Here is a 113,691-nt window from a genome sequence, read left to right as displayed (position 1 = left end):
GCCGTCGAGCGCGCCGGCCTCGGCACGCTGCGTGAAGGCCAGAAGCTCTCCTACGAGATCGTCGCTGACCGCCGTTCCGGCAAGTCGGCCGCGGACAATCTCCGCTCCGCCGGCTGAGCCTGCGCGTCGGGCTGGATCGTCCCGGACGAACCAGCGAAAGAAACAGAAAAGGCCGTGCGCGACGCACGGCCTTTTTTCATTTCAAGCTCTGCTCGCGGATGTCAGCAGGTCGCCGGGACGCTGTTGTAGGCAATGCAAGTGACCTGGCGCGGCCGCGTGTAGGCGACGTCGCTCAGCGTGATGCCCGACTTCAGGACGAATTTGACCGAGGGCGTGTAGGTGTAATTCACCTCGCTGAGGATGAGGTAGGTCGACGGGATCAGCAGCGTCGACGGAATCATCGAGGTGACCGTGGTGCCGGCCGTCCGGGTCGAAGGCGGATTGGTCAGCGTCGCCTGCGTCGCGCCGCTCGCGATCGTGGCGGACTTGGCCCACGAGATTTTGGCGACGCTGTTGGTGTCGATATAGATCTCGGAGAGCGTGGCGTTCACGAGAGAGGCGTCGTAGGGCGTCATCACCGAGATGCTCGCCGTGAACGTGTTCTGCAGATTGGTGTCGGTCACGCTCGACGACGATTGCGACGTCAGGTCGGACAGGGTTCGCGCGATCAATGTGACCTTGCGATCGATCGCCACCGCCGACGAGAACTCGACCGTGCCGAAGAACATCACCAGCATCAACGGCACGATCACCGCGAATTCGGTGGCCGCCAGACCTCTGCCGTCGGCAAGGAATTCATACGCGTTCAGACGCGCCTTCCGCCAGATTTTCGCAATCACCTGCATCGTTCCGCCGATCCGTTGTCTCAGTAAGGCTCGTTCTTGAACGCGGCCGTGGCCACCAGCAGCCGCTTGCTGCCGGCGAGATTGGAGATGTTGTAGCCAAGCCCGGTGACGAACAGCGGCCACTGATAGAACAGCCGCACCACGACGATGTCGCCTGCGCTGCCCGGGCTGTAGCCCATGGTGGTATCGAAATTGCCGGCGGAATCGATGTGGCTCGGCAGCGTCACCGCGGAGAACGACGAGAAGCTCGTGACGTCGACATAGAGACTGTTGCAATCGAACAGCGCCGGAATCTGGTTACAGACGTAGGTCTTGAAGGTTGCTTGCGTGCAGGGCGCACTTGCGCCGGACACGGCACAGACCGACACCGAACCGGATTGCGCCTGCCCGGTCAGCACGACGCGCGCGGAATTCTGCGTGATGGTCTCGAGCACCTGGCCCGCGAAGAACATCAGGGCCGACTCGATGATGGCGAACAGCAGCGCGAAGAACATCGGCGCGACCAGCGCGAATTCGACGGCGGCAGAGCCGCGTCGATTGCTGCGAAACCGGCGCATCGCAGTTCGGAGCGTAAATCTCTTAGGTGCAGGCGACGGCATCGCGTCAAATTCCCCGGCAGCGGCGATCATCTGCCTCGTTCAATAGCGGAAACTGATTGTTTAAGTGTTTCAGGCGATCCGCCCCCGGCGGACCGCGCCGTCAAGGATGCGTTAACCACGAGCGATCCGAGGGGCGCGGAGAAATCTGGAGGAGAGTTTTCATCGCGCGCGTGTCCGGACCGGATCATGCGATCCAGCCCGGGCAAACTCGCCGATCGGTCAGGCTAGTTGGTCTTGTTAGTTCGTCTTGGCGCCCGCACCGGCGCCACCGCTGGCATTGTTGCTCAGCGAGCCGGCCTGGCTCATCGTATTGTTGAAGTAATTGTCGCTGTCGCCCAGCGTCACGCGCCGCTGGCACTGCGGCACGCAGCTGTAGGACTCCCGCTCGATTCCGCGATAGACGGTGACGAGCCGGTCGCTCGGGCCTTCGACCTGGATCTGGCGGTCCACCAGGATCTCACCGCCCCGGTCGAGCGCGATGAAATTGGTAGCGCCATAGCCCTTTCCGGTCACGACGATCATGCCGCCGGGCTGGAGCGTGACATCCGCGATCAGGGGATTGCCGACCACGATGGTCGCCACCTTGCCGGGCAGCCGGACCAGCTTGGCCTGGTCGACATTGACGGCGATGGTATCGGCGCTGGACTCGGCAAGGCCGACAGAAGGCGATGCCAGCACCGCGGCCGCAACCAGAAGACAGACGCGCGCATGACGGCGCAGCAGTTCTTTACGCATACTCTTACCCCCGGGACGTCACAAACCGGCAGAAGCGATTGGATCGAAGCGGAGCCGGTGCCCGACCCCGCTAACCTGCCCTTAATTCGTGAACGTTCCGCAAATTCGCCGATGATTGTTTGAACGGACTGGCGTTTTCTGAACCGTTAACGGCGGAACGGATAAGCGAGCTGGCCCGCGATCTCCTTCGGCATGGTGGCTTCGTCCTTGCCGTATTCCTGCGGCAGTTGCCCCTCCGGCATGCGGAAGGTGCCGAACAGCACGTCCCAGATCGGGAAGGTGCCGGCGAAATTGGTGTCGCCGCCCTCTTCGAGCGGGGTGTGGTGCCAGCGGTGAAACACCGGCGTCGCCAGCACATATCTGAACGGCCCGAAAGTCCAGTTCAGGTTGGCGTGCACGAAGGCCGAATGGAAGGTCGTGAACGGGGCGACCCAGACCATGACGTTCGGGGAGATGCCGGCCATCAGCAGCACGACGTCGACGCCGATCGTGCCGAGCACGAGATTGACGGGATGGAAGCGGGCCGCCGAGATCCAGCTGATCTCCTCCGAGGAGTGATGGATGGCGTGGTACTTCCAGAACTCGCCGCCATGGAACAGCCGGTGCAGCCAGTACAGCATGAAGTCGGACAGCACCAGGAACAGCAACGCCTGGACCCAGAGCGGCAGTTGCGCCAGCGGGCCATGGCCATTGTCGTAGAAGGCGATGAGCCCGTCGGCGTCATGGATGTTGAAGACGAGGCTCGCGCCGACGATCAGGAGCCCGATCCGCATGGTGCGGGCGAACACCGGCACGAAGAACCAGTAGCAGATGTCGGTGACGATCTCCCGCTTGCGCCACCACGGCACACCGGGATTGCAGGCCCAGAAATGCTCGAGCACCGTGAAGATCATCGCCAGCACGAAGGTGACGGGGACCACTTTCGCGATGGTCTCGCCGAGCATCAGCGCGACTTGCATGGGCAGGCTCGACATCGTCGCCTCTCTTTACGAACAGCTGGTCCGCCTTAGGCCTACTCCGCGAAATTTAAGGGAGGGTGAAGCCGGCGACGCGCTTGCGGCTGATCCGGAACCGGCGCGAAATGCGGCGGGCGCCTTAAGGTGAAATTCACTCTGGGCAAAAGCATCGCGCAGGAATCAGGTTTGCACGATCGAATTAACTCTACCGAAACGGCTCGGCTCTCATGGTCGGCGCGTCAAAGACAGCGCCGAACGAGGCGATCCAACCAGACGGAGTTAGTTCATGAAGAACCTGATTGCGCGTTTCGCCAAGGATGAATCCGGCGCCACCGCCATCGAATACGGTCTGATCGCCGCCGGCATCGCGCTGGCCATCATCACCGTCGTCAACAATCTCGGCAGCACGCTGAACACCAAGTTCGGCTCGATCAGCACCTCGCTGAAGTAAGCGACCGACGAACGACGGCAAAGCCCCGGACCTCCGGGGCCTTTGCTTTTTTGAGGACGGCGAGTTCCAGTGGCGTTGCGCGAGTACAGACCCGATGCCGCGGTTGCGGCGAGCAAGGCGGAGACGGTGCAGACCGGCTCGCCGGCCTACTGGGTTTGCCTCGCTTTGCTGCTCGCGACGGTCGCGCTCGCCGCGCGCATTGCCAGCCTCTGGTGAGCACATCCGCGGCCGGTTGCGGCCGCTGCCGACATTGTCGGTTTGTTTAGCACTGCCCGCTAGCATCGCCGGACGCCAGATCCCGCGACGAAACCAGGCCTCAAGACGCAGCTCATGATCCTCGACCTTGCGCGCCTTCTACTGTTCCCGGCTCTGATGGCTTTTGCCGCCGCGAGCGACCTCTTCACGATGACGATCTCGAACCGCGTCTCGCTGGTGCTGGTCGCGGGCTTCTTCGTGCTCGCCTTCGGCGGTGGCATGGCACCGCACGAGATGCTGAGCCATGTCGGCGCCGGCGCGCTGCTGCTGGTCGTGGCCTTTGGCTGCTTTGCGATGGGCTGGATGGGCGGCGGCGACGCCAAGGTCGCGGCCTCGGTCGCGCTCTGGTTCGGCTTCGCGCAACTGATGGACTTCCTGCTCTACGCATCGCTGTTTGGCGGCGCGCTGACGCTGCTCCTGCTCCAGTTCCGGCAATGGCCGTTGCCTTACGGATTGGCGGGCCAGGCCTGGCTCGCACGGCTGCACGACAAGGAGAGCGGCATCCCTTACGGCATCGCGCTCACGCTCGGCGCGCTGATGGTCTATCCAGAGACGGAGTGGGTGAAGGCGATCGACCTCGCCCATCTCGCACTGCGCTGAACACACCGGGTAAACCCGGCGTTAAGGCGATTTAGATACGCCTCATTAACCATGCTTTGACGAATAGCTGGTCAACTGCCGATCACGGCGGCGGCAGCGTCGCGGCGTTTTGTGGAAAGTGAAGCGTATGAATAGGGCACGCATAGTCGTCCTGACGGTCGCCATCTGCGCCGGCGGCGTCGCCGCGTACCTGGCGAGCGGCTCGGACAATTCTGCGCCTCCAGCGGCTCCGGTCGCGCAGCTTCCCACCGTCGACGTGCTGGTCGCCAAGAACGACATCGGCCTCGGCCAGACGGTGAAACCGGAAGACGTGCAATGGCAGACCTGGCCGTCCGCGACCGCCAGCGCCACCTTCATCCGCCGCAACGAGCGTCCCGAGGGCGCGAGCCAGGTGACCGGCTCGATCGCGCGCGCTCCCTTCATCCAGGGTGAGCCGATCCGCGATCAGAAGCTGGTCAAGCCCGAGGGCTCCGGCTTCATGGCGGCGATCCTGCCGACCGGCATGCGCGCAATCTCGACCGAAATCTCGCCGGAGACCGGCGCAGGCGGCTTCATCCTGCCCAACGATCGCGTCGACGTGCTTCTGACCCGCCGCCTCAAGAACCCCGACCAGAGCAGCGGCGCCCCCGACGTCGTCACGTCCGAGATCATCCTGACCAATGTCCGCGTGCTCGCGATCGACCAGGCTCCGAAGGAGAAGGAAGGTCAGAACACAGTGGTCGGCAAGACCGTGACCCTCGAACTCAGTCCGTCGCAGACCCAGTTGCTGTCCGCAGCCCGCCAGAGCGGCACGCTGTCGCTGGCGCTGCGCAGCATCGTCGACGTCAAGATGAGCGAGATCACGCTCGACGATTCCGCGCAGAAGCGCGACGGCGTTTCGATCATTCGCTACGGCATCCCAAGCTCGACGGCGAAGGCACGATGAGGACTGTCGATATGAAATGCAGGGCAGATATGGCGACGATGCGAACCTCAATGGTCCGGGCCCTGTCGTTCTCGGCCGCTCTCGCGCTGACGCTGAACCCGGCTCTTAGCCCCGTGGTCGCCGCCGACTACCGGCCGGTGGCGCCGGTCGCGGCCGACGGCCAGATGAACGCGCGCTTCCTCTCGCTCGGCGTCGGCAAGTCGATCGTGATCGACCTGCCGCGCGACATCAAGGACGTGCTCGTCGCCGATCCCAAGATCGCCAATGCGGTGGTGCGCTCGGCACAGCGCGCCTACATCATCGGCGCGGCGATCGGCCAGACCAACATCGTATTCTTCGATTCCGCAGGACAGCAGATCGCGGCCTACGACATCGCGGTCAAGCGCGATCTCAACGGCGTGCGGGCCGCGCTGAAGCAGATCCTGCCCAATTCCGACATCCAGATCGACGGGCTTGCCGAGGGCATCATCCTGACCGGCTCGGTGGCTTCCCCGATCGAGGCGCAGCAGGCCCAGGAGCTCGCCACGCGCCTGGCCGGCGGCGCTGACAAGGTGGTGAACTCGATCGTGGTTCGCGGCCGCGACCAGGTCATGCTCAAGGTGACGGTGGCCGAAGTCCAGCGCAGCATCATCAAGCAGCTTGGCATCGACCTCACCGCGAACCTGAACTACGGCACCTCGGTGGTGAGCTTCACCAATACCAACCCGTTCACGGCTCTCGGCCACAACCTGGTGGACGGCAACAATCTGACCACGAAGTTCGGCTCGACGCCGTCGGTGCAGGCCACCCTGCGTGCGATGGAAACCGCCGGCGTGATCCGGACGCTGGCCGAGCCGAACCTGACCGCGATCTCCGGTGAGTCCGCGACCTTCATCGCCGGCGGCGAATTCCCGGTGCCGGCAGGCTATGCGTGCGACCCGACCACGCATGTCTGTACCACCCAGATCAGCTTCAAGAAGTTCGGCATCTCGCTCAACTTCACCCCCATCGTTCTGAGCGAGGGCAAGATCAGCCTGCGGGTGATGACCGAGGTCTCGGAACTGTCGAACGAGAATGCGATCACGCTGTCCCAGGCCGTGACCTCGACCTCGGTGAACTCGGTGACGGTGCCCTCGATCAGGACCCGCCGCGCCGAAACCTCGCTGGAAATTCCCTCCGGCGGCGCGATGGCGATGGCCGGGCTGATCCAGCAACAGACCAAGCAGGCGATCAGCGGATTGCCGGGCCTGATGCAGCTCCCGGTTCTCGGCACGCTGTTCCGCAGCCGCGACTTCGTCAACAACGCGACCGAGCTGGTCGTGATCGTGACGCCCTATGTCGTTCGCGCAGCGTCGCCGAAGGACCTGTCGCGGCCGGATGACGGCTTCGCCGCGCCCTCCGATCCGCAGGCCGAGCTGCTCGGCAACATCAATCGCATCTACGGTGTGCCCGGTAAGACCGAGCCGGCACGCAACTACCGCGGCACCTACGGTTTCATCACCGACTGAAGCGGAACGGGGACCTCACGATGACCACAAGACCACCCCAGCTTCGCAAACGCGCCATCGGCATCGGTGGCGCGCTCGTCGGCATCGCGCTGGCGCTCGGGGGCTGCCAGCACGACCAGGAGGTCGTGGCTTCCATTCCCGACGACTACAAGCAGCGTCATCCGATCGCGATCGAGGAGCAGAACCGCTCGATCGTGCTCTTCGTCGGCCACGCCCGTGGCGGATTGACCGCCGCCCAGCGCGCCGACGTGATGGGCCTGGCGTCGACCTGGATGCACGAGGGCACCGGCGCCATTCAAATCGACGCGCCGTCCGGCACGCCTAACGCGCGCCCGGTCGCCGAAACGATGCGCGAGATTCAGGGGTTGCTGGCGGCCGCGGGCGTTCCGCCGCGCGGCGTCACCGTCCGCCCCTACCAGCCGGAGGACAAGCGCTTCCTGCCTCCGATCCGGATGACCTATTCCAGGATCGCCGCGGTCGCAGGTCCCTGCGGATTGTGGCCGGAGGATCTCGGCCCCTCCATGAAGAACAAGAGCTGGTTTCAGAACAAGGACTACTACAATTACGGCTGCGCCTATCAGCGCAACATGGCCGCGATGATCGACAACCCGTCGGATCTCGAGCAGCCGCGACCGGAAACGCCGTCCTACACGACGCGGCGCACCGCGGCCTTCGAGAAATATCGCAAGGGAAATCCGACCGCGGTTATCTATCCTGAGGCCGAAAAGGCCAAACTCAGCGACACCGGCAAATGATCAGTTACGCTCGCCAGACACACGAAGAGCAGCCGGAGGCTCCGCCCCCGCCGGTCGAGGAGCATATTGCGCCCGCGCCGCGCGTCTCGGTCCAGGCCTTCTGCGAGACCGTGGAGACCGCTGCCGCGGTGCAGTCGGCCGGCGAGGATCGCCGGCTCGGCAAGGCTCATCTGAAGATCCAGATGGGCGGCATGGCAGCCGCGATCGAGGCCTACCGCTCGGCCCCGACGCCGAACGTGATCGTGCTCGAGAGCGACGGCCGCAACGACCTCCTGGGCGGGCTCGACCAGCTCGCCACCGTCTGCGACGCCGGCACCCGCGTGGTCGTGATCGGCCGCATCAACGACGTCATGCTCTATCGCGAGCTGGTGCGACGCGGCGTCAGCGACTACGTGCTCGCACCGGTCGGCGCGATCGACGTCGTTCGCTCGATCTGCAACCTGTTCTCGGCGCCGGAAGCCAAGGCGGTCGGCCGCATCATCGCCGTGGTCGGCGCCAAGGGCGGCGTCGGCGCCTCCACCATCTCCCACAACGTGGCCTGGGCGATTGCGCGCGACCTCGCGATGGACGCGGTCGTCGCCGATCTCGACCTCGCCTTCGGCACCGCCGGCCTCGACTACAACCAGGACCCGCCGCAGGGCATCGCGGACGCCGTGTTCTCGCCGGATCGCGTCGATACCGCCTTCATCGACCGCCTGCTGTCGAAATGCACCGACCATCTCAGCCTGCTGGCGGCGCCGGCGACGCTCGACCGGGTCTATGATTTCGGCGCCGACGCGTTCGACGCCGTGTTCGACACGCTGCGCTCCACCATGCCCTGCATCGTGCTCGACATCCCGCATCAATGGTCGGGCTGGACCAAGCGCGCCCTGATCGGGGCCGACGACATCCTGATCGTCGCCGCGCCCGACCTCGCCAATCTGCGCAATACCAAGAACCTGTTCGACCTCCTGAAGGCCTCGCGCCCGAACGACCGGCCGCCGCTGTACTGCCTGAACCAGGTCGGGGTGCCGAAACGGCCCGAAATCGCCGCCGCGGAGTTCGCCAAGGCGATCGAGAGCCAGCCGGTCGTCTCGATCCCGTTCGAGCCCCAGATCTTCGGGGCCGCGGCCAACAACGGCCAGATGATCGCGGAGATCTCGGCCAACCACAAGTCGATCGAGATGTTCCTCCAGATCGCCCAGCGCCTGACCGGCCGCAGCGAAACGAAGAAACAAAAGTCGTCCCTGCTTTCACCGCTGATTGAGAAGTTGCGGGGAAAATAGGCCGCCGCATGGAGTCGTTAAGTGTTCGGTAAGCGTAGCGGAACAGACACCGACCTTCGGGCCCCGAAGCCCGCCGCGTCGCCAGAGCCAGCCCCGGCTCCGGCGTCGACGGTGTCGCGCGCGCCGCCCCCGCCGGCGGTCGCCTCGCCGCCGCTTGCCCCGGCGAAGCCCGCGCCGGCCATGGAGACGCGACGCTCGGACAATTACTACGAGGTCAAGGCGACCATCTTCGGCGCGCTGATCGAGGCCATCGACCTCGCCCAGCTCGCCAAGCTCGATTCGGAATCGGCCCGCGAAGAAATCCGCGACATCGTCAACGAGATCATCGCGATCAAGAATATCGTGATGTCGATCGCCGAGCAGGAAGAGCTGCTCGACGACATCTGTAACGACGTGCTCGGCTATGGTCCGCTCGAGCCGCTGCTGTCGCGCGACGACATCGCCGACATCATGGTCAACGGCGCCAACACGGTCTTCATCGAAGTCAACGGCAAGATCCAGAAGACCGGCATCCGCTTCCGCGACAACCAGCAGCTCCTCAACATCTGCCAGCGCATCGTCAGCCAGGTCGGCCGGCGCGTCGACGAATCCTCGCCGATCTGCGACGCGCGCCTCGCCGACGGCTCCCGCGTCAACGCCATCGTGCCGCCGCTGTCGATCGACGGCCCCGCGCTCACCATCCGCAAATTCAAGAAGGACAAGCTGACGCTGGATCAGCTCGTCAAGTTCGGCGCGATCTCGCCGGAGGGCGCCGAGATCCTCCAGATCATCGGCCGCGTCCGCTGCAACGTGTTGATCTCCGGCGGTACCGGCTCGGGCAAGACCACGCTGCTCAACTGCCTCACCAACTACATCGAGCACGACGAACGCGTCATCACCTGCGAGGACGCCGCCGAGCTCCAGCTCCAGCAGCCCCATGTGGTGCGGCTGGAAACCCGCCCGCCCAACATCGAGGGCGAGGGCCAGGTCACCATGCGCGAACTGGTGCGCAACTGCCTGCGTATGCGTCCCGAACGCATCATCGTCGGCGAAGTCCGCGGACCCGAGGCGTTCGACCTGCTGCAGGCCATGAACACCGGCCATGACGGCTCGATGGGCACGCTGCACGCCAACAACCCGCGCGAAGCCCTGTCGCGCTGCGAATCCATGATCACGATGGGCGGCTTCTCGCTGCCGTCGCGAACCATCCGCGAGATGATCTGCGCCTCGATCGACGTCATCGTGCAGGCGGCGCGCCTGCGCGACGGTTCGCGCCGCATCACCCACATCACCGAGGTGATGGGCATGGAAGGCGACACCATCATCACCCAGGACATCTTCCTCTACGACATGGTCGGCGAGGACGCCAACGGCAAGATCATCGGCAAGCATCGCTCGACCGGCATCGGCCGTCCGAAGTTCTGGGAGCGCGCCCGCTATTACGGCGACGAGAAACGCCTTGCCGCCGCGCTCGACGCTGCGGAAGTGGCACCGAAGACGTGAGCAGGTCATCGACGCCATGAACATGCAGGTCCTCGCCCTCGCCTTCCTCGCCACCGCCGCCGTCGGCGGCATCGCCTGGGTCTTCCTCTATCCGCTGCTGTCCGGCGAGCGGAAGGCGGAGAACCGCCGCGCCTCGATCGCGCGCGCCGATGCACCCACGGCCAAGCAGTCCGAGAAGAGCCAGCGGTCCCGCCGTGAGCAGGTCGAGACGTCGCTGAAGGATCTCGAGGCCCGGCGTCAGCAGGAAAAGAGCGTTCCGCTCAGCGTTCGCCTGTCGCAAGCCGGCCTCGACTGGACGCCGCAGAAATTCTGGATCGCGTCCGCCGTGGTGGCTGGCGCGCTGTTCGCGGCCGCGATGTTCGTCGGCGGCGGCCTGCTCGGCGCCGCGGGCCTTGCCTTTGCCGGCGGCTTCGGCCTGCCGCGCTGGGCGCTCGGCTTCCTGAAGAAGCGCCGCGAAACCAAGTTCCTGGCCGCACTCCCGGACGCCGTCGACGTCATCGTCCGCGGCATCAAGGCGGGCCTGCCGCTGTTCGAATCGATCAAGGTCGTCGCCGCCGACTCGCCCGAGCCGCTGCGCAGCGAGTTCCTGGCCATCATCGAGACCCAGGCGATCGGCATGCCGCTCGGTGAAGCCTGCTCGCGCCTCTACGAGCGCATGCCGCTGCCGGAGGCCAACTTCTTCGGCATCGTCATCTCGATCCAGCAGAAGTCGGGCGGCAATCTCTCCGAAGCGCTGGGCAACCTCTCCAAGGTGCTGCGCGACCGCAAGAAGATGAAGGAAAAGATCCAGGCGATGTCGATGGAAGCCAAGGCTTCGGCCGGCATCATCGGCTCGCTGCCGCCGATCGTGATGTTCCTCGTCTATTTGACGACGCCGCACTACATCTCGCTGCTTTGGACCCATCCCACCGGCCAGCTCATGCTGGTCGGCTGCGTCATCTGGATGTCGATCGGCATCATGGTGATGAAGAAAATGATCAACTTCGACTTCTGACGGTGCCGTATGGTCGAGTTTCTCGTTGCGAAACTACATGACGTCCGCTTCATGACCATGCTGCTGGCGGCCATCGCCGCCAGCGCGACCGTCTATACGCTGGTGATGCCGCTGTTCGCCGGCGAAGGCCTGTCGAAGCGCATGAAAGCGGTGGCGAGCGAGCGTGAGCGCATCCGCCAGCGCGAACGCGACCGCCTAAGCAAGAACGAGAAGGTCTCGCTGCGCCAGACACCGAAGCAGGTCGTCTCCAGGGTCGTCGAGGACTTCAACCTCACCAAATGGCTCGCGCAGGAAGCAGCGCGCGAAAAGCTCATCATGGCCGGCTACCGCGGCCAGGCGCCCTACATCACCTTCCTGTTCGCCCGCATGGTGGCGCCGATCGTGCTGTTCGTCGGCACGGTCATCTATGTGTTCCTGATCGCGCACATGGACCGGCCGATGCCGATCAAGATCGGCATCTGCGTCGGTGCCGCCTATCTCGGCCTGCAGGCGCCGATGCTGTTCCTCAAGAACGCGATCTCCAAGCGCCAGCTCTCGATCAAGCGCGCCTTTCCCGATGCGCTCGACCTGCTGCTGATCTGCATCGAGTCCGGCATGTCGGTCGAAATGGCGTTCCGCAAGGTCGCCACCGAAATCGTCGGCCAGTCGATCGCGCTATCGGAAGAGTTCACGCTGACCACGGCCGAGCTGTCCTATCTGCAGGATCGCAAGGTCGCCTATGAGAATTTGGCGCGGCGCACCGGGCTCGAGGGCGTCAAGTCGGTGTGTCTCGCGCTTCAGCAGGCGGAACGCTACGGCACGCCGCTCGGGCACTCCTTGCGCGTCATGGCGCAGGAAAACCGCGACATGCGCATGAACGAAGCCGAGAAGAAGGCCGCCGCGCTGCCGCCCAAGCTGACGGTGCCGATGATCCTGTTCTTCCTGCCGGTGCTGTTCGTCGTCATTCTCGGACCGACCGGCATCAAGATCTCCGATCTGCAGTAACGCGAAAGGCGGACCGCAAGCGGTCCGCCCGGCAGCTTCAAGAATCTAATCTGATCAGTCGGGCTGGCTGAGCGAGGCGACCGGCGTCCGCTTCGGCGCGCCGCGCGGGGCCTCGTTGCGGTTCAGCATATCCTTCAGATATGCGACATTGGCCGCGGCCTGGTCCGGCGGCAGGTCCGCTTTCACGATGGTCTCGGCTTCCGCGAAGCGGCCCTGGAGACCGACGACGAGACCGAGATTCTGCCGCACCCGGCTGCTGGCGCGCGGCGAGGCATAAGCCTGCCGCAGCGCCTCTTCGGCCTTGGGCAGATCCCGCGAGAGCATGTAGGACAGGCCGAGATTGGAGAGCACGCCGGGATCACCCGGCGCGATCTTCAGCGCGCTCACATAATAGGAACGCGCTTCCTCGTGGCGCCCCATCTGGTCGAGCGCGGTGCCCTGCACCGAGAGCAGGCGCCAGTCCGGATTATCGGGCGAATGCGCCTTCGACAGCACGTCGAAGGCCTGCTGGAAATTACCGTTGTCGGCGAGCGCGCGGCCATACTGGGCCAGCAGAGGCTTGTTGCCGGGATTGGCGATGGTCGCCTGTTCGAGCACGGCGGCGGCCTGGGCACGCTGGCCGTTGGCGCGCAGCGCCTGGCCATAGCCGAGCGCGGCCTCGGCGTCCTTGGGCTTGGCGCGGTAGCGCTCGCCATAGACTTCGACGGCGCGCGCCGGATCGGTGGGGGCGGCCTCCGCCCGCGGCGACCCGATCGAGCCGGTGACGTCGGAAAACTTCGGCATGGATGAGCAGCCGCCGAGACCCGTGGCAACCATCGCGACGAGCGAAACAGACGCGAGAAGCCGTGCAGGACTGAACCGTTGACGCATGACGCCTTAACTCTCGAGCGGATGGATCGAGCCGAACGCGTCAGCAATAGACCGTTAACCCTAATGGCCGGTTAACGCTGTTCCCTCACGGCGGCGCTTGCGGCGGCACCTCCCCGCCGAAGCTCAGATCCAGGCCGAGCGCCTTCACCTGCTCGTTCAGGTCCCGCAGCAACAACAGCCTTTGCCGCATATGAGCGTCGAGATTGGTGCCCGCACACGGCTGCCCGGGCCATTCGCGCCGGAGGTCCTCGCGGTTGACCAGGCGCCTTGCGACGAGTTCGTCGAGCTGAAATGGGTCGATGCCGAGCGCACCGGCGGAGTGCGCGATCAACCGGCGCAGCAGCCCGGCCGTCGCGGCGAGCGCCTCAACGTCACGCTTGCGGCCGGACCTTCCGAGCTTGTCTTCGAGATCGGTCATGGCATGCAAGGTCACGAGATAGACATAGAGCGCGTTGGTCCAATCCGTCTCGGTATCGGCATAGAAGGCGCGGCGCATCAGCAGCCGGCGAACCAGCGCCGCGATTTGATCCCCCTTCAGTGTCGCCAATGAAGCAATCTCGATGGCCGCCTGGACGGCCGGGTCACGGGCGTAATCGCGCCCTGCTGGCAGGCGGATGACACCATCAGACAGGTTGGAGTCGAGCAGGTGAAAGCCACCATTGTTGCGCGGGCGCGAATAGCGCGCGATCGCAAACCCGTATTCGACAGCGCTGCCCGCGAACATCGGCCCGAAATGGATGATGTTGAAGCCGGCATCGTCGCCGGCCTGCCCCGTCGATGACGGACAGGACAGCACGTAGATCGTGCGCCAGAACGCTTCATCGCCCGTGCTTCGCGTCGCACGCGGATCGGGAATCGAATAGCGGGTCAGCCCCTCGACATGCCGGTGGCCGTGCAGGACCAGATTGACGTTGAGCGAGGTCGCAGCTTCGAGAAGGGTCGCAGGCGCGGCGAGATACATCACCGGCTCATCCGGCACGCCGAGAAACCGTTTGCCTTCGCCGGTTGCCTGCGGCAGCGGATGATGGTGCAGCGCCAGCACTCGCACCAGGTTTTCCGCAGGCTCTGCATAATCGGCGCGCCCCGAAGACCCCAGGCTGCCCGCGAGCTCGACACTCAACCGGGCAGAGCCCGCGACCATCGCATTATAAGCGGTCTCGTCGATATTGCCGCGCGCAAGCGTCGTGAGGCTGGCGCGGTTGGAATCCAGCAGCACCAGATCGAGGCCGGCCTGGCGATAATAGACGCTCTTCGAGGTCCGCGGCAGGTGCAGGTAATCATAGACGTCGTGACGGCCGGCACGCTGGCTCGCCCGCTTGACGTCGTGATTGCCGGCAACCGCCTGGATGTCGGTGAACAGCCCGGTCTGCCGGAACGACGCAATGACGGCGAGCGCCTCGGCGAGCGCATGCGGCGTCGGATCATCGACGAGATCGCCGGTGATCAGCAGGATGCGATCGGGAATGTCAGCGAAGCCCGCCATTCTCTCGCGCAGCGCAGCGCCGAGGGCTTCGATCGTCGCAAGCAGCCGCCCTGACCCGTCCAGATGCAGGTCGGAGATCTGCGCAATAACGAACGATCTATCCATGTTGCGCCGCTCATTGCGAATGCTGCGCCGCCCAAACGATGAGAGAAATGCCGTCGACGAGAAGCTTCAGGCCGGTCTCGGCCCGGGGAGGGATGACTCCAGGCAGGTATCAATCGTGTGCCGTTGCGCTTCCACACGCGATGCGTGCGAGGCCGCACGGAACAATTTAAAATATCCGTCGATCATGCCACAACCGCAGCGCTAGTAAAGCCCTGCGGCCGCGCGCGTGAACGGCAGTTCTCAGCGTGGGAAGCTACGGAATCCGGCCGCCCGAGGTTTCGCTTCGCCCGATCAATATTCGATGGCCATCCGCTTGCGGATTTCGTCGATGCGCTTGTCGAGTGCATCGAACCGCGCGTGAACGGAGCGGTCGTGCAGATAGAAGACGTAGCCGCCGGCCAGGAACGCGAAGATCCAGTGATGGTGTTCGACATAACCAAAGATCGCCTCGACGGCCTGGCCGATGAACGTGACCACGCTCCACACAAACTCCATTGCTCTCCTCCCGGCAGGATTTGCTTCGGCGGCCCACGCTTCACCACGTCAGGCCGCCGTTTTCCGGAACCTAGCATGGCCCCCCGGTCGCGAGTAGCGGCTCGCCAAACGGTGACGGCAAAGCCGATTGCGGCAACGGCCAAACTCTGCGAAGTCTGCTCCATTCGCTCATCAGCTTGAACTGACGATCCGGACCCGCCAATGCCTTCTGTCTTCGAGACGTCGCCGACCGCCATCCCGATCACCTTCGTCACCAAGTCGAGCTGGAATCAGATCGCCGAGACGCTGCCACCGGCGCAACGCCAGTTCGCCACCGCGAGCGCCTTTGCCGGCAAGCCCGGCGGCTATCTGGCGCTGCCGGCGCCCGACGGCACGATCGCGCAGGTGCTGTTCGGCCTCGAGGACGAGGGTGCGAGATCGCGCGACCTGTTCCGGCCGGGCGCCCTGCCCGGCTTGCTGCCGCCGGGCATCTATCGCTTTGCCAATGCACCGCACGATGCGCGACTGGCGGCGCTGGCTTTTGCACTGGGCTGCTACCGTTTCGCCCGTTACCGAAAGGCCGATCGCCCCGATGTCCGCCTGGTGCCGCCGGATGGCGTCGATGCCACCGAGATCGATCGCATCGCTGACGCTGCGATGCTGGCGCGCGACCTCATCAACACGCCGTCCAACGACATGGGTCCGGCGGAGCTGGCCGCGGCGGCGCAGTCACTGGCTACCGAATTCGGCGCGAGCTTCGCCTGCACCGTCGGCGAGGATCTGGAGAAGAACTTTCCGCTGATCCATGCCGTCGGCATGGCCTCCAGCCGCGCACCGCGGCTGATCGATATCGGCTGGGGCGATCCCGGCCATCCCAAGGTGACGCTGGTCGGCAAGGGCGTCTGCTTCGACACCGGCGGGCTCGATCTGAAACCGTCGAGCGGCATGCTGATCATGAAGAAAGACATGGGCGGCGCCGCCAACGTGCTGGCGCTCGCGCGCATGGTGATGGATGCCAGGCTGAAGGTCCGGCTGCGCGTGCTGATCCCGGCCGTGGAGAACGCGGTCGCCGGCAATGCCTTCCGCCCGCTCGACATCTTTACCTCGCGCAAGGGCATCACGGTGGAGATCGGCAACACCGACGCGGAAGGGCGCCTGGTGCTCGCGGACGCGCTGGCGCTGGCCGATGAGGAGAAGCCCGACCTGCTGATCGATCTCGGCACGCTGACCGGCGCGGCCCGCGTCGCGCTGGGGCCGGATTTACCGCCCTTTTACACCAATGATGAGACGCTGGCCGCCGACGTCGCGCGCTGCGCGGTGAGGGAGAACGATCCGTTGTGGCGCATGCCGCTATGGCCGGCTTACGATGCGTGGCTGGACTCCAAGACCGCCACCATCACCAACGCACCATCAGGCGGCTTTGCCGGCTCGATCACCTGCGCGCTGTTCCTGCAGCGCTTCGTCGAGCACGCCAAGAGCTGGCTGCATGTCGACATCTACGGCTGGACGCCGTCGGCAAAGCCCGCGCGTCCCGAAGGTGGCGAATGCCAAGCGGCACGCGCCATCTATAAAGTGCTGAGCGAGCGCTATGCATGACAAGCGACTGACGCCGGCGCGGGGCGACCTCGCCGCAAAATATCTCGAAGGCAAGGTGCAGGCGGATCGCTTCGTCACCGGCGAGGAGTTCGAGGTGACCGCGCCGCTCGCGCCGGTGCGCGAGCAGCCGTCGTCGGGCGCGATGCTGATGACCGAAGCCCTGCGCGGCGAGCGCGTCACGGTCTACGACCGCAACGGCGAAGGCTGGGCCTGGGGTCAGCTCAATGGCGACGGCTATGTCGGCTGGCTGCCAGATGCCGCGCTGATGAAGCCGGCGGCAACGCCGACGCACAAGGTGAGCGCGCTGCGAACGCTGGCTTTCCCCGGTCCCTCGATCAAGCTGCCGCCAGCCGACACGCTGGTGCTAGGATCGAAGCTCGCGATCGTCCGCGAGGACGGCAGCTTCGCCGTCGCGCGCGACGGAACGTTCCTGCCGAAGTCGCATCTCGCTCCGCTCGATCATCGCGAGCCGGATTTCGTGGCCGTCGCCGAACGCTTCGTCGGCACGCCCTATCTCTGGGGCGGCAAGAGCAGCCTCGGCATCGACTGCTCGGGCCTGGTGCAGGTTTCGCTGACCGCCGCCGACATCGGCTGTCCGCGCGACAGCGACATGCAACTGGCCGGTCTCGGACGCGCCCTTGAGCCGCATGAGCGGAGCAGCTTGCTGCGCGGCGATTTGATCTTCTGGAAGGGCCATGTCGCGATCGTCCGCGACGCCAGCACCATGGTCCACGCCAACGCGCATCACATGGCGACGGTGATCGAACCGATCGAGCCGGCCATTGCGCGGATCAAGGCGGCCGGCAGCGAAGTCGCCGCGATCAAGCGGCTCTAGCGCAAATTTCGTAGGATAGGTAGAGCGAAGCGAAACCCATCATTCGCACCGCGTGCCGCAATGCGATGGGTTTCGCTGCGCTCTACCCATCCTACCAAAACTACGTCGCCGCTGCCCCGTTCCCGGCCGTCTCCAGCCGGAACGCTGCCGCGAACAGCGCGCGCGTGTAATCGGTCTTGGGATTCTTGAACAGCTCGGCGGCCTGGCCTTCCTCGACGACCTTGCCGCCGCGCATCACGATGAGGTGGCTGGCGAGCGAGGCGACGACGCGCAGATCGTGCGAGATGAACATGTAGGTGAGCTCGCGCTTGCGCTGGAGTTCGCGCAGCAGGTCTACCATCTGCGCCTGGAACAGCATGTCGAGCGCGCTGGTCGGCTCGTCCAGCACGACGAAATCCGGCTCCAGCACCACCGCACGCGCGATGCTGATGCGCTGGCGCTGGCCGCCGGAGAATTCATGCGGATAGCGATACCGTGTATCCGGCTTCAACCCGACATCCTCGAGCGCCTTGACGACACGCGCCTCGCGCTCCTCACGCGACAGTTTTGGCTGATGCACGGAGAGGCCTTCGCCGATGATGTCGGCAACCGACATGCGCGGGCTGAGCGAGCCGAACGGATCCTGGAACACGATCTGCATGTCGCGCCGGAACGGCCGCATCTCCTTGAAGCGCAGACCCTGGATGTCTTTTCCTAAGAATACGATGCGTCCGTTCGAGGAGATCAGGCGCAGCAAGGCCAGCCCGAGCGTGGTCTTGCCCGAGCCGGATTCGCCGACGACGCCAAGCGTCTCGCCCTTGCGCACGGCGACGCTGACGCCGTCGACCGCCTTGATGTGACCGACGGTCTTGCGCATCAGGCCGCGCTTGATCGGGAACCAGACCTTCAGATCATCCGCCGACATCACCACTGGCGCATCCGGTTGCGGCGGCGCCGGATCGGGCTTCGGCTCGGCCGCGAGCAGATCGCGCGTATAGGGATGTTTCGGGGTCTTGAAGACCTGTTCGACCGGCCCTTGCTCGACGATCACGCCGCCCTTCATGACAGAGACGGTGTCGGCGATGCGGCGCACGATGCCGAGATCGTGGGTGATGAAGAGCAGGCTCATGCCGAGCCGGGCGCGGATCTCGGCGAGCAGCGCCAGGATCTGCGCCTGCACGGTGACGTCGAGCGCCGTGGTCGGCTCGTCCGCGATCAGCAAATCAGGCTCGTTGGCGAGCGCCATCGCGATCATCACGCGCTGGCGCTGGCCGCCGGAGAGCTGGTGCGGATAGCTCTTCAGCCGCGTCTCGGGTTCGGGAATGCCGACCTGGGTGAGCAGCTCCAGCGTCCGCTTGCGCGCCTGCGCATTGCTGGTCGGATTGTGCAGCTGGATGATCTCGCCGATCTGCGCCTCGATCGTGTGCAGCGGGTTGAGCGAGGTCATCGGCTCTTGGAAGATGATGGAGATGTCGCTGCCGCGAATCTCCCGCATCTGCTGCTCGTTCTGGTCGATCAGCTCCTGCCCCTTGAAGCGGATGCTGCCCGAGGGATGCGAGGCGTTCGGATAGGGCAAGAGCTTCAGGATCGAAAGCGCACTGACCGATTTGCCGGAGCCGGATTCGCCGACCAGCGCGACGCATTCGCCGCGCTTGATCTGGAACGAGACCTTGTCGACCGCGAGCGTGGTGCTGCCGCCCTGATGGAAGGCCACCGAGAGGTCGCGCACGCTGAGCAGGGGCTGGTTGATCGCGTCCATCACGCCCTCACTTGAACGTCTTGCGCGGGTCGAAGGCGTCACGGACGGCTTCGCCGATGAAGATCAGCAGCGAGAGCATGATCGCGACCGAGAAGAAGCCGGTGAAGCCGAGCCACGGCGCCTGCACGTTGGACTTGCCCTGCGACAAGAGCTCACCGAGCGAGGGCGAGCCGGGCGGCAGACCGAAGCCGAGGAAGTCCAGCGCGGTCAGCGTCATCACGGACGACGACACGATGAACGGCAGGAACGTCATGGTCGCGACCATCGCGTTCGGCAGCAGGTGGCGGAACATGATCACCTTGTTCGACACACCGAGCGCACGCGCCGCCTGGATATATTCGAAATTACGCCCGCGCAGGAATTCGGCGCGCACAAGGCCGACCAGCGACACCCATGAGAACAGCAGCAGGATTCCGAGCAGCACGAAGAAGCCTGGTACCAGCACCGACGACAGGATCAGCAGCAGATAGAGCGAGGGGATCGCCGTCCATATCTCGATGAAACGCTGGAAGGTGAGATCGATCCAGCCGCCGAAATAACCCTGGATACCGCCGGCGGCGATGCCCACGACCGAGGAGACGATGGTGAGGCAGAGGCCGAACAGCACCGAGATACGGAACCCGTAGATCAGCCGCGCCACCACGTCGCGCCCCTGATCGTCGGTGCCGAGCCAGTTGTATTCGAGGTCGCGGCAGCTCTTCAGCCCCTTCTTCTCAACCACCGGCTTGCACTGCGCCTCCGTCAGCATCCAGGTCGGCGGCGACGGCGCCGGTGTCGGCAAATCGAGATTGTGGGTGTCGTAGGAGTAGCGGATCAGCGGCCAGATGATGCTGCCGCCCTTGTCCTTGATCAGCTTCTGCAGATAGGGATCGCGATAGTCGGCCGCGGTTTCGAAGTCGCCGCCGAACGTCGTCTCCGAATAGGTGATGAAGGCCGGCCAGTAGAGATGGCCGTCATATTTGATCAGGAACGGCCGGTCGTTGGCGATCAGCTCGGCGAACAGCGACACCACGAACAGGACCATGAAGATCCAGAACGACCAGTAGCCGCGCCGGTTCGCCTTGAAATTTTCCCAGCGCCGCTTGTTGAGCGGCGACGGCGCGAACGACTTGCGCGTGGTCGGCACGGCCTCGCCGAGCGGCGACGTCGTCGTGGTCTCGATCGGGGTCGGGGCGGTCAGCGTCATCAGACCTCCCTCGCCTCGAAATCGATCCGCGGGTCGATCCACATATAGGTCAGATCGGAGATCAGATTGACCACGAGGCCGACCAGCGAAAAGATGTAGAGCGTGCCGAACACGACCGGATAGTCGCGGTTGAGCACGCTCTCGAAACTGAGCAGCCCGAGCCCGTCCAGCGAGAAGATCGTCTCGATCAGGAGCGAGCCGGAAAAGAAGGCGTGGATGAAGGCGCCCGGGAAGCCCGCGATCACGATCAGCATCGCATTGCGAAAGATGTGGCCGTAAAGCACCTGGCTTTCGCTGCAGCCCTTGGCGCGCGCCGTCATGACATATTGCTTGCGGATCTCGTCCAGGAACGAGTTCTTGGTCAGCAGCGTCATGGTCGCGAAGGCGCTGAGGCCCATCGAGAGCAGCGGCAGGGTCAGATGCCAGAAATAGTCGATGATCTTCCAGTACCAGGGAAACTGCGACCAGCCGTCGGAGGTCAGGCCACGCAGCGGGAACAGGTTCAGGAAGGAGCCGCCGGCGAACAGGATGATCAGGAGGATCGCGAACAGGAAGCCCGGGATCGCAAAGCCGATGATGATCACCGCCGAGGTCCAGGTGTCGAAGCGCGTGCCGTCCTTCACCGCCTTGCGGATGCCGAGCGGGATCGAGATCAGGTAGGTGATCAGCGTCAGCCAGATGCCGAGCGAGATCGAGACCGGCAGCTTCTCCTTGATCAGCTGGATCACGCTGACGTCGCGGAAATAGCTCTTGCCGAAATCGAAGCGGGCGAAATTCCACACCATCAGCGCGAAGCGTTCCGGCGCCGGCTTGTCGAAGCCGAACTGCGCCTCCAGCTTCTTGATGAAATCAGGATCGAGCCCCTGCGCACCACGATATTTCGAGTTGATGGCATCACCGCCGGCGCCGACTTGCCCCGGCGCGCGCTGCGCAAAATCGCCGCCGCCGGAAATACGCGAGCTGCCGCCGGTATCGGCGCCCGAGAGCTGCGCGATGACGCGCTCGACCGGTCCGCCCGGCGCGAACTGCACCACGACAAAGGACACGAAGAGGATCCCGAGCAGGGTCGGGATCATCAGGAGGATGCGGCGGGCGATATAGGCGCTCATGACTATTTCGCCTGCTCGAGCTTGGCCGCCTTGGTGCCGTCATGCCACCAGATATCGGGGGCGCCGACGCCGTTGGCGTAGCGCGGCAGCCTCTGCGGATGACCGAACTGGTCCCAATAGGCCAGCCGGTGCGTCTTGTTGTACCATTGCGGCACCCAATAGCGGCCGGCTCGGAACAGGCGGTCGAAGGCGCGGCAGGCGATGGTCAATTCCTCGCGGCTGTCGGCGGCCATGATCTTCTCGATCATGGCGTCGATCGCCGGGCTGGCGACGCCCGCAAGATTGTACGAGCCCTTGGTGGCCGCGACCTGCGACGAGAAGAACGCGCGCATCGCATCGCCCGGCGTCGCCGACATGCTGAAGCGCTGGATCGTCATGTCGAAATCGAAATCTTCCTGACGCGCCTTGAATTGCACCGCATCGACGAGACGCACGCTCGCCTCGATGCCGAGCGTCCCGAGATTCTTGACGTAGGGCGCATGGTGCGGCTGGAACGAAGGCTCGTCCAGCAGGAACTCGATCTTGAACGGCTCGCCGTTCGGCAGCACCCGCTTGCCATCCTTGATCGGCACGCCGGCTTCGTTCAGCAATTGCTGCGCCTTGCGCAGCAGGCTGCGGTCCTGTCCGGAACCGTCCGAGACCGGCGGCGAGAACGGCGCGGCAAACACATCGTCGGGCACCTGGCCGCGGAACGGCTCGAGCAGCTTCAGCTCTTCAGGCGATGGCGGACCATCGCTTGCCATGAGGTCCGAATTCTGGAACGGCGATACGGTGCGGGCATAGGCACCGTACATGATGGTCTTGTTGGTCCACTCGAAATCGAAGGCGTTGGTCAACGCCTCGCGCACGCGAGGATCTCTAAATTTGTCGCGCCGGGTGTTGATGAACCAGCCTTGCGCACCGGACGGCGTATCGTCGGGCACGACCTCCATCTTGACCCGGCCGTCCTTCACGGCCGAAAAGTCATAGCGCGTCGCCCAGAGGCGGGAAGTGAACTCCTCGCGGTAGAGATAATTCTTGCCGGTAAAGCCTTCGAAGGCGACATCGCGGTCGCGATAGAACTCGTAGCGCACGATGTCGAAATTGTAGCTGCCGCGGCACGGCGGCAGATCGGCCGCCCACCAATCCTTCACCCGCTCGAACTCGATGTAGCGGTTGACCTCGAACCTTCCGACCTTGTACGGGCCTGAGCCGAGCGGAGTGTCCAGCGTCGATTCATCGAAGGCCCGCGTGGCGTAATACGCCTTCGAGAAGATCGGCAGGCCGGCGACGTAGAGCGGCACGTCGCGCGCCCGCCCCTTGGCGAAGGTGACGACCAGCGTCGCATCATCGAGAGCCTCCGCACTGACCATGTCGCGCATCTGCACGATGATCAGCGGATGCCCCTTGGTCTTCAGTGACGTCAGCGAAAAGGCGGCGTCGTGGGCGGTGAGCTTGCTGCCGTCGTGGAATTTTGCCTCGGGCCGCATGGTGAAACGATAAACCAGCTTGTCCGGCGATATCTGCACGGATTTGGCAGCAAGCCCGTACATCGCATCCGGCTCGTCATTGGCGCGCACCATCAGCGGCACGAACGTCATGTCCATGCCTTGCGCGCCGTCCCCCTTCAGGATGTAGGCGTTCAGCGAGTTGAAGGTCTGGTAGGACTGATTATAGGCACGCACCGACGGGATCAGCGAGAACGCGCCGCCCTTCGGCGCATCCAGATTGACATAGTCGAAATGGTGGAAGTTCGCGGGATATTTGAGATCGCCGAACGCCGAGATGCCATGGGCCTCGGTGGGCATCTCCGACGCCGCCGCGCCGCGCCATGCGGCGGCGCTCAGCGCACCGCCGACACCGAGAGCCAGCACATGCCGGCGTGAAAGCTGCGCCATGCGCAATTGCTTCCTCAAGAGCGTTTTCCGATCCGCGCCGCCTTCTCCGCGTCGTACCACCACAGCGTCGGCAGGCCGGACCGGCCGTATTTCGGCAGCGGCTCGGCATGGCTGAAGCGGTCCCAGCGGGCATAGCGCGCGAACGGATAGGTGAACTGCGGCACCACGTAGAAATTCCACAGCAGCACGCGATCCAGCGCACGCGTCGCGGCGACGAGGCCGGCGCGGTCCTTGGCGAAAATCACCTTCTCGATCAGGGCGTCCACGGCAGGGTTCTTGATGCCGATCGTGTTGCGCGCCCCCGGTACGTCGGCGGTCTGCGAGCTCCAATATTCGCGCTGCTCATTGCCGGGCGAGAGCGACTCGCCCCACTGGTCGATGATCATGTCGAAGTCGAAGCTGCGCAGCCGATTCTGGTACTGCGCGTCGTCGACCACGCGGACCGACGTGTTGACGCCGATCCGCTCCAGCGAGGGCTTGTAGAACAGCGCGATGCGCTCGGACGACGGATCCTGCACCAGGATCTCGACCGTCAAGACCTTGCCCGAGGCGTCGACCAGCTTGTGGTCGCGGACCTCGAAGCCGGCTTCCTTCAGCAGCCTGGCCGCTTCACGCAGATTGGCGCGCACCGCTTCCGGGCTGCCGCCGACCGGATTCTGGTACGGCGTGGTGAAGACTTCCGGCGGCACCTTGTCCTTCACGGTCTCCAGAATCTGCAGCTCTTCGCCCTGCGGCAGGCCGGTCGCGGCAAGCTCGGTCCCCTCGAAATAGCTGTTGATGCGCTTGTACTGACTGAAGAAGAGCTGCTTGTTCATCTCTTCGAAGTCGAACGCATAGTTGAAGGCCCGCCGCACCCGCGCGTCCTTGAACTGGGGGCGCCTGTTGTTGACCACGAAGGCCTGCATGCGGCCGGAATCGTTGATCGGAAACTCTTCCTTGATCACCCGCTTTTCGGCGACCGCCGGGAAGTCGTAAGCCGTCGCCCACTGCTTGGCGGAGTTTTCCGCGATCCAGTCGGCCTGATCCGCCTTGAACGCCTCCAGCGCGACCTGGTTGTCGCGGAAAAACTCGAAGCGCAGCTCGTCGAAATTGTTCTGGCCGATCTGGCTCGGAAGATTGGCGCCCCAATGATCCTTCACGCGCTCGAGCTTGATCGAACGGCCTGCCACGAATTCCTTGATCCTGTACGGACCGGAACCGAGCGGAATCTCCAGCGTGGTCACGCCGACATCGCGCTTGCGGCCCTGCGCATCGGTGCCTTCCCACCAATGCTTGGGCAGCACGGTCAATTCGCCGACGATGGTCGGCAATTCCCGGTTGCCCGGCCCGTCGAAGGTGAATTTGACGTCGCGCTCGCCGACCTTCTCCGCCTTCGTGACATGGCGGTAGTAGGACGCGTACATCGGGCTCTGTTGCTTGAACGTCTCCAGCGAGAAGATGACATCCTCGGGCGTCACCGGCTTGCCGTCGTGCCAGCGCGCTTCCTTCCGCAGGCGATAGGTGACCCAGGAAAAATCATCCGGATGCTGCGCGGATTCGGCGAGCTCGCCATACTCGGTCGCCACCTCGTCGAGCGCCCGGGTCATCAGCGTTTCGTAGATCATGCCGGCGGCCGGCGCGATGTTACCTTTGATGCCGGAGATGGCGATGTTGAAATTGTCGAACGTGCCGATCGAGATCAGGCGCGCGACGCCGGCCTTGGGCGCGTCCGGATTGACGTAGTCGAAGCGCTTGAAATCGGCGGGGTACTTGATGTCGCCGAACAGCGACAGAGCATGCCGCCAGGGCAACTCTCCCGCCGACTGCGCCCGGGCCACAGAGACGACGGGAAGGCCCGCCACAGAGCCAAGGGCGGGGAGCGCTGCGGCAGCAGTGCCGGTGAGCAGGAGTTCGCGTCGGGTAATGGCCAAATCAACATCCCTGTCTTGAAGGAGGTTACTCCTTTAAGGTCCCAATATAGGCGAGGTTTCGACGGAATATGTTGCTTTTTCCTCATGTTGGAAGCCCGGCCGGCCGATCTGCTGCGGCCAAACGCCCCGATAACGTCACCGCGAGGTCCGGATACGGAAACGGCCAGGCTTTTCAGCCTGGCCGCATGTTCCAGAAGAGGTTTTTGACGCCTTACTTCGACGCCGTCGGGAGCGGCTGCGGATGCTCTGACAGCGAATTCAGATAGGCAATGACGTCGGCGCGCTCGGAGTCCTTCGGGATGCCGGCGAAGCCCATCGCGGTGCCCGGGATGAAACCCTTCGGGCTGGCGATGAACTTGTTGAGGTCGTCGAAGGTCCAGGTGCCGCCCTTGGCCTTCATCGCGGCCGAGAAGTTGAAGCCATTGCGGCCCTCGCCCCGGGCTTCGCCGACGACGCCATAGAGGTTCGGACCGACGCGATTCGGGCCACCCTTCTCGAAGGTGTGGCAGGCGCCGCACTTCTTGGCAGCGGCAGCGCCCTTCTCGACCGAGGCGGTCTGGAGCAGCTTTTCGATCGGCTCGGACGACGCGGCGGCCGCGCCACCTTCCTTGCCGCCGTGACCGGCATCTTCCTTCACGGCGATCTCGAAGCCCGGCTTTTCCGGCATCTTGGGCGCGAACAGCGCACTCGCGGTGAAGCTCGTCACCAGCAGGATGAGACAGGTGCCGAGCACGGCACCGAGAATCTTGTTCAGTTCAAAAGAGTCCATTTCCGGCCAGGCCCCACACCGCAAGAAGGAAACAGCGGCCCAAGCGGCCGCCAGGACGAGCCTCGGGAGAATCAAAACGTTCCTTGTTGTTTCCCCGAGTTTTGCCATTGAGATATCGGTTTGCCCGGGGTCTGGCAACCCGTATAAGCGAGCCGGCTTCGAACCCGTCCCCACCCCATTTCTCGACGCGGAAAACCTCCCGTTTTCAGGCCCTTCAATCATGACCGATCCCCGCATCCTGGTGCTGATCCCGGCCCGCATGGCCGCCACCCGCCTGCCCGGCAAGCCGCTCGCCGACATCGCCGGCCTGCCGATGATCGTGCATGTGATGCGCCGCGCCGAGGCTGCCGGCATCGGCCGGGTCGCGGTCGCGACCGATACGGACGAGATCGCCTCGGTGGTGACCGCCCATGGCGGCGAGGCCGTGATGACCAGATCCACACACCCCTCCGGCTCCGACCGCATCCACGAGGCCATGCAGAAGCTCGATCCGGACGGCAAGGCCGAGATCGTCATCAATCTGCAGGGCGATTTCCCGACCATCACACCGCAGACCATCCGCGAGGTGCTGCCGCCCTTTGACGATCCGGGCGTCGACATCGTGACGCTGGCCTCGCAGATCCACACCGAGGAAGAAGACCTCGCTCCGAGCGTGGTGAAGGCCATCGGGTCGCCGATCGGGCCGCGACGGATGCGGGCACTTTATTTCACCCGCGCCACCGCCCCCTTCGGCGACGGACCGCGTTACCACCATATCGGCCTCTATGCGTACCGCCGCGCAGCGCTGGAGCGCTACGTCTCGCTGCCACGCTCCCCCCTGGAAATTCAGGAAAATCTGGAGCAGCTCCGGGCGGTGGAAGCCGGCATGCGCATCGACATCATCGTCGTCGACAGCGTGCCCCGCGGCGTCGACACGCCGCCCGATCTCGAAACCGCCCGCAGCATCCTTTCCAAATCCTGAGCCGCTGTTACAAGGCCCGTCATGAGCAAGATGAAGATCGCATTCCAGGGCGAGCCCGGAGCCAATTCCCACATCGCCATCGTCGAGGCCTATCCCGACGCCGAGCCGATGCCCTGCGCCACCTTCGAGGACGCGCTGTCGGCGATTTCGTCGGGTGAGGCCGATCTCGGCATGATCCCGATCGAGAATTCGGTCGCAGGCCGTGTCGCCGACATCCATCACCTTTTGCCGGCCTCCGGCCTCTTCATCATCGGCGAATGGTTCCTGCCGGTCCGCCATCAATTGATGGCGATCAAGGGCACCAAGCTCGAAGACATCAAGAGCGTCGAGAGCCATGTGCATGCGCTCGGCCAGTGCCGACGCATCATCCGCAAGCTCGGCATCAAGGGCATTGTGCACGCCGATACCGCTGGCAGCGCCCGCGACATCTCCGAGCGCAATGACAAGACCGTCGCCGCGATCGCCTCGCGCCTCGCCGCGAAGATCTACGGCCTCGATATCCTCGCCGAGGACATCGAGGACGAGGCGCACAACACCACGCGCTTCGTGGTGCTGGCGCGCGAGCCGAAATGGGCCGCGCAAGGCTCCGGTCCGCTGGTCACGACTTTTGTATTTCGGGTGCGCAACTTGCCCGCCGCGCTCTACAAGGCGCTCGGCGGCTTTGCCACCAACGGTGTCAACATGACCAAGCTCGAGAGCTACATGGTCGACGGCAATTTTTTCGCCACGCAATTTTATGCCGACGTTGACGGCCACCCCGATGACAAGGGCCTTGCGTTTGCGATCGAGGAGCTGAAATTCTTCTCGCGCGAATTCCGCATCGTCGGCGTCTATCCCGGCCACCCGTTCCGCGCGACCTTCAGCGAGACGCAGGATTAGTGGCGTGTCCCGGACGCGCGAAGCGCGAGCCGGGGCACGAGAGCGGTTTACGCGGCTTCTCTTTTCGCCAGCCCGAACGCCTCCGCCAGCAGCGAATACGATTTCTTGCGCGCCTCGTGATCGTACACGGCCGTGATCACCATCAATTCGTCCGGCTTGCTGGCATCGATCAACGGCTGCAGCTTTTTCTGCACGGTTGCCGGATTGCCGACGAACAGGCGTGAGCGGTTGCGCTTGATCGAGGTGCGCTCGGAATCCGTATAGGGATAGGCCAGCGCTTCCTCGACGCTCGGCAGCGGCAGGTATTGACCCCGGTCGCGGCGCAGGCGGTTGAGGTCGAACGAGGTCGCGAGCTTTTCGGCCTCCTCGTCGGTGTCGGCCGTGATCACGGCGACCGCGAGGATCGCGTGCGGGCTCGCGCTCCAGGCCGACGGCTGGAAATGGTCGCGGTAATGCACCATTGCGTCGATCGCATCGTGGGACGCGAAATGATGGGCGAAGGCGAAGCCCATGCCGACCTGAGCGGCGAGCTCCGAGGAATAATCGCTGGAACCGAGCAGCCAGATCGGCGGCAGCGGCGTGTCATCCGGCATCGCGACGACATTGTGATAGGGATGCCCCGCGGGGAATTCGCGGGTCTGCCACAGGATCAGCTCGTGCAGCCGCTCGAGGAAATCGTCGCCCTCGCGGCGATCGAGCCGACTTCTGAGGGCATAGGCCGTGGCACGGTCGGTGCCGGGGGCGCGGCCGAGGCCAAGATCGATACGGCCGGGAAACAGCGCCTCCAGCATCTTGAAGCGTTCGGCCACGACCAGCGGGGCATGGTTGGGCAGCATCACCCCGCCGGAGCCGACGCGGATGTGCTTGGTCACCGCCGCGATCTGCCCGATCATCACGTCGGGCGCGGGGCTTGCGACCGAGGCGAGGTTGTGGTGCTCGGCGAGCCAGTAGCGGACGAAGCCGAGCCCGTCGACATGGCGCGCCAGGTCGATGCTGTTGCGCAGCGCCGCGGCCGGCTTCGTGCCTGTGGTGACGACCGAGAGATCGAGGACTGAGAGCGGGATCATGGCGCGCTAACCTAGTGGAGGCCGGCGCCGCGGCAATGGGTCAACTGCGCAGGTCTGGCGCGCGCCGGTAGAGACGCCGCGGGTCGGGTCAGTTGTGACGTTGGGACATCGGCCGCGCAGACAGCATAGTCTTCATACTGCCCACTCAGCTGAACCACACTAGACAATCGCCTCATTTTTCATAATTATCTGATTTTACTTACATATGTAAAATTAGCACGATTCCCACCCATACTTCGATTACAGCTCAGTTTTGCCGTCCACAAGGCAAAGTGGGCCACTTCCCATCCCCGATGGGCTGTCGAATGCGGCCGCTTTGGCTTATGTTGGACGCTTGCAATTGAGACCGACGCCGACCGTCCAGACCCTGGAGTAAGTGGTGCCATGACCGATCCGACGACGCCTGCCCATCCTAACGGGCAAGACGGGCATCTCGCCTCCAAGCGGCCTGCGATCTCGTTCGAGTTCTTTCCGCCCAAGACCGAAGATATGGAGCGCAATCTCTGGGAGACCATCAACCGGCTCGCCCCGCTCGACCCGAAATTCGTCTCCGTGACCTATGGCGCCGGCGGCTCGACGCGTGAGCGCACCCATTCGACCATCTCCCGCATCCTGAAGGAGACCACCCTGCTGCCGGCCGCACATCTCACCTGCGTCGGCGCATCGCGCGGCGAGATCGACGAGATCGTCGACCGCTACCACGAGGTCGGCGTCCGCCACATCGTGGGCCTGCGCGGCGACCCCGCCGGCGGCATCGGCACGCCCTATTCCAGCCATCCCGACGGCTACCAGAGCTCGGCCGAGCTCGTCGCCGGAATCAAGAAGCGGCATGCGGATATCGAAGTGTCGGTCTCGGCCTATCCCGAGAAGCACCCTGAAGCCCGCGACTTCGACGACGATCTCGACACGCTGCAAGCCAAGGTCGATGCCGGCGCGACGCGCGCGATCACCCAGGTGTTCTTCGATAACGATCTCTACTTCCGCTATCTCGACCGCGTCCGTGCGCGCGGCATCAACATCCCGATCGTGCCGGGCATCATGCCCATGCACAATTTCAAGCAGGCCCGCAATTTCGTCACCCGCGCCGGCACCACCGTGCCGGACTGGTTCGCCGCGAAATTCGAGGGCCTCGATGACGACGCCGAGACCCGCAAGCTGGTGGCCGCAACCGTCGCCGCCGGCCAAGTGCAGAAGCTCGCCAAGCACGGCGTCGACACCTTTCATTTCTACACCATGAACCGCGCCGATCTCGTGTTCGCGATCAGCCATTTGCTCGGCATTCGCGCCAAGAGCGCGCAGAAGGCGGCTTAAGACAACATGACCGTATCTCCCTCTCCGAAACGAACTGCCCTCATCAACGCCGCGCGCGAGCGCATCCTCGTGCTCGACGGCGCCATGGGCACGATGATCCAGAACCTGCAGTTCGACGAAGCCGCCTTCCGGGGCGAGCGCTTCAAGAACTTCCATCGCGACCTGCGCGGCAACAACGACCTGTTGATCCTGACCCAGCCGCAGGCGATCGAGGACATCCACGCCGCCTACTTGCGCGCCGGCGCCGACATCGTCGCGACCAACACGTTCTCGACCACCTCGATCGCGCAGGCCGATTACGACCTCACCGACATTGTGTATGAAATGGCGCGCGAAGGCGCCCGCCTCGCCGGCAATGCCGCCCGCCGCGTCGAGGCCGAGGACGGCAAACCGCGCTTCGTCGCAGGCGCCATCGGCCCGACCAATCGCACCGCCTCGATCTCGCCCGACGTCTCCAACCCCGGCTACCGCGCCGTCACGTTCGACGATCTGCGCAAGTCCTATAGCGAGCAGATTAACGGCATGCTCGACGGCGGCGTCGACCTGCTTCTGGTCGAAACCATTTTCGATACACTGAACGCCAAGGCGGCGCTCTATGCGATCGCCGAGATCACCGAAGCGCGCGGCATCGACGTGCCGGTGATGGTGTCGGGCACCATCACCGACAAGTCCGGCCGTCTGCTCTCCGGCCAGATGCCGGAAGCGTTCTGGAACTCGGTGCGGCACGCCAAGCCCGTCACCATCGGCTTCAACTGCGCGCTCGGCGCCGAAGACCTGCGCGCCCATATCGCCGATATCGGTCGCGTCGCCGACACGCTTGTCTGTGCCTATCCGAATGCCGGCTTGCCCAACGAATTCGGCCAGTATGACGAGACGCCGGAATACATGGCGCGCCTCGTCGGCGAGTTCGCGCGCGACGGCCTCGTCAACATCGTCGGCGGCTGCTGCGGCACCACGCCGGACCACATCGCGGCGATCGCTGCCGCTGTCGCCCCGCACAAGCCGCGCATCGTGCCCGAGATCGCATCAAAGCTGCGGCTCTCCGGCCTCGAGCCGTTCGTGCTGACGGATGCGATCCCATTCGTGAACGTCGGCGAGCGCACCAACGTCACGGGCTCGGCGAAATTCCGCAAGCTGATCACCAATGGCGACTACACCGCCGCGCTGCAGGTCGCACGTGACCAGGTCGAGAACGGCGCGCAGATCATCGACGTCAACATGGACGAAGGCCTGCTCGACTCTGAAGCCGCGATGGTGACCTTCCTCAACCTCGTCGCCGCCGAGCCCGACATCGCCCGCGTGCCTGTCATGGTCGACTCGTCGAAATTCTCCGTGATCGAGGCCGGCCTGAAATGCGTGCAGGGCAAGCCGGTCGTCAACTCGATCTCGATGAAGGAAGGCGAAGAGAAGTTCATCCACGAAGCGAAGATCGCCCGCCGTCACGGCGCGGCTGTCGTGGTCATGGCGTTCGACGAGGTCGGCCAGGCCGACACGTTCGCGCGCAAGACCGAGATCTGCAAGCGCGCCTACGACATCCTGGTCAACCGCGTCGGCTTCCCGCCGGAAGACATCATCTTCGATCCGAATATTTTCGCGATCGCGACCGGCATCGAGGAGCACAACAATTACGGCGTCGACTTCATCGAGGCGACGCGCTGGATCCGCCAGAACCTGCCGGGCGCGCACATCTCGGGCGGCGTCTCCAACCTGTCGTTCTCGTTCCGCGGCAACGAACCGGTGCGCGAAGCCATGCATTCGGTGTTCCTGTATCATGCCATCAAGGCCGGCATGGATATGGGTATCGTCAATGCCGGTCAGATGATCGTCTATGACGACATCGACCCCGAGCTGCGCCAGACCTGCGAGGACGTCGTCCTCAACCGCGACGCGGGCGCGTCCGAGCGCCTGCTGGCGCTCGCGGAGAAATTCCGCGGCAAGAAGACGGAGAGCAAGGAAGCCGATCTCGCCTGGCGCGAATGGCCGGTGGAGAAGCGCCTGTCGCATTCGCTGGTGCACGGCATCACCGAATTCATCGAGCAGGACACCGAAGAGGCCCGCAAGAACTCCTCGCGGCCGCTCGACGTGATCGAGGGACCGCTGATGGCCGGCATGAACGTCGTCGGCGACCTCTTCGGCGACGGCAAGATGTTTTTGCCGCAGGTGGTGAAGTCGGCGCGCGTCATGAAGCAGGCGGTGGCCTGGCTGATGCCGTTCATGGAGGAAGAGAAGGCGCGCAACCTCGCCAGCGGCATCGGAACCGAAGGCTCCTCGTCCGCCGGCAAGATCGTGCTCGCGACCGTCAAGGGCGACGTCCACGACATCGGCAAGAACATCGTCGGCATCGTGCTCCAGTGCAACAATTACGAGGTCATCGACCTCGGCGTGATGGTGCCTGCCGCCAAGATCGTCGAGACCGTGAAAGCGGAGAAGGCCGACATCGTCGGTCTCTCCGGCCTGATCACGCCGTCGCTCGACGAGATGGCGTTCTTCGCGGGCGAACTGCAGCGCGAAGGCCTCAAGCTGCCGCTGCTGATCGGCGGCGCCACCACCAGCCGCGTGCACACGGCGGTGAAGATCGACCCGAGCTATCGCGCCGGTCCCGTCGTGCATGTCAACGACGCCAGCCGCGCGGTCGGCGTTGCCTCCTCGCTGCTCTCGCCCGAGAAGCGCGAGGCTTACGCGGCCGAGGTCCGCGCCGAATACGCCAAGATCTCGGACGCGCATCTGCGCGCGCAGGCCGACAAGAAGCGGCTGAAGCTGGAGGCCGCCCGCGCCAACCGCGTGCCGGTCGACTTTGCCAAGAACAAGCCGGTGAAGCCGACCTTCCTCGGCACCAGGAGCTTCGACGAATACGATCTCGCCGAGCTCGTGCCCTATATCGACTGGACGCCGTTCTTCCAGACCTGGGAGCTCGCGGGACGTTTCCCTGCCATCCTCGACGACGCCAAGGTCGGCGAAGTCGCGCGCTCGCTCTACGACGATGCGCGCAAAATGCTCGACACCATCGTCAAGGAAAAGTGGTTCCGGGCGCGCGCCACCGTCGGCTTCTGGCCGGCGAATGCGCAAGGCGACGACATCGTGCTCTATGCCGACGAAAGCCGGACCAAGCAGATCGCGACGCTGCACACGCTGCGCCAGCAGCTCGAGAAGCGCGAAGGACGCTTCAACGCGGCGCTGTCAGACTTCATCGCGCCCGCGGGCGTGCCCGACTATGTCGGCGGCTTCGTGGTCACCGCCGGCATCGGCGAGGACGCGGTCGCCGACCGCTTCAAGATGGCCAATGACGACTACTCCTCGATCCTGTGCAAGGCGCTGGCCGACCGTCTTGCGGAGGCCTTTGCGGAGCGCATGCATGCCCGCGTGCGCCGCGAGTTCTGGGCCTATGCACCGGACGAGGCACTCTCCAACGATGAGCTGATCCTCGAAAAGTATCAGGGCATTCGCCCCGCGCCCGGCTATCCCGCGCAGCCCGATCACACCGAGAAGGCGACGCTGTTCGAACTGCTCGATGCGGAAGCGACCGCCGGCGTGAAGCTGACCGAGAGCTTTGCGATGTGGCCGGGCTCGTCCGTATCCGGGCTCTATTTCGCGAACCCCGAGAGCTATTATTTCGGCGTCGGCAAGATCGAGCGCGACCAGGTCGAGGACTACGCCGCGCGCAAGGGCATGACGGTGGCAGAGACCGAGCGCTGGCTCGCGCCGGTGCTGAACTACATCCCGTCGCAGCAGGGCGCGAAGGACAGCTTTGCAGCGACGCCGGCGAACGACGTCGCCGCGACCGACCTCGCCTCGCATCCCCCGGGCTGCACCTGCGCGGTGCATCTCGTCTGGCAGAAGAAGCGCGCGGGGGCGGGCTAGGCCCGCCCTTCGCTCCCCCAAAACCAAAAAAGTGCGAAAACAACCCCATGCACAGTAGCGATGGGGTTGAAAGGCTTGCGCAATTTCGGTCTTGCCGAAATGGCTTGCGGCGTCGGGCAAAACAGGGGTAGTATTGCATCATCGCCTGCTGCGTCAGTTTCGCACTCCGGCGGACCAGCGCCCCGGTTTCGTCATTGCGAGCGCAGCGAAGCAATCCAGAGTCTTGCCCCGGAGGGATTCTGGATTGCTTCGCTGCGCTCGCAATGACGGAGCAAGTGGCGACGTCACGACGTTCAATTGACATCCCCGGTTCGTAGCCCGCATGAGCGAAGCGACATGCGGGGCCGGTCTTCCCGGATGTCGCTTCGTTCATCCGGGCTACAGCGCATCGTGCAACCAGCGCGAAAGCAACGTTCGCTCGCAACTTGCTCGCCTGTGTCCGCGGGAACCCGCCGCTTGTGAACCCATTCACTTGTCCGCGCAACCTCGATTCGATATTCTCTTGGCCTACTACCTTCAAACCGATGGTTTGCTTGGGATCGAGCATATGAAGCAGTTCATTGCACTGTTCGTCGCCGCGATCGCTCTTGTCGTACTCCCCACGATTGCCGCCGCGGACTGTCCGAAAGGCTACGTGCCATGCGGCGAACGAAACCAGTTGTGCTGTCCAAGAAAGTAGGAAGCCGCAAATGGCTCTGGCTGGGTAGCGGAGTCTTCATCGCAATTGGCCTCGTGATGGTCGCAGCCTGGGTCGGGTTTGGGCGCAAGAAGCAGACGATCACCGCCATTCTGTCCGATACCGGATATTTCGAGGTGGTGCCGCCGAGCACGTTCGGCGGGCCCGGCACCATCAACACGATCGAATATCTCAGCAACGGCCGGCTGGAGCTGCATCCGACCTGCGATGTCGACCCCGCGCTACTGACCGGCAAGATCCAGAAATCGCCGACCGTGGACCGCGACCTCAAGCAGTCGCTCGAGAAGAATCTCGACGTGTCCGCACAGGTCAGGGACAAGCTGTCCGCCGTCGCCGGCATGCAGGAGGTCGATTCGATCCACCTCAAGCTCGAGAACGCCAACATCCTGCTGATTTCCGACGAGTCGCTGATCTCGACCCGCAACGCCCTGCTGAAGGCCGAATGCGAGGATGCGATCACGCAGAACATTTCGAGCGGCGGCATCGTGTGCCAGACGCGCTCCGTGCTGGAGGCCGATGTCGTCTACGAGATCAAATATCATAACAGGATCTCGATGGAGGAGCGGGCCAAGCTGACGTCCGAGATCGCCGCGAAGCTCGACCTGGACGCGCACCAGGGCGGCGACGACAAGGTGTCGGGCTCTCAACTGTTCTTCGGCATCAGGCTGTCGCCCAATCCGATCGTGCTGAAGACCGCAACGGGCGAGATCAAGCCGTGTACGCGGAGGTAGGGTCGACGCAGATGTGGTTGTAGCCCGCATGAGCAAAGCGACATGCGGGGCGGTGGCTCCCGGATATCGCTCCGCTCATCCGGGCTACGACACCTCGCGCCCCACTCACCCCTTCGGCGGCGCCAGCGGCTGCACGATCACCTGGAACGGCGCCAGCGCCTCGCAACGGCCGGCATGGGCCGCGAGTGCCGGATAGCGCTCGGCATCGAATAATTGCGGATGCGCCTCGCGGGTGAAGCGCACGACGCAGGCGACGACGATGTCGGCGTGGCCGATGCGATCCCCCAGCCAGTACGGGGGCGTCACCGCGGCGCGCTCGGCTTCGAGCACGTTCAGCACGTCGCCGATCTGCGCCTCGCAGCGCTCGACCCATAGCGCGAGCTGCTCCTTCCGCAGCACGCGCTCGTAAAGCAGGCTCACCGCCTTGTCACCGAGGCCGGAGGCGAGCGCGCAGATGCGCAAATGCCTGCGCCGCCCGGCGCCGCCGCGCGGAAGCATCGCTTTCTCAGGGCCAACGAACTCGTCGAGATAATCGAGGATGGCCATGCTCTCGATCAGCGCCTCGCCATCGTCGAGCACCAGCGTCGGCACGCGGCGCAGCGGGTTGTACGGCGCGATCTTGCCGGCATCGCCGAAGGTCGACCACGGCCTGTGCTCGAAGGCGAGCCCGTAGAGCCGCAGCGCAATCGCGACGCGGCGAACGAAGGGGGAGTCGTATTGGCCGATCAGGAACATGGTTCGGGTGCCTCTCTGTTGTTGGACCCGGCGGGGCCGTTCAGTTCATCGTCCTTGCGGGCTCCTTGCAACAAATATCTCGGAACAAGAGCATCCTGCGTCATTGCGAGCGTAGCGAAGCAATCCAGAATCTCTCTGCGGAAGCAGCCTGGATTGCTTCGTCGCAAGGGCTCCTCGCAATGACGATGTGGAGGGAGCCGTGTAGCCCGCATGGAGCGGAGCGGAATGCGGGGACGCTGTCCCGGATTGCGCTGCGCTCCATTCGGGCTACGGCGCCACCGCGCATTGATGCGCTGATTTGAAGAGCCACGACGGCGCCCCACACTCCGTCATTGCGAGTGCAGCGAGGCAATCCAGAATCTTTCCGCGGAGGCAGCCTGGATTGCTTTGTCGCGAGGGCTCCTCGCAATGACAGTGTGGAGAGAGCTACAGATCAACGAACATCACTCGATCATCGTCGCGTGTTTCAGTGAAGCACTTCACAAACTGTAGTTGCAAATGTGCTAAAATACAGGCGTGAAGCAATCGGGGGACGCATGCAGCCACGCCGCGACTGAGCCGTTCGCAACGGCTCTGGCGGACAACAGGGAGGAATTGCCATGGCCGTCGTCCTGAAGATGGGTAAGATCAGCGCCCTGACCGCAATCACCAAGATCCTTCCCGATCATGCCGAAGCGTTGCGCAAGACGCTTCAGGGGCTGACCGCGGCAAACGGCGGCAAGATCTCTTCTCTCGGCACGATCCATATCGTGCGCTGGGTCATCTTCGATAACGATACGCGTTTGTTCTTTGCGACGAATTTCGACGGCGACGTCGAAGACTATATGCGCGATTTCGCCGAGCGGGCGCCCGATGGCATCGACGCGATCTGGGGCCATTGTGAAGGGTATCCGGGTGCGCGCGATTATCCCAAGCTGCGCGACTACATTCTCGGCAGCGGCGTCGAGACCGACGGCTATTACTGCGCCTATCCGAACTCCACCGTCGCTGATATCAACAAGGCGCTGGACTGGAAGGGCAAGTTCGACAAATTCCTCGGCCAGATCGGTTGACGGACATGCCCGCCCCGTCGGTCGCCGGCGACCTGGATCGGGCCGATATCCAGGGAATGGCGATGCGGCCGTATCGCTTCCCGGTCGCGCATTATCATCTGCTGAACGTAAGCGACGCAGCTCGCGCCCGGCGGTGGTTCGGGGGCGCTGCCAGGCGATGCACGACCGTCGCAAATCTGGACGCATCGCCATCACTGGGCTTGAACGTCGCCCTCTCCTGGCAGGGCCTGTCGGCAATCGGTACGCCAGAGTCCAGCCTGTCGAGCTTTCCGCAGGAATTCCAGCAAGGAATGGCTGCGCGCGCCGATCGGCTCGGCGATGTCGGCGACAGCGCCCCGGCGCGGTGGGACCCACCGTTCGACAAGAGCGTGCATGCGCTGGTCGTGGTCAGTACAATGACGGTCGCGGATCGTGATGCCGCTTCGGCAGCTTTGCTGTCTGAAATCCGCGACAACGGCCTGGCCGTGGCAGGGACGATCGATGCGCAATTGCTGCCCGGGCCGGATGGCAGGCCAATTCCCGTCGAGCACTTCGGGTATCGCGACGGCATTACGCAGCCCGCGATCGAAGGCAGTGGGGAGCCCGTCCTGCCCGGCGCGGGCATCCCGGACGGAGGCGATTGGCGCGCCCTGAAGGCAGGTGAGTTCGTCCTCGGGCGGCCCGATGAGACAGGCGCAGTCCCTGACCTGCCCACGTCGGCAAGTCTGAGCCTCAACGGCAGCTTCGTGGTGTTGCGCAAGCTGCATCAGCATGTCTGGGCCTTTCGGGATTTTCTGCGGCGCTCCGCCACCGATGACGCCGACGTCGCACTACTCGCGGCGAAGATGATGGGGCGCTGGCCAAGTGGCGCACCGATGTCATTGGCTGCAGCGCAGGACGACCCGGTGCTCGCCGCAGATCCGATGCGAAACAATCAATTCACGTATCTCGACGATTTGAAGGGAACGAACTGCCCGCTGGGCGCCCACGTGCGGCGCCTCAATCCGCGCTCGGGGCTGACAGGCCCGAATGGTGCATCCGTCCATCGGCATCGACTGCTGCGCCAGGGTTTGCCCTATGGATCGTACCTTCCCGCGGATGCGACGGCCGATGACGGTGCCGAGCGCGGCGCCATCATGTTGCTGGTCAACGCCGACATCGCGCGTCAATTCGAATTCGTTCAGAAAGTCTGGATCAACGACGGCGACTTCGCTGGCCTCGGCAGCGACAAGGATCCGATGATCGGCGGCAATAACGGGAGCGGAAGCTTCACGATCCCGCGTGCCGGCGCGCCGCGGCGTCGATTGGCCGGACTGCCGGCGTTCGTGAGTACACGCGGCGGAGAGTACTTCTTCCTGCCGGGCATCGCGGCGTTGCGATCCCTTGCCGATTCCCTTGCGGAGACGGCGTTGTGATCGATTCAGGCTGAGTTCTTCAACAGCCTGCCAAGGAGAAACAAAATGGCGTGGAAACCGAATTCAATCGTCGCCTCGCTGTCCCTGCTCTTCTCGGTTGCCGTTGCCGCGCTCGTCGTGATCGGGGCAGCGATGGGCTACCCCTATGTCGCCAAGGTCTATGACGGGATCAAAGTGAAGTTGCCGGAGTATCCGACGGCGCAGAAGACCCGCTGGCTCGATCAGAACTGGAAGGACCAGCGCGACTGGGTTCACCACGCCGATCAGGGCACGGCGACGTTCCACATCCCTTACGAATGGTTCATGGCGCTTGAACGGCCGGAGTTGTCGCTGACGTCGGTGGGACTCCTGAGCGACCCCGCTTATCTCGACCGCTTCGGATTCATTCCCGATCCGGCCGACCCCAAGCTCGGCTTGCCTGTCGGCATGGCGCGCGGCAAGGCCATGGTCGACGCCACCGCACAACCCTGGAGAAATCCGCGGGCGCCGTACAATGACATGACGCGGATCGGGCTGACCTGCGCGGCATGCCACACCGGACGTTTCACCTATCAGGGAACGGAATTCCTGGTCGACGGCGGCCCGGCGCTGACGGATCTCGGCAAGTTCAGGACCGCGCTGGGCCTGTCGCTGGCGTTCACGCGCTTCGTGCCCTACCGCTTCGACCGGTTTGCCGAGAAGGTGATCGGACCAGACCCGAGCGAGATGGAAAAGACCCAGTTGCTGGCGCAACTCGACAAGGTCCTGGCGCAGGGCAAGGGGCTGTCCGATCTCGACGCCATGGTTGCCCCGCAAAGCGTGGTCGAGGGGTTCGGCAGGCTCGACGCGTTGAACCGTATCGGCAACGAGGTCTTTGCGATCGACCTCAAGATTCCCGCCAACTATGCCGCCACGTCCGCGCCGGTGCATTTCCCGCGCATCTGGGATGCCTCGTGGTTCGATTGGGTCCAGTACAACGCATCGATCGAACAGCCCATGGTGCGCAATGCCGGTGAGGCCATGGGCGTCTCCGCGATGGTCAATCTGACGGACGCGAGGGGAGCCTTGTTCAACTCCGGTATCGAAATCATGAACCTGGACAGGATCGAGAAATCGCTGGCCGGGAAGCAGCCGAATGAAAGCGCGGGCTTCACCGGGTTGAAGTCGCCACAATGGCCTGCCGAGCTTCCTCCGATCGACAAGAATCTCGCCGAGCAAGGCGCGGCGCTCTACAGGGAGCATTGCCAGGGGTGCCACCAGGCGCCGGTGAGCAGTGCCGAGTTCTGGACGTCCGATCGCTGGTCGCTGCCGGACAAGCGGAAGGAGGAACGTTATCCAGGCGAGCGTTATCTCCGCCTCACGGTCGTCCCGATCACGCGGATCGGCACCGACCCGGCGCAGGCCCAGGACATGCTCAATCGCAAGGTCACGGTGCCGCGGGAGCTCGATATTGCCTCCGACAGTTTCGGCCCGGCGCTCGGCCTGGTCACCGCGAAAACCGTGGCGCATTGGTACGACAGCCAGACACCACCGATCGGGACGGAACAGCGCGACGAGCTGAATGGATACCGCGACAACGGCATCCAGGCGCCGCTGGCCTACAAGGCGCGTCCGCTCAACGGGATATGGGCAACGCCGCCGTATTTGCACAACGGTTCGGTGCCGAACCTTTATGCCCTGCTGTCGCCGGTCAATGAGCGGCCGGAGAAATTTTATCTCGGCAACCGCGAATATGACCCGGTCAATGTCGGATATCACTACGACAAATTGGATGGCGGATTCGAGCTCGACACGAGGATCCGGGGCAACCACAACACCGGGCACGAGTTCAACAATGGAAAGGACGGCGTGATCGGGCGCCTGTTGACACCGCAGGAGCGGCGGGCGCTGGTTGAGTTTTTGAAGACGATGTGAGGGAAGGGGCCGGCGCATCGACACGCCGAGTCGAAGAGCGACAGCCACGCCTCACTCTCCGTCATTGCGAGCGTAGCGAAGCAATCCAGGATCTCTCCGCGGAGGGATCTGGATTGCTTCGTCGCTTCGCTCCTCGCAATGACGGTGAGGACGCAGCTTCGCCCACTACCCGATGATCGGCACGTGCTTCGCCGCATCGCGCGGCGCGGTGCCGTCGAGGCGCGGATCATCGGCGATCTCGATCTGGCGGCGGAACGGGCGGAAGCCGGAGCGTTGATAGAACGCGACGGCCGACGGATGGTCGAAGGTGCAGGTGTGCACCCAAACGCGGCGCACCTCGCCGGACCATGCGCGCGCCAATGCGCGGTTCATCAGGAAGCGGGCGGCACCTCGTCCGATCAGGCGCGCGGTGACGCCGAAATAAACCAGCTCGCACTGGCCGGGCTCGCGAAAATCCAGCTCCAGCAGGCCTTCGTCGCGGCCGTCCACGGCCAGGGCATAGATCTCTATCCCCGTCGCGTTGATGATGGCGGCGAGCTCGGAATCGTTCATGCGGGCGCGCGAGAACCACAGCCACTCTTCGCCGACGCGGCGGAAGAGATCGCGATACCAGTCGAGCGCAGGCGTATCGACCTTGCGCAGCGACCAGTTGCCCGGCGGATCGTCGCGGCGCGCGGGCGGCGCGGTCATCTCCAGATGGGTGACGACCGCGGCGATCTTTCCGTCCGGCACATCGGAATAGCCGTCGGGCAGGATCACCCTTCGCCCTCGTCGCTCGCCAGCACGCCCTTCACCGCGCGCGCCCAGCCTGCGAGCTTCCGCTCGCGCGTCGCCTGGCTCATGTTCGGCTTGAAGCGGTGCTCGAGGCGCCAATTGTCGGCGAACTTCGTCGGCTCCGGATAGACGCCGGCGTTGAGGCCGGCGAGGTAGGCTGCGCCGAGCGCTGTCGTCTCCTGGATCACGGGGCGATCGACCGGCGCGTCGAGGAGATCGGCGAGGCGCTGCATGGTCCAGTCCGAAGCGGTCATGCCGCCGTCGACGCGGAGCACGACGCTGGCGGTTTCCGAGCTCGGCCAGTCCGCGCGCATCGCGGCCCACAGGTCGAAGGTCTGGTAGCAGACGCTTTCGAGCGCGGCATGCGCAAGCTCGGCAGGGCCTGTGTTGCGGGTGAGGCCGAACAGCGCCCCGCGCACGCGCGGGTTCCAGTAAGGCGCGCCCATGCCGACGAAGGCCGGCACGAGATAGACGCTCTGCATGGAATCCGATTGGTCGGCAAGCGGTCCGGTCTCGGCGGCGTGCTTGATGATGCCGAGGCCGTCGCGCAGCCACTGCACGGCGCTGCCCGCGACGAAGATCGAACCTTCGAGCGCGTAGGTGCGTTTTCCCTCGAGCTGATAGGCGACGGTGGTGAGCAGCTTGTTCTTCGACACGACAGGCGTCGTGCCGGTGTTGAGCAGGGCAAAACAGCCGGTGCCGTAGGTCGACTTCATCATGCCCGGGCGGAAGCAGGCCTGGCCGATGGTCGCAGCCTGCTGGTCGCCGGCGATGCCTGATATCGCGATGGCGCCGCCGAACAGATCGGGCGTGCTCTCGCCGAAGCGCGCCGAAGAGTCCTTCACCTCGGGCAGCATCGAGCGCGGCACGCCGATGATCTCCAAGAGCTCGTCGTCCCACTGGCCGGTGTGGATGTTGAACAGCAGCGTGCGCGAGGCGTTGGTGGCGTCGGTGGCGTGCACCTTGCCGCCGGTGAGGCGCCAGAGCAGGTAGCAGTCGATGGTGCCGAACATCAGCTCGCCGCGGGCGGCGCGCGCGCGGGCGCCGGGGACGTGGTCGAGGATCCAGGCGACCTTGGTGCCGGAGAAATAGGGATCGATGATCAGGCCGGTTTTTTGCGAGATCACGGGCTCGCGGCCGTCGGCCTTGAGTTTCGCGCAGATGTCGGCGGTGCGGCGGTCCTGCCAGACGATGGCGCGGTGAACGGCCTGCCCGGTGGCGCGGTCCCACACCACTGTCGTCTCGCGCTGGTTGGTGATGCCGATCGCGGCGATGTCCTTTGCGCTGATGCCGGCATGCTCGATCGCCTCGCGGCAGACCATCACGGTCGAGGTCCAGATGTCCTCCGGTTCGTGCTCGACCCAGCCCGAGGCCGGAAAATGCTGCGGAAACTCGGCCTGCGCCTTCGCCGCGATGGAAATATCGCCGCGAAACACGATCGCGCGCGAAGAGGTGGTGCCCTGGTCGATGGCAAGGACGAAAGACATGGCGGCTTACCTTGGCGTTTTCTTGGGCGTTATCCCTGGAGGGATCATTGTGTCGCGCCAAAGGGAGCGGATTAGGGCGGCAAGGTCAATACCAGCGGCACCGCCTTGTTCACCTCGCCCCGCTTGCGGGGAGAAGTCGGAATTCGCGCGAAGCGCGGATTCCGGGTGAGGGGGTACAGATACCTCGGCGATCTCAAGCGTGGAGAGAGGTCCCTCACCCCACCCCTCTCCCCGCAAGAGCGGGGCGAGGGAGTAGACCGCGCTACACCGCCGCCGTTGTCACGCCGCCGTCGATGACGATGGTCTGGCCGGTCATGAAGCTGGACGCATCCGAGGCGAGATAGGCGACCGCGCCGGCGATCTCGTCGGGTTCGCCGATGCGGCGCAGCGGGGTCGTGGCGGTGCGGCGCTTGAGGTTGGCTTCGTCTTCCCACAGCGCGCGGGCGAAATCGGTTTTCACGAGGCCGGGCGCGATGCAGTTGACGCGCACGCCTTTCGGGCCCCATTCGCCGGCGAGCGAGCGGCACAGCGCGAAATCGGCCGCCTTGGAGATGCCGTAGGCGCCGATCACGGTGGAGCCGCGCAAGCCGCCGATCGAGGAAATGATGACGACCGAGCCGCCTCCGCGCTCGGCCATCTGCGGGATCGCGAGCGCGGAGAGCCAGATGTTGCTCTTGACGTTCGAGCCCATGATCTTGTCGAAGGCTTCGTCGGTGATGTCGAGCAGCGGGCCGTAATAGGGGTTCACCGCGGCGTTGCAGACCAGGATGTCGATCTTGCCGTAATGTTTTGTGGCGCCGGAGATCAGCGCCTCGACCTCGGCCTTGCGCGCGATGTTGCAGGGGATGACGATGGCATCGCCGCCGGAAGCATTGATGCCGTCGGCGACTTCCTTGCAGGCGTCGGCCTTGCGGGAGGACACCACGACCTTGGCGCCGAGCTTTGCGAGCAGTTCGGCGGAAGAGCGGCCGATGCCGCGGCTGGAGCCGGTGACGATTGCGACCTTGCCGGTGAGATCGAACGGGGTGCTTTTCATTGTTGTTGCTCCGCTGATGCCATTTGCTGCGTCATTGCGAGGAGCGAAGCGACGAAGCAATTCAGACTATCTCCGCGGACAGATTCTGGATTGCTTCGCTTCGCTCGCAATGACGATGGGGGAGAGATCCCGGGCTCATCGCCTCGCGATGCCCCGGGATGACGGTCGTGACGGTTAGATCAGCCCACCCGCATCCGCGACGCGGCGCTGGTGGTAGTCGGTGTCGCCAAAGCTGTTCTCGATCATGGTGAGGCGCTTGAAGTAGTGGCCGATCTTCGCCTCCATGGTCATGCCGATGCCGCCGTGGAGCTGGATCGCCTGCTGTCCCACGAACTTCAGCGACTTGCCGATCTGCACCTTGGCGGCGGCGATGGCATTGCTGCGCTCCTTGGCGTTCTCGAAATCACCAGCCATGGTCGCGAACATCGACATCGAGCGGGCCTGTTCAGTGGCGACGAACATGTCGGAGGCGCGGTGCTGCAGCGACTGGAACGAGCCGATCGCGACGCCGAACTGCTTGCGCGTCTTGATGTACTCGACCGTGGTCTTGAGCGACTCGTCCATCAGGCCGACCGCCTCGGCGCAGAGCGCGACGCGGGCTTCGTCCACCACGCGCTCGATCAGGGCGAGCGAGTCATCGGGATTGCCGAGCGCGGCGTCACTACCAACTTCAACACCGGTCAAGGTGATGTCGGCGGCGTGCAGGCCGTCCTGGGTCGGGTAGGACTTCTTGGTGATGCCCTTGGCGTTCGCCGGGACCAGGAAGACGCCGATGCCGGTCTTGTCGCGACGATCGCCCTTGGTGCGGGCCGTGACGATCAGCGTCTCGGCGTTCTCGCCGTTGAGCACGACGAATTTTTCGCCGTCGATGACCCAGCCGTCGCCCTTCTTCTTCGCCGTCGTGGTGACGTCGAACAGATCATAGCGCGAGTTCTTCTCGAGCTGGGCAAAGGCGAGCGTCTTGCTGCCGTCGATAATGCCGGGGATGTGCGCGGCCTTCTGCGCATCGCTGCCGGCATGGCGCAGAAAACCGCCGCCGATCACGACCGTTGCCAGATACGGCTCGAGCACCAGCGCCTTGCCGAGCGCCTCCATCACGATCATGGTCTCGACGCCGCCGCCGCCGAAGCCGCCGTCGGCTTCCGCGAAGGGCAGGCCGAGCAGGCCCTGCTCGGCGAGCTTGCCCCAGACGGCCTGGCTCCAGCCGCCCTTCTCCTTCATGTACTTCTTGCGGCTCTCGAAATCGTAGGAATCGGTCAGCAGGCCGTCGATGCTTTCCTTGAGAAGCCGCTGCTCCTCGTTCAGATCAAAATCCATCTCTGTTTCCTCAAAGTCACAAATCTTGCTCGGAGAGAGGCCCCTCACCCCACCCCTCCCCCCGTAAGAACGGGGAGAGGGAGAGGAGAGAGCATCACAATCCCAGCACCGCCTTGGCGATGATGTTGCGCTGGATCTCGTTGGAGCCGCCGTAGATCGAGACCTTGCGGTTGTTGAAGTAGCTCGGCGCGATCTGGGCGGTCCAGTCCATGGCTTCGTTGGAGCCGTCGTCGCCGTGCACGTCGTAGGGCGCGGCGAACGGGCCGATCACTTCCATCAGCAGCTCGGTGGTGGTCTGCTGGATCTCGGAGCCCTTGATCTTCAGCACCGAGGACGCCGGATTGGGCTTGCCCTTGCCGTGCTTGCCTTCATCGGCGACGACACGGAGCTGGGTGAGCTCAAGCGCCTTCAGCTCGATCTCGCAGGCCGCCAGCTTCTCGCGGAAGGCGGCATCCTGGATGATCGGCTTGCCGCCGGATTCGACCTTGCCGGCGAGATCGCGGATGCGGCGCAGCCGCTCCTTGGAGACGCCGACCCGGGCGATGCCGGTGCGCTCATTGCCGAGCAGGAATTTTGCATAATCCCAGCCCTTGTTCTCCTCGCCGATCAGGTTCTCGACGGGCACCTCGACGTCGTCAAAAAACACCTCGTTGACCTCATGGCCGCCGTCGATGGTCTGGATCGGGCGCACGGTGACGCCCTTCGACTTCATCGGGAACACGATGAAGGAGATGCCCATCTGCTTCTTGGCGGTCGCGTCGGTGCGGCAGAGGCAGAAGATCATGTCGGCGTGCTGGGCGAGCGTGGTCCAGGTCTTCTGGCCGTTGATAATCCACTTGTCGCCCTTGCGCTCGGCCTTGGTCTTCAGCGAGGCGAGGTCCGAACCCGAACCCGGCTCCGAAAAACCCTGGCACCACCAATCGTCGACGTTGGCAATGCGCGGCAGGTACTGCTTCTTCTGCTCTTCGTTGCCGAAGGTGTAGATGACGGGGCCGACCATGCTGACGCCGAAGGCGAGCGGCTGCGGCGCCGGATAGGACTGCAGTTCCTCGTTGAAGATGTAGTGCTGCACGCTGGTCCAGCCCGTGCCGCCATATTGCTTCGGCCAGTGGCTGACGCCCCAACCCTTCTTGTTGAGGATGCGCCACCACGTCACCATCTCGTCCTTCGAGAGGTGGCGGCCTTCCACCAGCTTGCGCCGCGTATCCGGCGGCACGTTGTCGCGGAAGAATGAACGCACTTCCTCGCGAAACGCCTGCTCTTCCTTCGTGAATGCGAGATCCATCGGATCCTCCTGTGAAACCAAATTTTCTTATCGTCGTCCCGGCGAGGCCGGGACGACCGTGAACTACTGCAACACCTCGAACAAGCCGGCCGCGCCCATGCCACCGCCGACGCACATGGTGACGACCGCATACTTGGCCTTGCGGCGGCGGCCTTCGATCAGAGCGTGGCCGGTCAGGCGCGCGCCCGACATGCCGTAGGGATGGCCGACCGAGATCGCGCCGCCATTGACGTTGATCTTGTCAGGATCGATGCCGAGCTTGTCGCGGCAATACAGCACCTGCACCGCGAAGGCTTCGTTGAGCTCCCAGAGGCCGATGTCGTCGACGGTGAGGCCGTGGCGCTTGAGCAGGCGCGGCACGGCGAAGACCGGGCCGATGCCCATCTCGTCCGGCTCGCAGCCGGCTGAGACGAAGCCGCGGAAGATGCCGAGCGGCTTGAGGCCGCGCCTGGACGCTTCCTTGTCGCTCATGATCACCGAGGCGCTGGCGCCGTCGGAGAGCTGGCTGGCATTGCCGGCGGTGATGGCGAAACCTTCGCCGCGCACCGGCTTGAGGCCGGCAAGGCCTTCGATCGTGGTCTCGGGGCGCGGGCCCTCGTCCTGCGACAGCGTCACTTCCTTCATCGACACCGCGCCCGTCGCCTTGTCGGTGACCGCCATCTGCGTCGTGATCGGCGCGAGCTCGTCCTTGAACTTGCCGCCCTGCTGCGCGGCCGCGGTGCGGCGCTGGCTCTCGAGCGAATACTCATCCTGCTTCTCGCGCGAGATGCCATAGCGCTTGGCGACGATTTCGGCGGTGTCGATCATGGGCATGTAGACCTCGCCCTTGATCTTGAGCAGCGCCGGGTCCTGGGCGTGGAAGCCGTTCATCTTGTCGTTCTGCACAAGCGAGATCGACTCGCCGCCGCCGCCGACCGCGATCTCGACGCCGTCGAAGATCACCGAGCGCGCGGCGAGCGCGATCGCCTGGAGGCCCGAGGCGCACTGGCGGTCAATGGTGGTGCCGGCGACGGTCACGGGAAGGCCGGCGCGGAGCAACGCCTTGCGGGCAATGTTGCCGCCGGTCGCACCCTGCTGGAGGGCTGCGCCCATCACGACGTCCTCGATCTCCTTCGGATCGACCTTTGCACGCGCGACGGCTTCGCCGATGGCGTGGCCGAGCAGCGTGGTGCCCTCGGTGGCGTTGAGCATGCCGCGATAGGCCTTGCCGATCGGCGTGCGGGCAGTGGAAACGATGACGGCGTCGGTCAAGAACGACCTCCTGGTTGGGTGGATTGTGATGGCTTCTGCTGCTGGCGCAATTCGTGGCGCGAGAGCTTTCCGACCGGCGTGCGCGGCAGATCCTCGACGAACTCGACCGCCGCCGGCAATTCGTGCTTGCCGACCTTGCCGGTGAGCTGCGCGCGCAGCTCATCGAGCGAGAACGGCTTGGCGTCCGGCTTCAGCTTGATGAAGGCTTTCGCGGCCTCACCGCGATACTGGTCGGGAATGCCGAGCACGATCACCTCGTGCACACCAGGAATGGTGTAGATCGCCTGCTCGATCATCTGCGGATAGACGTTGAAGCCGCCGGAGATGATCATGTCCTTCTTGCGATCGACCAGGAAGAAATAGCCATCGGTGTCGACATAGCCGATGTCGCCGGTGAGGAAGCGGCCGTCGATGAAGGCCTCCGCGGATCCCGCCGGCTTATTCCAGTAGCCCTTGGTGACATTCGGGCCCTTGATGCGGATCTCGCCGACTTCGCCCGGCGGCAGCACCTTTGTTGGATCTTCCAGCGACACCACATCGAGCTCGATGCCCGGCAGCATCAGGCCGATCGAGCCGGGCTTATCAGGACCGACAGGCGGATGGCCGGTGCCGGGCGAGCAGGTCTCGGTCATGCCCCAGCCGCTCTTCAGCTTCTTGCCGACCTTGCGCTCGAAGAAGCTCGCGACCTCCACCGGCAGCGGCGCGCCGCCGGAGCCGATGGCGTTGAGCGAGGAGAAGTCGCGCTTGTCGAGATCAGGCAGCGCGGCAATCGCGATCCACATCGTCGGCACGCCCGGGAAATAGGTCGCGCGCTTGACCTCGATGTCGCGCATCACCGCTTCGACGTCGAAACGCTGGTGGATCGAGATCAGATTGCCGCGGCTGAGCGAGGACAGCAGAACGACGGTGAGCGCGTAGATGTGGAACAGCGGCAGCACGCAGACCACACGCTCGATCACGTCGCCGCGCGCCGCACGGTTCGGCTTGCCCCAGACGTCGTAGATCGAGACGGCCGAGGAGAGATTGCCGTGCGTCAGCATGGCGCCCTTGGGCAGGCCGGTGGTGCCGCCGGTATATTGCAGCAGCGCGACGTCGTCGGCGGTCACGCTCGGCCATTGCGCAGGTGCCGTGGCGCCCTCGACGAAGGTCTTGAAGGTGACGATGCGGGGATCGCTGGGGATCGGCGCCTGCGGCGTGCCGACCTTGCCCCAATTGTCGTCCTCGCAGACGACGAGGCGATCGATCAGCCCCTTCTCCAGGAATTTCAGCGCGGTCGGCAGCAGCGCGGCGAGGTTCGAGGTGACCAGCAGGCGCGAGCCGGAGTCGGAAACCTTGTGGGTCAGCGCGATCTCGCCGTCGAGCGGCGACAGATGCGCGACGCGGGCGCCGGCCTTGAGTACCCCGAAGAAATTGACGGGATGGTCCGGCGTGTTGCCGAGCAACAGCGCGACGGAGGTGTTCTTGCCGCAGCCGGCGCGCAGGAACGCCGCCGCCGCGCGGCTGGCCATGGCGGCGAGCTCGGTATAGGTGATCGGGCGATCGCGGAATTCCAGCGCGGTGCGCGGGCCGTAGTCGGCGGCGGCTTTCGACAAGAGGTCAGGCAGCGAGCCCTGGGCGATGGTGTCGTCCCAGTGCACGCCCTCGGGGTAAAACTGTTCGCCGGGATGGGTCATTAACGGTCGATACTCTGGAAAGCGGTCGTGACGGTGTCGTGTGAGGTTGGCAGGGGCGCTCGGGCTCCCTTCCCCCTTGTGGGGAAGGGTTGGGGAAGGGGGTGCCACGAACGCTGGCGTCGCTTGGGGCTACCCCCCTCCCTAACCCTCCCCCACAAGGGGGGAGGGAATTGAGAGAGTGTACCAGCGGCCATCAAGCCGCTTTCGACTCGGCCGCCAGCGAGGCGAACGTCTTGCCTTCGGCCGCGAGCTTCTTCAGCAGCGGGGCGGGCTCGAGGCTCGGGTCGTTGGTCTCCTTGGCGTAGAAGGCCAGGCGATCGGCGATGTGCTTGAGGCCGACGGTGTCGGCCCAGAACATCGGGCCGCCGCGGTAGATCGGCCAGCCGTAACCATAGAGCCAGACCACGTCGATGTCGGAAGGACGCGCCGCGATGCCCTCTTCGAGGATCTTCGCGCCCTCATTGATCATCGGGTACATCATGCGCTCGAGGATCTCGTCGTCGCTGACGACGCGCTTCTTGCGGCCGAGGCGGAGCAGCGTCTCGTCGATCAGCTTCTCGACCTCCGGATCGGGCAGCGGCGCGCGCGAGCCCTGCTCGTACTTGTAGTAGCCCTTGCCGGTCTTCTGGCCAAAGCGGCCGGCTTCGCAGAGCGCGTCCGCGATCTCCGACTTGATGCCGCGGTCCTTGCGCGAGCGCCAACCGATATCGAGGCCGGCGAGGTCACCCATCGCGAACGGTCCCATCGGCATGCCGAATTTGGTGACGACGGCATCGACCTGCTGCGGCAAGGCGCCTTCGAACAGCAACTTTTCCGACTGCTTGCCGCGCTGCGCCAGCATGCGGTTGCCGACGAAGCCGTCGCAGACGCCGACCACGGCCGGCACCTTGGCAATCTTGCGCGCGACGCTCACCGCGGTGACCAGCGCATCCGGCGCAGTCTTGTCGGCGCGCACGATCTCGCACAGCTTCATGACGTTGGCCGGCGAGAAGAAGTGCATGCCGAGCACGTCCTGCGGACGCTTGGTCGCCTTCGCGATCTCGTCGATGTTGAGATAGGAGGTGTTGGAGGCGAGCACGGCGCCCTGCTTGACGTACTGGTCGAGCTTGCCGAACACTTCCTTCTTCACCGCCATGGTCTCGAACACGGCTTCGATGACGAGGTCGGCATCGCCGACATTCTCGATGCCGACGACGCCGTTGATCAGCGCCATGCGCTTGGCGGGCGCATCAGCCGGGATGCCGCCGCGCGCAGCGGTCGCCTCCCAGTTCTTCTGCATGATGCCCATGCCGCGCTTGAGCTGTTCCTCGCCGGTCTCGATCAGGGTGACGGGGATGCCGGCATTGGCGAAGGACATCGCGATACCGCCGCCCATGGTGCCGGCGCCGAGAATGGCAACGCGGTTAACGGGGCGCGACTTGGTGCCTTCGGGAACGCCCGCGATCTTGTTGGCCTCGCGCTCGGCGAAGAAGGCGTAGCGCTGGGCCTTGGACTGGTCGCTGGCGACGAGCTTGAGGAAACCCTCGCGCTCCTTCTTCAGACCTTCGTCGAACGGCAGGTCGATCGCCGCACCGACGGCGTCGGCCGCGGCGAACGGCGCTTCCAGGCCGCGCGACTTCTTGGTCATGGCGGCGACCGCATTGGTGAAGATCGAACGATCGGCCTTGGCGGCTGCGATCTTGGAATCGTCGTCGCGCAGACGGCGCAGCGGGCGCTTCTCCGCGATCAGCTTGCGGACGAAAGCCTCGCCACCGGCGGCCGGGCCTTCGACGATCTCCTCGATCAGGCCGTTCTTCAACGCTTCCGCCGCACCGATCGGATCACCGCCGACGATCATCTTGACCGCGAGTTCCGGACCGACCGCGCGCGGCAGGCGCTGGGTGCCGCCGGCGCCGGGCAGCAGGCCCAGCTTCACTTCGGGCAGGCCGAGCTTGGCCTCTTTGACCGCCACACGATAATGACAGGCGAGCGCGACCTCGAGACCGCCGCCAAGCGCGGTGCCGTGGATGGCGGCAACGATCGGCTTCGGCGAATTCTCCATTTCGGCCAGCACTTCGTTCAGGCCGGGCGGCTTCGGCGGCTTGCCGAATTCGGTGATATCGGCACCGGCGATGAAGGTGCGGCCGGCGCAGGTCAGCACGATGCCCTTGATCGCGGGATCGGCGATGGCGGCCTTCATGCACTCCAGAATACCACCACGGACGGCGGCACTCAGCGCATTGACCGGAGGGCTATTCACCGTGACGATCCCGACTTCGTCATGACGCTCAAGCTTGACCACTTCGCTCACGGTTTCCCTCCTTGGTGGGGATTTACTTTTGTTCGATTTCGCGGTGCGGAATTTAATTCCGCATCTTGACGGCAGGGTTATTTTGAAGCACGGACGTTGTCAACGACTCCGCGCAAGAAGCAGATCAGGGATGAAGCGTACAGGAAAGAAGACTGCGACTGATCGGAATTTCGTCGTCGCGCTTTCCCGCGGACTGGATGTATTGCGCGCATTCCAACCCAATGACGGCCTGCTCGGCAATCAGGAGATTGCGGCCCGCACCAATCTGCCGAAACCGACGGTTTCGCGGCTGACCTATACGCTGACCAAGCTCGGCTATCTGACGCCGGTTCCCCGTTTCGAGAAATACCAGCTCGCGCCCGCCGCGATGTCGCTCGGCTATGCCGCGCTCGCCAATCTCGGCGTTCGGCATTTGTCCGAGCCGTTCCGCGAGGATGTGATGCGCGCGACCGGCGGCGCCGTTGCCGTCGGCGGCCGCGACCGTCACAGCATGATCTATTTCGGGCAAAGCCGCGGCAGCGAGACGGTTGGCGTTCAACTCGACGTCGGCTCCCGCGTGCCGATTGCAACCAGCGCGATGGGACGCGCCTATTTCTGGGCGCTCGACGACGAGGATCGCGCGGAACTGTCGCGTCTATTGCGCGAACATTACGGCAGCCGCTGGCCGAAGATGCGCGATGGACTGGAACGCTCCGGCGAGACCGTCGCGAAACACGGTTTCGCGATCTCCGTCGGCGACTGGCACGACGACATCGGCGCCGCCGGCGTTGCGCTCAGGCTCAACGACGGAACCGGACCTTACGCATTCAATTGCGGCGCGCCCGCATTCCGTTTCACGGAAGAGCGATTGATCAACGACATTGGACCGCGTCTGCTCGCGATGGTAAGGAACATCGAGGCGGCGCTCGGGGGTCTGATGCCGCATTCAAAAAAAGAAGTCAGCAAAAAGCTGAAATCAGGAGGAAAAGTTGCGCGTGTGGCCGAGGGGTTCAGATAGCCTTTGTCTTCACCGGGAGCGGTTCGCATCGCCCCGTCGCCCACTGAACGGTGTGGGCGAGACGAGATGACGCAGGCACAGCTCGCGCGGGGCACATCGCCCCTGCTCGCGGTTCGCGACGTCAGCGTCGTGTTCGGCGGCATCGTCGCGCTCAACGGCGTGTCCTTTGACATGCACAAGGGCCAGATCCTCGGCTTGATCGGCCCCAACGGCGCCGGCAAGACCACGCTCTTCAACTGTCTCTCGCGGCTCTATCAGCCGTCGTCCGGCGACATCCTGATGGAAGGCGCCAGCATCCTGACGCGGCCGCCGCACCGCATCGCCGAGATCGGCATCGGCCGCACCTTCCAGAACGTGGCGCTGTTCCCGAACCTGTCGGTGATGGACAATGTCCGCGTCGGCACGCATGCGCGCACTTCCAGCGACATCATCAGCGATTCGCTGCGCCTCGCCTGGATCCGCCGCAGCGAGACCGACGTGAACAAGAAGGTGCACGAGATCCTCGCCTATCTCGACCTCGATGACGTCGCCCACACGGTCGTGTCCGGCCTGCCCTTCGGCACGCAGAAGCGCGTCGAGCTGGCGCGCGCGCTGGCGGCCGATCCGAAGATCCTGTTGCTCGACGAGCCCGCCGGCGGCCTCAACCACGAGGAAGTCTACGTGCTCGGCGACCTCATCCGCAAAATCCGCGACGAGCGCCACATGACGGTGCTGCTGGTCGAGCACCACATGGGCCTCGTGATGTCGATCGCCGACCACGTCGTCGCGCTGAATTTCGGCAAGAAGCTCGCGGAAGGCACCCCTAGCCAAGTGCAGGCGGACCCCGACGTCATCAAGGCCTATCTCGGGAGCAAGGACCAATGACTGTTCTGCTCAACGTCAAGGACCTGCGCGCCTATTACGGCCAGGTCCAGGCGCTCCATGGCCTGTCCTTCTCGCTCAACGAGGGATCGCTGACGACGCTGCTGGGCGCCAACGGCGCCGGCAAGACCACCACGCTGCGCGCGATCTGCAACATGGTGCGCTCGACCGGCGGCATCGAGTTCGACGGCAAGCCGCTGAACAACCGCTCCACCGAAAGCATCGTGCGGTTCGGCATCGCCCATGTGCCGCAGGGCCGCGGCACCTTCACCACCATGACGGTTGAAGAAAATCTTCAGCTCGGCGCCATCACCCGCAAGGACAGCGCCGGCATCGTCTCCGACATCGAGCGCATGTATGCGCATTTCCCGGTGCTGAAGCAGCGCCACACCCAGCAGGCCGGCACGCTCTCCGGCGGCGAGCAGCAGATGCTCGCGGTCGCCCGCGCGCTGATGCTGCGGCCGCGGCTGATGCTGCTCGACGAGCCCTCCTTCGGCCTCGCGCCGCTCGTCGTGCGCGACCTGTTCGGCATTCTCGGCAAGATCAACCGCGAGGACAAGGTGTCGATCCTGGTGGTCGAGCAGAACGCCCAGCTCGCGCTCGAGCTCGCCGACCAGGCCTATGTGATCGAGACCGGCCGCATCGTGATGTCGGGCAATGCCAAGGACATCGCGAACAACGAAGAAATCCGCAAATCCTATCTGGGTTACTGAGGGAGCCGGGACAATGGAGCTGTTCACCAACCAGGTCCTGGCCGGCATCGCCACGGGCGCGATCTACGCCTGCATGGCGCTCGCCGTGGTCATGATCTACCAGGCCATCGACCATCTCAACTTCGCGCAGGGCGAGATGGCGATGTTCTCGACCTTCATCTCGTGGCAGCTGATGCAGTGGGGCGTGTCCTATTGGGCCGCCTTCGTGATCACGCTGATCTTCTCCTTCATCGCCGGCATCGCGATCGAGCGCATCCTGTTCAAGCCGCTCGCCAAGGCGCCGGTGCTGACCAACGTCGCCGGCTTCATCGCGCTGTACGCGATCATCAACTCCTCGGCCGGCCTGCTCTGGGACTTCACCATCAAGCAGTACCCGACCCCGTTCGGCTCCGCGCCGTTCCTGGGCAGCCAGCTGATCTCGACCCACCAGGCCGGCATGATCGGCGTCACCGTGCTGCTGCTGCTGGGCCTGTATTTCTTCTTCCAGTACACAAGGATCGGCCTTGCGATGCGCGCGGCCGCCTCGGTGCCTGAATCGGCCCGGCTCGTCGGCATCAACACGAGCTGGATGATCGCGCTCGGCTGGGGCATGGCGACCGCGATCGGCTCGATCGCGGGCATGCTGATCGCCCCGGTCGTGTTCCTCGAGCCCAACATGATGGGCGGCGTGCTGATCTACGGCTTTGCCGCGGCGGTGCTCGGCGGGCTGACCAGCCCGTTCGGCGCCGTGGTCGGCGGCTTCCTGGTCGGCATCTTCGAGAACCTCGCCGGCACCTACATCCCCGGCGTCGGCAACGAGCTGAAGCTCCCGATCGCGCTCGCGCTGATCATCTCCGTCCTGGTCGTCAAACCCGCCGGCCTGTTCGGCCGGCACATCGTCAAGCGAGTTTGATCATGAGCGCTGCAGAAGAAGTCGTTGCAGAGGGCCACCAGGCGGTCGAGGCCGTTCCGAAGCGGGCCATGACGCTGGGCACCGGCACCTCGCTGGTGGTGCTCGCCGCGCTGCTGATCGCGCCCGTCTTCGTCAAGAACTTCATCATCTTCCAGATGACGATGCTCCTGATCTACGGGCTCGCGGTGCTGGCGCTGAACATCCTGACCGGCGGAAGCGGCCAGTTCTCGCTCGGCCAGAGCGCGTTCTACGCGGTCGGCGCCTATACGACCGCGGTGCTGATGGAGCACTTCAACGTCAATTACGCGCTGACCCTGCCGGTCGCCGGCGTGGTCTGTTTCGGCTTCGGCTTCCTGTTCGGGCAGCCCGCGCTGCGGCTCTCCGGCGTCTATCTGGCGCTGGCGACCTTCGCGCTCGCGACCGCGATGCCGCAGCTCCTGAAGCTGAACTTCCTCGAGCACTGGACCGGCGGCGTGCAGGGCCTCGTCGTCACCAAGCCGGACGCGCCGTTCGGCCTGCCGATGTCGCAGGACATGTGGCTGTATTACTTCACGCTCGTCGTCGTGCTCGCGATCTACATCTTCTCGGTGAACCTGCTGCGTTCCCGCTCGGGCCGCGCCTTCATGGCGATCCGCGACAACGAGATCGCAGCCTCGGCCATGGGCGTCGACGTCGCGCTCTACAAGACGCTGGCGTTCGGCGTATCCGCCGCCATCACCGGCATCGCCGGCTCGCTCGGCGCCATCGCGGTGCAATTCGTTGCGCCCGACAGCTACACCATCACGCTCGCGATCTCGCTGTTCCTCGGCATGGTCGTCGGCGGCGTGGGCTGGCTGCCCGGCTCGATCGTCGGCGCCGCCTTCATCATCTTCGTGCCGAACCTCGCCGAGGGCATCTCGAAGGGCCTCTCCGGGGCGGTGTTCGGCGTGCTCCTGTTCGCCGTCATCTACCTCGTGCCGCACGGCGCAAGGCAAGTCGCAATCCTGGGCCAGCAACTCGCCGGAAAGCTCAGAAAAAACTGAAAACCACTATCTTAAGGAAGGAGATTTCGTTTTGTTTCTCGCAAGAATACTGCGAACCACCGCGCTCGTAACGGCGGTCGCGACCCTCACCTCCGGCGCAGCACTCGCTCAGAAGAAATACGACACCGGCGCGACCGATACCGAGATCAAGATCGGCAACATCATGCCGTACAGCGGTCCGGCGTCGGCCTATGGCATCATCGGCAAGACCGAAGAAGCCTATTTCAAGATGATCAACGACAAGGGCGGCATCAACGGCCGCAAGATCAACTTCGTCACCTATGACGACGCCTATTCGCCGCCGAAGGCCGTGGAGCAGGTCCGCAAGCTCGTCGAGAGCGACGAGGTGCTGGCCGTGTACAATCCGCTCGGCACGCCCTCGAACACCGCGATCCAGAAGTACCTGAACGCCAAGAAGATCCCGCAGCTGTTCGTGGCGACCGGCGCCACCAAGTGGAACGACCCGAAGAACTTCCCCTGGACCATGGGCTGGCAGCCCTCCTACCAGAGCGAAGCGCAGATCTACGCGAAATGGCTGATGAAGGAAAAGCCGAACGCCAAGGTCGCGATCCTCTACCAGAACGACGATTTCGGCAAAGACTACCTCAAGGGTACCAAGGACGGTCTCGGCGCCAAGGGCGCGTCGATGATCATCATGGAAGAGAGCTATGAGATCTCCGAGCCGTCGATCGACGGCCACATCGTCAAGATCAAGGCCGCCAATCCCGACGTGCTGCTGATCTACGCGACGCCGAAGTTCGCCGCGCAAACCATCAAGAAGACCGCCGAGCTGAGCTGGAAGCCACTCCAGATCCTCACCAACGTGTCGATCTCGGTCGGCAGCGTGATGAAGCCGGCCGGCTTCGAGGCCTCGCAGGACGTGCTGTCGGCGGCCTATGCCAAGGACTCCACCGACCCGCAGTGGAACAACGATCCCGGCATGAAGAGGTGGAACGAGTTCGTCGACAAGTACATGCCCGGCGCCGACAAGACCGATACCGGCATGGTCTACGGCTATGGTGCCGCCTCGACCCTCGCCAAGACGCTGGAAATGTGCGGTGACGACCTCACCCGCGCCAACCTGATGAAGCAGGCCGCGAGCCTGAAGGACTTTGCACCGGACACCCTGCTGCCCGGCGTCAAAATCAACACCAGCGCCACCGACTTCGCCCCAATCTCGCAGCTCCAGATGCAGCGCTTCAAGGGCGAGAAGTGGGAACTGTTCGGCGAGATCATCAGCGGTGACGTCGCCGCCGATTGACGCGCTGACGTCATAGTCCAAGATAGCTCAAGCCTCGTCCGAAAGGACAAAGCCCCCGCGGACGACCGCGGGGGCTTTTTGTTGACGTCGCCCGTCAATCTTGTTCAATGCGGCCGATCCAGTCCGGGGTAGGAGAACAATGATCGCCGTTCGTTTTCAGGTTGTGGCCCTTTCGGCCGCACTCGCATTGTGCACTGCGATGACCGGCGAGGTGCTGGCGCAGAAGAAATACGATACCGGCGCGACCGATACCGAGATCAAGGTCGGCAACATCATGCCCTATAGCGGCCCGGCCTCCGCCTATGCGGTGATCGGCAAGGCCGAGGAAGCCTATTTCAACAAGATCAACGCCGAGGGCGGCATCAACGGCCGCAAGGTCAAGTTCATCTCGTACGACGATGCGTATTCGCCGCCGAAGACGGTGGAGCAGGCGCGCAAGCTGGTCGAAAGCGACGGCGTGCTCTTGATCTTCGGCTCGCTCGGCACCTCCACCAACGGCGCCATCCGCAAATACATGAACGAGAAGAAGGTGCCGCAATTGTTCGTGGCGAGCGGCGCCTCGAAATGGAACGACCCCAAGCAATATCCGTGGACCATGGGCTGGCAACCGAGCTACGCCAGCGAGGCGCGCATCTACGCCAAGTACATCATGAAGGAGAAGCCGGACGGCAAGATCGCCGTGCTCTACCAGAACGACGATTTCGGCAAGGACTACCTGAAGGGGCTCAAGGACGGCCTCGGGCCCAAGGCGTCGATGATCGTGCTGGAAGACGGCTACGACACTTCCGAGCCCGCGATCGACGAGCATGTCGTGAAGCTGAAAGCTTCGGGGGCCGACGTTTTCATCAGCATCACCACGCCGAAATTCGCAGCGCAAGCGATCAAGAAGGCGGCCGAGATCAACTGGCATCCGGTCCACATCATCTCCAACGTCTCGGCCTCGGTCGGCGGCGTGCTGGAGCCGGCAGGAGTCGAGATCTCGCAAGGCATCCTCTCGGCGAGCTACACCAAGGACGGCTCCGATCCGCAATGGAACGCCGATGACGGCATGAAGAGGTTCTATAACTTCCTCGCGCAATTCGATCCGAAGGCCAACAAGCTCGATGCCGGCGTGGTGTTCGGTTATGCCGCAGCGCAGACCATGGTGAAGGTGCTGCAGATGTGCGGCGACGACCTCACCCGCGAGAACGTCATGAGGCAAGCCGCGAGCCTGAAGAATTTCGCGCCCGACACGCTCTTGCCCGGCATCAAGATCAACACCGCACCCGACAATTTCGCCCCGATCGAGCAGCTCCAGATGATGCGGTTCAAGGGCCGGAAATGGGAGCTGTTCGGCGACATCATCTCGAGCGATCTCAGCCACTGAGCCGGCGCAACCCAAAATCGCCCGGCATGCTTTAGGCAACTAAAGACAGTCGCGCTCTTTCGCACCCGCACAAGCGTCCGCGCCCAATCCCTGACTACTAAAGGAGCAGCCCCTGCGCCGCCGTCGCCGGGGCTTTCTGTTGAAGGCCTGGGGTAAATCGTATTGAATTGCGGCCACGTCGCCAAAAACAATCAAGGCAAGAAAAGGAGACGTACACACACCAAGAAAATAGGGAGATAGGAATGCCCGCTGTCACCGGCAAACTTGCGGCCGCGTCACTGGCGCTCGCGCTCATTGCAGCCTCGACCTCCATCGCATCGGCCCAGAAGAAATACGATACCGGCGCGACCGACACCGAGATCAAGATCGGCAACATCATGCCCTACAGCGGACCGGCCTCCGCCTACGGCATCATCGGGCGGACCGAAACCGCCTATTTCAAGAAGATCAACGAGGAGGGCGGCATCAACGGCCGCAAGATCAACTACATCAGCTACGACGATGCGTACTCGCCGCCGAAGACGGTTGAGCAGGCACGCAAGCTGGTCGAGAGCGACGAGGTGCTGTTTATCTTCAACTCGCTCGGCACGCCGCCGAACTCGGCGATCCAGAAATACATGAACTCGAAGAAGGTGCCGCAGCTGTTCGTCGCCACCGGCGCCACCAAGTGGAACGATCCGCAGAACTTCCCGTGGACCATGGGCTGGCAGCCGAACTACCAGAGCGAGACGCAGATCTATGCGAAGTGGCTGCTCAAGAACAAGCCGGACGCCAAGATCGCGGTGCTCTACCAGAACGACGATTACGGCAAGGACTATCTGAAGGGCCTGAAGGACGGCCTGGGATCGAAGGCCGCCTCGATGATCGCGATCGAGGAGAGCTATGAGACCTCCGAGCCGACCATCGACAACCACATCGTCAAGCTGAAATCGACCGGCGCCGACGTGTTCATGAACATCACCACGCCGAAATTCGCGGCGCAGGCGATCAAGAAGAACGCCGAGATCGGCTGGAAGCCACTGCACTTCCTCAACAACGTCTCGGCCTCGGTCGGCAGCGTGATGAAGCCCGCCGGTTTCGAGAACGGCCAGGACATCATCTCGGCCGATTATCTTAAGGACGTGTCGGATCCGGAGTGGAACAACGATGCCGGCATGAAGGAGTTTCTCGCCTTCATGACCAAGTACTTCCCGGAGGGCGACAAGCTCGACAAGGGCACCATCGTCGGCTACGCCGTGGCGCAGACGCTGGTCCAGGTGCTGAAGCAGTGCGGTGATAATCTCACGCGCGAGAACATCATGAAGCAGGCGGCGAGCCTCAAGGATTTCCGCACCGAGGCGTTGCTGCCGGGCATCCAGATCAACACCGGCCCGAACGACTTTGCACCGATCAGCCAGCTCCGGCTCGAACGGTTCAAGGGCGAGCGCTGGGAACTGTTCGGCGACGTCATCAGCGCCGACGCCGGCGGCTAGCCCGATCGGAGTGCGACGTAACAAGCCCCCTGCGAGATGATCGCAGGGGGCTTTGCCATCAGCTGATTATCATCACGCGATTGCACAATCGAATGATGGTAAAGCCTGCTTACGCTTTTGCGCCCGATGCGCTAGGCATGTGACCCGGCGCATTTGCCGCAAGCTTGTCCCGTCCGCCGAAGGCCTTCGTCATGACCGATCGACGCCCCCTGCTCCGCGCGCTCTACGACGCCGCTGTTGCCGCCGCCCATCCCAACACGATTCTGGCGCCGCACTTACGCCCCCTGCCCAAGGGGCGCGTGATCTGCCTTGCCGCCGGCAAGGGCGCGGGCGCGATGGCCGCGGCCGCGGAGCGGCATTATCTCGACACGCTGGGGCTCGCGCCGGAGCGGCTGGTCGGCATCGCCACCACCCGCCACGGCTATGGCGTGCCGACGCGCCGCATCCGCGTGGTCGAGGCCGGTCATCCCGTGCCTGATGAGGCGGGCCTCAAGGGCGCCGCTGACACGCTCGCGCTCGCAGGCGAGGCCGGACCTGACGATCTGCTGCTGGTGCTGCTCACCGGCGGCGGCTCGGCGAACTGGATCGCGCCGGTGGACGGCATCAGCTTTGCGCAGAAGCAGGCGGTCAACAAGGCATTGCTGCGCTCGGGTGCGCCGATCGGCGAGATGAATGTGGTGCGCAAGCATCTGTCGCGGATCAAGGGCGGCCGTCTCGCGCGCGCCGGCAGGAATGCCGCCGAGATCGTGACGCTCGCGATCTCCGACGTGCCGCATGACGATCCCTCCGCGATCGCCTCCGGCCCCACCGTGCCAGATCCGACCACGCTGGCTGACGCGCGCGCCATCGTCGCGAAGTACAAGCTTGCGATCGATGACGCCGTGCGTCGCGCGCTCGACGATCCCGCCAATGAAAGCGCCAAGCCCGGCGATGCCGCCTTCGCGCGCGCGCATTTCGAATTGATCGCACGGCCCAAGCAGTCGCTCGACGCGGCGGTGAGGCTCGCCAAGGAGGCCGGCTACGAGACCATCGATCTTGGCGCCGATCTCGAGGGCGAGGCGCGCGAGGTCGCGGCCAGTCATGCCAAGCTGGCGCTGCAGGCGCGCGCGCAAGGCAAGCGCCTCGCGATCCTCTCCGGCGGCGAGCTCACGGTCACCGTGCGCGGCAATGGCCGCGGCGGCCCGAACCAGGAATACGCGCTGGCGCTGGCGGAGCTGTTGAAGGACACGCCCGACATTTCCGCGCTCGCCGGCGACACCGACGGCGCCGATGGCGGCGCCGGCCACCCCACCGACCCCGCCGGGGCGCTGATCGACGCAGCGACGTTTGCCAAGATGAAGGCGCAGGGGCTTCAGCCGCAGGCGTATCTGGACAACAACGACGCGACCACGTTCTTCGAGGCGACGGGGGATCTCTTGCAGCCCGGCCCGACGCTGACGAACGTGAACGATATTCGCGTGATTTTGGTGGATTGAGAGGGCGCTAGTTCCACCAGCGTCATTGCGAGGAGCGCAGCGACGAAGCAATCCAGACTGCCTCCGCGGAAAGATTCTGGATTGCTTCGCTGCGCTCGCAATGACGGGAGGTGACAGCCGCCCCTCAAAACTCGTTCGCGATCTTCGACAGCATCCCGATCAGCGCTTCGCGGTTGGCCTGGCCGAGCAGATCGTTCAGCCGCGACTCGTGCTTGGTGGCGACGAGTTTTTTTGCGCGGGTCAGGACGGCCTTGCCCTTGTCGGTCAAGACCAGGATGTGCGAGCGACGGTCGTTGGTGGAGCGGATCCGCGCGCAAAGGTCGCGGCTCTCTAAGTTGTCGAGCAAGGCCACGAAATTCGGACGGAGGATGCCGAGGGTGGAGGCGACCTCGGTCTGGTTACGGCCGGGGTTCTTCTCGACCAGCAGCAGCACCGAGAACTGCGCCGGCGTCAGCTGGAGCGAGGCCATGCAGCGCAGAAAGTTCTCGAACACCTTCAGCTGCGCACGCTTCAGGACATAGCCGAGCTGTTCGGAGAGCTCGCCGAGCTGGAGGGCTTCAGACTGCGCCTCGGCTGCGTCCTTGCGGCCCTTGGCCGCCTCGCCGGACTTTTCGGAAGACTTTTCAGCGGTTTTGGAAACGGTCATCGCCTCGTGCTCGTAATCCCGCTAAATTCGGGACGGGTCGCCCGCCACCCTTGAGATTATATTTGATAATTGTTATGGACCATATCAAATATCGTCAGCGTTTTTCAATGGCTGTGAGCGGACCGTCCACCACAATCGGGGGGACTGGTCCGGATTAGGGGGAGCGTCCGGTCTTGAATACCACCATCATGCTGTTCCTGGTGCAGGACGGCATCACCAATGGCGCGATCTACGCGCTACTCGGGCTGGCGCTGGTGCTGGTGTTCGCCGTCACCCGCGTGATCCTGATTCCCCAGGGCGAATTCGTCACCTATGGCGCGCTGACCTATGCCTCGCTGGCCGCAGGCCAGATGCCGGGCACGGCCAAGCTCGCACTGGCGCTGGGCATCGGCGCCTTCGCCTTCGACCTGTTCACGGCGCGCAAGGCGCTGCATGCGCGACTGATCGTGCGCAGCTTCATCGCCAACATCGTGCTGCCGGCCATCGTGCTGGCGCTCACCATCTATTTTGCCGCGCAGAAGCCGCCGGTCGCGGTCTGTATCGCGCTGTCGCTGGTGATCGTGGCGATGATCGGCCTCTATCTCTACCGCATCGCGTTCCAGCCGCTCGCACACACCTCCGTGCTGGTGCTGCTGATTGCGTCGGTCGGCGTCCACCTCGCGCTGCAGGGCCTCGGCCTGCTGTTCTTCGGCGCCGAAGGCCAGCGCGGTCCCGCTGTGCTGTCCGGCGCCTTCACCGCCGGCGCGTTGCGCTTCACCGGCCAAAGCATCACCGTCTACGCCATCACCATCGCCTTCATCGTCGGGCTCTGGCTGTTCTTCGGCCTGACGCTCTACGGCAAGGCGCTGCGCGCGACCGCCGTGAATCGGCTCGGCGCGCGGCTTGTCGGCATCCGCACCACGCTGTCGGGGCAGATTGCCTTCCTGCTGGCCTCCAGCATCGGCGCGCTGTCGGGCATCATGATCGTGCCGATCACGACGCTCTATTACGACTCGGGCTTCCTGATCGGCCTGAAGGGCTTTGTCGCCGCGATCATCGGCGGCCTCGTCAGCTACCCCCTCACCGCCGTCGCGGCGCTGGTCGTCGGCATCGTCGAGGCGTTCTCGTCCTTCTATGCCTCCAACTACAAGGAAGTGATCGTCTTCATGCTGCTGATCCCCGTGCTGCTGCTGCGCTCGCTCGCCGCGCCCGCGGTCGAGGAAGAGAAGGACTGAGCGCATGCAGAGCCGGCTTCCCATTCTCGTCTTCGCGCTGGTCATGGCGGCGATCCCGTTCGTCCCCGGCATGCCGCCGTTCTGGATCGTGCTGCTCGACAATATCGGCCTCGCCGCGCTGGTCGCGATGGGCCTCGTACTGCTGACCGGCGTCGGCGGCCTCACCTCTTTTGGTCAGGCCGCCTTCGTCGGCTTCGGCGCCTACACCACGGCGGTGCTGTCGACGGCCTATGGCCTGTCGCCCTGGCTGACGCTGCCGCTGTCGCTCCTGGTCAGCGGATCGCTGGCGGTGCTGCTCGGGCTGATCACGGTCCGCCTCTCCGGCCATTATCTGCCGCTCGGTACGCTCGCCTGGGGGCTCGGCCTGTTCTACCTCTTCAGCAAGCTGGAGTTCTTGGGGAGAAACGACGGCATCTCGGCGATCCCGCCGCTGTCGATCGGCACGTTCAAGATGCTCTCGCCCGGCTCGATCTATTACGCGATCTGGGTCGCCGTGATCCTCTCGGCGCTGCTGACGATGAACCTGCTGGACTCCCGCACCGGCCGCGCCATCCGCGCGCTGCGCCGCGGCCATGTCGCGGCCGAGGCCTTCGGCGTGCACACGCCGCGGGCGAAGATGCTTGTGTTCATCCATGCTGCCGTGCTCGCCGGCCTTTCCGGCTGGCTCTACGCCCATCTCCAGCGCGCGGTGAACCCGACGCCGTTCGGCGCGCAGGCCGGCATCGAATATCTCTTCATCGCGGTGGTCGGCGGCGCCGGCTATGTCTGGGGCGGCGTGCTGGGCGCGGCGATCGTCGTGGTGCTGAAAGAGGTGCTGCAAAGCTATCTGCCGCTGATCCTGCCCGGCTCCGGCCAGGTCGAGACCATCGTGTTCGGCATCATGCTGGTGGCGCTGCTGCAGCTCGCGCCCGGCGGCGTCTGGCCCTGGCTGATGTCGCTCCTGCCCGAGCGCACCGGCGGCAAGAAGCCCGATACCTCGCTGAAGCTGGAACAGCGCGCCCGTTCGGCCGGCGAGGCCAACATCCTGCTCCACGTCGAGAAGGCGCGAAAGCAATTCGGCGGCGTGGTCGCGGTCAACAACGTGTCCTTCGACGTCCAGGCCAAGGAGATCGTCGCCCTGATCGGGCCGAACGGCGCCGGCAAGAGCACCACGTTCAATTTGATCACCGGCGTGCTGTCGGCCACATCTGGCTCGATCTCCGTGCTCGGCAAGAAGGTCGACAACGCGCCGCCGCAGGAGATCGTCAAGCTCGGTATCAGCAGGACCTTTCAGCACGTGAAGCTGGTCCCTGATATGACCGTGCTGGAGAACGTCGCGATCGGCGCGCATCTGCGCGGCCATTCCGGCTCGATCTCCTCGATGCTGCGGCTCGACCGCGCCGACGAGGCCAAGCTGCTCGCCGAAGCCGCGCGCCAGATCGAGCGCGTCGGCCTTGCCGAGCAGATGCATCAGCTCGCCGGCTCGCTCTCGCTCGGCCAGCAGCGCATCGTCGAGATCGCGCGTGCGCTGTGCGTCGATCCGATGCTGCTGCTGCTCGACGAGCCGGCCGCCGGCCTGCGCCACATGGAGAAGCAGCGGCTCGCCGCGCTCCTGCGCGAGCTGCGCGACGGCGGCATGTCCGTGCTTCTGGTCGAGCACGACATGGGCTTTGTGATGAATCTGGCCGACCGCATCGTCGTGCTCGATTTCGGCACCAAGATCGCGGAAGGCACGCCCGCCACGATCAAGACCAATCCCGAAGTGATCAAGGCCTATCTCGGAGTGGCGGCATGAGCGCGCTGTTGTCCGTCACCGACGCGCATGTCGCCTATGGCAAGGTCGAGGCCGTGCGCTCGGTCTCGCTCGAGGTCGGCGCCAACCAGATCGTCACCATCGTCGGCGCCAACGGCGCCGGCAAGACCACGCTGCTCTCGGCCATCATGGGCATTCTGCCGCTGAAGGGCCGCGTCACCTTTGCCGGGCAGGATCTCGCCCGGCTCGACATCGAGGACCGCGTCGCGATGGGCCTCGGCCTCGTGCCGGAGCACCGCGAATTGTTCGTGACCATGAATGTCGAGGACAATCTCGAGCTCGGCGCCTTCCGCATCGAGCGAAGCAAGGCAAAGGCTTCGATGGAGCGCGTCTACACGCTGTTCCCCCGCCTGAAGGAGCGCCGCAAGCAGTTCGCCGGCACGCTCTCCGGCGGCGAGCAGCAGATGCTCGCGATGGGCCGCGCGCTGATGGGCGAGCCAAAGCTTCTGATGCTGGACGAGCCGAGCCTGGGCCTCGCCCCTATCATCGTCGCCGACATCTTCCGCATCGTCACCGAGCTGCGCGCCAGCGGCGTCTCGGTGCTGCTGGTCGAGCAGAACGCGCAGGCCGCGCTGAAGATCGCTGACCAGGCCTATGTGATGGAGCTCGGCGAATTCGTGCTGAGCGGCAAGGCCAGCGATGTCGCGGCAAACGAGCGGGTGGCGGCGAGCTATCTGGGATTTCAGCACGAGGGTGCTAGCGCGATTTGATGTCGCATTCCTCGTCATTGCGAGCGAAGCGAAGCAATCCAGAATCTATCCGCGGTGGCAGTCTGGATTGCTTCGTCGCTTCGCTCCTCGCAATGACGATCTGGATAGAGCGCGTCACTCAACCCGCTGCCTTCCCCTTCAACGCCGCAACTTCCGCCTCCAGCTCCGCGATCCGCTGGTCCCGCGTCGCCAGCGCTGCCGCCACATCGCCCGCGTCGAACTTCTGCGGAATATGCTGCGGGCAGTTGGTGTCCCACGCTGCGATCTTGAACAGGATAACCTGCTCCGGCCGGGCGCGGTAGCCCTTTGGCATCAGGGCCGTCGTCATCGCCTCGTCGTCCTCGACCACCCGCGCCTCGCCCCAGATCTTCACGCGGCGGCGATGGGCATAGTCCATGACGAAGATGTAGGCCTTGGGGTTCTCGGACAGGTTTCCCTGGGTGATGTATTGCCGGTTGCCGGAATAGTCGGTGAAGGCCAGCGTCTGCTTGTCCAGCACCTTCAAAAACCCCTTCGGGCCGCCGCGGTGCTGGATGTAGGGCTGGCCATCGGCCGAGGCGGTCGCAAAGTAGAAGCTGTTGGCGTCGGCCAGGAACGCCGCGAGGTTCTCGTCGACCTCGGTGCGCCATCCCCGCTGCTCGGCATGGGCATAGCCTTCGCGCGATCCCTTTCGGGTCTGGATCGATTTCACCGCCGGCGAGAAGGCAACATCGCTGGCATAGGTGTGTACGGCAGTCATCGGAAGATCTCCTGAAAATTCCGGCGCATTGCTGCGTCTTTCGGGGATTAAAATGGACCTTCCGGCGATCAAAACAATCAGCCCGCTTGACACTTCATCGTTGCAATATATGCAATAATACCATGGACCGCCTTGAAGCCATGCATGTCTTCGTCACCGTCGCCGATCTGCGCGGCTTTGCGCCGGCGGCGCGCAAGCTGCGGCTGTCGCCCTCGGCGGTGACGCGGATGATCGCCGCGCTGGAGGATCATCTTGGCGCCCGGCTGCTGCAGCGGACCACGCGGCAGGTGCGGCTCACTGACGTCGGCACGCGTTATCTCGAACGCGCGCGACGCATCCTCGCCGATGTCGAGGAGGCCGATGGCTCGGCGCGGGAGGAGCGCAACCGGCCGAGCGGGCGGCTCGTGGTGTCGGCGCCGGTCGGGTTCGGCCGGCTCCATGTCGGGCCGGTGATGACCGAGTATCTCAAGCGTTATCCCGAGGTCGCCGCCGAGCTCAGGCTGTCGGACCATCTCGTCAATCTGGTCGAGGATGCCGTCGACGCCGCCGTGCGGATCGGCCATCTCGCCGATTCCTCGCTGGTTGCGCGCCAGGTCGGCGAGATGCGGCGGATCGTGGTGGCGACACCGGGCTATCTGAAGCGCCATGGCGAGCCGAAGACGCCGGAGGCGCTGCTCGAGCACCAGACCATCCAGTTCGGCCCGTTCGCCAACTGGCATTTCGTGCAGGACGGCCGCGACATCGAGGTGACGCCGAGCCCGCGCTTCACCAGCAACAGCGCCGACGCAGCGCTGCAATATGCCGAGGCCGGCGGCGGCGTGACGCGCGTGCTGGCCTATCAGGCCGCCGAGGGCCTGAAGCGCGGTCGGCTGAAAATCGTGCTGGCGAAATACGAGCAGCCGGCGCTGCCGATCCACATCGTCTATCCAACCTCGCGCCTGCTCTCGGCCAAGGTGCGCGCGTTCATCGATCTCGTGGTGGAGACGGCGGAGTGGAAGTTTGGGTAGGCTTCGGCACCACGCGGAACGTGCCGCTGGCGCGCGCGATCACGACGTCGTCGGCCTTGATCAGGCACTGCGCAAAGCAGATCGTCTTGCCGGTCTTGATCACGTCGCTCTCGATCGAACACCACTGGCCGATCTCGGCGGAGCCGACGAAATCGACCGAGAGCGAAACGGTCACGAACGACGTGGTCCAGTTCGTCACCAGCGCGCAGCTATGGCCCATGGCGTTGTCGGCGAGCGCCGCGATAAGGCCGCCATGGATCAGGCCGCGGCCGTTGGTGTGCGGTCTCGCCAACCGGAGGCCGATGATGACGGCCTTGTCGGTGTTCCTGGAGTAAAGCGGCTCCCAGGGCTCGGTGAGTGGGCTCTTGCGAAAGAGCGGCTCGAAGCCGGCGGGGATGTCGGTGGAGGTCATGGCTGTCTCGTGTTGCTGGTTTGTCGCCATTGAACGCGATGTGGATGACAGTTTCACGGCCTACAAAGTTTTAAACGAGATTTGCGTGGGCGTTTGAAACGGTGCGGGACTCGTCATTGCGAGGAGCGAAGCGACGAAGCAATCCAGAAATCCTTCCGCGGAGGCAGCCTGGATTGCTTCGCTTCGCTCGCAATGACGGCGTGGAGAGAGCACGCGATGCCGTAGGGTGGGCAAAGCGAAGCATGCCCACCAACTTTCTCAATTGTGGGAAGACGTGGGCACGGCGCTTCGCGCCTTTGCCCACCCTACGGCACCGTCAATTCCGCCCCTAAAACGGCAACCCCACATAATTCTCCGACAGCGACGTCATCGCGGCCTGGGACTGCGTGACGTAGTCGAGCTCGGCGAGCTGGATGCGCGCGCCGATGGTGCCGGTGTCGGGGAATTTGTGCAGCATCGAGGTCATCCACCAGGAGAAGCGCACCGCCTTCCAGACCCGCGCCAGCGCCGTGGCGGAATAGGCCTCGATGCCGGCGCTGGACTTCTCGTCGTAGAACTCGCGGAGGGCGCTCGACAAATAATGGGCGTCGCTGGCGGCCAGGTTGAGCCCCTTGGCGCCCGTCGGCGGCACGATGTGGGCGGCGTCGCCGCACAGGAACAGCTTGCCGAAACGCATCGGCTCGGCGACGAAGCTGCGCAAGGGCGCGATGCTCTTCTCGATCGACGGGCCCGTGATCAGGCCGTCGGCGGCCTCCTGGTCGAGCCGGCTTTTCAGCTCGTCCCAGAAGCGATCGTCCGGCCACTCGTCGACATGGTCGCTAAGCGAACACTGCACGTAATAGCGGCTGCGCTTCATCGAGCGCATGGTGCAGAGCGCAAAGCCGCGGGCGTGGTTGGAATAGATCAGCTCATGGCTGACCGGCGGCGTCTCCGAGAGGATGCCGAGCCAGCCGAACGGATAGACCCGCTCGAACTCCTCGATCGCCGAAGCGGGCACGCTGGCGCGGCTGACGCCGTGAAAGCCGTCGCAGCCGGCGATGAAATCGCAGTCGAGCGTGTGGCTGACGCCGTCCTTGACGTAAGTTACGTGCGCCTGACCGCCGTCGAAATCGTGCGGCTGCACGTCCTTGGCCTCGTAGACCGTAACGAGGCCCGCGGCCTTGCGCGCATTCATCAGGTCGAGCGTGACCTCGGTCTGGCCGTAGATCATGACGGTCTTGCCGGTCGCGCCCTTCATGTCGATGCGGTGACGGCGGCCGGAAAAGGCAAGCTCGATGCCCTCATGCACCAGGCCTTCGGCATGCGCCCGTCCGCCCGCACCGATCTGGTCGAGCAGCGCGACGGTTCCTTCCTCCAGAAGGCCGGCGCGGATGCGGCCGAGCACGTAATCGGGGCTCTGCCGCTCCAGAATCGTATTGTCGATGCCGTATTGATGCAGCAGTTGCCCAAGCAACAATCCGGCCGGCCCGGCCCCGATGATTGCGACTTTTGTCCGCAATACTTGCTCCTCCCGATCCTGTAGGCTTTCGGCGCGGCGCGCTTGTCGCGCTGATCCGCGCAAGTTAATTATAACATATAACGGTTGGGCAAAAGGGGGAGTGCGGGTCGAAAGCCAGGCGACAAATCCATGCAACATGGCTGACGTAGATGACGCGACAAGGTGCGCGTCAGTTCCGGCTTGAACGCGCCGGCCAATTAGATAACATGTTAATTAATGAGGATGGGCCATCGAAGCCCACCATCAAAATGAGGGAGAGACGCGTGATGAGAAAGGCCTGTCTGGCTTTGCTGCTGGCAGCAAGCGTGAGCCCTGCGCTGGCGCAGGACAAGACCTTCGACCTGAAGGTCTCGCACTGGGTGCCGGCATCGCACCCGCTGCAGAAATCCCTGGAAGACTGGGTGGCCGCGGTGAACAAGGATTCCGGCGGCACCATCACGGGCAAGGTGTTTCCGGCCCAGCAGCTCGGCAAGGCGTTCGACCATTACGACATGGCGCGTGACGGCATCGCCGACGTCACCTACGTCAATCCCGGTTACCAACCCGGCCGCTTCCCGATCGTCGGCGCGGGCGAACTGCCGTTCCTGATCTCGGACGCCAAGGGCGGCTCGATGGGGTTGGACGCCTGGTACCGCAAATATGCCGAGAAGGAGATGAAGGACGTCAAATACTGCCTCGCCTTCGTCCACTCGCCCTCCTCCTTCCACTCCAAGTCCAAGAAGATCGTGATGCCGGAGGATGTGAAGGGCCTGAAGATCCGCCCGGCGCACGCCACCATGGCGAATTTCGTGACCTCGCTCGGCGGCACCAATGTGCAGTCGTCCGCGCCGGAAGTGCGTGACATCATCGAGCGCGGCGTCGCCGACGGCGTCACCTTCCCCTGGGGCTCGCTGGTGCTGTTCGGCATCGACAAGGTGACCAAGTACGACATGGAGGCGCCGCTCTACACCACGACCTTCGTGTTCGTGATGAACAAGGACAAGTACAATGCGATGTCCGACAAGCAGAAGGCCGCGATCGACAAGAACTGCTCGACCGAGATGGCCGGCCTGGTCGGCGAGCACTGGGGCAAGTTCGAGGACGCCGGCATCGACAAGGTGAAGGCCGAGAGCGGTCACGAGGTCTACAAGCTGACGCCGGAGCAGACCGCCGCCTGGAAGAAGGCCGCCGAGCCGCTGGTCAAGACCTGGGGCGACGGGGCCAAGAAGGCCGGCGCCGATCCCGATGCTGCGCTCGCGGACCTGAAGGCCTCGCTGAAGAAGTACAACGCGCTGGCTGAGTAGCCTCGCGCCGAACGGAACACGGCGACGAGGGGCATCTCGCCGCCGTTGTCCTGCAAGTGCGCTGTCAGGAGCGCACGATGCGGCCTCTCCCTCTCCCCGCCTGCGGGGAGAGGGTTGGGGTGAGGGGGAGTCTCCGCGAGGGCGGTGACAATTGGACTCGCGGAGAGCCCCCCTCACCCGCCACGCTTTGCGTGTCGGCCTCTCCCCGCACACGGGGAGAGGCGAGTGCCCGGCGACATCTGGATCAAGCGAATGATCTCACGCGATAGGACCAACTCATGAAGCGCTCCTGGATGGACCGCATCATCGACACGATCGAATGGATCGCGGCCGGCTTCGTCGGCATCGTCGCGCTCGACATCTTCCTGTCGGTGCTGCTGCGCAACACGCTGAACTATTCGATCCCCGACAGTTTCGACATCGGCCGCATGCTGCTCGGCATCCTGATTTTCTGGGGCATCGCGGCGACCTCCTATCGCGGCACCCACATCACGGTCGATCTGGTCTGGGGCAATGTCGGGCCGCGCTACCAGCGCTGGATCGACGTGTTCGCGACCCTGGTGCTGCTGTTCGTCGTCACCGTGCAGACCTGGACGCTGTTCGACAAGGTTCGCGGTACCTACAACGACAACGTCCAGACCTTCGACATGCATATGCCGACCTGGCCGTTCTTCGCGATCGCCTGGGTCGGTGACGTCTCAGCCGTGCTGCTGATCGCGATCCGCACCTACCGCCTGATCTTCCATCCCGAAGACATGCACGATCCCAAATTGAAGGCGACGGAGTAATCATGAGCACCGATGCCGTCGCCTTAATCGGCTTCGTTTCCTTATTTCTCCTGATGCTGCTGCGCGTGCCTGTCGGCATGGCCATGGGCCTCGTCGGAGTGTCCGGCTTCGCCTATCTCGTCAACGGGACGGCCGCGCTGAAGCTGGTCGGCCAGACCTCGATGCGCACGGTCACCGACTACACGTTCGGCGTCATCCCGATGTTCCTGCTGATGGGCTCCTTCGTCAGCAATTCCGGCATGAGCCGCGAGTTGTTTCGCGCCGCCAACGGTTTCGTCGGCCATCTGCGCGGCGGGCTCGGCATCGCCACCGTCGGCGCCTGCGGCGGCTTCGCCGCGATCTGCGGCTCGTCGGTCGCGACCGCCGCGACCTTCTCCGCCGTCGCCTATCCCGAGATGCGCCGCTTCGGCTATCCGCAGTCGTTCGCAACCGGCGTGATCGCAGCCGGCGGCACGCTTGGCGCGATGCTGCCGCCTTCCACCGTGCTCGCCGTCTACGGCATCATCACCGAGCAGGACATCGGCAAACTCTTCATCGCCGGCATCATTCCGGGCCTCTTGGCGATGACCATGTACATGATCACGATCTTCCTGATCGGGTATTTCCGCCCAGATTTTCTGCCCAAGGGCAAGGTGCTGCCGTGGCGCGAGCGCTTCGCCGGCCTGAAGGACATCTGGGCGCCGGTGCTGCTGTTCGTGTTCGTGATCGGCGGCCTCTATGGCCTGCCCTTCCTGCCGCGCTTCACCCCGACCGAAGCCGGCGGCGTCGGCGCCGCGGGCGCCTTCATCATCGGCGTCGTCACCGGGCGGCTCGACCGCGAGAAGATTTTGGCCTCGCTGCTGCAGGCCACGCGCACCGCAGCCGCGGTGTTCACCGTGCTGATCGGCGCGCTGATCTTCGGCTACTTCCTTACGGTGACGCAGACGCCGCAGAAGGTGACGGAATTTTTGACCGGCCTCGGCCTCGGCCCCTACGGCGTGCTGGCGCTGATCATGGTGATGTATCTCGTGCTCGGCTGCTTGATGGACGCCATGGCGATGATCATCCTGACCGTGCCGATCATCTTCCCCGTCATCACGCATCTCGGTTTTGATCCGATCTGGTTCGGCGTCATCATCGTGATGACCGTCGAGCTCGGCCTGATCCATCCGCCTGTCGGCATGAACGTCTTTGTCATCAAGAGCGTGGTGAAGGACGTCTCCTTCTCCACGATCTTCAAGGGCGTGATCCCGTTCGTGGCGACCGACCTCGTGCGCCTCGTGATCCTGATCGCCTTCCCGCTGCTGGCGACCTGGCTGCCGACGCGCATGATGGCGCACTGACGAGGTGAAGCGATGACGGTACCGACGCTCGAAACCAAATACGTCTTCACCATCAACGCCAAAATCGGCGACGTCGTCACCGCCGGCGAGACCGGCATCGGGGTTCGCCGCATCATTCCGATCATCGGCGGCGATGTGAAGGGCGCGATATCAGGCAAGGTGCTGCCGTTCGGCGCCGACTTCCAGACCATCCGGCTCAACGAGCTGATCGATCTCGAAGCGAAGTACGCCTTCGAGACCGACGACGGCGCCATCGTCTATGTCGAGAACAAGGGCATGCGCTTCGGCCCGGTCGAGCTGCTGCAAAAGCTCAAGCGCGGCGAGCCGGTCGATCCAAAGCTGATCTATTTCCGCACCGTGCCGAAATTCGAGACCGGGCATGAAAGCTATCGCTGGCTGATGGAGCACATCTTCGTCGGCTCCGCCGCTCGGCATGCGGACCGGGTGGTGATCGACGTGCACCAGGTGGTGTGAGGCGGCTGCCACATCGTCATTGCGAGGAGCGAAGCGACGAAGCAATCCAGACTGTTCCCGCGGTGACAGTCTGGATTGCTTCGCGGAGCCTGTCATCGGGCCGCGCTTCGCGCGGACCCGTTGGCTCGCAATGACGGAGAATTTTGCGAAAGCTAGTATTTACAACACGCTCCTCGGCCTGCGCCTGATCGGACGCCGGACGGCTGAGGGCCCGCTAGGTGCTATTATCCGCCCCCCATCCATATTGACTCCCGCCAAATTCGTTATACAACATAACTATTCTGATAAGGACGCAAATGACACAGGGAAACGCCGAGACCGCTGACGCGGGCGCCTCCGGGCTGTTGAGGATCGAGAGGGCGGACCGGGTTCTGACCGTGGGTCTGAACCGGCCGGCCAAGCGCAATGCGCTCAATGACGGCATCATCCTGGAAATCGGCGAATGCTTTGCGTCCCTGCCCGAGGACATCGGCGCGGTCGTCATCCACGGCATCGGTGACCATTTCTCCTCTGGCCTCGACCTGTCCGAACTTCAGGATCACGACGCCACCGGCGGCCTGCTGCATTCGCAGATGTGGCACCGGGTGTTCGACCGCATCCAGTACAGCCGCGTGCCCGTGATCGCCGCGCTCAGGGGCGCCGTGATCGGCGGCGGGCTCGAGCTCGCCTGCGCCGCGCATATCCGCGTCGCCGAACCCTCGACCTATTTCGCGCTGCCGGAAGGACAGCGCGGCATCTTCGTCGGCGGCGGCGGCTCGGTGCGGCTGCCGCGCCTGATCGGCGTCGCCCGGATGATGGACATGATGCTGACCGGCCGCGTCTATAGCGCGACCGAAGGCGCCTCCTACGGCTTTGCGCAATATCTGACGGAAGCCGGCAACGGGCTCGGCAAGGCGCTGGAGCTCGCAACCAAGATCGCCTCCAACGCGCCGCTGACCAATTTTGCCGTGCTGCAGGCGCTGCCGATGATCGCGGAGGCCAATCCGCAGACCGGCCTGTTGATGGAATCGCTGATGGCCACCGTCGCTCAGAGCGACAAGGAGGCCAAGCGCAGGATCCGCGAATTCCTCGAGCACAAGACCGCCAAGGTGAAGCCCAAGTCATGAGCGCGCAGCCGTCCTCTTCCAGCATGGAGCGCGGCGCGAGCACTTCCCCGCTGCGGCCCATTTCGTTCGGCGATCCCGTCGTCAACATCGAGCGGCGCGACGACGGCACGATCTATCTCAGGCCAAGGCAGCCGCTCGGGGACTATCCCGTCCGCATCACCGACCGCCTGCATCACTGGGCCGCGACGACGCCGGACCGCGTCTTCATGGCCGAGCGCGAAGGCGGCCGCGGCTGGCGCAAGATCACCTATGCCGAGCTGCTCACCGCGAGCCGGCATATCGCGTCCGCGCTGATTCAGCGCGGCCTGTCGGCGGAGCGGCCGGTCGTCATCCTTTCCGGCAACTCGATCGACCACGCGCTGCTGGCATTCGGCGCGTTCTATGCCGGCATTCCGTTCTGCCCGGTGTCGCCGGCCTATTCGCTGGTGTCGAAGGATTACGGCAAGCTGTCTTACCTGATGAAGCTGCTGACGCCCGGCCTCGTCTTCGCCGAAGATGCCGACAAGTTCGCCGACGCGCTCGCGGCCAATGTCTCGCTCGGCACCGAAATCGCGGCGTCCTACGGCCAGGTGCCCGGCCGCGACGTCACCTTGCTTGCCGACCTCATGGCAACGCCTGTTCGCGGCGATCTCGACGAGGTCCACGGCAGGATCGGTCCTGATACGATCGCGAAATTCCTGCTGACCTCGGGCTCGACAGGCAATCCCAAGGCCGTCATCAACACTCAGCGCATGATCTGCGCCAACCAGGTCATGCTGCGCGAGACGCTCGCCTTCCTCAAGGACGAGCCGCCCGTCATCATCGACTGGCTGCCCTGGAATCACACCTTCGGCGGCAACCACAATATCGGGCTGACGCTCTACAATGGCGGCTCGATGTATCTGGATGCCGGCAAGCCGGTGCCCGGCGGCATCGAGGAGACCGTGCGCAATCTCCAGGAGATTTCGCCGACGGTCTATTTCAACGTGCCCAAGGGCTATGAATCGCTGCTGCCCTATCTGCGCGACGACCAGGGCCTGCGCGCAAAGTTCTTCGACCGGCTGCACGCGATGTTCTTCTCCGGCGCGGCGCTGTCGCCGTTCATCTGGAACAGCCTCGACGAACTCGCGGTGAAGGAAAAAGGCTATCGCGTGCCGATGCTGACCGGCCTCGGCGCGACCGAGACCGCGCCGTTCTTCATGTCGGTCAATCCGCGCACCAGCCGCTCCGGCCATGTCGGCCTGCCGGTGTCGGGCAACGACGCGAAGCTGGTGCCGAACAACGGCAAGCTGGAGGTGCGCTGCAAGGGGCCGAACGTGATGCCCGGCTACTGGCGCCAGGAGGACATCACCGCAAAATCCTTCGACGAGGAAGGATTTTACAAGATGGGCGATGCGCTCAAGCCCGCCGATCCCGATGATTTCAACGCCGGCTTCGATTTCGACGGCCGCGTCAGCGAGGACTTCAAGCTCGCCAGCGGCACCTGGGTCAGCGTCGGCCCGCTGCGCGCCCGCTTCGTCGCAGCCTGTGCGCCGCTGGTGCGCGACGTCGTTATCGCCGGCATCAACCGCGACGAGATCTCCGCACTCGTCGTGCTCGACCTCGACGGCTGCCGCCTGATCAACCCGACGCTGCCGGCCGACGATCTCGTCGCCGCCACACGCGACCGGCTGGTCCGCGACGCGTTCCGCGAACGCCTGACCCGCTTCCTCGCTTCGGCCACCGGCTCCTCGACCCGGATCACGCGCGCGATCCTGATGGATACGCCGCTCTCGATCGACAAGGGCGAGGTCACCGACAAGGGCTCGATCAACCAGCGCGCGGTGCTGGAGCATCGCACGGACTTGATCGACGAGCTCTACGCTGCCAATCCATCGGACCGTATGATATCGGTCGTCTAGAATGAGAGACGGAATGAACCGGTCGGCGCTTCCTTCACCTCGCCCCGCTTGCGGGGAGAGGTCGATTTTGCGCAGCGCGCAAATTCGGGGGAGGGGGAGTCTCCGCAAATTCAACTCTCACCTTCCTTGTGGAGAGCCCCCCTCACCCCAACCCTCTCCCCGCAAGCGGGGCGAGGGAGTCCATCTCGTCTAGAATTCCGCCATAGGAGAACGCCATGTTGTTGAAAGATCAGGCAGCCATCGTCACCGGCGGCGCATCAGGACTCGGCGCTGCCACCGCGCGAAAGCTGGCGGCGCAGGGCGCCAAGGTCGCGGTGTGCGATCTCAATGCCAAGCTCGCCGAAACCGTCGCCGCCGAGATCAAGGGCGTGGCGGTGACCTGCGACGTCTCCGATGCCGCCTCCGCTGAAGCCGCGATCGCGCAGGCGACCAAGGCCCACGGCCCGGCGCGCGTGCTGGTCAATTGCGCCGGCATCGGCGTTGCCAAGCGCGTCGTTGGCCGCGACGGCCCGATGGCGCTCGCCGATTTCGACAAGGTAATCAAGGTCAATTTGATCGGCACTTTCAACATGCTGCGCCTCGCCGCAACCGAGATGTCCAAGCTCGAGCCGCAGGCGACTGGCGAGCGCGGCGTCATCATCAACACGGCGTCCGTCGCCGCCTATGACGGCCAGATCGGCCAGTCCGCTTATTCGGCCTCCAAGGGCGGCATCGTCGGCATGACCCTGCCGATCGCGCGCGAGCTTGCGCAGTTCGGCGTCCGCGTGCTGACCATCGCGCCCGGCCTGTTCCTGACGCCCCTGCTCGCCAACCTGCCGCAGGAAGCCCAGGATTCGCTCGCCGCCGCGATCCCCTTCCCGCGCCGGCTCGGCAATGCCGACGAATTCGCCGCGCTCGCGCTGCACATGGTCGAGAATTCGTACCTGAACGGCGAAGTGGTGCGCCTCGACGGCTCGCTGCGCATGGCGCCGAAGTAGGACGCGTATTGCATGTTCGTGAACCGGCGCGACGTCCAGATCCAGTGGGGTGATTGCGACCCCGCTAACATCGTCTACTACCCGCGCTATTTCGCGATGTTCGACGATTCGACCTCGACGCTGTTCGAGGTCGCCGGCTTCTCCAAGCAGGACCTGGTCCGCAAATACGGCCTGGTGGGCATCCCCATGGTCGACACGCGGTCCAAGTTCTACATCCCCTCGACCTATGGCGACTGGATCACCATCGAAACGAAGATCGAGAGCATCAAGCGCTCGAGCTTCGAGGTGAAGCACAACGTCTACAAGGGCGAGGCGCTGGCCATCGAGGGTTTTGAGACCCGCGTCCTGGTCGGCCGCGATCCCGTTAACCCCGACAAGCTGAAATCGGCACCGTTCCCTCCGGAAATGGTAGCCAAATTCACGGGGACTTAAGTCCGGAGCTAAATCGCCGCATCACCAAAAGACGGGGCTGAATTCACGTTCGATTTCTGCTTTCAAAGAAAACACGTCAAGGGAGGAATAGATGAAACGCTTTTACCTGACCGCCGCCATCGCCGCGGCGACGCTTGCCCTGCCGACATTGCCTGCACTGGCCCAGACCAGCGAAATCACCATCGGCATCACCACCACTACGACCGGCCCGGGCGCGGCGCTCGGCATTCCCGAGCGCAACGCGCTGGAATTCGTGCCGAAGGAGATCGGCGGCGTGCCGCTGAAGGTGATCGTGCTCGATGACGGCGGCGATCCCACCACGGCGACCACCAACGCCCGCCGGTTCGTGACCGAATCCAAGGCCGACATCATCATGGGCTCGGCGCTGACGCCGCCGACCATCGCGGTTTCCAACGTCGCCAACGAAGCCGGCATTCCGCATTTCGGCCTTGCCCCGTTCCCGATCACGCCCGAGCGCATGAAGTGGTCGGTGGCGATGCCGCAGCCGATCCCGATCGTCGGCAAGGTGCTGTACGACCACATGAAGTCGAAGGGCGTGAAGACCGTCGGCTATATCGGCTATTCCGACTCCTATGGCGACCTCTGGTTCAACGATCTCAAGGCTCAGACCGGGCCGATGGGCATGACCATCGCCGACGAGGAACGCTTCGCCCGCCCCGATACGTCGGTGACCGGGCAGGTGCTCAAGCTCGTCGCCGCCAATCCCGATGCGATCCTGATCGGCGCCTCCGGCACCGCGGCAGCACTGCCGCAGACCGAGCTGCGCGAACGCGGCTATCAGGGGCTGATCTACCAGACCCACGGCGCCGCCAGCATGGACTTCATCCGCATCGCCGGCAAAGCGGCCGAAGGCGTGCTGATGGCCTCCGGTCCCGTCATGGATCCCGAGGACCAGCCGGATGAAGCCGCCACCAAGAAGCCGGGCCTTGCGCTCAACACCGCGTATGAAGCCAAGTACGGCCCGAACAGCCGCAGCCAGTTCGCCGGCCATTCCTACGATGCCTTCGAGATCCTCAAGCGCATCATTCCGACAGCGCTGAAAACCGCAAAGCCCGGCACGCCGGAATTCCGCGAAGCGATCCGCCAGGCGCTGCTGTCCGAGAAGGAACTGGCCGCGAGCCAGGGCGTCTACAACTTCACCGAAAAGGACCGCTACGGCCTCGACGAGCGCTCGCGCATCCTGCTCACCGTGAAGAACGGCAAGTACACGCTGGTGAAGTAAGCGCAGCGACGATATCGAAACGGCGAGAGCCGGCCCGTCGGGCCGGCTCTTTGATTTTTTGGCTTTGAGGAGTGAGCTCGCAACCCGGGTGTCGCTGCACCCTCTCCCGCTTGCGGGAGAGGGGTGGGGTGAGGGTGTCTCCGCGGAGGGATTGTTCCGGCTTTCAGACAAAATCCCCCAGAGGCGAGAGCCCTCACCCGCCACGCTCTGCGAGCGTGTCGACCTCTCCCGCAAGCGGGAGAGGTTACACCGAGCCCGCGGAAGCGTTGAACGCTAAGCCGCCTGCCGCAGCGGGGTCCAGGCGAATTCCGGATAGTAGTTGTCCATCATGCGGTCGACATAGGCGGTGAGGTTCGGAAATCCCTCGGCGCGCTGGCGCAGTCCGGATTCGAAGAACGGCGTCAAGATTCCGGCGAGCGCGCCGAAGGCGGTGGCATCGACGCCGCTGGGCTTGTTGCCCATCAGATACGTCTTGTCGCCAAGCTGCACCGACAGCGCGAACAGCGAGCGCACGGCGAGATCGACGTCGTCATCGGGGGCGTGACGGCCGAGCCCGGAGAGCAGATAGTTCTCGGCGACGCGGAATTGCGCGTCCTCGCGCAGCTTCTCGCGGTTGTGCTCCGGCGCGCCATCGAAGAAATGCGAGGGTCCCTTGGCGAAATTGACGGGGTCGACCCAGCGCGCGCCGACCAGCGCCCAATAGACGTGATGCTCGATCATGCGCTCGAACGCCCAGGCCTGCGCACGCTCGGCCAGCGACAGGCCGGCGTCGAAATCGAAACCGTAGCGGCGCTCGATATGGGCGCGGATGAAGGTGGAATCGGCCACCGCCTCGCCGCCATCGTCGATGAACGGCAATTGCCCCTTGGGCGAGGCCGGCGGCATCGCCCGCTCCTTCCGATAGGGCAATCCCGCCATCTTGAGCTGCACCTCGGTCTTGGTGACGAAGGGGCTGATTTCCGGCAGGCCGAAGCCGGTGCCAAAGCCGTAAAGCGTAATCATGCGAGCTCTCCTGAACCTGCCAAAGTTGATGGAACCTAGTGACGGGCTGCTGCCACCATGGTGGCAGCAGCCGTGATATCTTCTGCGAAGCGGGCCCCTCGCCAGGCGCGGCCCATCACATGGTGGGCCAGCGCGTCCGCAGCCTGGATCAGCGAGCGTGTCACCGCACTTGCGAGTGCGAAACGGAGGTCGACGGCCATGAGATCGAGCGAAATCAGCCGACCGAACGCCCAGGCGTGCCACATTTGCGCCCGCCACAGCGGAGCGGCCGCGCCGAAATGGGTTGGAATGATCATGGACAAATCCTCTTCAGTCGATGTGTTGTCCCGGTATAGAACTCCCCTGCTGCCAACATCCTGTCAGCAGTCACGCGCCGTTTTCTGATCCGCCCCCGATAAGAGAATTGTCATGAGACGCGCCGACCGGCTGTTTCAGATCATCCAGGTGCTGAGGCGCACGCGTAAGCCGCTGACCGCGGACGCGATCGCGGCCGAGCTCGAAACCTCCAAGCGCACTATCTATCGCGACATCGCGACACTGATCGGCCAGCGCGTGCCGATCCGCGGCGAAGCCGGCATGGGCTACATCCTGGAAAAGGGATTCGACCTGCCGCCCTTGATGCTGACACCCGACGAGATCGAGGCGGCGGTGCTGGGCGCGCAATGGGTCGCGGGCCACGCCGACTCAGCGCTGGCACGCGCCGCCGAAGATCTGATGGCCAAGATCGCCGACACCGTGCCGGAGCGTCTGCGTCCCTTCGTGCTGGAGCCCGCAAGCCGCGCGCGGCCGAGCTGGAACAGGGAACCGGATCGACTCGACATGGTGCGCACGCGCACCCAGATCCACGAAGGCAAGAAGATCATGCTGCGCTATCGCGACGAGCAGGGCCGCCCCAGCGAGCGCATGATCTGGCCGATCTCGGTCGGCTATCTCGAGGCCGTGCGCCTGCTCGCGGCCTGGTGCGAGCTGCGCGGCGACTTCCGCAGCTTCCGCACCGATCGCGTGGTCGAGGCGAACTATCTCGACGAGAGATATCCGGAGCGGCGCGACGTGCTGCGTGCGAGGTGGCGCCAGAGCCTGGTCTGGGGTCCGCCAAAGGACACATGACGGTGACGGACGAGACTTCCCCCATCGACCTGTCGGGCTACTGCCAGAGCTGCGGTGCGTGCTGCGGCTATTCGGAGAATTGGCCGCGCTTCTCGATCGAGAGCGATGAGGAGCTTGCCGCGATCCCCGAAGCGCTCGTCAACGCGCGTCAATCCGGCATGCGCTGCGAGGGCGATCGCTGCGCGGCGTTGCAGGGCGAAATTGGAAAAGCGACTGCGTGCGGCGTTTACACCGTGCGGCCGGAGGTGTGCCGCACATGCATGCCGGGCGACGCCGAATGCGCGATGGCACGGCGAAAATTCGGGCTGCCTCTAATCGCTAGCGCATGATCCGGAAAAGTGTGCAGCGGTTTTCCGGCAAGATCATGCGCCAACAAGAAGCCGCTTAAGCCGGAACGGCTTCGCTGATCTCGTCGTCGATCTCGTCGTCCAGCGGTGCGAGCACCGAGAGCGGCTTGGTCGACAGCGTGATCGGCTTGCGGCCACCCGACAGCGACGGCGACGATTTGGCCGAGCGTTCGCGCGACAGCGCGTAGAGCGTCGAGCCGACACGGCCGCCGTTGTCGATCAGGTCGCGCTCGCTGCAGCTCGCTGCGATCGCAACAGCCAGCGAATGCAGATGGCTGCGGCGATAGCAGAACAGCGCCAGCCTGGCGCGCGCGTCAGGGGAAACACTCTCAACCAGCCTCGGCAGGCCACTCTCGCTGGCGCGATACATCTCGCCAAGGAGCTCGTCCTGGACCGGGCAGAAATCGCTTTCAAAAGCGTCACGGCTTGAAAACATTGCAGTTCTCCCTCGTCATGCGGAAGATGCAGCGCAATTCTCTAACGAAAGGTTAACCACCCCGGGCGGTAGTCACCCGGGATCCTTGCCCGCGGGCCGCGAATCAGGGGGCGCCTCCCGGCCGGAATCTCGTGAAGAGCCGCGTAGCCCGGATGGAGCGCAGCGTAATCCGGGACCCGTCTCGCTTGTGGCGCCATCCCGGATTGCGCTGCGCTCCATCCGGGCTACGAAATGAACAGAGGGAAGCCAGCCTCAGTTCGCCGCCATGAAGATGGAGAGGCCGAATCCGGTGAGGTGATGCAGGGCCTGGTCGACACCGATCAGGGTCCAGAACCAGGGATGGGCCAGGTCGACGCCGAAATTGGCCGAGACGAATCCCTTGGCCCGGTCGATGGTGATGTGAATCAGGAAGTCGATGAACGCCACGAACCAGAACTTTGGCGCGACGATCAGGATCAGGGGCAGTGCGACCGCAAGGTGAATCAGGCAATGCACGAGCAGTGGCAAAGCCCAACCGTGCTTCTGATCCTTGCCCTGCGCCATCCAGGCGGTCTGCAGAACGAAATCGGCGATGATGTGCTTGAAGGTGAGCAGCAACATCCAGCCAATGAGCGCTTCGACCGGAACCGCCGATGACATGGGTGGAAACGACAAAGCTGACGCCCTCATTGACGTGACAAGAAAAATCGGAGCGTTCAGCGCAACTTCTTCTTGGACCGGTCAAATCGCCGGGACTGCCAATTTATGACATCTCCCGCGCCGGAATGCAGCCGGGGGGAACCGGAAAATCGCCAAGTGTGGCTAACTGGTGATAGGATGACCAAACGACGCGGCCGAGTTGAGTAACGTTACCTTCGGCTCGAAATTTGCATTCCGGCTCTGGCGCGCTATCATTCGCGGCAGAGAATATCGTTCTTTTTTCAGTCATTTAGGAATTGCAGGGCAGTCGCCGCGATCGCATCAGCGAGCCGTCGCCACCCAGGAATAAGGCCAAGAGTGCTGCCATGAGTACTGAAGGCCCCACCTCGTCACCGAGCGAACCGCCGCCGCGGCGTCCCAAGGTGATCAAGACCAATCAGCAACAGGTCTTTCTCTACGTCGTGCTGACCCTGCTGCTGTCGCTTGCCACCGTCTGGGGCGGCCGCACTTTGTTGCATAATTCGGAGACGCTAACCTTTGCCGTCGGCGCGCCCAACAGCGACGAGGCGCTGTTTGCCACCAAGCTCGCCGCCCTGCTCAAGAACAACGCCTCGCGCTTCCGGATCAAGATCGTCAACAATGCCGACAATGCCAAGGCGCTCGCGCAGTTCGACCGCAAGCAGGCCGACCTCGCCGTGCTGCGTACCGACGCCAAGGTGCCGCTGCGGGCGCGCACGCTCGCGATTCTCGAGCACGATCTCGTGCTGCTGCTCGGGCCCGGCAACAAGAAGATCAAGTCGCTCGCCGAACTGAAGAAGAAGAAGGTGGCGGTTCTCGCCGAGAACGACTCCTCGCTCGCCTTCGTCCGCGGCATCCTCGACATCCCCGACGGTCCCGACGCCGCGAAGATCCAGATGGCGCCGCAGGGGACAACGCTCGACAAGCTGTTTGCGCCGGCGAACGGCTTTGGCGCGGTGATCGCCATCGTCCACGCCTCGAAGGCGGTGCGCGACAAGGCCTATGAGCAGGTCGCCAAGCGCGGCGGCTTCACCTTGAATGCGATCGACGAGGCCAAGGCGCTGGCGCGCAAATTCCCCGGCATTTCCGACGAGACGCTGACGGCGGGCACGCTGTCGGCATCGCCTGAAATTCCCGACGACGATCTCGAGACGATCGGGCTCGAATGGCTGCTGGTCGCGCAATCCAAGATGTCGGCGACCACGGCCGGCGATCTCGCGCGCATCGTCTACGAGAACAAGTCCGCCCTCGGCCTCGACAACGGCTTCGCCACCCGGATCGAGCCGGCCTCCGTCGAGAAGGACGCCTACGTGATGGCGCATCAGGGCGCCGCCGACTACATCAACGACGACACCAAGTCGTTCATGGATAAATACAGCGACTTGATGTATCTGGGCGCTGCCGCGCTCAGCGTCATCGGCTCGATCTTCGCCGCGATCTACGCCAAGATCACCCGCATCGCGCCGGAGAAGGCCGGCGAACTTTCTACCGCCGTCCTCGACGTCGGCGAGCGCATCGAGCACGCCCATTCGCTCGATCAGCTCGAATGCCTCCAGGACGAGCTGGAGGGCATCTTGCGCGGCGCCGTCATAGGCCTCAGAGACGGCACCATCAGTACAGACGGGCTCGACACGTTCAAGCTTGGTTACGAGTTCGTCCGCGACGAGATCGGTATGCGCCGTGACTATCTCAAGCGCCACGCCGGCGAACTCGAAAAAGCCGCCGCCCCCGCAGCGCTCCCCCCGCCCGACGAAAGCAATGTCGTGGTGGTGAAGACAGCTCAGAGTGCCTGACCTGTCGATTCGCTTCGCCTTGGGCGAAGTGTGAATTGTTGAGTACGAATTGAGTTCGGCCGACGGCACGCACTCTCCGTTCCCTCTCCCCTTGCGGGGCTCATCCCATCCCGCCTGAGCTGAATCAGCGACGCTCCCTCAGGAACCGGCCCCCGCCACAACCGTTGGTTCCCAGCTACAACCGGAGAACGCACCATGCGTACACTCCTCGTACTCCTTCTGGGAATGCTGGTTGCGGTTGGGTATTTCGCTTATTCGGCAATGACGATTGAGGGCGAGCCGATCCCGACGGAAGGTTATGTGGCCCTGGCGCTCGGCGCGGGGTTCTCCGTCATCGTCGGCGTCGGCCTGATGATGCTCCTGTTTTTCAGCAGCCGCCGCGGCTACGACGAGCCACCACATTTCAGGTAGCGACCCGGTCGCGGCATCAGGCATCCGCCCCCCTGTTCGACCATGTTGCAGGTGACCCACCCCGGTCGTTGACGACCCCTGCCCGGGCGGGCACTTTGGCGCGGAAGCCCCAGCCGGGGCGCTAAGAACCCGACCGAGCCGCCTTCCCGCATGTCCAAGCCGATGATCCCTGCTCTGGCCCAGTTCGTGGCCGCCACGGCCGGCCGCAACATGACCAAGGTGGCCTATGTGGCCGTCGCGGTCGGCGTGCTCAGCATGGTGCTGCTGACGATCGGCCCGGCCTATGAGACGGCGCATCGCTGGGTCGATGTCCTGCTGTGGGCCTGCCTCGTCTACTTCGTGTTCGAATGGATCGTCCGGCTGCGCCACATGGCGCACACGCAGCGGCTTGCGCTCTACCTCACCTCCTCGGCCGGCATCGTCGATGCGGTCGGAGCGCTGGCCGTGCCCGCCGCGCTGATCCTCGGCGTCGAGCCCAAGACGGCCTGGCTGCTCAGCGTGCTCTGGGTGCTGAAGGTGGTGCCGGGCATTCCGGGGCTGCGGCAGCTGCGCCGCGTGCTGGTGCTGGAATCGGGGCCGCTGGTCAGCGTGCTCGTGATCTTCCTGATGGTGGTCTTCCTTGCCTCCGTCGCCGAATATTTCCTGGAGCGGGACGTGCAGCCGCAGACGTTCGGCAGCGTCCCCGCCGCGCTGTGGTGGGCGGTGGTGACGCTGACGACCACGGGCTATGGCGACGTCGTGCCGGTCACGCCGCTCGGCCGCATGGTGGCAGCACTGGTGATGATCTCCGGCCTCGGCGTGTTCGGCCTCTGGACCGGTATTCTGGCGACCGGGTTCGCTGCGGAAACCCGGCGTGACAATTTCCTGAAAACCTGGGAATCCGTCAGCAAGGTGCCGTTCTTCGCGGCCCTCGGGCCCGCAGCCATTGCCGACGTCACCCACATGCTGCGGACCATGGAGCTGCCGGCGCGCACCATGATCATTCGCAAGGGCGCGCAGGGCGACTGCATGTATTTCATCGCCGCCGGCGCGGTCGAGGTCGACCTGCCCGGCAAGAAGGTCCAGCTCGGCGAGGGCGCCTTCTTCGGCGAGATGGCGCTGCTCGGCAACAACGTGCGCGGCGCCAATGTCTCGACCACGAAGGTGTCGCGGCTATTGGTGCTCGACCTCGTCGACTTCCGCGTGCTGATGGCGCGGCACCCTGATCTCGCCGAAACCATCGACGCCGAGGCAAAGCGGCGCGCACTCGAAAACAAATAACAGGAGACAAGAATGTCGGACATCACCGACGCGGCTAGCAGTCCCGTGCTCGACATCACCGGCGCCCGTGCCACCATCCGTCTCAACCGGCCGAAGCACCTGAACCGGCTCCAGGCCGAAGATCTCGGCGAGCTCGTCAGGCTGTTCGACGCCGTCGAGGCCGATCCCGCCATCCGCGTGCTGGTGCTGACCGGCACCGGCCGCGCCTTCTCGGCGGGCTACGACCTCAACTCGGTTGCCGAGCGCGCGGTGAGCGCGAACGAGCAGCAGAGCGCGGGCTCCGCCTTCGAGGTGGTCGTCAACCGGCTGGAGGATCTGGGCGTGCCGACGATCTGCCGGCTCAACGGCGGCGTCTATGGCGGCTCGACCGACCTTGCGCTGGCCTGCGATTTCCGCATCGGCGTCGACACCGCCGAGATGTTCATGCCGGCGGCGCGGCTCGGGCTGCATTACTACCGGAGCGGCATCAAACGCTATGTGACGCGGCTCGGCCTCGACAATGCGAAGAAGCTGTTCCTGACGGCACAGAAGATCAGCGCGCCGGAAATGCTGCGCATCGGCTATCTCACCGCCATGGTGCCGCTGGAACTTCTGGACGAGGAGGTCGACAAGCTCGCCAACATCCTCGCCGGCAACGCCCCACAGGCGATGCGCGGCATGAAGCGCGCGATCAACGAATTCGCCCGCGGCGAGCTCGATGAGCGCGCTGCCGACCAGCGCCACCGCGACAGCATGCGCGGCGACGAGATCAAGGAAGGCATCAAGGCGTTTGCGGAGAAGCGGGCGCCGCGGTTTTGAGAGGCCGCATAGGCTGTTGGTGACGATAGTCAGGGAGTACGAGCACGCGCCTCATACTTCGCTGTCGTCCCGGGGCATCGCGAAGCGATGAGCCCGGGACGACACCGAGTGTTGGGCGCGATCTCAGCCCCCAATCGCCTTCGCATGCTCCGCGGCCATCGCGTCATCCGCCGCGTTGATGCGCTGGAAGGCCGGGCGCGAGGTCATCCACTCGGCATAGCGGACGAAGACGTCCTTCTTCGGCACGATGCCGAACATCATGGTCCAGCTGAACGCGATGCCCCACAGCACATCCGCGGCCGTCATGCGCTCGCCGAGCAGATACGGGCCCTTCGAGAGCTGCGTCTCCAACGCGCCCAGCATGGTGTCGTAATCGGCATAGGGCGATTGCGTGATCGGCGCCGGCTCGCGCTGCATGAACTTGTCGATCAGGGCCGGCTCGAACGATGCGCCGTAATAGGCGATCCAGCGCAGATAAGGACCGCGCAGCGGATCGTTCAGCGCGGGCGTCAGCCCCGCCTGCGGAAACAGATCGGCGAGATAGATGGTGATCGCCACCTGCTCGGTCACGAGCGCGCCGCGATGGTGGATCGCCGGCACCTTGCCGAGGGGATTGATGCCGAGATAGTCGGGCTTGCGCTGCTCGCCGGCCTTCATGTTGAGGACGTGGAGATCGTAAGGCGCGCCGAGCTCCTCCAGCAGCACCCGCGTGCCGGTGGCGCGGCTTTGCGGCGAATAATACAGGGTGATGCGGTTTTGATCGGTCATGGCAGGGCTCCATCTGGCCGGCTGGCGATGGCGCAGCTTGTAACGGAGGATACCTGACATCCTGTGTCAGGTATGGTTTAAGGGATCATGCGCGCGAGCCGGATGATGTCGATCCTCACCACCCTCCAGGCCCGAGGGCAGGTCACCGCGCCCGAGCTTGCGGAGGCCTGCGAGGTCTCGGTGCGCACGATCTATCGCGACATCGACGCGCTCGCGGCCTCCGGCGTGCCCGTCTATGCCGACCGCGGTGCGGAGGGCGGCTATCGCCTGCTCGACGGCTATCGCGTGCGGCTGAACGGCTTGTCGCAGAACGAGGCGGAAGCGCTGTTCCTCGCCGGGCTGCCGGGACCGGCGACCGCGCTCGGGCTCGATGCGGCGATGATCGCCGCGCAGAACAAGCTGATGGCGGCACTGCCGGCGAATCTGCGCGCGGACGCCGGACGGATGCAGGAGCGCTTTCACCTGGACGCGCCGGGCTGGTTCGGCGAGGCGGAGGAGCCAAAGCATCTGCGCGCGATTGCCGGCGCGGCCCTGCGTAGCACGCTGATCAAGATCCGCTACCAGAGCTGGCGCGCCGAGAAGCAGCGCCGTGTTGCGCCGCTCGGCCTCGTGCTGAAGGGCGGCAGCTGGTATCTCGCCGGGCAAGTCGACGGCAGCGTACGCACGTATCGCGTTGCGCGCGTGCTCGACTGCACGGCACTCGACGACCGCTTCGATCGTCCCGCCGATTTCGACCTCGCCGCCTATTGGCGAGACGCGACGCTGCGTCTCGAAGCCGAGATGCATCCCAATGTCGCGATCGTACGGCTGTCGCCGTTCGGCGTGAAACTGCTCGACGCGCTGAGCCAGCCTTACGTCAAGGCGCGCACAGAGATCGAAGACGCGACTGACGCGGACGGCTGGCGCATCGCGCGCGTGCCGACGGGCAAGACCTCATGGCACGCCGCGTCCGAATTGCTGCGGCTCGGCTCCGAGGCCGAGGTGCTGGAGCCCGCCGATCTCCGCGACAAGATGGCTGAGATGACGCAGGCCATGGCCGCGCGTTATCGCACGACGGCGCGGAAAGCCTGACTGCGACGCACTTCGCCGCAGCCGACGAAACACTCCTGAAACACGATTCTCCCCTCACCGTGTGAACGCGTTTGCATCTCGGCTCGACCGAGAAGCAGGGACACAACAACGGCCTTCGCGCCACACTGGAGAATGAAGATGTTTCGTAAGCTTGCTCTTGGTCTGATCGCCGCCACCTCGCTCGGCGCTGCCGCTCTCGCGCCCACCGCCGCTTCGGCTCACGGCTTCCATCATCACTGGGGTCCCGGCTGGGGCTTTGGTTACGGCGGCGTCTACGTCAACACCGGCGTCAGCAATTGCTACCAGGAGCGCGTCGTCCAGACCCGTCACGGCATGCGTGTGCGCGTCGTGAATGTCTGCGCCTACGGGATCTACTGATATCTCGCCTTCCAAACAAAGCTCCGGTCGCGCTGCGGCCGGAGTTTTGCGTTTGGTTAAGCACGCTTTGAATTAGCCGCTCTGGCGATTCCGGCGAAACCAGGCCCAGGTCTCGCGCGTCGTCCGGATATAGCCACGGCCGTGATAAACGATCTCGCCGTCGACGATCTCATTCAGCTTCGGCAGCGCGTGAAACGGGATCGAGGGATAAGCGTGGTGCTCGACGTGATAGGGCATGTTCCATGCGAACCATTTGACGATCGCGCCAGTGTAGGTGGTGCGGGTGTTCTGGAAGGCGCTGCGGGTGCGCTCACAGCCGGTGTGCTCGGCATAGAGATAGGGCCGCAGGAAGAACTGCCCGATGACCAGCGGCACGATCCAGACCCAGAGCAGCAGCGCCGAGGAGGACCACAGCGAGAGCGCGAGCAGCAGCACATAGAGTGCGACATAGGCGCGCGCTTCAGCGACGATGGTGGCGCGCTTGTTCTCGGGAATCCAGGGCACGACCACCTTGCCGCTGACGGCATGGCGCAGCATCAGCCAGAGCCGGCCGGCGACCTGAAGCAGGCCGCTATAGGCAATTGCGAGCTGCGTGTCGGAGGCCGGCTTCACGCCGACGATCAGCTCCGGATCCTTGTCGGGATCCTGGGTGTAGCGGTGATGGTCCCAGTGGAACAGGCAGTAATATTCGTACGGCAATCCGATGATGAAGGCGGAGAGATAGCCGACGGCGAGGTTGAGGCTGCGGCTTCTAAACGCCGTCTTGTGCGCGGTCTCGTGCACCGCCATGAACAGGAAGGCGACGAGATAGCCCTGCGCCGCCATCAGCGGCAGTGCCCAGAGCACGCCGTAGCGCGACGTCACCAGCCAGATCAGTGCGCCGACCAGCACGATCATGCCGTAATGGCCGAGACTCTGCGCCGCGCCCCGAACATTCGAGCGCACCGATAATTCGCGCAGCATCGCCGGGCTCAGCGGCTTCAGGCGATGGCCGGGCTCGGAAACAGTCGCATCAGTCATGATCGGGGACCTGTCTTATTTGCTGAGAAGCGCCGCGACCTCGGCCTTGAGGAAGGCCTGGTCGCGCGGATTGCCGACGGGATTGCCGGCGCGATGGCCGTGCAGCGACGGAATCGGATGCAGCACGGCCGATGTCGCGTTGACCAGCTTGCCGAGCTCGTCCTCGTTGTCGCGGACGTCGAAATAACGGTCGGTCGCGCCGGGCATCAGCAGCATGTGCGCCTTGATCGCGCCGAGCGCCCGGTCGAGATCGCCGCCGAAGCCAGCACAATTGCTGATGTTACCGCGCTGCCAGATACCGACCTGCGCCAGGAGATCGTTGGCATCGCGCCGCGCGAAAGTCGCATCCCAGGCGCGGACGAGATAGTCCTCCAGCGAGGTGAATCCGGCCTCGCGCCAGAGCTCGTCGCGATAGAAGCCGTGCGACATCGCCCATCCCGCATAGACGCGGCCCATGGCGCGATAGCCGGCAACCGGCTTCTCGACGAAGCGGCCGTCGCGAAAGGCGGGATCGCCCGTAAGCGCCGCCTTCACGCTTTCGAGGAACACGTAATTATAGGGCGCGCAGCGCGCGCTGCCACAGACCACCGCGGCACGCGCGACCATATCAGGATGCAGCGCCGCCCAGTGATAGGCCTGCATGCCGCCCATCGACCAGCCATAGACCAGCGCGAGTTTCGTGACGCCGAAGCGTTCGGTGAGCAGCCGGTGCTGGATCGCGATGGCGTCGTGGTAGCTGACTTGCGGAAACGGCACGGCGGAATTCGACGGCGAGGACGACAGGCCATTTCCGAACAGGTTCGGGATGACGATGAAATAGCGCGTGGGGTCGAGCACGCCATCGGATCCGATCAGCCATTCGGTGTCGAAATGCTGCGCGCTGAACGAGGTCGGATAGAGGATGACGTTGTCCTTGGCCGTGCTGAGCGTGCCGTAGGTCTTGTAGGCGAGCTTCATCGCGGGGAAGACGGTGCCCGACTGAAGCGTGACGTCGCCGGCCTCAAAGATCTCGTAGTCGCGCTGCGCCGTCATCGATCAACCCCGCTTACGCGGCCGCAGAATGCGCCCGCCGCGGCCACGATGCATCGATCGTGCCGGGCCAGCAAACGCATCGTTGCGTCGCGCTCAATAACTGTACGTATAGTACAGTTATTTGGTGGAGGCAATATGATTCCGCCCCTCGCCGCAGTTCAGGCGATGGCCGCGATGTAGCGCTGCACAGACGCGGCGAAGGCGGCCTTGGCGCCTGCAGCGATGTTGCGGCCCCACCAGGCGCCGTAGATGCGATCGAAGGTGAGCGGCTCGACGGCGGCCCCAATCCTGCGCACCGCAGCGGCATTGAGCGGCATGTAGTTCGGGTAGGAATACATGAAGCTGAGGAAGCGGCGGTCCATCGTCACCTGTGCGATGTCGCCTGTGAGCAGCGCGCCCTTGCCGTCAGCACCGCGCGCGTCATGCAGCATGGTGGCGCCAGCGAAATGGCCACCGGTGCGGAGCAGCAGCACATCGTCGGAGATGCGCTGGTGATCGCCGGTCCAGTGCACGATGGAGGGATGCGGACGCGTCACCCATTGGCGATCATCGGCATGCAGATAGACAGGCGCCCCGAACGCCTCGCTCCAGTCGGCGAGGGCGCCATAGTAATGTGGATGCGAGATCGCGATGGCTTTCAGCCCGCCGAGCGAACGTACATGTGCGATCGCCTCCGGCGTCGTCAGCGGAATGCAGTCCCACATCACGCATCCATCGCCGAGCGGCACCAGCAGTGCGCGCTGGCCGATGGCAAAGCCCGGCTCGAGGCCGATGCCGGTCAGGCCGAGATCATCGCGCCAGACCACGCGATGACGTTCTGCCAAAGTGTCGCGCGTGAGGAAGGTTTGCCCTTTCCAGCCGACGAACTGCCGTTCGTCCTCACAGATCGGGCACGCCGCGGGCGGCTTTTCGCTGTCCGGAAATTGGGCGCCGCAGGTTTCGCAGGTCCACAGGGGCATGGCCGTGATCCAGGATAGAGAGCGGGAGATCGACGAGGTGACGCCGCAGCCCTCCAATCTCGCATGCGGAGGAACCAACGCATCCGGCCCATGTTACTTCCACGTCCGCCCCGGCGCCAATTGGCCGGCCATGTCAGCCCGTCTTGTCAGCTCTGCTTGTGCAAGACCATCTCTGCCGGCAGTCGCTCAGCGTCTCGATGACATCGCGCTCCCCATCCCGCATCTGGCCCCTTTACGCCGTCAACTTCTTCATGGCCGACATGCAGTCGGGCATCGGGCCGTTCGTCGGCGTGTTCCTGCAGGAGCACGGCTGGGCAACCGGATTGATCGGCACCGCGCTGACAATCGGCAATGTCGCGGGCATGCTGGTCACGACGCCGATCGGCGGCTTCATCGATTCCAGCCGCAACAAGCGGCTGTGGGTCGTCATCCCCGGCATCTCAGTGGTGCTGGCCTCCGCGATCATCCTGATCTCGCAGAATTTCTGGGCGGTGACGGTCTCGCAGGTCGCGCAATCGCTGGCGAGCGCGGCGATCGTGCCGGCGGTGACAGGCATTACCCTCGGCATCGCCAAGCAGAAGGGCTTCAATGCGCTGAACGGACGCAACCAGGCCTACAACCACGCCGGCAACATGGTCGGCGCGGCGCTGTCGGGCTATCTCGGCTACAAATATGGCTACGTCGCCGTGTTCGTGCTCGCGGCCGCCTTCGGTGCCATCGCCATCGCCTGCGTGATGATGATCCCCGCCAGTTCGATCGACGATCGCCAGGCCCGCGGCAGCAAGGAGGACGAGAGCAAGAACCCGCCGGATGCCATGTCCGTCCTGCTCAAGCACAAGCCGCTGCTGGTGCTGGCGCTTGCGCTTGCCATCTTCCATCTCGGCAATGCCGCGATCGTCCCGCTCTATGGCCTCGCGGCAGTCACTGAGGGACAGGCTAATGGCCCGAGCTTCGTGGCGACCACCGTCGTCATTGCGCAGGGCGTGATGGTCGTGACGTCGCTGGTCGGCATGCAGGTCGCGGGCAAGCGCAATTACTGGCCGGTGATCCTGGTGTCCTTCATGTTTCTGCCGATCCGCGGCGTGCTCGCGTTCTTCGTGACGGGATGGTGGGGCGTGGTGCCGATGCAGGTGCTCGATGGCATTGGCACCGGACTGCAGACAGTTGCCGTCCCCGGCATGGTCGCACGCTCGCTCGATGGCACCGGCCGCATCAATCTCGGTCAGGGTGCCGTCATCACCTTGCAGGGCGTCGGCGCAAGCCTGAGTCCCGCGCTCGGCGGCTGGATCGTACAATGGATCGGCTATGGCCCGACCTTTCTGCTGCTCGGCAGCTTCGGGCTTGCATCGCTCGCGCTGTGGCTGGCGTTCGGGACGCATGTGAAGAAGTACTGAGCCGTGTCCCCTCTCCTCCATTCGTGGTGGAGAGGCGAGAAATATCGCCCAGCGCTCACGTCCCGAAATTCTTCTGAACCGCCCTGTCGAGCGTCTCGCCACCGACGAAGCGCTGGCGCAGCTCGCGCTTGAGCAGTTTGCCGCTCGGGTTTTTCGGCAGGGCATCGACGAAGATGACGCGCTTGGGCACCTTGAAATGTGCCATCTGGCCGGCGCAATGCTTGATGACGGATTCCTCGTCGAGCGTCTCGCCGGTCTTGACGACGACGATGGCCGTGACCGCCTCGATCCAGCGCGGATCGGGCAGGCCGACGACCGCGACTTCGGAGACCTCAGGGATGCGGTAGACCATCTCCTCGACCTCGCGGCTCGCGACATTCTCGCCGCCGGTCTTGATCATGTCCTTGACGCGATCAACCACGGTGATGTGGCCCTCGGCATCGACGGTGGCGAGATCGCCGGAGTGAAACCAGCCGCCGGTGAACGCGGCTGCCGTCTTGACGGGATCGTTGTAATAGCCGGAGAGCAGATGCGGCGACCGGTGCACGATCTCGCCGACTTCGCCGACCTTGACGTCCTCCATCGCCGTGTTGACCACCCGCGTCTCGACATTGAGCACGGGCTTGCCGGCCGAGCCGGCCTTGCGGAGCTGGTCCTCGGGGCGCAGCACGGTCGCGAGCGGGGCGATCTCGGTCTGCCCATAGAAATTCCAGAACTTGACCTTGGGCAGGCGGCGCTGCAGCTCGAGCAGAACCTCCACCGGCATGATCGAGGCGCCGTAATAGCCCTTTTCAAGCGTCGCCAGGTCGGTCTTGTCGAAATTCGGCGAGCGCAGCATCGCGATCCAGATCGTCGGCGGCGCGAAGAAGGATGTGATCTTGTGCGCCTGGATCAGCGCCAAAATGTTGTCGGCGGTCGGCTTGCCCGTGATGACGCCGGAGGCGCCAAGATAGATCTGCGGCCCCAGAAACACATCGAGCTGGGCGCAATGATAGAGTGGCAGCGCGTGCAGGAACTTGTCATCCGCGTTCATGCCGCCGTCGATGATGCAGCTCACATACTGCCACATCACGGCTTCATGGGTCAGCATCGCGCCCTTGGGCAGCGACTCCGTGCCGCTGGTGTAGACGATCTGCGCAAGGTCGCGGCTGTCGACGGACGCATCCAGATACGAGCCGTCGGAATGAAGCAGATCGTCGAAGGTGGTGAGACCTGCGGGCGCCGTGGCGGGATCCTCGCCCGGCAGCCAGATCATCTTCTCGACGGCGCAATCCCTGGCGCTAGCCGCCTTCGCCGGCTCGACGAAGTCAGGTCCGGTCGCGAGCAGCTTCGCGCCTGAGCTCTGCAGGATGAAATTGATCTCATCCGGATTGAGCATGAAGTTGATCGGCACCAGCACCGCACCGATCCGCGCGAGCGCAAAGCGCAGCGCGGCAAAGGCGTGCGAATTGCGCGAGAGCACGGCGAGACGGTCGCCCTTCTTGACGCCGAGCCCGAGCAGGCCGCGGCCGAGCCTGTTGCAGATCGCGTCCATCTCGGCAAAGGTCCAGCTCACGCTGCCGCAGCTCACCGCAAGCTTGTTCGGCTCGCGGCCCGCCGAGCGGCGCAACAGATCGCCGATGGAATGCTCGCGCGCTTTCGAGATGGTGGCTGCGGTTTCGCCGGTCATGTGTCCCTCCGTATGATGTCTTTATTTGCTGGATTTCTTGTTTGAAATCTTGCGTCTTGTCTTCTTGCCCTATCGTCGCCGAGCCGCCTGCGCGTGCTCCATGTACATGTGCTCGACGGATCGATCGAGCGAGGCGATCTTCTCAAAACCGCGCCGCCAGTCCTGCAGATGCCGGCGGGTCCAGAGCACGCCGGCCTCGCGGTCGCGGCGGCGGATCGCGTCGATGAGATGGCGGTGCGCGGCGACGAGGCGCGGGCCGCCTTCGGCCACACCCGTCACGATCATCTCGGTGGTCGGATAGAACAATTGCGCCGCCGGCTCGCGCGCGAGCTGGAGCACGCGGTTCTGCGAGGCCTTGCCGACCAGCACGTGGAATTCGGCATCGCATTCGGCCAGCGAGGCGGGATCGCCGACCACGGCTTCGCTGCGCGCGAGATTATCGTCGAGCTCGGCGAGATTCTCGTCCGTCGCGCGCTCTACCGCGCCTTCGATGCTCGCGACCTCCAGCGTCATCGAGGCCTCGTAGAGCTCGCGAAAGGTGACCTCGTGCAAAACAAGTGCGCGGCTGAGCCGGCTCGCGAGCTTGCTGTAGCGCGGCAGACAGGCGTGCAGGCGCCGCGAGGAATCGCGCCGGATCAGCCCGCCCTCCTCCAGCACGCGAATGCCTTCGCGGATGGTCGAGCGGTTGACGCCAAACTGCCGCACCAGATCATGCTCGGTGCCGATGGGATCGCCCGGCTTGATACGGCCATTGACGATCTCGCGCTCGATGGCGTCGGCGACCTTCTGATAGGCCGGGGCGACATCGATCGGACGGAAGAGCGGCGCGAGAGGCAAATTCAGCTCCAATGGCGATTGTCGGACAAACTATAAAATCGGCCGGATCGCGCGTCAAACTGCGGCATTCATGCCGCATGTGCAGCAAATTGACTCCTGCGGAACCCCGCCCTAACTTTGTCGGACAAAGGGACAGCATAGTCCCGCGCAAGAGGAAACGTATCCATGAGACCTATCGCAGCACTCGTGTCTGCGGCCGGCCTGTTGTCGGCTGCCCTGATCGCTCCCGCCTCCGCCCAGCAGACCCCGCTCAAGATCGGCGTGCTCTCCGACTTCTCCTCGGTCTATTCCGACATCGGCGGCCAGGGGAATGTCGAGGCCACCAGGATGGCGATCGAGGATTTCGGCGGGCAGATGTTCGGCAAGCCGATCGACATGGTCGCGGCCGACGTGCTCAACAAGCCCGACGTCGCCTCCACCATCGCCCGCAAATGGTGGGAGACCGAAGGCGTCGACATGATCATCGACCTGCCGACCTCGGCCACGGCGCTCGCGGTGATGGAGCTGTCGAAGCAGTATGAGAAGATCATGATCGTGACGGATGCGGCGAGCTCCGACATCACAGGAAAATCCTGCTCGCCCTATACTGCGCACTGGACCTACGACACCTATGCCAACGCCCACACCGTCGGCAGCGCCATCGTCAAGAACGGCGGCGACACCTGGTTCTTCCTCACCGCGGATTATGTGTTCGGCCACTCGGTCGAGCGCGACACCTCCGACGTCGTGAAGGCGGCCGGCGGCAAGGTGCTCGGCAGCGTCAAGCATCCGCTCAACACCGCCGACTTCTCGTCCTTCCTGCTGCAGGCCCAGGCCTCCAAGGCCAAGATCATCGGGCTTGCCAATGGCGGCGGCGACACCATCAACGCGATCAAGCAGGCCGGCGAGTTCGGCATCGTCGCCGGCGGACAAAATCTCGCGGCGATCGTGATGTTCATCTCCGACGTCCACAGCCTCGGATTGAAGCTCGCGCAGGGCCTGATCATCACCGAGGCCTATTATTGGGACCTCAACGACAAGACCCGCGCCTTCGGCAAGCGCTTCCAGGAGCGCATCAAGCGGATGCCGACGATGAACCAGGCCGCGACCTACAGCGCCACGCTGCATTACCTCAAGGCCGTGCAGGCCGCCGGCACCAAGGACACCAAGACGGTGATGGCGAAGATGCGCGAGCTGCCGGTGAAGGACGCCTTCACCGACAACGGCATCCTGCGCGAGGACGGCCGCATGGTGCACAGCATGTACCTGTTCCAGGTGAAGAAGCCCGAGGAATCCAAGGGCCCGTGGGACTATTACAAGCTGCTCGCCGAAGTGCCCGCCGACCAGGCGTTCCGTCCGCTGAAGGATGGCGGCTGTCCGCTGGTGAAGTGAGCGCATGGGCGCATGGGCGCATGGGCGCACGAGGCAAGACCTCGCGCGCCCAACCGGTCGAGTTCAGAGCTTGTGCCCCTTCTGCCGCAGCGCTTCGATCAGGCGCTGCTTCAGCTCGTCGGCAGCCTTCTGGCTGACGTCCTGGCTGATCTGCGCGCTGGCCTGCGCCAGCGCATCGGACTTCCCGAGATATTTTTGGCCCGCAGGCCCGGCATAGAACGCCTCGATCTCGCGCAGCTCATCGACCGTGAAACTCTGGGCATAGAGCGCGGCGAGCTGATCGGTCATCGACGCCAGCGCCGGGGCGTAGATCTCTGCGCCGGGCGCCGTCAACGCGTCATAGTCGCGCTCGATCTCCGGCCTGTCCTGCGCGACCACGGGCCGAAGCTTGAGCAGGAGTTGCGGCAGCAATGTGCGGTACTGGTCGGCGATCTTCAGCGTGACCACCAGCTTGCGCGCAGCAGCCATCGCCTCGGGTGAGGGCGTTTGCGCCGAAACGCCGCAGACGAGCAGCAAGAGCGCGCCGGCGATGCTCAACAAACCTCTCGACATTGATCTCTCCGCTCTCCACGAAGTGCACGCTGGCGATTGCGTCAATGAGCTGCGGGCGCGGCGGCGGTCGTCGCCGACGCACCGTCTAACGCCGTGTCGGCCTCCTCGACTTCCGTCACCTTGACGAACAGGTTCGGCACCCGCTCGGCCCGGCCGAGCAGCCAGGCTGCGCCGATCATGATGACGATCCCGACGAACGAGACGGCGAGCTGTTCCCAGACGCCCTTGGTGTATTGCGTCAGGATCCAGTGCGCCGAGAACGACAGGAACACGCCGAGGCAGAAGATCGGCAGCGAATGCTGACCGCAGAGAATGACCGGCCGCAGCCAGGGCGCGTGGAGCGCCCGCCATTTGCGCGAGACGAAATAGGTGACCCAGAGCGCCAGCGCCAGGAAGTGGGTGAAGCGCAGCATGTCGAGGTCGGTCTTGTCGATCGGATAGATCCGCTTGATCATCCATTTCGGGACCAGCGCCTCGAGCGCGGGGATGTGCCAGGTCATCACGATCAGGAGCGCGAACAGCAGCCACGCCGCCGCCAGCGTCATCGCCGTTTTCGACCACACCAAGGTCGCGATCTTCTCGATCTGGCCGATGCCGCACCAGGCCGCGAACACGAACATCAGCTGCCAGCAGAACGGATTGAAGTACCAGGTCGTGCCGGGTGGATAGGAGGCGACGTTCCAGTCGAACCAGCGCGAAAAAACGTAGAGCACCACCGAGGCCGCAAGCGTCAGGTTCGGCCGGCGCACCAGGCACCAGATGATGAAGGGCGAGGCGAACACCAGCGTGATGTAGAGCGGCAGCACGTCGAGATTGACCGGCTTGTACTTGAGCACGATCGCCTGCCCGATCAGCTCGTCCGGATGCGCCAGGAAATTGAACACGTTGAACTCGTGCTCGTACATCGGATTGTCGAAACGGCGCGCGGTGCGCGCGATCTGCGCCGTGAACAGCAGGAACAGCATGATGTGGGCGACATACATCTCGGCCGCGCGCCGCCACAGTCGCTTGACGGCCGCGAGAAACCAGCCGCCCGCGACGATCGGGCCGTAGATCCAGCCGACGAGGTAGCCCGAGATAAAGACAAAGAACTCGGCGGCGTCGCTGAAGCCGTAATTACGCAGCGTCAGCCAGGCCACGACGTCATGCGGGATGTGGTCGAGGAAGATCATCCACAGACCGATGCCGCGAAACAGATCGAGTCGCAGGTCGCGCTCGACCGGTGCCAGGAGTGCTGACTGGTCCCGTGTGATCATGGCCCCGCCTTGTCCGGTGGGCGTCGCGCCGTCGCGGCGCCGATGAAATCGGATGCTAAAAAATGAAAATCAGAATGTCACCCTGGCCCTGCGGCTAGTGCGTCAACGGTAGCTCACCTTGGCGGCCGCGCAAGGGATTTTCGTCGTCACAAGAGGGTGTCGCCGCGGGCGCCTCCTTGCGCCGCACAAGCAGCCACAGCATCGCCCTCGATGGCAGCAGGCTACCGAAACAAAAACATCGAAAACAACCCCATGCACAGTAGCCGTCAAGTGGCGTGCCGCCCGGCAAGCCGTTTGACACGTCGGGCAAAACACCGGCACGTTTGCACCATCCCGCGATCAAGCGCCGGAGGGCGAGGGGCAGAACGGCCGATCGCCCAAACAGGCATGCCAGGATCGAACAAGGAAGCTCCGTCGCCTCCACCGCCTCGCCCGGCCGCGAATGCGCTGCTCGACGGACCGATCCTGCGCACCCTGCTCTCGCTGGCCTGGCCGAACGCGCTCGCGTTCCTGGCCGGTACCCTGGTTGCGGTCGCGGAGACCTCCTATGTCGGGCGGCTCGGGATCGAGGCGCTGGCGGCGATGGCGCTGGTGTTTCCCTGCGTGATGCTGACCATGAGCATGTCCGGCGCGGCCATGGGAGGGGGCGTCGCCTCGTCCATTGCCCGCGCGCTCGGCACCGGCGACCGCGACCGCGCCGAGAACCTCGCCACACACGCACGCGCATGACGGAAGCAAAGGGCCAATTGGTGCTGGCGCGAAGCGCCGACAAGTAAGAGACGTGACGCGCGCACGACGATGCGCGCTTTTGAGTTGTCTTTGTTGACGCCGCTTCTTTTCGAATGATAGCTTTTCGCTGCGCACGTTTGGGGGCACGAGCGCGGCTCATCGTGAGCCGCGTTGCAATTGGAATATCTCGCTGGCACCCGTGCCTGGTGCGGCCAGGCAAATACGGGAGCGATCGATGGCGGGTATCTACGACGATCAACAATACAAAAACCTGATGAACGGCAACTACTATCCTCTCGAGAACATGAAGAGGAGCGTTGCCAGGCTCAAGGCCTCGAAGCAGATCGACATCGAGACGATGGAATACGGCCAGTATCAGCCGATCCTGTCGCCGCTGGAGACATGGCCGAACGGCAGCGGCAAGGTGTGGTTCAGGGCGCTCGGCCATGCCCGTCTTCAGCTCACCGCGCAGCCCAACACCACACCGCTGTCGAACGACGAGCGTGTCGTGATCCCGCCGACGAAATGCGCGCTGCTGGATGCATCGATCCGCAAATGCTTCAACTCGGAGCCGCCGATCCCGATGAAGGCCGACATCACGCAGCATCGGCAGGACGCGCCGAACTCGGACCAGCACGAAATCCGTCTGGTCTGTGAGTACGGGAACGGCGAAGACCAGGCGCCGACCCTGCTCAACCTGACCATGGTCTGCCCCTATGCGGCCAAGCCGCGGCAGGCGGACGCTTCGGTCGCGGTTTCGCAGGAGCTCTCTAGAAAGTAAGGCACGCTTCGGCGCCATCGCCACCTGATCTGGCGCGGACCGGCTCTGTCGGTCCGCGCTTTTTCTTGCCCCTTCAGAGAAGGCGAACGCCGCGCGGCAGCGTGTTGCGGGTCTCTCCGTCATGGGCCTGTCGCACGAAGATGGTCCGCTTCCGATCGTGGTGCCCGCGAGTCGTTTCCATCAAGCGATCGTCGTGCATGATGACAGGGAGCTGCCGATGCCCGTTGGATTGCTGGAGGTCGAAGGCACTATCGATGTCAGCCAGTTCTGGCCGGCGGGACGGTCGGACGCCGACACCACCAAGGTCGTCGTGACCGTCGCCCCTGATGCGATCCGTTTCCGCAAGAACGACACCTTGCCATTCCAGCCGACCCGTGTCTTCGACAACGCCAAGGTCAAGGGCCGCACCGCAACGGCGCCGATCAAGAACGGCAAGCTCACCATTCGTCTTCAGGGCATCGACGCACCCGAGCTGCATTACATGCCGTCACCGCTGTCGCCCGCGGAGAAGAAGGGGCTCACCGACGCCAAGAAGCAGGCCTATCACGAGGTCACCCACTCCTACCGGCAGTTCCTCGGCGCCACCGCGAGCAAGGCGCTGCATGATTTCCTCGGCAGCGCCGGCGAGGCGACGCTCGCCTGTCGGGTGTTCACCCATGTCGATACCCCGAACGAGGTGTTCGACACCTACGGGCGGCTGGTCGGCGACATCGAGGTGGCGATCGGCGGCAAGACGGTCGACATCAACCACTGGCTGGTCGAGCAGGGCTTTGCCTATCCGACGTTCTACTCGTCGATGAACGACGACGAGATCAAGGCCTTCCTCGCGCTGACCAAGACCGCGCGAACGAAGAAGCTGCCGGTCTGGAAGCACCTTGCGAAAACCATCGACGCCTTCGACTTCGACCTGCGCGAGCCCAAGACAAACGAGACCGAGGTACTCGCGACCGACAAGGGCCCGGTGATCCTGCCAAAGCTCTACCGCCGCTACACCAACTGGTCGGCGCGCAAGAAAGCCAAGGTGACGAGCCAGAATTTCCAGAAGTTTTTGGACGAAGGCTCCGGCGGCAAGCCCGACACCTGCTACGAGATCAACGACTTCCTGGACAACGGCGTGCACGCGGCAACGCCGAGGAATTTCGCGGAGTTCGTCGAGGGCGGGAAGACGATCAGGTTTCAGCCGGAAGGGCTGGTGTTTGGGGAAGCGCCGTCGTCGCTGGTGGGACCGGACGGGAAGGCGATCAGGGAATTTTGAGGGGGGCGAATCCCCAGACCAAAAAATGGTCTGCCTCATGCGGGTCGTTTTCCAATTGCGATGGCAGCGCGCTTAATTGTCGCTGGGGCGCCCTATTAAGTGCACTGTCACCGTAACTTCACGTCGGTCTCGGCCTCATCGAGGAACGCCGCGAGCTTCGGCAGTTTGGGCGGAGCTGGTCGGCGATGCGCCGCCACTGCGCTCGTGCGGCCTCGGCATCGTCCTGGGCAAACGCGGTGGCGATGAAGGCGGAGACGACGCGCCGGCCGCTCTTGCCGGCATGCGCCAGCGCGTTGCGCATGAAGTGCACGCGGCAGCGTTGCCAGGTGGCGTTGAGAACCTTGCCGATCGTGGCCTTGATCCCCTCATGAGCGTCGGAGACGACGAGCTTGACGCCGCGCAGGCCGCGGCGGGCGAGCTTCCGCAGGAACGCGGTCCAGAACGTCTCGGCTTCGGAGGGACCAATATCCATGCCGAGCACCTCGCGCCGGCCGTCGCTGTTGACCCCCACTGCGATGATCACTGCGACCGAGACGATCCGCCCGTTCTGGCGCACCTTCACGTAGGTGGCGTCGATCCACAGATAGGGCCAATCGCCCTCGATCGGGCGATTGAGGAAGGCCTTCACCTTGTCGTCGATCTCGCCGCACAGCCGCGACACCTGGCTCTTGGAGATGCCGCTCATGCTCATCGCCTGCACCAGGTCGTCGACCGAGCGGGTGGAGACGCCCTGCACATAAGCCTCCTGCACCACGGCGGTGAGCGCCTTCTCGGCCATCCGCCGCGGTTCAAGGAAGCCCGGGAAGTAGGAGCCTTTGCGCAGCTTGGGGATGCGCAGCTCGACGGTGCCGGCGCGGGTCTCCCAGCTCCGATCGCGGTAGCCGTTGTGCTGAGCCTGGCGCTCTTGGCTCTTCTCGCCGTAAGCCGCTCCTGTCAGGCCTTCGACTTCCAGCTCCATCAGCCGGTGGGCGGCAAAGCCGATCATCTCGCGCAACAGATCGGCATCGGGGTCTTCTCTACGAGCGCGCGCAGGTTCATCATGTCGTCGGTCATCGGTGGTTCCTCGAATCAGGTCGGTGTCGCAACCCAAACCTTACCGACGAATCATCGGTGACCACCCGCAAAGCCGCTCGCTCGCTACGGCGCCATGTGGGGGCGCGCGTCGCGAGCGGCTTTGCTAATCAGCTACACCACTCCTTGGGACACGACCAGCGCCCGCTGGGCGCTCCGCATGAATTGATCGGCTGGAGCTGCGGAGCTGTTTGCAACTCGTCGCGAGCAACCCAAAATGTGCGAAGGAGGCTAGCCATGATCATTTCGCGCGCTAAACGGGAGGCACTCTGTCTCGATCGTATCTCGAGGCGATTTCCGGAAGGTTCTGGTCGAGATGCGCAGATCATGATTTGCAGCCCGGGCTCCGCTTGGAACACCCGGCCGGAGTGAACAACCATAGAGGTCTAGATGACGCCCGAGGAATTCCGAAAACGAGGCCGCGAAATCATCGATTGGCTGGCGGACTATCATGCGAAAATATCCGACTATCCGGTCCAACCTGCGACACAGCCGGGTGACGTTAAGGCGATGCTTCGGGCTTCCCCGCCGGTAGACGCTGAGGGGTTCGATGAGATCATCGCTGATCTCGATTCAGTGGTTCTCCCCAACATCTCGCATTGGCAACACCCACGGTTCTTCGGCTACTTTCCTTCCAATTCACTTGGCTCCGGCATCCTTGGTGACTTGGTGTGCAGCGGACTTGGGGTGCTGGGCCTGTCCTGGCAGTCATCGCCCGCCGTGACCGAGATTGAGGAGGTCACGGTCGACTGGTTCAGGCAGATGGTTGGCTTGTCGTCGGCCTGGTTTGGCGTGATCAACGACACTGCGTCGACAAGCACCTTGGTTGCTCTGCTATGTGCCCGGGAAAAGACGACGGGCTTTTCGCTCGTCCGCCAGGGTCTGCAAGCGGAACTCAAGCCATTGACGATCTACACATCGGCAAGCGCTCATTCTTCCGTCGAAAAGGCGGCGCTGCTGGCGGGCTTCGGCCGTGAGAATGTCCGCATGGTCGATATCGACGGCAATTTCGCGATGCGTCCTGAGGCGCTCGAAGATATGATAACCGCGGACATTCACGCCGGGCTCAAGCCATGCGCGATCGTCGCGGCAGTGGGCGGGACCGCTACTGTGTCCATTGATCCAGTCTCTGAGATCGCTGCCATAGCGCGAAAGCACGGTTTGTGGCTCCACATCGACGCTGCCATGGCCGGGAATGCGATGATCTTGCCCGAGCTACGGTGGATGTGGGATGGCATCGAGGGCGCAGACAGTGTCGTGATCAATGCGCACAAATGGCTCGGCGTCCCATTCGATTGTTCCCTCTATTTCGTTCGGGACGAACCTCATCTTCTCAGGGTGATGTCTGCCGATCCGAGCTTCCTCCAATCTCAGGCCGACGAGAAGGTGCGCAATCTGCGTAACACCGGTATTCCGCTCGGACGGAGGTTCAGGGCGTTGAAACTGTGGTTCGCCATACGGGAACAGGGCGTTTCCGGGTTGCAGGCCAGGTTGCGACGAGACATTAGCCTGGCGCAAGATCTTCGGTCTAAAGTCGAAGCAACACCGGGGTGGGAAGTCGTCGCACCCGTCGTTCTGCAAACCGTATGTATTGTGTATCGCCCGAGGTCTGTGCCTTCGCATCGTCTCGATGACTTCACGCGCGCATGGGCGCATGCGGTGAACGCCTCAGGCCAAGCTTATGTCACGCCCGCTACTGCGGCTGGGCATTGGATGGTTCGTGTCTCTATCGGCACGATATTCACCGAGGCGAGCGACATAGAGGCGGTCTGGCGCACGATCCAAGAAGCGGCTACCGCGCTCGTCCCAAAATTTTCGTGAATGGCCAACGCAAGACTGGCGATGGCATCGTCTGTTGGACAAACGAGCGTTTGCTGCATCATCGGATCAACGCTCTGACAGAAAGCTTCAGCGGTGTCCGTCGCCTTTCAGCTGTTTTCTCGACAACCAAAATAGACATCGCCCGTGTCGGCGATTCGCGCTTCCCCGGCTTCATGTCGCGGGTGAAGGCTCCCTGGCCAGTGGCGCGCCGGCCGGAGGCGATGGAGGCGCCGCGCCCTGGTCGGTCCAACTTGGGGGAACGCCACCGATGAACCCGGCAATTCCCGGAGCTCTTCCGAACGCTTCGCACGCGGATTGCTTCGGCGCTCCACCGAGCAGGCCGTGCAAGCGGCCCGGCGACGGCAGCGACGGAGCCGCCCCGAAAGGGGTACCGCCCGTGACGAGCAGCCTGCTGAAGTCGGCGGCAAAGGCGGTAGAGAGGTCGTATGCATCGCCGTCCGGCGATACGCGCGACGAGCTCGTGAAAGAATTCGCCCGGCGGCCCCAAACCATCGCCACCAGTCGGTATTACCCTTCGGCGGCCAACGTCGTCAGCCGTTCACGCAGCCAGCGTTGTGCCGGATGGTTGGTCGTCCGGTCGTGCCAGACACTCGCGATAGTAAAGCCAGGAATGGTGAGTGGCGGTTCCACCACCTGCACCTGATCCGACCAGCCATCGGCGATCCGCCGTGGGATCAAAGCGATCATGTCGGACCGCGACACTACCTCCGGCACGATCAGAAAGCCCGACGTGGATAGGGCTACGATGCGGCGGTGGCCGATGGCCTCTAGTGCCGCATCGGCAGGCCCCGAGAACCCGCCGCCCTGGGGCGACACGACGATGTGCTCCAAAGCGCAGAATACGTCCAGGCTGAGACGGCCCTGCACGGCCGGGTGTCCCTGCCGGGCGATCACCACGTAATCCTCACGAAAGAGCTGGCGCTGGCGCATGGCCGCAGGTGCATGGTCTGGCGATGCCAAGGCAAGGTCGACCTCGCCGCGCTCCAACTGCGTGGCGACCGCCAGCACGTCCAGGGCACGCCACGCGATGCGGACCCTGGGGGCCTCGGTCCTGAGCGCGACGGAGAAGCGGCTGAGCAGCGCATACTGCACATAGTCGCTCGCGGCGATGACCAGGGTAGCCTCCATGGTCGCCGGGTCGGACGGCATTCCATCTGCCACAACCCTGCGGACACCCTCCAGCGCTTCATGCAACGGTTGCCGAAGCTCGACGGCGCGCTGGGTCAGGACCATCCCACGCTGCGCCGGAATGAGGAGAGGATCGCCGAGTTCATCGCGAAGCCGCGCCAGCCGGGCCGACAAGGCGGGTTGGCTCAGGTTCAAGCGCCGGGCGGCACGCGTAACGTTTCCTTCCGCCAGTAGGGCTTCGAGCGTGACGAGGAGGCCGAGATCGAGGTTTCTGGTATCCATTTGCTGGATAACAACAGGTAAAAGGTTCGATTTCAATACCGCGTCATGCCGCTCCATATGAGGATCGGAATGGAGGTCCAGGGGGATCCATCGCCCCCTCCCGACAAACGAGCCGGCATAATGAGCAGCGATAATCAAGCCATCACCGTATTGGGACAGGTAAGGGCGAAGGCCCGCCACGAAGCCGATGTACGGGCAGGCCTTCAAGCCTTAATCGAGCCGGCGCGGCGTGAAAGCGGCTGCATCTCTTACGAGATGTTCGAAGATGTTGAGCATACCGGCAGCTTCTATTTCGTCGAGGATTGGGAAAGCCAAAGCGCTCTCCATCTTCATGTGAAACGTCTACAGCCTCACATGAATAAGATTCTGCCAATGCTAAGCCAGCAGCTTCAGATCAGTGCAATAAGACCTCTGGAGTAACCTTACTGGAAATCGATCCTTCCCGCTCGCCGATGCCTTCCGGCCACGAGAGACTGGCGGGCGTTTCGGCAAGATCGTCGTCGAATTCCGACAGATCCCAACCATCAGGAATAAGCCATCATGAAGGTTCTTATTGTTTACGCGCACCCTGAACCCACTTCGCTGACACGGCAGTTGGTCGAGGTGACCGCTGAGACGTTGTCGGCGGCGGGGCACACCGTGATCCATTCAGACCTTTACGGCATGAAGTGGAAGGCGGTGTACGATGCCGATGACTTTCCAGTCCGTAACAACTCCGAACGGCTGTCATTCATCATGGAATCGGGCCATGCTTACGGAAGCGGGCATCAGACGTCCGACGTGATCGTCGAGCAGCAGAAGCTGCTCGCGGCCGATGCTGTGGTCCTGCAATTCCCGCTGTGGTGGTTCGGCGTGCCCGCGATCCTGAAGGGCTGGATAGAGCGGGTCTATGCCTTCGGTTTTGCCTACGGCTATCAGAACGGCTCCAACGAGTTCCGCTTTGGCGACGGCATCCTCAAGGGCAAGCGAGCGCTGGTCAACGTGCAGGCAGGCGGCCCAGTGGCCGATTATGGCCTGCGGGGTATCAACGGGCCGATCGAGCAACTGCTGTTCCCGCTGACCCATGGCGCGCTGTTCTACCCCGGCATGGACGTGCTGCCGACACACGCGGTCTATGGCGCAGGTCACGTTTCCACGGTGGAGGAAGTAGACGCGATCAAGGCAGCATGGCGTGTGCGTCTCGCCGGGCTATTCACCGACAAGCCGATTCCCTTCCGTTCGCAAAACGGCGGCGACTTCCCCGATCGCCACACCATGGTCGATCACGTCGCGCCAGGCCAAACCGGCCTCGCCGCGCACTTTGCTGATCTGATCGACGCATAACGAGCACACCGATGTCGCCTGCATTGTTCGCGCTTGCCGTGGCGGCCTCCGCGATCGGCACGACGGAGTTCGTCATGATCGGGCTCGTACCGGATGTCGCGCGCGATCTTACGGTAACGCAATAAGGATGGGGTTCGAGGAAACGTCGTGCGCAGCCTTCAGTTCAGTCGGTATTGCCCTTCGGCGGCCAACGTCGTCAGCCGTTTAAGCGGAGAACATCATGATTTCACCCTACACGATCTACATCCCTGACGAACGGCTCGCCACGATCAGAGCGAAGGTCGAGGCTTATGACTGGAGCCAGCTGCCGGATGCGGGGGGCTGGTCGGCGGGGGTCGGGGTTGATGACCTCAAGCGGCTCGCCGCGTATTGGCGGGACAGCTACGACTGGCGTGCGGTCGAACGGCGCCTCAACGCGCTGCCCAACTTCACGGCCGACGTGGAAGGCGAGCACCTCCACTTCGTTCACGTGAAAGGCGACGGCTCCAAGCCGCCCGTCCTGCTTCTCCACGGCTGGCCGGGCTCGTATCTCGAGTTCGAGCGGCTGTTGGAGCCGCTCGCAGCGGACGGGCACGATGTTGTCGTCCCCTCGCTTCCTGGCTTCGCGTTCTCCAACCCGATCACGCGCCCGATCGGCCCGCGGCGGGCTGCTGCGCTCGTGCATGGGCTGATGGTACAACTGTTCGGCGACGCGCGGTATTTCGTTCAAGGGGGCGATTGGGGCCACAGCATCGCGGCCTGGGCAGCGCATGATCGACCGGACGCTCTGCTCGGCATCCATATTAACATGATGACCGTGCGTGCGGCGGATGCCGCTCCGACGACCGACGAGGAGAAGTCCTTCGCCGCCAAGCGGGCCGCCATTGCCGATCGGGAGAGCGCCTACTTTCACGAGCAGGAAACTCGTCCGCAGACGCTCGGCATCGCGATGGCCGACAGCCCGGTCGGAGCGGCGGGCTGGATACTCGAAAAGTTCGGCAAGTGGGCCGATCTTCCGACTACCGCCGATGGCGACCCCGACATCTGGAGCAAGTTTTCCGAGGAGGAACTCCTCACCAACCTCATGCTCTATATCGCGCCGGCATCGTTCGTGACTGCAACCTGGATCTACTACGGCAGCCGGCTTGAGAAGTCGCGGATGCTTCCAGCCGGCACCCGCATCCAGGTGCCGACCGGCGTTGCGGCCTTCCCGGATCCGGTGTTCTTGCCGCCGCCGCGCTCGTTCGCGGAGAAGACCTACAACATCGTGCATTGGACCGACATGCCGCGGGGCGGGCATTACGCCGCGCTGGAAGAGCCGGAATTGATGCTGGCCGACCTGCGCGCCTTTATCGCGACGGTGTCGGGAGCGCGCTCCTGAAGGTGGAGATCTCCGTTTCCGAAGCGCGGTGCGTGGCGCTGGCGGCGCAGGGCTTCAATGCCCTGCGTCGTCACGACCGAGTTTCGGTGACAGTGCATTTAATTGTCGCGGAGGCAGGCTCCATTAAGTTAAGTGCACTGTCCCCGTAACGAATGGCACCCGCGAACAGACGCACCGGCTCAATCGGTGACCATCGGCCCGAATGGCTCCCACCGGTTGCCTGTGAAGCGCATCATTCGGAACTCCTTGACCACGCGATAGTCGGTCGGGCTGGTGTTGATGGAGAGCCCAGGGAGCAGCAGATCAAGTTTCACGTTCTTCAAGTTCGTCGCTTGCGCCATGACATTCTCGCGTGAGAGGTTGTCGCCGCATTGCTTCAAGACCTGCACCAGCAGTTCGGCGGCGCTATAGCCATAGACCGTGAAGATGCTTTTCCGGTCGCCTCCCGGATAATAGCCGTCCATGAAGGCGCTCCATCGCTTCATGCCTTCGTCATCGCGCCAGGTCGGGTCCGTGGCCTCCTTGAACGAGCTCGCCGAGATGATGCCTCTTGCGTTCTCGATGCCCGCGGGGACCAGGACCGCGTCGATCGAGGACGATCCCACGCCAAGGAGGTGAACGGGCTTCCAATCGAGCTCCGCGATCTTTCTGATGACCTGGGCGGCAAATTTCGAGGCAGCCATGTCGACGAAGACGTCGACACCGGCCGCCTTGAGCCGCACGACCTGCGAGTCGACGGTCGGATCCGACACATCGTATGAAGCCTCACTGACGATGAGTTCGCCTGCCCTGGCGCCGAGCGCTTCCTTCAACCCCGTCAGATAATCCCTGCCGGTCTCATCATTTTGATAGAGCAGACCGATCTTGGCATGGGGATAGTTGTCCAGGATGAAGCGGGCGTAGACGCGAACCTCCGTGCGGAGGTTGGGGGCAAATCCCATCGTCCAGGGGAAGTTGATCGGATCCTCGAAACGCGTCGACCGTCCGGCCACGAAGAGTTGAGGGATCCTGCGGTCATTGAGATATTTCTGAACCGCGATGTTCGAGGCATTGCCGAGTGTCTCGAATGTAAACAACACCTCGTCGCTCTCTATGAGCCTGCGGACCTGCTCGACGGTCTTGGACGGCGTCGCCGCATCGTCGTAGGAAATCAAATTGATCTTGCGTCCATTGACGCCGCCATGATCATTGATCAGGCGGAAATAGGCTGCCTGTACCTTGCCGATCGCAGAGGATGCCGAGAGCGGCCCGCTATAGGGCATCGTCTGTCCGATCTTGATCTCGGTATCACTTGCACCTTGCCCATACTGACGATCGCCTGCAAGCAAGGGGGCCGTGACGAAAAGTCCGGCGGCAAGGATTGCCGCCCTGGCAGCATTCGTGCGCAAGCTCTTGCTCATCGCTGGGACCCTCATCGCTGGCGCAGAGCTCGTGAATCCGAGCGTCGTTCACGACATGCATGTCCTTCGCTGGGCCGAAGAGCGAACTCATCGTGCAGCCCGCGAGAAAGCTGATCGTCTGGATTGGATCAGAACGGACAAGCGCAGTCCACGGAACCCTGCCTGCGGTATGTTGGGAAGTCTTCCCGGCATTCGGCCAGTGACGCAGTTATTGTCGCGGAGGCAGGCTCCAGTTAAGTGCACTGTCACCGAAATTCCAGGATCGGACTCCAGCCGATGAACGGAACGCCCTACGCGCGCCGCCCGGATTGCGCGATGATCTCCTGTAAACACGCAACGTGGCGGGCGAAGGCACCGCGGCCGGCCGCTGTGGCGGTCACCATCGTCTGCGGCTTCTTTCCCACGAAGGCCTTTTCGATCCCGACGTAGCCTGCTCTCGAGAGCGTGTCGATATGCGCTCCCAAATTGCCGTCGGTTGCGCCCGTCAACTTCTTCAATTTTGCGAATTCGAGGCCGTTACCGGATGGCAGCGCGTTGAGAGCAGCCATGATCCTCAGCCGAAGCGGCTGGTGGATGACTTCGTCCAGTTCGACCGACTTCATTGATTCCGCCGCATCCGGACGCCGCCCAGAACGAGCCCACCGCCGTTAACGGCCGCCATCCCGCGTCTGGGGCGGGCGCACCGTGTTCGCATGAGATTCTGCATAGAGCCCTCTATACAACAAAGCTTCTCGTCGAGTTCAATGAGTGGCCGCGATCACCCGCTGGACAGCCGATACCACCAGGCAAGAAAAACAGCATGAAAAAGCCCGCCAGAGGCGGGCTAATTCTTTGATTTCATTTTGAAATCTTGGTTGCGGGGATAGGATTTGAACCTATGACCTTCAGGTTATGAGCCTGACGAGCTACCGGGCTGCTCCACCCCGCGTTAAACCGTTGCGCGCCTTCGTGAAAATGCCGGGGACGGTGGATTGAGGGCCGGCGCTGTTCGCGTGGCTTGCTCGTCCGTCCCAAAGACTTCCTTGGAAGGCAATCCCGGGGCAAAGCCCGTCGGGTGCGGGGGGTATGTATCAAGGCGGGCTGCCTTTGGAAAGGGCTGCGGGTCCATTTTTTTCGACTTTATGACAGGTGGATCGACCGAATTCCCGTCGATTTGCCGCAGACTTGCCAGAAGTTCCACAAAGCGCCAGCTTGCGGCAACAAACAGAGGCGGAACGCCGTTTTGGGGAGGAACGCCATGGACCATGCGGTGGGCCAAACCTTGGACCAAACCTTGGACCGATCCCAAACGAGCGCCCCGATTCGGGCCCTCGAAGACGCCTTCCATGCCACGCTCGCACGGTCGCGGGCGGAGCCGGCGGCAACGCTCGCCGAGCGGCTCGACCGGCTGGCGCGGCTGCGCGCCGTGGTCGCCGACAATGAAGAGCGCTTCCGGCAGGCGATCTCGGCCGATTTCGGCCACCGCTCGGCGGTCGAGACCACCATCGCCGAGGCCATGATGGTCTATGGCGAGATCCGCCATGCGACCAAACACCTGAAGATCTGGATGGCGCCGCAGCGCATCGCCACCGCGCTGCAATTCCTGCCCGCGCGCAACCGGCTGATCCCGCAGCCGCTCGGCGTGGTCGGCATCATCGCGCCCTGGAATTATCCGCTCCAGCTCACGCTCGCGCCCGCGATCGGCGCGCTCGCCGCCGGCAACCGCGTGATCATCAAGCCGAGCGAGCTCTCACCGCACTTTTCGGCGCTGCTGAAGGAGACGGTGGCCGCGAGGTTCGAGGCCAGCGAGCTGCTCGTCACCGGCATCGAGGACGAGGTCGCAAAAGCCTTCGCGCACCTGCCGTTCGACCATCTCGTGTTCACCGGCTCGACGCGGGTCGGACGGCTGGTCGCGGAGGCCGCGGGGCGAAACCTCACGCCTGTGACGCTCGAGCTCGGCGGCAAGTCGCCCGCGATCATCGACGCCTCGGCCGATCTCGAAGAGGCCGCAGAGCGCATCGCCTACGGAAAACTGCTCAATGCCGGGCAGACCTGCATCGCGCCGGATTACGTGCTGGTGCCGGACAATTCCGTGCAATCCTTCGCCGAGAAGGTGCGCGCGCAAATGCGGCGCATGTTCGGCACTGATCCCGCCAACAAGGACTATACCTCCGTGATCTCCGACCGGCATTACGCACGGCTGGAGAGCCTGGTGGCGGATGCCGCGACCCGCGGCGCAAGGATCCTGCAACCGGCAAAGCCCGACGATCCCAACTGGAAGGCGCACCGCAAATTCCCGCCGACACTGATCGTTGGCGCGACCGAGGCGATGGCGGCGATGCAGGAGGAGATCTTTGGGCCGGTACTGCCGGTGCTGGGCTATCGCGATCCAGCTGATGCGATCGCGTTCGTCAACCGCCGCGACCGACCGCTGGCGCTGTACTGGTTCGGCAAGGACCGCACGGCACGCGACGAGGTGCTGTCGCGCACCATCTCCGGCGGCGTCACCGTCAACGACTGCCTGTTCCATTTCGCACAAGCCAACCAGCCGATGGGCGGCGTCGGCGCATCCGGCACCGGCGCCTATCACGGCGAATGGGGATTCAAGACGTTCAGCAAGCTGAAGCCGGTGTTCTATCGCTCCAAATTCAACCGCCTCGCCGATCTCTACCCGCCCTATCGCGGCAAGATCGCGCGGCTGGAGAAGATGATGCGGTTCATGTCGTAGCGGCGACGCGCTCCGTCATTGCGAGCGCAGCGAAGATTCCATGGGGAGTGGATAGCGACCGGGTCTGAGGCCAGACTGAGGTTGCTGAAGCACTCAACCTGGAGACAACGATGTTGTTCGATCATCTTTCCGACGGA

General features: G+C 64.1%; 102 protein-coding genes, 1 tRNA gene and 2 pseudogenes (1 of these 105 only partly in view). 61 read left to right on the top strand and 44 right to left on the bottom strand.

Going from position 1 to position 113,691, the window contains the following annotated elements; translation table 11 throughout:
• On the top strand, positions 1-117 hold the 3' portion of the coding sequence (locus RAD16_RS31765; protein ID WP_008131892.1) for a cold-shock protein. It extends 96 nt beyond the left edge of the window; 117 of the gene's 213 nt are visible here — the last part of the coding sequence; its start codon lies beyond the left edge, outside the window; its stop codon occupies positions 115-117.
• Between the two features lie 104 nt (positions 118-221).
• Here RAD16_RS31765 and RAD16_RS31760 read toward each other — a convergent pair whose 3' ends face one another.
• The 4 genes from RAD16_RS31760 to RAD16_RS31745 all read right to left on the bottom strand — a co-directional run bounded on the left by RAD16_RS31760 (position 222) and on the right by RAD16_RS31745 (position 3,153).
• On the bottom strand, positions 222-845 hold the full coding sequence (locus tag RAD16_RS31760; RefSeq protein ID WP_458161765.1) for a TadE/TadG family type IV pilus assembly protein: 624 nt from the start codon (positions 843-845) through the stop codon (positions 222-224).
• A gap of 20 nt (positions 846-865) precedes the next feature.
• Complete coding sequence (locus RAD16_RS31755) at positions 866-1,444, bottom strand: TadE/TadG family type IV pilus assembly protein (protein WP_458161764.1); 579 nt, start codon at positions 1,442-1,444, stop codon at positions 866-868.
• A 237-nt stretch (positions 1,445-1,681) separates the two neighbouring features.
• Positions 1,682-2,179, bottom strand: coding sequence for a pilus assembly protein N-terminal domain-containing protein (locus RAD16_RS31750; RefSeq protein ID WP_458161763.1), 498 nt, complete (start codon positions 2,177-2,179; stop codon positions 1,682-1,684).
• Positions 2,180-2,325: 146 nt separating this feature from the next.
• Positions 2,326-3,153, bottom strand: coding sequence for a sterol desaturase family protein (locus RAD16_RS31745; RefSeq protein WP_458161762.1), 828 nt, complete (start codon positions 3,151-3,153; stop codon positions 2,326-2,328).
• 268 nt (positions 3,154-3,421) lie between these two features.
• On the opposite strand from RAD16_RS31745, the gene RAD16_RS31740 reads away from it, so the two are divergent.
• From RAD16_RS31740 to RAD16_RS31695, 10 genes are all read left to right on the top strand, one after another.
• Positions 3,422-3,586 carry a Flp family type IVb pilin gene (locus tag RAD16_RS31740; RefSeq protein ID WP_129274995.1) on the top strand — a complete coding sequence of 55 codons (165 nt, stop codon included), beginning with the start codon at positions 3,422-3,424 and terminating at the stop codon, positions 3,584-3,586.
• A gap of 69 nt (positions 3,587-3,655) precedes the next feature.
• Complete coding sequence (locus RAD16_RS31735) at positions 3,656-3,802, top strand: hypothetical protein (RefSeq protein WP_326900927.1); 147 nt, start codon at positions 3,656-3,658, stop codon at positions 3,800-3,802.
• 114 nt (positions 3,803-3,916) lie between these two features.
• Complete coding sequence (locus RAD16_RS31730) at positions 3,917-4,441, top strand: A24 family peptidase (RefSeq protein WP_458161761.1); 525 nt, start codon at positions 3,917-3,919, stop codon at positions 4,439-4,441.
• Between the two features lie 127 nt (positions 4,442-4,568).
• Positions 4,569-5,366, top strand: a complete 798-nt coding sequence (gene cpaB / locus RAD16_RS31725) for a Flp pilus assembly protein CpaB (protein WP_458161760.1) — start codon at positions 4,569-4,571, stop codon at positions 5,364-5,366.
• A gap of 11 nt (positions 5,367-5,377) precedes the next feature.
• The gene (locus tag RAD16_RS31720) at positions 5,378-6,853 is read left to right on the top strand and encodes a type II and III secretion system protein family protein (protein WP_458161759.1); all 1,476 of its coding nucleotides are present in this window, start codon (positions 5,378-5,380) and stop codon (positions 6,851-6,853) included.
• Positions 6,854-6,873: 20 nt separating this feature from the next.
• The gene (locus RAD16_RS31715) at positions 6,874-7,608 is read left to right on the top strand and encodes a CpaD family pilus assembly protein (RefSeq protein ID WP_458161757.1); all 735 of its coding nucleotides are present in this window, start codon (positions 6,874-6,876) and stop codon (positions 7,606-7,608) included.
• The gene (locus RAD16_RS31710) at positions 7,605-8,873 is read left to right on the top strand and encodes an AAA family ATPase (protein ID WP_458161755.1); all 1,269 of its coding nucleotides are present in this window, start codon (positions 7,605-7,607) and stop codon (positions 8,871-8,873) included. Before RAD16_RS31715 ends, RAD16_RS31710 begins: the two co-directional genes overlap by 4 nt.
• 21 nt (positions 8,874-8,894) lie before the next feature.
• Positions 8,895-10,355 carry a CpaF family protein gene (locus tag RAD16_RS31705; protein WP_458161754.1) on the top strand — a complete coding sequence of 487 codons (1,461 nt, stop codon included), beginning with the start codon at positions 8,895-8,897 and terminating at the stop codon, positions 10,353-10,355.
• Between the two features lie 16 nt (positions 10,356-10,371).
• Positions 10,372-11,349, top strand: coding sequence for a type II secretion system F family protein (locus tag RAD16_RS31700; protein ID WP_458161753.1), 978 nt, complete (start codon positions 10,372-10,374; stop codon positions 11,347-11,349).
• Positions 11,350-11,358: 9 nt separating this feature from the next.
• Positions 11,359-12,333: a type II secretion system F family protein gene (locus RAD16_RS31695; RefSeq protein WP_458161752.1), complete on the top strand. Its 975-nt coding sequence runs from the start codon at positions 11,359-11,361 to the stop codon at positions 12,331-12,333.
• A 54-nt stretch (positions 12,334-12,387) separates the two neighbouring features.
• Here RAD16_RS31695 and RAD16_RS31690 read toward each other — a convergent pair whose 3' ends face one another.
• From RAD16_RS31690 to RAD16_RS31680, 3 genes are all read right to left on the bottom strand, one after another.
• On the bottom strand, positions 12,388-13,203 hold the full coding sequence (locus RAD16_RS31690; RefSeq protein WP_458161751.1) for a tetratricopeptide repeat protein: 816 nt from the start codon (positions 13,201-13,203) through the stop codon (positions 12,388-12,390).
• Positions 13,204-13,288: 85 nt separating this feature from the next.
• On the bottom strand, positions 13,289-14,791 hold the full coding sequence (locus tag RAD16_RS31685; RefSeq protein WP_458161750.1) for a metallophosphoesterase family protein: 1,503 nt from the start codon (positions 14,789-14,791) through the stop codon (positions 13,289-13,291).
• Between the two features lie 291 nt (positions 14,792-15,082).
• Complete coding sequence (locus tag RAD16_RS31680; RefSeq protein WP_092032077.1) at positions 15,083-15,286, bottom strand: hypothetical protein; 204 nt, start codon at positions 15,284-15,286, stop codon at positions 15,083-15,085.
• A gap of 201 nt (positions 15,287-15,487) precedes the next feature.
• Here RAD16_RS31680 and RAD16_RS31675 point away from each other — a divergent pair, with 201 nt between their 5' ends.
• Together RAD16_RS31675 and RAD16_RS31670 are read left to right on the top strand one after the other, a co-directional pair.
• The gene (locus tag RAD16_RS31675; RefSeq protein WP_458161749.1) at positions 15,488-16,861 is read left to right on the top strand and encodes a leucyl aminopeptidase family protein; all 1,374 of its coding nucleotides are present in this window, start codon (positions 15,488-15,490) and stop codon (positions 16,859-16,861) included.
• Positions 16,854-17,696 (top strand): C40 family peptidase, encoded by an 843-nt coding sequence (locus RAD16_RS31670; RefSeq protein WP_458161748.1) that lies wholly within the window; start codon positions 16,854-16,856, stop codon positions 17,694-17,696. Before RAD16_RS31675 ends, RAD16_RS31670 begins: the two co-directional genes overlap by 8 nt.
• A gap of 100 nt (positions 17,697-17,796) precedes the next feature.
• On the opposite strand, the gene RAD16_RS31665 is transcribed toward RAD16_RS31670, so the two are convergent.
• From RAD16_RS31665 to RAD16_RS31640, 6 genes are all read right to left on the bottom strand, one after another.
• Complete coding sequence (locus RAD16_RS31665) at positions 17,797-19,434, bottom strand: ABC transporter ATP-binding protein (protein WP_458161747.1); 1,638 nt, start codon at positions 19,432-19,434, stop codon at positions 17,797-17,799.
• 7 nt (positions 19,435-19,441) lie between these two features.
• Complete coding sequence (locus tag RAD16_RS31660; protein WP_458161745.1) at positions 19,442-20,620, bottom strand: ABC transporter permease; 1,179 nt, start codon at positions 20,618-20,620, stop codon at positions 19,442-19,444.
• A complete protein-coding gene (locus tag RAD16_RS31655) occupies positions 20,620-21,729 on the bottom strand; it encodes a microcin C ABC transporter permease YejB (protein ID WP_458161744.1) in 1,110 nt (369 codons plus the stop codon). The genes RAD16_RS31660 and RAD16_RS31655 overlap by 1 nt, the downstream gene beginning before the upstream one ends.
• A gap of 2 nt (positions 21,730-21,731) precedes the next feature.
• A complete protein-coding gene (locus RAD16_RS31650; RefSeq protein WP_458161743.1) occupies positions 21,732-23,606 on the bottom strand; it encodes an extracellular solute-binding protein in 1,875 nt (624 codons plus the stop codon).
• 14 nt (positions 23,607-23,620) lie between these two features.
• Positions 23,621-25,516, bottom strand: coding sequence for an extracellular solute-binding protein (locus RAD16_RS31645; RefSeq protein WP_458161742.1), 1,896 nt, complete (start codon positions 25,514-25,516; stop codon positions 23,621-23,623).
• Positions 25,517-25,727: 211 nt separating this feature from the next.
• Positions 25,728-26,285 carry a c-type cytochrome gene (locus RAD16_RS31640; RefSeq protein WP_458161741.1) on the bottom strand — a complete coding sequence of 186 codons (558 nt, stop codon included), beginning with the start codon at positions 26,283-26,285 and terminating at the stop codon, positions 25,728-25,730.
• Between the two features lie 220 nt (positions 26,286-26,505).
• Between RAD16_RS31640 and RAD16_RS31635 the strand changes: the two genes are divergently transcribed.
• Together RAD16_RS31635 and RAD16_RS31630 are read left to right on the top strand one after the other, a co-directional pair.
• Positions 26,506-27,246, top strand: a complete 741-nt coding sequence (locus RAD16_RS31635) for a 3-deoxy-manno-octulosonate cytidylyltransferase (RefSeq protein ID WP_458161739.1) — start codon at positions 26,506-26,508, stop codon at positions 27,244-27,246.
• Positions 27,247-27,267: 21 nt separating this feature from the next.
• Entirely contained in the window at positions 27,268-28,125 is an 858-nt protein-coding gene (locus tag RAD16_RS31630; protein ID WP_458161738.1) for a prephenate dehydratase, read from the top strand.
• Between the two features lie 47 nt (positions 28,126-28,172).
• On the opposite strand, the gene RAD16_RS31625 is transcribed toward RAD16_RS31630, so the two are convergent.
• Positions 28,173-29,192 (bottom strand): LLM class flavin-dependent oxidoreductase, encoded by a 1,020-nt coding sequence (locus tag RAD16_RS31625; protein ID WP_458161737.1) that lies wholly within the window; start codon positions 29,190-29,192, stop codon positions 28,173-28,175.
• Between the two features lie 384 nt (positions 29,193-29,576).
• Here RAD16_RS31625 and metF point away from each other — a divergent pair, with 384 nt between their 5' ends.
• The 3 genes from metF to RAD16_RS31610 all read left to right on the top strand — a co-directional run bounded on the left by metF (position 29,577) and on the right by RAD16_RS31610 (position 35,789).
• Positions 29,577-30,503, top strand: a complete 927-nt coding sequence (gene metF, locus RAD16_RS31620) for a methylenetetrahydrofolate reductase [NAD(P)H] (protein WP_458161736.1) — start codon at positions 29,577-29,579, stop codon at positions 30,501-30,503.
• A 6-nt stretch (positions 30,504-30,509) separates the two neighbouring features.
• Entirely contained in the window at positions 30,510-34,361 is a 3,852-nt protein-coding gene (gene metH, locus RAD16_RS31615) for a methionine synthase (protein ID WP_458161735.1), read from the top strand.
• A gap of 660 nt (positions 34,362-35,021) precedes the next feature.
• Positions 35,022-35,789: a hypothetical protein gene (locus RAD16_RS31610; RefSeq protein ID WP_458161734.1), complete on the top strand. Its 768-nt coding sequence runs from the start codon at positions 35,022-35,024 to the stop codon at positions 35,787-35,789.
• Between the two features lie 105 nt (positions 35,790-35,894).
• On the opposite strand, the gene RAD16_RS31605 is transcribed toward RAD16_RS31610, so the two are convergent.
• Complete coding sequence (locus RAD16_RS31605; protein ID WP_458161733.1) at positions 35,895-36,524, bottom strand: glutathione S-transferase family protein; 630 nt, start codon at positions 36,522-36,524, stop codon at positions 35,895-35,897.
• Between the two features lie 599 nt (positions 36,525-37,123).
• Between RAD16_RS31605 and RAD16_RS31600 the strand changes: the two genes are divergently transcribed.
• From RAD16_RS31600 to RAD16_RS31590, 3 genes are read left to right on the top strand one after another with little or no spacing between them, the layout of a single operon-like run.
• Positions 37,124-37,576 (top strand): hypothetical protein, encoded by a 453-nt coding sequence (locus RAD16_RS31600; protein WP_458161732.1) that lies wholly within the window; start codon positions 37,124-37,126, stop codon positions 37,574-37,576.
• A 5-nt stretch (positions 37,577-37,581) separates the two neighbouring features.
• Positions 37,582-38,970: a Dyp-type peroxidase gene (locus tag RAD16_RS31595; RefSeq protein WP_458161731.1), complete on the top strand. Its 1,389-nt coding sequence runs from the start codon at positions 37,582-37,584 to the stop codon at positions 38,968-38,970.
• Positions 38,971-39,015: 45 nt separating this feature from the next.
• A complete protein-coding gene (locus tag RAD16_RS31590) occupies positions 39,016-40,863 on the top strand; it encodes a di-heme-cytochrome C peroxidase (protein ID WP_458161730.1) in 1,848 nt (615 codons plus the stop codon).
• A gap of 165 nt (positions 40,864-41,028) precedes the next feature.
• Here the strand turns inward: RAD16_RS31590 and RAD16_RS31585 are convergent, their stop codons facing one another.
• The 8 genes from RAD16_RS31585 to RAD16_RS31550 all read right to left on the bottom strand — a co-directional run bounded on the left by RAD16_RS31585 (position 41,029) and on the right by RAD16_RS31550 (position 51,976).
• Positions 41,029-41,622 carry a GNAT family N-acetyltransferase gene (locus RAD16_RS31585; protein WP_458161729.1) on the bottom strand — a complete coding sequence of 198 codons (594 nt, stop codon included), beginning with the start codon at positions 41,620-41,622 and terminating at the stop codon, positions 41,029-41,031.
• Entirely contained in the window at positions 41,619-43,124 is a 1,506-nt protein-coding gene (glpK, locus tag RAD16_RS31580; protein ID WP_458161728.1) for a glycerol kinase GlpK, read from the bottom strand. The genes RAD16_RS31585 and glpK overlap by 4 nt, the downstream gene beginning before the upstream one ends.
• A 262-nt stretch (positions 43,125-43,386) precedes the next feature.
• The gene (locus RAD16_RS31575) at positions 43,387-44,160 is read right to left on the bottom strand and encodes an SDR family NAD(P)-dependent oxidoreductase (protein WP_458161727.1); all 774 of its coding nucleotides are present in this window, start codon (positions 44,158-44,160) and stop codon (positions 43,387-43,389) included.
• Between the two features lie 174 nt (positions 44,161-44,334).
• Positions 44,335-45,477, bottom strand: coding sequence for a pimeloyl-CoA dehydrogenase small subunit (gene pimD / locus RAD16_RS31570; protein ID WP_458161726.1), 1,143 nt, complete (start codon positions 45,475-45,477; stop codon positions 44,335-44,337).
• Between the two features lie 94 nt (positions 45,478-45,571).
• Positions 45,572-46,762 carry a pimeloyl-CoA dehydrogenase large subunit gene (gene pimC, locus RAD16_RS31565; protein WP_458161725.1) on the bottom strand — a complete coding sequence of 397 codons (1,191 nt, stop codon included), beginning with the start codon at positions 46,760-46,762 and terminating at the stop codon, positions 45,572-45,574.
• 63 nt (positions 46,763-46,825) lie between these two features.
• Positions 46,826-48,013, bottom strand: coding sequence for an acetyl-CoA C-acyltransferase (locus RAD16_RS31560; protein ID WP_458161724.1), 1,188 nt, complete (start codon positions 48,011-48,013; stop codon positions 46,826-46,828).
• Positions 48,010-49,686 carry a dicarboxylate--CoA ligase PimA gene (pimA, locus tag RAD16_RS31555; protein WP_458161722.1) on the bottom strand — a complete coding sequence of 559 codons (1,677 nt, stop codon included), beginning with the start codon at positions 49,684-49,686 and terminating at the stop codon, positions 48,010-48,012. The genes RAD16_RS31560 and pimA overlap by 4 nt, the downstream gene beginning before the upstream one ends.
• Positions 49,687-49,879: 193 nt before the next feature.
• Positions 49,880-51,976: a 3-hydroxyacyl-CoA dehydrogenase NAD-binding domain-containing protein gene (locus RAD16_RS31550; RefSeq protein ID WP_458161721.1), complete on the bottom strand. Its 2,097-nt coding sequence runs from the start codon at positions 51,974-51,976 to the stop codon at positions 49,880-49,882.
• Positions 51,977-52,106: 130 nt separating this feature from the next.
• On the opposite strand from RAD16_RS31550, the gene RAD16_RS31545 reads away from it, so the two are divergent.
• From RAD16_RS31545 to RAD16_RS31505, 9 genes are all read left to right on the top strand, one after another.
• On the top strand, positions 52,107-52,973 hold the full coding sequence (locus RAD16_RS31545) for an IclR family transcriptional regulator (protein WP_458161824.1): 867 nt from the start codon (positions 52,107-52,109) through the stop codon (positions 52,971-52,973).
• 66 nt (positions 52,974-53,039) lie between these two features.
• Positions 53,040-53,837 carry an ABC transporter ATP-binding protein gene (locus RAD16_RS31540; protein WP_458161720.1) on the top strand — a complete coding sequence of 266 codons (798 nt, stop codon included), beginning with the start codon at positions 53,040-53,042 and terminating at the stop codon, positions 53,835-53,837.
• A complete protein-coding gene (locus tag RAD16_RS31535) occupies positions 53,834-54,547 on the top strand; it encodes an ABC transporter ATP-binding protein (protein WP_063686830.1) in 714 nt (237 codons plus the stop codon). The genes RAD16_RS31540 and RAD16_RS31535 overlap by 4 nt, the downstream gene beginning before the upstream one ends.
• A 13-nt stretch (positions 54,548-54,560) precedes the next feature.
• On the top strand, positions 54,561-55,439 hold the full coding sequence (locus tag RAD16_RS31530; protein WP_458161719.1) for a branched-chain amino acid ABC transporter permease: 879 nt from the start codon (positions 54,561-54,563) through the stop codon (positions 55,437-55,439).
• A gap of 2 nt (positions 55,440-55,441) precedes the next feature.
• On the top strand, positions 55,442-56,461 hold the full coding sequence (locus RAD16_RS31525; protein WP_458161718.1) for a branched-chain amino acid ABC transporter permease: 1,020 nt from the start codon (positions 55,442-55,444) through the stop codon (positions 56,459-56,461).
• A gap of 31 nt (positions 56,462-56,492) precedes the next feature.
• Positions 56,493-57,722: an ABC transporter substrate-binding protein gene (locus RAD16_RS31520; RefSeq protein WP_458161717.1), complete on the top strand. Its 1,230-nt coding sequence runs from the start codon at positions 56,493-56,495 to the stop codon at positions 57,720-57,722.
• Between the two features lie 139 nt (positions 57,723-57,861).
• Entirely contained in the window at positions 57,862-59,088 is a 1,227-nt protein-coding gene (locus tag RAD16_RS31515; RefSeq protein WP_458161716.1) for an ABC transporter substrate-binding protein, read from the top strand.
• 242 nt (positions 59,089-59,330) lie between these two features.
• Positions 59,331-60,560: an ABC transporter substrate-binding protein gene (locus RAD16_RS31510; protein ID WP_458161715.1), complete on the top strand. Its 1,230-nt coding sequence runs from the start codon at positions 59,331-59,333 to the stop codon at positions 60,558-60,560.
• Positions 60,561-60,751: 191 nt separating this feature from the next.
• Positions 60,752-62,035, top strand: coding sequence for a glycerate kinase type-2 family protein (locus RAD16_RS31505; RefSeq protein ID WP_458161714.1), 1,284 nt, complete (start codon positions 60,752-60,754; stop codon positions 62,033-62,035).
• Positions 62,036-62,159: 124 nt separating this feature from the next.
• Here the strand turns inward: RAD16_RS31505 and RAD16_RS31500 are convergent, their stop codons facing one another.
• Complete coding sequence (locus RAD16_RS31500) at positions 62,160-62,681, bottom strand: MarR family winged helix-turn-helix transcriptional regulator (RefSeq protein WP_458161713.1); 522 nt, start codon at positions 62,679-62,681, stop codon at positions 62,160-62,162.
• Positions 62,682-62,854: 173 nt separating this feature from the next.
• Here RAD16_RS31500 and RAD16_RS31495 point away from each other — a divergent pair, with 173 nt between their 5' ends.
• From RAD16_RS31495 to RAD16_RS31485, 3 genes are read left to right on the top strand one after another with little or no spacing between them, the layout of a single operon-like run.
• The gene (locus tag RAD16_RS31495; RefSeq protein ID WP_458161712.1) at positions 62,855-63,895 is read left to right on the top strand and encodes a branched-chain amino acid ABC transporter permease; all 1,041 of its coding nucleotides are present in this window, start codon (positions 62,855-62,857) and stop codon (positions 63,893-63,895) included.
• Positions 63,896-63,899: 4 nt separating this feature from the next.
• A complete protein-coding gene (locus RAD16_RS31490; protein ID WP_458161711.1) occupies positions 63,900-65,669 on the top strand; it encodes a branched-chain amino acid ABC transporter ATP-binding protein/permease in 1,770 nt (589 codons plus the stop codon).
• Positions 65,666-66,397: an ABC transporter ATP-binding protein gene (locus tag RAD16_RS31485; protein ID WP_458161710.1), complete on the top strand. Its 732-nt coding sequence runs from the start codon at positions 65,666-65,668 to the stop codon at positions 66,395-66,397. The genes RAD16_RS31490 and RAD16_RS31485 overlap by 4 nt, the downstream gene beginning before the upstream one ends.
• A 118-nt stretch (positions 66,398-66,515) precedes the next feature.
• Here the strand turns inward: RAD16_RS31485 and RAD16_RS31480 are convergent, their stop codons facing one another.
• Positions 66,516-67,136 carry a pyridoxamine 5'-phosphate oxidase family protein gene (locus RAD16_RS31480; protein WP_458161709.1) on the bottom strand — a complete coding sequence of 207 codons (621 nt, stop codon included), beginning with the start codon at positions 67,134-67,136 and terminating at the stop codon, positions 66,516-66,518.
• Between the two features lie 122 nt (positions 67,137-67,258).
• On the opposite strand from RAD16_RS31480, the gene RAD16_RS31475 reads away from it, so the two are divergent.
• Positions 67,259-68,143, top strand: a complete 885-nt coding sequence (locus RAD16_RS31475; RefSeq protein WP_458161708.1) for a LysR family transcriptional regulator — start codon at positions 67,259-67,261, stop codon at positions 68,141-68,143.
• Here RAD16_RS31475 and RAD16_RS31470 read toward each other — a convergent pair.
• Both RAD16_RS31470 and pobA read right to left on the bottom strand, forming a co-directional pair.
• Positions 68,100-68,555: a PaaI family thioesterase gene (locus tag RAD16_RS31470; protein WP_458161707.1), complete on the bottom strand. Its 456-nt coding sequence runs from the start codon at positions 68,553-68,555 to the stop codon at positions 68,100-68,102. The genes RAD16_RS31475 and RAD16_RS31470 overlap by 44 nt on opposite strands.
• A 328-nt stretch (positions 68,556-68,883) precedes the next feature.
• Positions 68,884-70,053, bottom strand: a complete 1,170-nt coding sequence (gene pobA / locus RAD16_RS31465) for a 4-hydroxybenzoate 3-monooxygenase (RefSeq protein ID WP_458161706.1) — start codon at positions 70,051-70,053, stop codon at positions 68,884-68,886.
• 266 nt (positions 70,054-70,319) lie between these two features.
• Here pobA and RAD16_RS31460 point away from each other — a divergent pair, with 266 nt between their 5' ends.
• The 9 genes from RAD16_RS31460 to RAD16_RS31420 all read left to right on the top strand — a co-directional run bounded on the left by RAD16_RS31460 (position 70,320) and on the right by RAD16_RS31420 (position 79,558).
• Positions 70,320-71,336, top strand: a complete 1,017-nt coding sequence (locus RAD16_RS31460; RefSeq protein ID WP_458161705.1) for a TRAP transporter substrate-binding protein — start codon at positions 70,320-70,322, stop codon at positions 71,334-71,336.
• Between the two features lie 278 nt (positions 71,337-71,614).
• On the top strand, positions 71,615-72,124 hold the full coding sequence (locus RAD16_RS31455) for a TRAP transporter small permease (protein ID WP_458161704.1): 510 nt from the start codon (positions 71,615-71,617) through the stop codon (positions 72,122-72,124).
• 2 nt (positions 72,125-72,126) lie between these two features.
• Positions 72,127-73,446 (top strand): TRAP transporter large permease, encoded by a 1,320-nt coding sequence (locus RAD16_RS31450; protein WP_458161703.1) that lies wholly within the window; start codon positions 72,127-72,129, stop codon positions 73,444-73,446.
• 12 nt (positions 73,447-73,458) lie between these two features.
• Entirely contained in the window at positions 73,459-73,920 is a 462-nt protein-coding gene (locus RAD16_RS31445) for a DUF3237 domain-containing protein (RefSeq protein ID WP_458161702.1), read from the top strand.
• 296 nt (positions 73,921-74,216) lie between these two features.
• Positions 74,217-75,026, top strand: coding sequence for a crotonase/enoyl-CoA hydratase family protein (locus RAD16_RS31440; protein ID WP_458161701.1), 810 nt, complete (start codon positions 74,217-74,219; stop codon positions 75,024-75,026).
• On the top strand, positions 75,023-76,906 hold the full coding sequence (locus tag RAD16_RS31435) for a feruloyl-CoA synthase (RefSeq protein ID WP_458161700.1): 1,884 nt from the start codon (positions 75,023-75,025) through the stop codon (positions 76,904-76,906). The genes RAD16_RS31440 and RAD16_RS31435 overlap by 4 nt, the downstream gene beginning before the upstream one ends.
• Positions 76,907-77,121: 215 nt before the next feature.
• On the top strand, positions 77,122-77,883 hold the full coding sequence (locus RAD16_RS31430) for an SDR family NAD(P)-dependent oxidoreductase (protein WP_092187336.1): 762 nt from the start codon (positions 77,122-77,124) through the stop codon (positions 77,881-77,883).
• A gap of 12 nt (positions 77,884-77,895) precedes the next feature.
• A complete protein-coding gene (locus RAD16_RS31425; protein WP_458161699.1) occupies positions 77,896-78,315 on the top strand; it encodes an acyl-CoA thioesterase in 420 nt (139 codons plus the stop codon).
• Positions 78,316-78,406: 91 nt separating this feature from the next.
• Entirely contained in the window at positions 78,407-79,558 is a 1,152-nt protein-coding gene (locus RAD16_RS31420) for an ABC transporter substrate-binding protein (protein ID WP_458161698.1), read from the top strand.
• Between the two features lie 273 nt (positions 79,559-79,831).
• Here RAD16_RS31420 and RAD16_RS31415 read toward each other — a convergent pair whose 3' ends face one another.
• Both RAD16_RS31415 and RAD16_RS31410 read right to left on the bottom strand, forming a co-directional pair.
• Complete coding sequence (locus tag RAD16_RS31415) at positions 79,832-80,560, bottom strand: glutathione S-transferase family protein (protein WP_458161697.1); 729 nt, start codon at positions 80,558-80,560, stop codon at positions 79,832-79,834.
• A gap of 35 nt (positions 80,561-80,595) precedes the next feature.
• Positions 80,596-80,856: a hypothetical protein gene (locus RAD16_RS31410; RefSeq protein ID WP_458161696.1), complete on the bottom strand. Its 261-nt coding sequence runs from the start codon at positions 80,854-80,856 to the stop codon at positions 80,596-80,598.
• Between the two features lie 112 nt (positions 80,857-80,968).
• Between RAD16_RS31410 and RAD16_RS31405 the strand changes: the two genes are divergently transcribed.
• Complete coding sequence (locus tag RAD16_RS31405) at positions 80,969-81,667, top strand: helix-turn-helix transcriptional regulator (RefSeq protein WP_458161695.1); 699 nt, start codon at positions 80,969-80,971, stop codon at positions 81,665-81,667.
• Positions 81,664-81,996, top strand: coding sequence for a YkgJ family cysteine cluster protein (locus RAD16_RS31400; protein ID WP_458161694.1), 333 nt, complete (start codon positions 81,664-81,666; stop codon positions 81,994-81,996). Before RAD16_RS31405 ends, RAD16_RS31400 begins: the two co-directional genes overlap by 4 nt.
• A 55-nt stretch (positions 81,997-82,051) precedes the next feature.
• Here RAD16_RS31400 and RAD16_RS31395 read toward each other — a convergent pair whose 3' ends face one another.
• Positions 82,052-82,450 carry a hypothetical protein gene (locus tag RAD16_RS31395; protein ID WP_458161693.1) on the bottom strand — a complete coding sequence of 133 codons (399 nt, stop codon included), beginning with the start codon at positions 82,448-82,450 and terminating at the stop codon, positions 82,052-82,054.
• Between the two features lie 252 nt (positions 82,451-82,702).
• Positions 82,703-83,050 carry a DUF3307 domain-containing protein gene (locus RAD16_RS31390; RefSeq protein ID WP_458161823.1) on the bottom strand — a complete coding sequence of 116 codons (348 nt, stop codon included), beginning with the start codon at positions 83,048-83,050 and terminating at the stop codon, positions 82,703-82,705.
• 404 nt (positions 83,051-83,454) lie between these two features.
• On the opposite strand from RAD16_RS31390, the gene RAD16_RS31385 reads away from it, so the two are divergent.
• From RAD16_RS31385 to RAD16_RS31370, 4 genes are all read left to right on the top strand, one after another.
• A complete protein-coding gene (locus RAD16_RS31385; protein WP_458161692.1) occupies positions 83,455-84,900 on the top strand; it encodes a TAXI family TRAP transporter solute-binding subunit in 1,446 nt (481 codons plus the stop codon).
• Positions 84,901-85,095: 195 nt separating this feature from the next.
• Positions 85,096-85,311, top strand: coding sequence for a hypothetical protein (locus tag RAD16_RS31380; RefSeq protein ID WP_458161691.1), 216 nt, complete (start codon positions 85,096-85,098; stop codon positions 85,309-85,311).
• Between the two features lie 150 nt (positions 85,312-85,461).
• A complete protein-coding gene (locus RAD16_RS31375; protein ID WP_458161690.1) occupies positions 85,462-86,571 on the top strand; it encodes a cyclic nucleotide-gated ion channel in 1,110 nt (369 codons plus the stop codon).
• 12 nt (positions 86,572-86,583) lie between these two features.
• On the top strand, positions 86,584-87,369 hold the full coding sequence (locus RAD16_RS31370) for an enoyl-CoA hydratase/isomerase family protein (RefSeq protein WP_458161689.1): 786 nt from the start codon (positions 86,584-86,586) through the stop codon (positions 87,367-87,369).
• A gap of 123 nt (positions 87,370-87,492) precedes the next feature.
• Here the strand turns inward: RAD16_RS31370 and RAD16_RS31365 are convergent, their stop codons facing one another.
• Positions 87,493-88,137 (bottom strand): glutathione S-transferase family protein, encoded by a 645-nt coding sequence (locus RAD16_RS31365; RefSeq protein ID WP_458161688.1) that lies wholly within the window; start codon positions 88,135-88,137, stop codon positions 87,493-87,495.
• A gap of 87 nt (positions 88,138-88,224) precedes the next feature.
• Between RAD16_RS31365 and RAD16_RS31360 the strand changes: the two genes are divergently transcribed.
• Both RAD16_RS31360 and RAD16_RS31355 read left to right on the top strand, forming a co-directional pair.
• Positions 88,225-89,208, top strand: a complete 984-nt coding sequence (locus RAD16_RS31360) for a helix-turn-helix transcriptional regulator (RefSeq protein ID WP_458161687.1) — start codon at positions 88,225-88,227, stop codon at positions 89,206-89,208.
• A 138-nt stretch (positions 89,209-89,346) separates the two neighbouring features.
• Positions 89,347-89,586, top strand: a complete 240-nt coding sequence (locus RAD16_RS31355; protein ID WP_458161685.1) for a hypothetical protein — start codon at positions 89,347-89,349, stop codon at positions 89,584-89,586.
• A gap of 72 nt (positions 89,587-89,658) precedes the next feature.
• Here the strand turns inward: RAD16_RS31355 and RAD16_RS31350 are convergent, their stop codons facing one another.
• The 3 genes from RAD16_RS31350 to RAD16_RS31340 form a co-directional block, all read right to left on the bottom strand.
• Positions 89,659-90,606 carry a fatty acid desaturase gene (locus RAD16_RS31350; protein WP_458161684.1) on the bottom strand — a complete coding sequence of 316 codons (948 nt, stop codon included), beginning with the start codon at positions 90,604-90,606 and terminating at the stop codon, positions 89,659-89,661.
• A gap of 15 nt (positions 90,607-90,621) precedes the next feature.
• Complete coding sequence (locus RAD16_RS31345) at positions 90,622-91,638, bottom strand: alpha/beta fold hydrolase (protein WP_458161683.1); 1,017 nt, start codon at positions 91,636-91,638, stop codon at positions 90,622-90,624.
• Positions 91,639-91,796: 158 nt separating this feature from the next.
• On the bottom strand, positions 91,797-92,597 hold the full coding sequence (locus RAD16_RS31340) for an MBL fold metallo-hydrolase (RefSeq protein WP_458161682.1): 801 nt from the start codon (positions 92,595-92,597) through the stop codon (positions 91,797-91,799).
• Between the two features lie 197 nt (positions 92,598-92,794).
• Here RAD16_RS31340 and RAD16_RS31335 point away from each other — a divergent pair, with 197 nt between their 5' ends.
• Positions 92,795-93,991 (top strand): MFS transporter, encoded by a 1,197-nt coding sequence (locus tag RAD16_RS31335; RefSeq protein WP_458161681.1) that lies wholly within the window; start codon positions 92,795-92,797, stop codon positions 93,989-93,991.
• Positions 93,992-94,046: 55 nt separating this feature from the next.
• On the opposite strand, the gene RAD16_RS31330 is transcribed toward RAD16_RS31335, so the two are convergent.
• Both RAD16_RS31330 and RAD16_RS31325 read right to left on the bottom strand, forming a co-directional pair.
• Positions 94,047-95,660 (bottom strand): acyl-CoA synthetase, encoded by a 1,614-nt coding sequence (locus tag RAD16_RS31330; protein ID WP_458161680.1) that lies wholly within the window; start codon positions 95,658-95,660, stop codon positions 94,047-94,049.
• A gap of 69 nt (positions 95,661-95,729) precedes the next feature.
• The gene (locus tag RAD16_RS31325) at positions 95,730-96,497 is read right to left on the bottom strand and encodes a FadR/GntR family transcriptional regulator (RefSeq protein WP_458161679.1); all 768 of its coding nucleotides are present in this window, start codon (positions 96,495-96,497) and stop codon (positions 95,730-95,732) included.
• Positions 96,498-96,662: 165 nt separating this feature from the next.
• Between RAD16_RS31325 and RAD16_RS31320 the strand changes: the two genes are divergently transcribed.
• Positions 96,663-97,868, top strand: coding sequence for an ABC transporter substrate-binding protein (locus RAD16_RS31320; RefSeq protein WP_458161678.1), 1,206 nt, complete (start codon positions 96,663-96,665; stop codon positions 97,866-97,868).
• A gap of 63 nt (positions 97,869-97,931) precedes the next feature.
• Here RAD16_RS31320 and RAD16_RS31315 read toward each other — a convergent pair whose 3' ends face one another.
• Positions 97,932-98,420: a DUF2059 domain-containing protein gene (locus tag RAD16_RS31315; protein ID WP_458161677.1), complete on the bottom strand. Its 489-nt coding sequence runs from the start codon at positions 98,418-98,420 to the stop codon at positions 97,932-97,934.
• 41 nt (positions 98,421-98,461) lie between these two features.
• Positions 98,462-99,676: an OpgC domain-containing protein gene (locus RAD16_RS31310; protein WP_458161676.1), complete on the bottom strand. Its 1,215-nt coding sequence runs from the start codon at positions 99,674-99,676 to the stop codon at positions 98,462-98,464.
• Between the two features lie 387 nt (positions 99,677-100,063).
• Between RAD16_RS31310 and RAD16_RS31305 the strand changes: the two are divergent.
• The 3 genes and pseudogenes from RAD16_RS31305 to RAD16_RS31295 all read left to right on the top strand — a co-directional run.
• Positions 100,064-100,396 (top strand): annotated as a pseudogene (locus RAD16_RS31305) (MATE family efflux transporter); the annotation flags it as partial.
• A gap of 244 nt (positions 100,397-100,640) precedes the next feature.
• Positions 100,641-101,186, top strand: a complete 546-nt coding sequence (locus RAD16_RS31300) for a hypothetical protein (protein ID WP_458161675.1) — start codon at positions 100,641-100,643, stop codon at positions 101,184-101,186.
• 217 nt (positions 101,187-101,403) lie between these two features.
• Positions 101,404-102,441, top strand: a complete 1,038-nt coding sequence (locus RAD16_RS31295; protein ID WP_458161674.1) for a thermonuclease family protein — start codon at positions 101,404-101,406, stop codon at positions 102,439-102,441.
• A 119-nt stretch (positions 102,442-102,560) separates the two neighbouring features.
• Here the strand turns inward: RAD16_RS31295 and RAD16_RS31290 are convergent.
• A pseudogene (locus RAD16_RS31290) lies at positions 102,561-103,494 on the bottom strand (IS256 family transposase); the annotation flags it as partial.
• Positions 103,495-103,902: 408 nt separating this feature from the next.
• On the opposite strand from RAD16_RS31290, the gene RAD16_RS31285 reads away from it, so the two are divergent.
• Positions 103,903-105,333, top strand: a complete 1,431-nt coding sequence (locus tag RAD16_RS31285) for a pyridoxal phosphate-dependent decarboxylase family protein (RefSeq protein ID WP_458161673.1) — start codon at positions 103,903-103,905, stop codon at positions 105,331-105,333.
• A gap of 528 nt (positions 105,334-105,861) precedes the next feature.
• Here the strand turns inward: RAD16_RS31285 and RAD16_RS31280 are convergent.
• Complete coding sequence (locus tag RAD16_RS31280; protein WP_458161672.1) at positions 105,862-106,821, bottom strand: LysR family transcriptional regulator; 960 nt, start codon at positions 106,819-106,821, stop codon at positions 105,862-105,864.
• Positions 106,822-106,884: 63 nt separating this feature from the next.
• On the opposite strand from RAD16_RS31280, the gene RAD16_RS31275 reads away from it, so the two are divergent.
• From RAD16_RS31275 to RAD16_RS31265, 3 genes are all read left to right on the top strand, one after another.
• Positions 106,885-107,184 carry a putative quinol monooxygenase gene (locus RAD16_RS31275; protein WP_458161671.1) on the top strand — a complete coding sequence of 100 codons (300 nt, stop codon included), beginning with the start codon at positions 106,885-106,887 and terminating at the stop codon, positions 107,182-107,184.
• Positions 107,185-107,304: 120 nt separating this feature from the next.
• Entirely contained in the window at positions 107,305-108,087 is a 783-nt protein-coding gene (locus RAD16_RS31270) for an NAD(P)H-dependent oxidoreductase (protein WP_458161670.1), read from the top strand.
• Between the two features lie 220 nt (positions 108,088-108,307).
• Entirely contained in the window at positions 108,308-109,447 is a 1,140-nt protein-coding gene (locus RAD16_RS31265) for an epoxide hydrolase family protein (RefSeq protein ID WP_458161669.1), read from the top strand.
• 179 nt (positions 109,448-109,626) lie between these two features.
• Here RAD16_RS31265 and RAD16_RS31260 read toward each other — a convergent pair whose 3' ends face one another.
• From RAD16_RS31260 to RAD16_RS31250, 3 genes are all read right to left on the bottom strand, one after another.
• Entirely contained in the window at positions 109,627-110,847 is a 1,221-nt protein-coding gene (locus RAD16_RS31260; protein WP_458161668.1) for an ABC transporter substrate-binding protein, read from the bottom strand.
• Positions 110,848-111,137: 290 nt separating this feature from the next.
• Complete coding sequence (locus RAD16_RS31255) at positions 111,138-111,449, bottom strand: winged helix-turn-helix domain-containing protein (RefSeq protein WP_458161667.1); 312 nt, start codon at positions 111,447-111,449, stop codon at positions 111,138-111,140.
• 249 nt (positions 111,450-111,698) lie between these two features.
• Positions 111,699-111,775: transfer RNA gene (locus RAD16_RS31250), tRNA-Met, on the bottom strand.
• Between the two features lie 309 nt (positions 111,776-112,084).
• Here RAD16_RS31250 and RAD16_RS31245 point away from each other — a divergent pair.
• Entirely contained in the window at positions 112,085-113,554 is a 1,470-nt protein-coding gene (locus RAD16_RS31245) for a coniferyl aldehyde dehydrogenase (RefSeq protein WP_458161666.1), read from the top strand.
• Positions 113,555-113,691: the final 137 nt, after the last annotated feature.

It is taken from the genome of Bradyrhizobium sp. 18BD (assembly GCF_054185225.1).
Note: the sequence above shows the minus strand (reverse complement) of the source record. Positions and strands in the feature narration are given on the sequence as shown.

Bases quoted from the DNA above. Each gene is read 5' to 3' on its own strand.
- RAD16_RS31760 (WP_458161765.1), bottom strand. From the start codon at position 845: ATGCAGGTGATTGCGAAAATCTGGCGGAAGGCGCGTCTGAACGCGTAT.
- RAD16_RS31755 (WP_458161764.1), bottom strand. From the start codon at position 1,444: ATGCCGTCGCCTGCACCTAAGAGATTTACGCTCCGAACTGCGATGCGC.
- RAD16_RS31750 (WP_458161763.1), bottom strand. From the start codon at position 2,179: ATGCGTAAAGAACTGCTGCGCCGTCATGCGCGCGTCTGTCTTCTGGTT.
- RAD16_RS31745 (WP_458161762.1), bottom strand. From the start codon at position 3,153: ATGTCGAGCCTGCCCATGCAAGTCGCGCTGATGCTCGGCGAGACCATC.
- RAD16_RS31740 (WP_129274995.1), top strand. From the start codon at position 3,422: ATGAAGAACCTGATTGCGCGTTTCGCCAAGGATGAATCCGGCGCCACC.
- RAD16_RS31730 (WP_458161761.1), top strand. From the start codon at position 3,917: ATGATCCTCGACCTTGCGCGCCTTCTACTGTTCCCGGCTCTGATGGCT.
- cpaB (WP_458161760.1), top strand. From the start codon at position 4,569: ATGAATAGGGCACGCATAGTCGTCCTGACGGTCGCCATCTGCGCCGGC.
- RAD16_RS31720 (WP_458161759.1), top strand. From the start codon at position 5,378: ATGAAATGCAGGGCAGATATGGCGACGATGCGAACCTCAATGGTCCGG.
- RAD16_RS31715 (WP_458161757.1), top strand. From the start codon at position 6,874: ATGACCACAAGACCACCCCAGCTTCGCAAACGCGCCATCGGCATCGGT.
- RAD16_RS31710 (WP_458161755.1), top strand. From the start codon at position 7,605: ATGATCAGTTACGCTCGCCAGACACACGAAGAGCAGCCGGAGGCTCCG.
- RAD16_RS31700 (WP_458161753.1), top strand. From the start codon at position 10,372: ATGAACATGCAGGTCCTCGCCCTCGCCTTCCTCGCCACCGCCGCCGTC.
- RAD16_RS31695 (WP_458161752.1), top strand. From the start codon at position 11,359: ATGGTCGAGTTTCTCGTTGCGAAACTACATGACGTCCGCTTCATGACC.
- RAD16_RS31690 (WP_458161751.1), bottom strand. From the start codon at position 13,203: ATGCGTCAACGGTTCAGTCCTGCACGGCTTCTCGCGTCTGTTTCGCTC.
- RAD16_RS31685 (WP_458161750.1), bottom strand. From the start codon at position 14,791: ATGGATAGATCGTTCGTTATTGCGCAGATCTCCGACCTGCATCTGGAC.
- RAD16_RS31680 (WP_092032077.1), bottom strand. From the start codon at position 15,286: ATGGAGTTTGTGTGGAGCGTGGTCACGTTCATCGGCCAGGCCGTCGAG.
- RAD16_RS31675 (WP_458161749.1), top strand. From the start codon at position 15,488: ATGCCTTCTGTCTTCGAGACGTCGCCGACCGCCATCCCGATCACCTTC.
- RAD16_RS31670 (WP_458161748.1), top strand. From the start codon at position 16,854: ATGCATGACAAGCGACTGACGCCGGCGCGGGGCGACCTCGCCGCAAAA.
- RAD16_RS31665 (WP_458161747.1), bottom strand. From the start codon at position 19,434: ATGGACGCGATCAACCAGCCCCTGCTCAGCGTGCGCGACCTCTCGGTG.
- RAD16_RS31660 (WP_458161745.1), bottom strand. From the start codon at position 20,620: ATGACGCTGACCGCCCCGACCCCGATCGAGACCACGACGACGTCGCCG.
- RAD16_RS31655 (WP_458161744.1), bottom strand. From the start codon at position 21,729: ATGAGCGCCTATATCGCCCGCCGCATCCTCCTGATGATCCCGACCCTG.
- RAD16_RS31650 (WP_458161743.1), bottom strand. From the start codon at position 23,606: ATGGCGCAGCTTTCACGCCGGCATGTGCTGGCTCTCGGTGTCGGCGGT.
- RAD16_RS31640 (WP_458161741.1), bottom strand. From the start codon at position 26,285: ATGGACTCTTTTGAACTGAACAAGATTCTCGGTGCCGTGCTCGGCACC.
- RAD16_RS31635 (WP_458161739.1), top strand. From the start codon at position 26,506: ATGACCGATCCCCGCATCCTGGTGCTGATCCCGGCCCGCATGGCCGCC.
- RAD16_RS31630 (WP_458161738.1), top strand. From the start codon at position 27,268: ATGAGCAAGATGAAGATCGCATTCCAGGGCGAGCCCGGAGCCAATTCC.
- RAD16_RS31625 (WP_458161737.1), bottom strand. From the start codon at position 29,192: ATGATCCCGCTCTCAGTCCTCGATCTCTCGGTCGTCACCACAGGCACG.
- metF (WP_458161736.1), top strand. From the start codon at position 29,577: ATGACCGATCCGACGACGCCTGCCCATCCTAACGGGCAAGACGGGCAT.
- metH (WP_458161735.1), top strand. From the start codon at position 30,510: ATGACCGTATCTCCCTCTCCGAAACGAACTGCCCTCATCAACGCCGCG.
- RAD16_RS31605 (WP_458161733.1), bottom strand. From the start codon at position 36,524: ATGTTCCTGATCGGCCAATACGACTCCCCCTTCGTTCGCCGCGTCGCG.
- RAD16_RS31600 (WP_458161732.1), top strand. From the start codon at position 37,124: ATGGCCGTCGTCCTGAAGATGGGTAAGATCAGCGCCCTGACCGCAATC.
- RAD16_RS31595 (WP_458161731.1), top strand. From the start codon at position 37,582: ATGCCCGCCCCGTCGGTCGCCGGCGACCTGGATCGGGCCGATATCCAG.
- RAD16_RS31590 (WP_458161730.1), top strand. From the start codon at position 39,016: ATGGCGTGGAAACCGAATTCAATCGTCGCCTCGCTGTCCCTGCTCTTC.
- glpK (WP_458161728.1), bottom strand. From the start codon at position 43,124: ATGTCTTTCGTCCTTGCCATCGACCAGGGCACCACCTCTTCGCGCGCG.
- RAD16_RS31575 (WP_458161727.1), bottom strand. From the start codon at position 44,160: ATGAAAAGCACCCCGTTCGATCTCACCGGCAAGGTCGCAATCGTCACC.
- pimD (WP_458161726.1), bottom strand. From the start codon at position 45,477: ATGGATTTTGATCTGAACGAGGAGCAGCGGCTTCTCAAGGAAAGCATC.
- pimC (WP_458161725.1), bottom strand. From the start codon at position 46,762: ATGGATCTCGCATTCACGAAGGAAGAGCAGGCGTTTCGCGAGGAAGTG.
- pimA (WP_458161722.1), bottom strand. From the start codon at position 49,686: ATGACCCATCCCGGCGAACAGTTTTACCCCGAGGGCGTGCACTGGGAC.
- RAD16_RS31545 (WP_458161824.1), top strand. From the start codon at position 52,107: ATGAAGCGTACAGGAAAGAAGACTGCGACTGATCGGAATTTCGTCGTC.
- RAD16_RS31540 (WP_458161720.1), top strand. From the start codon at position 53,040: ATGACGCAGGCACAGCTCGCGCGGGGCACATCGCCCCTGCTCGCGGTT.
- RAD16_RS31535 (WP_063686830.1), top strand. From the start codon at position 53,834: ATGACTGTTCTGCTCAACGTCAAGGACCTGCGCGCCTATTACGGCCAG.
- RAD16_RS31530 (WP_458161719.1), top strand. From the start codon at position 54,561: ATGGAGCTGTTCACCAACCAGGTCCTGGCCGGCATCGCCACGGGCGCG.
- RAD16_RS31525 (WP_458161718.1), top strand. From the start codon at position 55,442: ATGAGCGCTGCAGAAGAAGTCGTTGCAGAGGGCCACCAGGCGGTCGAG.
- RAD16_RS31515 (WP_458161716.1), top strand. From the start codon at position 57,862: ATGATCGCCGTTCGTTTTCAGGTTGTGGCCCTTTCGGCCGCACTCGCA.
- RAD16_RS31510 (WP_458161715.1), top strand. From the start codon at position 59,331: ATGCCCGCTGTCACCGGCAAACTTGCGGCCGCGTCACTGGCGCTCGCG.
- RAD16_RS31505 (WP_458161714.1), top strand. From the start codon at position 60,752: ATGACCGATCGACGCCCCCTGCTCCGCGCGCTCTACGACGCCGCTGTT.
- RAD16_RS31500 (WP_458161713.1), bottom strand. From the start codon at position 62,681: ATGACCGTTTCCAAAACCGCTGAAAAGTCTTCCGAAAAGTCCGGCGAG.
- RAD16_RS31490 (WP_458161711.1), top strand. From the start codon at position 63,900: ATGCAGAGCCGGCTTCCCATTCTCGTCTTCGCGCTGGTCATGGCGGCG.
- RAD16_RS31485 (WP_458161710.1), top strand. From the start codon at position 65,666: ATGAGCGCGCTGTTGTCCGTCACCGACGCGCATGTCGCCTATGGCAAG.
- RAD16_RS31480 (WP_458161709.1), bottom strand. From the start codon at position 67,136: ATGACTGCCGTACACACCTATGCCAGCGATGTTGCCTTCTCGCCGGCG.
- RAD16_RS31475 (WP_458161708.1), top strand. From the start codon at position 67,259: ATGGACCGCCTTGAAGCCATGCATGTCTTCGTCACCGTCGCCGATCTG.
- RAD16_RS31470 (WP_458161707.1), bottom strand. From the start codon at position 68,555: ATGACCTCCACCGACATCCCCGCCGGCTTCGAGCCGCTCTTTCGCAAG.
- RAD16_RS31460 (WP_458161705.1), top strand. From the start codon at position 70,320: ATGAGAAAGGCCTGTCTGGCTTTGCTGCTGGCAGCAAGCGTGAGCCCT.
- RAD16_RS31455 (WP_458161704.1), top strand. From the start codon at position 71,615: ATGAAGCGCTCCTGGATGGACCGCATCATCGACACGATCGAATGGATC.
- RAD16_RS31450 (WP_458161703.1), top strand. From the start codon at position 72,127: ATGAGCACCGATGCCGTCGCCTTAATCGGCTTCGTTTCCTTATTTCTC.
- RAD16_RS31445 (WP_458161702.1), top strand. From the start codon at position 73,459: ATGACGGTACCGACGCTCGAAACCAAATACGTCTTCACCATCAACGCC.
- RAD16_RS31440 (WP_458161701.1), top strand. From the start codon at position 74,217: ATGACACAGGGAAACGCCGAGACCGCTGACGCGGGCGCCTCCGGGCTG.
- RAD16_RS31435 (WP_458161700.1), top strand. From the start codon at position 75,023: ATGAGCGCGCAGCCGTCCTCTTCCAGCATGGAGCGCGGCGCGAGCACT.
- RAD16_RS31430 (WP_092187336.1), top strand. From the start codon at position 77,122: ATGTTGTTGAAAGATCAGGCAGCCATCGTCACCGGCGGCGCATCAGGA.
- RAD16_RS31425 (WP_458161699.1), top strand. From the start codon at position 77,896: ATGTTCGTGAACCGGCGCGACGTCCAGATCCAGTGGGGTGATTGCGAC.
- RAD16_RS31420 (WP_458161698.1), top strand. From the start codon at position 78,407: ATGAAACGCTTTTACCTGACCGCCGCCATCGCCGCGGCGACGCTTGCC.
- RAD16_RS31415 (WP_458161697.1), bottom strand. From the start codon at position 80,560: ATGATTACGCTTTACGGCTTTGGCACCGGCTTCGGCCTGCCGGAAATC.
- RAD16_RS31410 (WP_458161696.1), bottom strand. From the start codon at position 80,856: ATGATCATTCCAACCCATTTCGGCGCGGCCGCTCCGCTGTGGCGGGCG.
- RAD16_RS31405 (WP_458161695.1), top strand. From the start codon at position 80,969: ATGAGACGCGCCGACCGGCTGTTTCAGATCATCCAGGTGCTGAGGCGC.
- RAD16_RS31400 (WP_458161694.1), top strand. From the start codon at position 81,664: ATGACGGTGACGGACGAGACTTCCCCCATCGACCTGTCGGGCTACTGC.
- RAD16_RS31395 (WP_458161693.1), bottom strand. From the start codon at position 82,450: ATGTTTTCAAGCCGTGACGCTTTTGAAAGCGATTTCTGCCCGGTCCAG.
- RAD16_RS31390 (WP_458161823.1), bottom strand. From the start codon at position 83,050: ATGTTGCTGCTCACCTTCAAGCACATCATCGCCGATTTCGTTCTGCAG.
- RAD16_RS31385 (WP_458161692.1), top strand. From the start codon at position 83,455: ATGAGTACTGAAGGCCCCACCTCGTCACCGAGCGAACCGCCGCCGCGG.
- RAD16_RS31380 (WP_458161691.1), top strand. From the start codon at position 85,096: ATGCGTACACTCCTCGTACTCCTTCTGGGAATGCTGGTTGCGGTTGGG.
- RAD16_RS31375 (WP_458161690.1), top strand. From the start codon at position 85,462: ATGTCCAAGCCGATGATCCCTGCTCTGGCCCAGTTCGTGGCCGCCACG.
- RAD16_RS31370 (WP_458161689.1), top strand. From the start codon at position 86,584: ATGTCGGACATCACCGACGCGGCTAGCAGTCCCGTGCTCGACATCACC.
- RAD16_RS31365 (WP_458161688.1), bottom strand. From the start codon at position 88,137: ATGACCGATCAAAACCGCATCACCCTGTATTATTCGCCGCAAAGCCGC.
- RAD16_RS31360 (WP_458161687.1), top strand. From the start codon at position 88,225: ATGCGCGCGAGCCGGATGATGTCGATCCTCACCACCCTCCAGGCCCGA.
- RAD16_RS31355 (WP_458161685.1), top strand. From the start codon at position 89,347: ATGTTTCGTAAGCTTGCTCTTGGTCTGATCGCCGCCACCTCGCTCGGC.
- RAD16_RS31350 (WP_458161684.1), bottom strand. From the start codon at position 90,606: ATGACTGATGCGACTGTTTCCGAGCCCGGCCATCGCCTGAAGCCGCTG.
- RAD16_RS31345 (WP_458161683.1), bottom strand. From the start codon at position 91,638: ATGACGGCGCAGCGCGACTACGAGATCTTTGAGGCCGGCGACGTCACG.
- RAD16_RS31340 (WP_458161682.1), bottom strand. From the start codon at position 92,597: ATGCCCCTGTGGACCTGCGAAACCTGCGGCGCCCAATTTCCGGACAGC.
- RAD16_RS31335 (WP_458161681.1), top strand. From the start codon at position 92,795: ATGACATCGCGCTCCCCATCCCGCATCTGGCCCCTTTACGCCGTCAAC.
- RAD16_RS31330 (WP_458161680.1), bottom strand. From the start codon at position 95,660: ATGACCGGCGAAACCGCAGCCACCATCTCGAAAGCGCGCGAGCATTCC.
- RAD16_RS31320 (WP_458161678.1), top strand. From the start codon at position 96,663: ATGAGACCTATCGCAGCACTCGTGTCTGCGGCCGGCCTGTTGTCGGCT.
- RAD16_RS31315 (WP_458161677.1), bottom strand. From the start codon at position 98,420: ATGTCGAGAGGTTTGTTGAGCATCGCCGGCGCGCTCTTGCTGCTCGTC.
- RAD16_RS31310 (WP_458161676.1), bottom strand. From the start codon at position 99,676: ATGATCACACGGGACCAGTCAGCACTCCTGGCACCGGTCGAGCGCGAC.
- RAD16_RS31300 (WP_458161675.1), top strand. From the start codon at position 100,641: ATGGCGGGTATCTACGACGATCAACAATACAAAAACCTGATGAACGGC.
- RAD16_RS31295 (WP_458161674.1), top strand. From the start codon at position 101,404: ATGCCCGTTGGATTGCTGGAGGTCGAAGGCACTATCGATGTCAGCCAG.
- RAD16_RS31285 (WP_458161673.1), top strand. From the start codon at position 103,903: ATGACGCCCGAGGAATTCCGAAAACGAGGCCGCGAAATCATCGATTGG.
- RAD16_RS31280 (WP_458161672.1), bottom strand. From the start codon at position 106,821: ATGGAGCGGCATGACGCGGTATTGAAATCGAACCTTTTACCTGTTGTT.
- RAD16_RS31275 (WP_458161671.1), top strand. From the start codon at position 106,885: ATGAGCAGCGATAATCAAGCCATCACCGTATTGGGACAGGTAAGGGCG.
- RAD16_RS31270 (WP_458161670.1), top strand. From the start codon at position 107,305: ATGAAGGTTCTTATTGTTTACGCGCACCCTGAACCCACTTCGCTGACA.
- RAD16_RS31265 (WP_458161669.1), top strand. From the start codon at position 108,308: ATGATTTCACCCTACACGATCTACATCCCTGACGAACGGCTCGCCACG.
- RAD16_RS31260 (WP_458161668.1), bottom strand. From the start codon at position 110,847: ATGAGCAAGAGCTTGCGCACGAATGCTGCCAGGGCGGCAATCCTTGCC.
- RAD16_RS31255 (WP_458161667.1), bottom strand. From the start codon at position 111,449: ATGAAGTCGGTCGAACTGGACGAAGTCATCCACCAGCCGCTTCGGCTG.
- RAD16_RS31245 (WP_458161666.1), top strand. From the start codon at position 112,085: ATGGACCATGCGGTGGGCCAAACCTTGGACCAAACCTTGGACCGATCC.